Genomic DNA, 115,343 nt, shown 5'->3' on the forward strand with positions numbered 1-115,343 from the left:
ACCCAGTTCGTTTATGACGGACAACTTAGAACATTGGTTCAAACAGATACTGGTGAGCAGCGCTTCGGTTTCACTGAAGGGACGTTAGTCATCACCCTTCAAGGTGAAGTGCGTTTTGAACCCAATCGCGATTTAAACCACACGAGCAGCGAAGACATCGTTAAAACCATCGTAGTGACGTCAAGTGACTTTGATAAAGACCCGGTGACATCCACCATTACTTTAACCATCACCGATGGTGATATTCCAATCATCAACACCATTCCAAGTGTCACTTTATCGGAATCTAACCTTACAGATGGCTCGGCAGCGAGCAATGCTCCGGTGAGTCAAACTGAGACTATTCAGTTCACCAATCAAAGTGATAATGTGACCAGTTTCCGCATTGAACCGAACCAATTTAATACTAATGGTTTGCTCAAATCGAATGGGTTGGTCGTTGAGCTTAAAGCGGATCCAAACACGACTGGGGGGTACATCGGCTTTGTGAAAGACGGAGCCAACCCAGAAGTTCCTGTCTTTACGATTAGCTTCTCTACTAGCACGGTAGGTGAATACACCTTTACTCTACTTGAAGCGTTAGATCATGCTGATGGCCAAGCAAATAATGAATTGAGCTTTGATTTACCCGTTTATGCGGTAGACCGCGACGGTGATGATTCATTGATGTCGCCATTGAAAGTGACGGTCAGCGATGATGTGCAAGGCATGCAAAACCAAACGTTGACCATTACTGAGCCAACGGTGGCTGATTTAGCCGCTGGTGTTGTCACGACAGGTACTGTCGATGTAATGCCAAACCAAAGTGCCGACGGGGCAACGATTACCCAGTTTACTTACGATAACAACGTGTACACGTTAGTTCAGGGGACAACCGGAGAGCAGGTTTTCCCTGTTGCTGAAGGTAAACTGTATATCACTCTGGAAGGTGATGTCCGTTTCGAACCTAATCGCAACCTCAATCATTCAGGGGGCGATATTGTTAAGACTATTACGGTCACGTCTGAAGATAAAGATGGTGACGAAGTCACGTCGACCGTTACGCTTACCATTTCAGATGGTGCTCCACCTGTTATTGATAACATACCACCAGTCGCCTTGGCTGAAGCAAACTTGCTTGATGGCACCTCTCCGAGCATAACGGTCACTCAAACCGGAACAATGACGTTTACATCTGGTAGTGATGATGTGAACCACTTCCGTATTGATACTGCGCAGTTCAACACAACTGGGGACCTAAAATCGGATGGTCTGGTTGTTAAGCTAAAAGAAGATCCTCTAAACAGCGACAATTATATTGGCTTCGTAGAAAACGGTGGTGTCCAAACGGACATTTTCACCATCACTTTTGATAGTTTGGTGCTTGGTCAATATACCTTTACATTGTTAGAAGAGTTAGATCACCTGCCTGTGCAAGGTAATAACGTTCAAATCTTCACCTTGCCAGTTATTGCGGTCGACCAAGACAATACGGATTCAGTAATTAAGCCTCTTACGGTGACTATTACTGATGATGTACCCGTCATTACGGATACAACAGTTGCGAGTACGTTTGTTGTTGATGAAGATGATTTAGGCTCTGTTGTGGCTCAAGCGACAGGCTCGTTTGTGACCACAGAAGGTGCAGACCAAGTAGAGGTTTACGAACTGCGTAACGTAGCCACTCTAGAAACTACTCTGACATCAGGCAATGAAGCGATTTCGATCACTGAGGTCACTGGGGCTGCGAACACAACCACCTACCAAGGTGCGACCACAAGTGGGACTCCTATTTTTACTCTTGCACTTGGTAACGATGGGTCATACACATTCACTTTACTTGGCCCTCTAAATCACGCTACTGGATCAAATGACCTAACCATACCATTTAATGTTGTGGCGGTAGACGGTGATGGCGATGACTCCAACCAGTATCAACTACCAATTCAAGTCATTGATGATGTTCCAGTAATGACGCCGCCGACGGGCGAAACGGTTGTCGATGAAGACGACCTTTCAGGCATAGGTTCGGATCAATCTGAAGACACCATTATCAATGGACTGTTCACCGTCGATGAAGGTGCCGATGGCGTTGTGAAGTATGAACTGGTTGATGAAGATTTAGTCTTGACCGGTTTAACCTCCGATGGAGAAAGCTTAGAGTGGCTAGCTGTTTCACAAAACGGCACAACATTCACCTATGTTGCTCAAACTGTGACCAGCAATGAAGCCGTGTTTGAGATTGTTTTCGATACCTCTGATAACAGCTATCAATTCGAATTATTTAAACCACTGAAGCACCCTGATGGTGCAAATGAGAACGCGATAGATCTTGATTTCTCAATCGTTGCTGAAGATTTTGATCAAGACCAATCGAAGGTGATTGATCTCAAAATAACAGTCACTGATGATATTCCATTAGTGACAACACAATCGATTACTCGTGTTGAAGGTCAGGGTTATCGCGGCTCTATAGTCGATATGTTTGCTGATGCTACAGATGTCGGTGCCGATGGCGCGGTACTGAGCAAAATTGAAGCATTTGACGGAAGTGGAATTGTTTTCCGTTCAGGGAACAGTGGGTCTTACAGTAGTGACTTCGATTTAAATAGCGGTAGTCAACAAGTACGAGTGTACGAACAAACCGACGATGGTAGTGGTGGCGTGGACACCCGTGAGCTAGGGCGTTTGCGTATCAACTCAAATGGCGAGGTTGAATTTAGAGCTAACGGCTATCTCGATCATGACGGCCTAGACACCATCGATTTTTCGATTAATGTGATTGCGACGGATGGCGATTTAGATACCTCTGAAACACCGTTAGATATAACGATTACTGATAGGGACTCTACAAGAATCGCTCTGAAAGTGACGACCTTCGAGGATGCGGGTAGAGACTCAACCATACCTTATGCAACAGGCGATGAGCCGGCTCTTGAGAATATTCAAGATAACCAAAATGGTTTGCCTAATGCGCCAGCTCAAGTTGCGCTGCAAGTTAGTCTGTATGACCAAGATAACGCTGAATCTATTGGCCAGTTGACGATTAAAAGCCCGAACGGAGGTGATAGTCATCAAGGTACTTTTTATTACTTTGATGGTGCTGACTACATTGAATTAGTGCCTGAGTCAAATGGGAGCATTATATTTGGTCCTCCTCAACTCGAACAAAGCTTTGCTCCAAATCCGAATGAGCCAAGACAAACTATTGCGACGATAGACAACTTGTTCTTTGTTCCGGACCAACACGCTAGTTCGGATGAAACTGGTGGGCGCGTTCGTTATGAGCTAGAAATTGAGAAAAATGGCAATACGGATCACACCGTTAACTCAAACTTCAGAATCGAGATTGAAGCGGTAGCGGATATTGCAACGTGGGATGACGCCAACAGTACTTATCAGTATCAAGTGAATGAAGATGAAGACAATGTTACGTTGCAGCTGAATGCTGAATCGCAAGATAACAGCAATACTGAGACGATTACCTATGAACTTGAAGCGATTCAGGGTGATGGGAAGTTTGAGTTACTTGATCAAAATGGCAATGTGTTAACGCCTGTTAATGGTGTTTATATCATCGCATCTGCTGATATTAATAGCACAGTCGTTAACCCAATCGACAACTTCTCTGGACAAATTGAGTTCAAAGCAACGGCAATTACGGAAGAAACACGCAACCCATATGATGATTCAGCCAACGGTGGGGTAGACAAAACGACCGCTCGCTCTGTAGAGCAAAACATCATTATCGATGTGACTGCTGACGCCGACCCTGGAAAACTCAGTGTGAGCCGCATTAGGATCAACGAAGACAACATTGATGATCCTGATTATCTAGGTCCTCTTGATAATAAGGACGCATTCACGTTAGACGAAGTTATCACCATGACGGGATCCGTTGATACTGATGGATCTGAAGAACTCTTCGTTCGTATTAACAATATTACTGAAGGCGCGGTGCTTAGTAGTACTGATAGCAATGTAACCATCAACACCGTGACTATCAATGGCATCGTTTACCAAGAGATTGCTTATGCTGACTTAGCGAAAATTGAAGTTACTCCGACTAAACACAGCAATGTTGATTTTACCTTTGATGTAACCGGTGTGGTTAAAGACACTGCGAACCTCTCTACTGGTACACAAGTTGATGAAGAAATCCTAGGAACTAAAACGGTTAACGTTGAGGTTAAAGGGGTTGCAGATATTCCTTATGGCGGTACAAACGGTTCGGCTTGGACAGCAATCACCGATGGCACAACACCTGGTGTTCAAACCACGATCCAAGAGAGCCAGAATGGAGACAGCTACGCCGAGCTTGATTTCACCGTGTTGTCGGGAGAGAGAAGACCTGATCCTGCAGCAGTAGATCAAACCCCATTACCTGACGATGGTTCAGAATCCATAACCGTTATCCTCTCGGGTATTCCTGATGGCGTTATTCTGGAAGACGGTGACGGTACCATTATTGACCTTAACTTTGTCGGTTACGAAACCGGTCCGGGTGGTAGCCCCGATCTTTCTAAACCTATCTACGAAGCGAACATCACTGACGCAGGTAAAACCTCAGGAATCCGCATCAGACCTGTCGATTCTTCAACAGAGAACATTCACATTCAGGGTAAAGTGATCGTGACTGAGAATGACGGTCATACGCTTACGTTTGACCAAGAAGTGCGAGTGTTAGTCGAACCTAGAATCGATACCTCAGCGACGTACAGCACAGTCACTAATGGCGATGAAGATACGGCGATCAGTATTGATTGGCACCCAGAGGGTACTGATTATATTGATGATGATGAGCATTTCACTTCTATTGTGATCAGTGCCATTCCGACAGATGTTGAAAGTGTTGTGGTTAATGGCGATGTAACTTGGGTTTACGATGCTTCAGCAGGCACTTTAACCATTACGCCGAAGAGTGGACAGACGGCAGAAGAGTTTACTCAAATTGCACTGAACAATAATTTTATTCAGATCACACCTGAACAAGACTCGAGCACCGACTTTACGCTTAATACGGTTGTCATGATCGAAGAGCGAGATCATGAGTATGTTGATGCGACTGATCCTGGTCAGGGCATCGCTACCGCGACAATCACGGGCTCGATTGATGTTATCGTACGTCCAGTCGTTGAGCCGAAAGACGCTAGCAACAAGCTTATCGTCGATGATGTGCTGGGTACTGGAGCACTAGCAACCGTAGTTGCTGATGCAAACACTGGCGTGCTTAAGTTCACAACCAACAGCGATAATACATCGGTTACGGATGAGTTCGTCATTCGATATCAAGAAACAGATGCTTCGTCCGCTATCGAAGAAGTTGACCAGTTAGTTATTGAATTAACAAACGTGGACGGTTCGGAGCTATCAGATGCTGTACTCAATCAACTGCTCGTTATTGGCGCTGCTTATGAAGGCAATGGGCGCTGGGTTGTAACGAATGAAGACATATTTAGCATCAGTGCATCGAACGGCCTTGTTCTTCCTTCAGGAAACAGCGGGGCAGGAGGTTTCAATGACATCAAGATGGATATCTTTAGCACGGTAATAGACCGAGGTGATGGTGCTGAGGTTGAGTCATCTACGGCCGCTCGTAGGGACGGAGAAGTCACTCTGTCATTCCCTCAAGTGGTGGCTGGGAGTACTAAGGTTGCAGCCGATATTGATATAACACCAGACAGTGTTGTTGATGCGATTGAGGACACCCAGTTAGATCTAGGTACGGCATTGAATGGTTTAATTACTTTCTCGGGCGAAGATGACTCAACTGATCAAGTGACCATCATTATTGATGACAGTGTGACCATTAATCCAGGAGCGGTGAACGAAGTCACCTTCCCAATTAGTTTATCGGGAAGCAGCGACCTAGACTTTGTTAATGGCAAATATGTATTCCAGACTACCGTCGATCAAGGGGTCTCGACCGACCTCTCTGGACTACTGCTTAACTTACCAGCCGACTACTCCGGCGACTTTAGGTTGCCGTTGACGATAGTAACTAAAGACGTATTGTCGGGGGATGAGAAAACTCTAGTGACAGAAGTAGTCATTAAAGTTGCTCCTGATGTTGAAGGTAACCCAGATATTGACGTTACTGTCGTTGGTTCGCTTGACGATTCGTTTAACCCTGTCGATACCGACGGTCAAGCAGGGCAAGATCCAGTCGGCTACGAAGATACCTATATCCAACTTGATTTCAGCTCGACCATTGATGACCAAGTAAGCGGAGTTGAAGGTGGTGACGAAAAATTCACCTCTATCACACTGACGTTAAATGACACGAGTGTTGGGGCTTTCTATACCAGCGCAGGGGTATCGCTTGGCACATCGGTGACCTTTAATGAAGCTGAGATTAATGCAGGCGCGTTGGATAATGTACTATTCCGACCGGCGTTAAATTACCCAACAGATAATGACGTAAATCAGGTGCAAGTGAATGTCAGCGGGACGATTACCGATACTGCTACATACAATGATGCAGCTTCGCCAACTGGCAGCGCGACTGATACCGATACTTTCTCTACCAATGTCAGTTTTGAAGTCGTTCCTGTGGTGGATGACGTGTCTGTCACTGGCCCGGGTAGCGATCCTGATGTTATCGAGATTACGGGTACTGAGGACCAGCTGATTTCTTTGTCGGGCACAGGGCCTGTATCGATTGCACTGACTGACCTTGATGGCTCAGAACAGTTTGTGTCGATTAAGTTTACAGATGTACCTGATGGCTTCCAGATGCGTGCAGATGCTGGTTCGGCATACACGGTGAAGAATAATGGTGGTGGTGAGTGGAGTGTTCAACTACCTCAAGCATCAGGGTTATCGTTCGACTTGAGTGAGATTTCGATTTTACCGCCTAAGGACTTCAGTGGTACGGCTGAATTTGGTGTTGCCGTATTTACTCAAGAATCTTTGTTGGGTGTGCCTACTGCAGCATCAAATCTGCCAAGCTTTAAGCTGCATGTGGTACCTGTGGGTGATGATGTTGATACTAATCCAACAGATTCTGTGACAGGTAACGAAGGTCAAAACATTGATATCGAAATCAATGCGACGATTTTGGATAAAGAGCTATCTGCAACGGGCAACGGCACTTATACCGAGAATGCACCAGAGACACTTCGAGTAGAAGTTGCGGGCGTTCCTCAAGATGCCTCTATCTATTATCCAGACGGCACAACCTTGGCTAGTTATGATCCAGTTACGCAGCTTTGGACACTTGATGTTCCTGCACAGTCGCTCGATAAGATCGTATTCAATTCAGGTGAACACAATAGCGATACGGGTAATGTATTAGGCATTAATGGCCCGCTGCAGATTACCGTTCGCTCTGTGGATACTGACGCTGATAACACCGAATATTTGGGGACGCCAACCAGCTTCGATGTTGATCTGGTGATTGATCCTATTAACGATCAACCGATCTTTGTGAACGTAACGAATATTGAAACATCGGAAGACATTAGTGTTGCTATCGACAACTTTAGTATCTACGACGTTGATGCTAACTTTGATAATCCAGACGCTCCGTATGTTCTTACGTTGCAAGTCGATCAAACACTTCCGGGAGCGCAAGGTGTGTTTGAGTTTACGAGCTCACCTGACGTGACGTTTGTATTGCAACCTGGTGGCTCATTGGTGATTACCGGTAAAGAAGCCGACATCAATACCGCATTGACTAATGGAGCCGTGACTTTCAAACCAGACCCAGACCAGAACTATCTCAACCAGAGTGGTTTAGTCACGATTAATGCAACACTCGATGACGGCGGTAATAATGGCTTGATTGATGCGGGTGATCCGAATACAGCACAGACCAACCAAACTACTTTCACCATTAAAGTAACGGAAGTGAATGACGCTCCTGTGGCAACTGATGTTGATTTAGGTTCGATTGCTGAAGATGGTCAAATAGTGATTGTGGAAGGAGACTTGATTTCAGTAAGTTCTGACATTGAAAACCATAACCTGACGGTTACGGGTGTAACCCTGACTCAAGGACAAGGCCAATTAACGCGCTTTGAAAACGCAGGTGGCGCCGATGACGCGGCGATTACCGGACCATTCTGGCTATTTGTAGCGGACAACGACTTTAACGGTGACGTTAAATTCAATTACTCAATTACTGATGACGGTACAACTAATGGCGCGGATGACTTCCTAACCGACAGTGCTGAAATTAGTCTTGAAGTAACGGAAGTGAATGACGCTCCTGTAGCAACGGACATCGACTTAGGCAACATCCTTGAAGAAGGTCAGTTGATCATCAAAGAGGGCGATTTAATTGCTGCGACGAGCGATCCGGAAAACGACACGATTACCGTGACTAATCTGGCGCTCGATGAAGGCCAAGGTCAACTACAACGCTTCGAGAACGTAGGTGGTGCTGATGATGCTACGATCACTGGCCCATACTGGGTATTTACGGCAGCTGATGAATACAACGGCAACGTTAAGTTTACCTATACCGTAGAGGATGATGGTACAACCAACGGCGCTAATGACTTCCTAACGGATACAGCGGAGATCACCGCGATTGTCGATGGAGTGAACGATACACCGGTCGTTAATGGTGACAGTGTCACTACGGTTATTGACGAGGATGCTGGTCAACTGTTGAGTGGTATCAATGTCAGTGACCCTGATTATGTAGATACATTTTCTGATGATCTGATGACCGTCACGCTGACGGTGGATTACGGTACATTGAATGTATCACTTCCAGCAGTGACGACGGTTGTTGTTAACGGCAACAACACGGGTTCAGTCATCTTAGTGGGGACATTGAGTGACCTGAATGCGTTGATTGATACGCCAACCAGTCCAAATGGTGTTTTCCTTGATGCGAGCCTGTCTCCAACCAATAGCATTGGATTAGAAGTTGTTGCCAAAGACAGCGGCAACCCTTCAGGTATTGCGATAGAGACAGCACCTGTGGTTTACAACATCGCGGTGACGCCAGTGGCGAATGCACCAACCCTGTCTATCGATAGTGCGACTAACTACGTGAGAAACATTACTGCGAGTCAGTCTGTGAGTGCGAGTGGCATTCCTTTAGTTGGGATTATCGCAGCCTTAACGGACATTACAGAAGAGCTAACGCTGCATATCAGTGATGTACCTGCTGGCGCTCAAATCACCAGTGCTGCGGGTTCTGTGACGGATCTTGGCGGTGGTGTTTGGGTAGCAACGGCAGATGCAATTGAAAGCTTGCAAGCGGTTGGGCTTTCTCAAACTCCAGGTAACTACACACTGAAAGTCGAGGCGGTTTCTGAAGAGACTGACAACAACGATACAGCAACCTCTGCATCGATTGACCTTAACTTGAACATTGTGTCTAACGCAGTTGATATTAACTTGGCTTCGGAAACCGATGATGTTCAGTTACTGGCTGGTGCTAATGCGACTGACTTAACGGGTGGTTCAGGGAATGATCGACTTGAAGGTGGCGCAGGTGACGATACGCTTGTTGGCGGTGACGGTAACGACACCCTGATTGGCGGCGGAGGCTCAGACATTCTGACTGGTGGTGATGGTATGGACTCGTTCGTATGGCTTAACATCGAAGATGGTGTTGAAGATACGATTACCGACTTTGATTTGTCGGAAGGGGACAGCATTGACTTGAGAGAAGTGTTGCCGGAGCTTAAAAATACATCTCCAGACATGACCGCGTTGCTACAACAAATAGACGCGAAAGTGGACGGGGATGATATTGAGCTTACGATCAACCCGGATGGCTTAGGTACTACGGAACAGGTGATTGTGGTTGAAGACCTTGCGCCACAGCTAACCTTAAGTAGCACCATGCCTTCGGACATTCTGGATGCATTGGTACAGCAGAATGTGATAACTCACGGTTAAAGCGAACCATTGAACCATAACGAAAGAGGCCAGCATTGCTGGCCTCTTTTTTGTTACGGTATAAATTGAAAAGAGTTACTTAAGGGAGTTGTGGATCAGGAACTCTTCTTCAACACCTTTCAATTTCATCTCATCCATAATGAAGTTCACCGTGTTCAACAAACGTTGTTCACCTTTAGGAATCAGGTAGCCGAACTGACTGTTGGTGAACGGGGTTTCGCAGCGGGCCGCTTCAAGACGTTCGTCAGTTACCTGATAGAACAGACCTTCAGGGGTTTCTGTCACCATCACATCAACTTTGCCTTCCGCTACTGCTTTTGGTACGTCGAGGTTGTTCTCGTAGCGTGTGAAGCTTGCATTCTGCAAGTTCGCGTCGGCAAAGATCTCGTTAGTACCGCCAATGTTCACGCCCACACGAACAGAAGAGAGGTTCACTTTCTCAATGCTGTCGTACTGTTCTGCGGTGCCTTTCGCAACCAAGAAACACTTACCAAAGGTCATGTAGCCTTGAGTTTGTTCCGCGTTTAACTGACGCTGCATTTTACGCGTAATGCCGCCCATCGCGATGTCGTACTTATCGTCGTCTAGGTCGGTCAGTAGATCTTTCCATGTGGTACGAACAATCTTCAATTCAACGCCTAATTGTTCCGCGATGTGCTGTGCAACATCGATATCGTAGCCAGAGTAGCTTTTACCATCGAAGTAAGAGAAAGGCTTGTAGTCACCTGTGGTGCCCACACGCAGAGTACCTGATTTTTGAATGTCTTCTAGCTGGTCAGCGTGTGCGACACCAGAAAGTGCCAGAGCAATGGAAGCAAGTAATAGTGATGTTTTTTTCATTGTAATTGTCTGTTGTGTTTGTGTTGTCATTCAAAGTAACAGAAACAATCAGAGAAAGAGATCAAACCATTGGAAAGGTTGGAAAAGAAGATGAAACGAGGGCAGGAGATAGGTATTTCTATGGTTTGTGAGCATTGATCGATGTGCGTTTCATATTCCGTTTTGATAAACCGAAGACAAACAAAAAGCCCATGTTATCGAATAACATGGGCTTCATTTTGGTTTAACTTGTTAGCTGCTTATTTAGCTATTTAGCAACTGACTCGTTGTTCATCTTAGCCGGAGCTTTAGATGCGTTAACCAATAGGATACCAACGGTTAGTACCATTGAACCACATAGTAGGAACAACAAGCGTCCTGTTGGTTCGTTTGGAATCAGAGCCATTGCTAGGATACCGAAACCTGCTGTGCTGATAAGCTTACCAAGCATTGAACGCTGTTTAGTATCTAGGTTTTGTTGCTCTTCACCTTCCGCTACAAGCGGCGTGTTCCAGTTAGTGAATAGTTGGTCAACTTCTTTCTCACGCTCTGGCGATAGGCCTTTGTAGAAGCGAGAAGTCATGATGAAGTAACCACCTGTGAACACTACGTGAGCAGCTAAGCTAAGACCTACTTTCAAGTCGCTCCATTCACGGCCTGTAAGCGCTGTTTCTAGACCAAATAGGTTCTCGATGTCTTCTGCTTGCAGAGAGATACCGAAGATGTAAGAAACGAAACCACCAACCACTAGAGTAGACCAACCAGCCCAGTCAGGTGTCTTACGAATCCACATACCTAGTAGGACAGGGATAAGCATTGGGAAGCCAATCAACGCACCTACGTTCATTACGATATCGAACAAGCTTAAGTGACGCAGAGAGTTAATGAATAGACCAATCGCAATGATGAAAATACCCATCATGATAGTCGTTATCTTACTTACAATAACCAGCTCTTTCTGAGTCGCATTTTTACGAAGAATCGGGCTGTAGAAGTTCATTACAAAGATACCAGCGTTACGGTTCAAACCTGAATCCATAGAAGACATCGTTGCAGCGAACATTGCTGACATAAGAAGACCAACCATACCTGCTGGCATTACGTTTTGTACGAATGCTAGGTAAGCAGCATCACCGGCTTTGTCGCCCATTGATGTGTATTGCTCAGCGAACTCAGGCATGAATGCACTAACGTACCAAGGTGGTAGGAACCAAATTAGTGGACCAACAACCATAAGGATACATGCTAGGCCTGCCGCTTTACGTGCGTTTTCACTGTCTTTTGCACATAGGTAACGGTATGCGTTGATGCTGTTGTTCATTACACCGAACTGCTTCACGAAGATGAATACAACCCAAAGGATGAAGATGCTCATGTAGTTTAGGTTGTTACCTAACATGAAGTCGCCGTCGAAGTTAGCAACAATGTTAGTTAAGCCGCCACCGTGGAAGTAAGCTGCTACCGCACAAGTGATTGTCACGGCCATGATTACAAGCATTTGCATGAAGTCAGAAGCAACAACCGCCCAAGAGCCGCCGGTTACTGCCATCAATACTAGAACCATACCCGTTACCACAATGGTAGCTTCCATTGGGATGTTGAATACCGCTGCTACAAAGATAGCTAGACCGTTTAGCCAGATACCTGCAGAGATAAGGCTGTCCGGCATACCTGCCCATGTGAAGAACTGTTCAGACGTTTTACCAAAGCGCTGACGAATAGCTTCGATCGCCGTTACCACACGAAGTTGGCGGAACTTTGGAGCGAAGTACATATAGTTCATGAAGTAGCCAAAAGCATTGGCTAAGAATAGGATTACAATAACGAAACCGTCATTGAATGCGCGTCCTGCGGCACCTGTAAACGTCCATGCTGAAAATTGTGTCATGAAGGCAGTTGCACCAACCATCCACCACAACATTTTGCCGCCCCCTCTGAAGTAATCACTTGTAGAGGTGGTGAACTTACGGAACATCCAACCAATCGCGATTAAAAAGAAGAAGTAGGCGAGAACAACAAAAGTATCAATAGTCATCTTTTCAGCCTTTTAAATATCATAATTAACTGCGCTTAGATTAACGCGTCCCAAGGTTTATTTGTACTACAATATGTCTTTAGTATGATCTAGGTCGCATTGATTTTTCGGCCTCTAACACGTGGTTATATAAGTATTTGTTTTAATTGGATTTAAATGTGAGTGTATTTTGTTTGAGATCTAAAATAAATTGAGGGTTAAATGTTTATATGTATTACAATATAAACAAAAGCGCTTACTTTGCCGTATCTATAAGATTTTAATTATAACCGTAACAAATGTGCTACAAATTGGTGTGTTGTGCGACGACATTCACGTTAATTTGGAACCCTATACTGAAAATTTTTGTATTGAGATTTCAAGTGTAGCTCATTGTTTTCACTTCGCTATTTTCTGTTTATCTGCGGCCATGAAGCCTTTCTATGCTATTTATTCATCATAGAGGTGCGTATTTGGAATTTTTGTCACTGAGTGGGCGTTAAACTCGATGACGGGACACATTTTGCGGCGCACTTTGTCTATTGTGGCCATCAGTGCATGCGATGAGAGATGTTTGACGACGTATCGAAAAGGAACATTGCTGGATAAAGGGCTGGGTAAAAGGGGGTAGATAGGCAGTAGGGACACCAGTAACGCTTCGTTAGATGCATACTGACGTAGATTGAAAGCCTTACATTACTCGTTCTTGCCCGTCTTAGTCGTGGAGCTGTACGAGGCCATAGGGAGAAAGGCGATAGGGTGTGGGGGAAACACAACGTTGATTTAGCGTGTTTACGGTTAGTCAGCGCAATAAACGCCAGATAACAAAAAGCCCCACCGAGGTGAGGCTTCATCACTCAATCTAAAATAGATTAAGCGTTAACGTGATCAACTGCATCACGAACAAGCTTGCCTAGTTCGTCCCACTTACCTTCGTCGATAAGGTTAGTTGGAACCATCCAAGTACCGCCACACGCAAGTACAGAAGGGATCGATAGGTATTCATCAACATTCTTCAAGCTTACGCCACCAGTAGGCATAAATTTAACAGGGTAAACCGCTGTTAGTGCTTTAAGCATACCAGTACCGCCAGAAGGTTCAGCAGGGAAGAACTTCAACGTGCGAAGGCCCATTTCCATTGCTTGTTCAACTAGGCTTGGGTTGTTAACACCCGGTACGATTGCAACGCCTTTATCGATACAGTATTGAACAGTGCGCGGGTTGAAACCTGGGCTTACGATGAAATCAACGCCAGCTTCGATAGATGCGTCAACTTGCTCGTTAGTCAGTACAGTACCTGAACCAATTAGCATGTCTGGGAATTCTTTACGCATGATGCGAATCGCTTCGATTGCACATTCTGTACGTAGCGTGATTTCTGCACATGGCATGCCGTTTTCAACAAGTGCTTTACCTAGAGGGATAGCGTCTTCAGCACGGTTGATAGCGATTACAGGAATTACTTTTAGGTTTGCTAGTTGTTCATTTAATGTAGTCATGAATTCTTTCTCACGTTAAATGTGGGCTTGCTTTCAACTAAGCAAACCCTTGATTAATAGTTAAAGTGCGTAATTATAGAGACAGATCAGGCGTCGCTTCTAGAGGAATGATAGCACCTGGATGCTGAATCACAGTCCCTGCCACAATATGACCTGCTAACGCTGCATCACGTGCATTGCCACCGCTTAAGCGCTTAGCTAGGAAGCCCGCGCTGAACGAGTCGCCAGCCGCTGTAGTATCAACAATGTTGTCTACTGGGTTTGGAGCAACGTACTGAGCGCTTTGGCTTTCAACTACTAAGCAGTCTTTAGCACCACGTTTAATGATGATCTCTTTCACACCAGATTCAGACGTACGTGCAATACACTGTTCAATGCTTTCGTCGCCGTACAACTCTTGCTCGTCATCGAACGTCAGTAGAGCCGTGTCAGTGTACTTAAGCATCTTCAAGTACCAAGAAATCGCTTCTTGTTGACTTTCCCAAAGTTTTGGACGGAAGTTATTGTCAAAGAATACTTGGCCGCCTTGCGCTTTAAATTTGTCTAAGAAGTTGAATAGCTGCGTGCGTCCATTCTCTGTCAAGATAGCAAGCGTAATACCACTTAGGTAAACCGCATCAAAAGAGAATAACTTATCAAGTAGAGCAGGCGTGTCTTCCTGGTCAAACATGAACTTTGCTGCAGCATCATTACGCCAGTAGTGGAAACTGCGTTCACCAGTTTCATCGGTCTCGATGTAGTAAAGCCCTGGTTGTTTGTGATCAAGCTGAGCAATTAAGCTAGTGTCGATACCTTCCGCTTGCCACTTTTCTAACATGTCGGTACTGAATGGGTCAGTGCCTAGCGCTGTTACGTAGCTCGTGTTGATATCTTGCTCTTTTGTTAAGCGAGACAAGTAAAGTGCAGTATTTAGTGTATCGCCACCGAAACTTTGCTTAAGCCCGTCTTGTTTCTTTTGTAGCTCAACCATGCACTCGCCAATGACCGCGATGTTTAATGATTTCATATGCTTACCTTAGCAACTGAGGTTGCGCTGTTTATTATTTTAGGAAATCTTCACGCGCAGGGTTGAAGATATCAAGAAGGATGCTGTCTTGCTCTAGTGCAACTGCACCGTGCATCATGTGTTTACGAGCGAAGTAAGCATCGCCTTCTTTAAGGACTTTCTTTTCGCCTTCAATCTCAGCTTCGAAGCTACCACGAACTACGTAACCGATTTGGTCATGGATTTCGTGAGTATGAGGGTGGCCAATCGCGCCCTTATCAAAACATAGGTGTACTGCCATTAGATCGTCAGTGTAAGCAACGATTTTACGCTTAATGCCGCCACCAAGTTCTTCCCATGGGTTTTCATCTAGGATAAAGAAAGAGTTCATTGTGTATCTCCTAATCTGTTTAAATCTTTTAAGTGTTACTTAACTTGCATCCATCATAAGGGAACGAGCCTAATTGTAATACAATATATCTAAATTTGTGTGATATTGATCAAGCGATACTTTATATAGCGTAAATAAATCAACAACTTAATAAATGGCTAATATTTACCATTAGCCAGCTACATCAATGACTTATGGCTAATTATGTGACTCTACTCATCATTTAGCGACGAATAGGTATAATTAAAGCTCATATTGTATTACTTTATATGGAGTTTGAAAATTTAATCAAAGTTTAAGCAGATAAACTCTTTATTGAGGGTGACAAAGAATATGACGACTAAACCAGTATTGTTGACTGAAGCAGAAATCGAGCAGCTTCATCTTGAAGTGGGCCGTTCTAGCTTAATGGGCAAAACCATTGCAGCGAACGCGAAAGATCTAGAAGCATTCATGCGTTTACCTATTGATGTCCCAGGTCATGGTGAAGCTGGGGGTTACGAACATAACCGCCATAAGCAAAATTACACGTACATGAATCTAGCTGGTCGCATGTTCTTGATCACTAAAGAGCAAAAGTACGCTGACTTTGTTACAGAATTACTAGAAGAGTACGCAGATAAATACCTAACGTTTGATTACCACGTACAGAAAAACACTAACCCTACAGGTCGTTTGTTCCACCAAATCCTGAACGAACACTGCTGGTTAATGTTCTCAAGCTTAGCTTACTCTTGTGTTGCTTCAACCCTGACACAAGAACAACGCGACAATATTGAGTCTCGTATTTTCGAACCAATGCTAGAAATGTTCACAGTTAAATACGCACACGACTTCGACCGAATTCACAATCACGGTATTTGGGCAGTAGCGGCTGTCGGTATTTGTGGTCTTGCTCTTGGCAAGCGTGAATACCTTGAAATGTCGGTGTACGGCATTGACCGTAACGACACTGGCGGCTTCCTAGCGCAAGTTTCTCAGCTGTTTGCACCTTCTGGCTACTACATGGAAGGTCCTTACTACCACCGCTACGCGATTCGCCCAACGTGTGTGTTCGCTGAAGTGATCCACCGTCATATGCCTGAAGTTGATATTTACAACTACAAAGGCGGCGTGATTGGTAACACCGTTCAAGCCATGCTGGCGACGGCTTACCCGAACGGTGAGTTCCCGGCTCTGAATGATGCTTCTCGTACTATGGGTATCACAGACATGGGTGTTCAGGTTGCAGTAAGTGTTTACAGCAAGCATTACTCTTCTGAAAACGGCGTAGACCAAAACATTCTTGGTATGGCGAAGATTCAAGACGCGGTATGGATGCATCCATGTGGTCTTGAGCTATCTAAAGCCTACGAAGCGGCTTCTGCTGAGAAAGAAATCGGCATGCCTTTCTGGCCAAGTGTTGAGTTGAACGAAGGCCCTCAAGGTCATAACGGCGCGCAAGGCTTTATCCGTATGCAGGATAAGAAAGGCGACGTTTCTCAACTTGTTATGAACTACGGCCAACACGGCATGGGTCACGGCAACTTTGATACGCTGGGTATTTCTTTCTTCAACCGTGGTCAAGAAGTACTGCGTGAATATGGCTTCTGTCGTTGGGTGAACGTTGAGCCAAAATTCGGCGGCCGTTACCTAGACGAAAACAAATCTTACGCTCGTCAAACGATTGCTCACAATGCAGTTACGATTGATGAAAAATGTCAGAACAACTTTGATGTTGAACGTGCAGACTCAGTACACGGTTTACCTCACTTCTTTAAAGTAGAAGACGAGCAAATCAACGGCATGAGTGCATTTGCTAACGATCACTACCAAGGCTTTGACATGCAACGCAGCGTGTTCATGCTAAACCTTGAAGAGATAGAATCTCCGTTATTGTTAGACCTATACCGCTTAGATTCTGAGAAAGGCGGCGAAGGCGAGCATCAATACGACTACTCACACCAATATCAAGGTCAGATTGTTCGCACTAACTTTGAATACCAAGCAAACAAAGAGCTGAACACGCTAGGTGACGATTTCGGTTACCAACACCTATGGAACGTCGCAAGCGGTGAAGTGAAGGGAACAGCAATTGTAAGCTGGCTACAAAACAACACCTACTACACATGGCTAGGTGCAACGTCTAACGATAATGCTGAAGTGATCTTTACTCGCACTGGCGCTAACGACCCAAGCTTCAACCTACGTTCAGAGCCTGCATTCATTCTACGCAGCAAAGGCGAAACAACACTGTTTGCTTCTGTTGTTGAAACGCACGGTTACTTCAACGAAGAATTCGAGCAATCTGTAAGTGCACGTGGTGTTGTGAAAGACATCAAAGTAGTGGCTCACACCAATATCGGTTCAGTAGTAGAAATTACGACAGAGAAATCAAACGTGACAGTGATGATCAGCAACCAACTTGGCGCGACTGACAGCACTGAACACAAAGTAGAACTGAACGGCAAAGTATACAGCTGGACAGGCTTCTACTCAGTAGAAATAATTTTAAACCCAGAATTAGCAAGCACAGCAGAGCAGGGGAAATAATAATGAGCTATCAACCACTTTTACTTAACTTTGATGAAGCAGCAGAGCTTCGTAAAGAACTTGGCAAGGATAGCCTTTTAGGTAACGCACTGACTCGCGATATTAAACAAACTGACGCTTACATGGTTGAAGTTGGCATTGAAGTTCCAGGTCACGGTGAAGGCGGCGGTTACGAACATAACCGTCACAAGCAAAACTACATCCACATGGATCTAGCCGGCCGTTTGTTCCTTATCACTGAGGAAACAAAATACCGTGACTACATCGTTGATATGTTAACTGCGTACGCGACGGTATACCCAACGCTTGAAAGCAACGTAAGCCGTGACTCTAACCCTCCGGGTAAGTTGTTCCACCAAACGTTGAACGAGAACATGTGGATGCTTTACGCTTCTTGTGCGTACAGCTGTATTTACCACACTATCTCTGAAGAGCAGAAGCGTCTTATCGAAGACGATCTTCTTAAGCAAATGATCGAAATGTTCGTTGTGACTTACGCACACGACTTCGATATCGTACACAACCACGGCTTATGGGCTGTGGCAGCGGTAGGTATCTGTGGTTACGCAATCAACGATCAAGAGTCTGTAGACAAAGCGCTTTACGGCCTGAAACTAGACAAAGTAAGCGGCGGTTTCTTAGCACAACTTGACCAACTGTTTTCGCCAGACGGCTACTACATGGAAGGTCCTTACTATCACCGTTTCTCTCTGCGTCCAATCTACCTGTTCGCAGAAGCGATTGAACGTCGTCAGCCAGAAATCGGTATTTACGAATTTAACGATTCAGTGATCAAGACAACGTCTTACTCAGTATTCAAAACTGCATTCCCAGACGGCACATTGCCTGCTCTGAACGATTCATCGAAGACGATTTCTATCAACGATGAAGGGGTTATCATGGCGACGTCTGTGTGTTACCACCGTTACGAGCAGACTGAAACTCTGCTTGGTATGGCTGATCACCAAAAAAATGTTTGGGTTCATGCTTCTGGTAAAACACTGTCTGATGCGGTTGATGCAGCAGACGACATCAAACCATTCAACTGGGGTAGCCTGTTTGTAACAGACGGGCCTGAAGGCGAAAAAGGCGGCGTAAGCATCCTTCGTCACCGTGATGTGCAAGACGACGACACAATGGCGTTGATCTGGTTTGGTCAGCACGGTTCAGACCACCAGTACCATTCTGCGCTAGACCATGGTCACTACGATGGCTTGCACCTAAGCGTATTCAACCGTGGCCACGAAGTGCTGCACGATTACGGCTTCGGTCGTTGGGTAAACGTTGAGCCTAAGTTTGGCGGTCGTTACATCCCAGAGAACAAGTCTTACTGTAAGCAGACGGTTGCTCACAACACAGTAACGGTTGATCAGAAAACGCAGAACAACTTCAACACAGCACTGGCTGAGTCTAAGTTTGGTCAGAAGCACTTCTTCGTAGCAGACGACCAGTCTCTACAAGGCATGAGCGGCACCATTTCTGAGTACTACACTGGCGTAGACATGCAACGCAGCGTGATTCTTGCTGAACTTCCTGAGTTCGAAAAGCCACTTGTTATCGACGTATACCGCATCGAAGCTGACGCTGAACACCAGTACGACCTACCCGTTCACCACTCTGGTCAGATCATCCGTACTGACTTCGATTACAACATGGAAAAAACGCTTAAGCCGCTAGGTGAAGACAACGGTTACCAGCACTTATGGAACGTGGCTTCAGGCAAAGTGAACGAAGAAGGTTCTCTAGTAAGCTGGCTACATGACAGCAGCTACTACAGCCTAGTAACCAGCGCGAATGCGGGCAGCGAAGTGATTTTTGCTCGCACTGGTGCTAACGATCCAGACTTCAACCTTAAGAGTGAGCCTGCGTTCATCTTACGTCAGTCTGGTCAAAACCACGTGTTTGCTTCTGTACTAGAAACGCATGGTTACTTTAACGAGTCTATCGAAGCCTCTGTAGGCGCTCGTGGTCTAGTTAAATCAGTATCTGTTGTGGGCCATAACAGTGTCGGGACTGTTGTTCGCATTCAGACTACTTCTGGCAACACTTACCACTACGGTATCTCAAACCAAGCTGAAGACACGCAGCAAGCAACTCACACTGTTGAGTTCGCGGGTGAGACATACTCGTGGGAAGGATCATTTGCTCAACTGTAAATGATTAACATACATGCCGTTTAACGATGGCATGTATTGATGTGGTGCTTTGCGGGAACGAAGCATCATATTTAATTCAGTCGTGATTGAAAAATCGTTCGTTGATACCAACAACGACTGAAACATCGGGAATAAGTCAAACCGAGTAACTCATGCGAGTTGCTCGGTTTTTTTATGCGTGTAGGACAGAGGCTGATGTAATTTGGGAAGGGGATCTCATTTAATAATCTCTGGCGGTTAATGAATTGCGCTTCTAAAGGTGTACCTTTTTCCCATGGTTTTTCGAGGCTGTGCTGGTGGTTTTCATACCGATACAAAGAGGGTTAGTTTTGAGTACGGATTTATGAGTGATTTAAGATAAACGTTTCTCACAGGATGTTTTTTAAATCTCTGATTATAAAAATTTGCAGGTTGTGATTCGTTTGGATTTTACTCAATTGGCTGTAGGTTGAAATACTGTTATAGTAATCCTTAAATAATACATAAACATAACATATAAAATAAGTGAACTTATGGTTAGCACTTTTAATTCAATTTCGGGCTCGAAGCGTAGCCTGCACGTGCAAGTAGCGCGTGAAATCGCTCGTGGAATCTTGTCTGGCGATCTGCCGCAAGGTTCTATTATTCCTGGTGAAATGGCGTTATGTGAACAGTTTGGTATTAGCCGAACGGCACTACGTGAAGCAGTTAAACTATTAACTTCTAAAGGTTTGTTAGAGTCCCGCCCGAAAATCGGTACTCGTGTAGTCGACCGCGCATATTGGAACTTTCTTGATCCTCAGCTGATTGAATGGATGGATGGTCTAACCGACATAGATCAATTCTGTTCTCAGTTTTTAGGCCTTCGCCGTGCGATTGAACCTGAAGCGTGCGCACTGGCGGCTAAATTTGCAACGGCTGAACAACGCATTGAACTTTCAGAAATCTTCCAAAAAATGGTAGAAGTGGATGAGGCTGAAGTATTTGATCAAGAGCGTTGGACAGATATTGATACTCGTTTTCATAGCTTGATCTTTAATGCGACAGGTAATGACTTCTACCTGCCATTCGGCAATATCTTGACTACGATGTTCGTGAACTTCATCGTGCACTCTTCTGAAGAAGGAAGCACGTGTATCAATGAACACCGTAGAATCTATGAAGCAATCATGGCTGGTGATAGTGATAAGGCACGAGTTGTGTCTGCTGCACACTTGCAAGATGCCAACCACCGTCTGGCGACGGCGTAATAGAAATAATCTAGAGCGTAGGTAGATGAGTCACCTCATATAGAGATGAACAGCATTACGCTCGGATAAACGACTTAAAAGGGTATGCCAAGTGCATACCTTTTTTGTTGTCTACCGTTTACGAAAATTGGCTGCTTTCATGTATGAAAAAAGCCAGAGACTGTTGTCTCTGGCTTTGAGTTGTTTCAATATTCTAGCTTAAACAAGCGACTAATCATGATGTTCGTAAGTTTGCTTTTGTTTCTGCTTTTTCTTCATTTTTAACGTTGAATAAACCGAGAATACAGCTAACACGATAAACGCGAGAGCAATAGGACGCTCATAAAGGAAAGACCAACTGCCATCGTACATCAGCAGTGATTTTCTAAGGTTTGTTTCTGCCATTGGCCCTAAGATGATCGCAAGCAGAATCGGTGAAGAAGGGATATCCAGTTTAGTTAAGATAAAGCCAAGTAGACCGAAACCGATTGCAATACCCACATCAAACATCGAGTTGTTAATTGCGTAAGCGCCGACAATTGAAAGGAAGACAATGATTGGAATCATGATGATCTTCGGTACTTCAATGATTCGACAGAAGAAGCGAATACCCAGTAAACCAATCACTAACATCACAAGGTTAGCGACCAACATTGAGCTGAACACGCCATAAACCACTTCGGGGTTTTGGGCGAATAGCAGTGGGCCTGGTGTGAGTCCTTGTACTATAAGTGCACCAAGAAGAACCGCTGCCACGGCATCTCCAGGAACACCTAGTGTTAATAACGGAACTAGCGAGCCACCCGTTACGCCGTTGTTTCCAGATTCAGCGGCTGCAAGGCCACGAACCGAGCCTTTACCAAACTCTTCTGGGTTCTTAGACGAACGTTTTGCTTCGTTGTAACAAACAAATGCAGATATATCAGCACCAGCACCCGGTACCGAGCCGATAGTTGTTCCCATCAAACCACTTTTTATGGCCGTTGGTAGCATTTCTTTGAGATCACTTTTACTTAATAGTTTGTGGTCAAATTTCGGTGCAACGACTTTCTTTTCAGAGAACAGCTTCTCTAGTTGGTTTAATGCCTCAGATAGAGCGAATAAACCAATTAAGACAGGGATGACATTGATTCCGCTGTAAAGATCCATGATGTCAAAAGTAAATCTTGGCACACTGCTGATTGGGTCGAGTCCAACAGTTGAAACCAATAATCCAATGGTTCCCGCAAGTAACCCTTTAAAAATGTTGTTCGAAGAAACACTCGCAATAATCGTTAAACCAAACAGAGCGAGTGCAAAATATTCTGGCGCATTAAAACGCAGTGCAAAGGTCGCTAATTTAGGCGCAATCGCGATGAGGACGATAGTACTTAACAGCCCGCCAATAAATGATGCAACAGCAGAAATACTTAATGCTCTTGCTGCTTGTCCTCTAACAGCCATAGTGTGACCGTCGAGTACACTTGCTGCAGAAGCCGGTGTTCCTGGGGTTTTAAGTAAAATTGCGGCAATTGAGCCACCGTAAATCCCACCAATGTATACACCAATTAACATCACAAGGGCTGAAGTCGGTTCCATGCCAAAGGTAAATGGAAGGAGAATTGCCACGCCCATTGTCGCTGTAAGTCCGGGTAGTGCGCCTAAAATAACGCCGCCCAGTACGCCAAAAACAAGGACAGGAAGCACTGCAAAGCTAACTGCAGTTGCGAGACCATCGATTAGATATTCAAACATATGACCACCTAAGACCACGTTGCTTCAGGAAGCGCGATGTAGAACACCTCGCCAAATAGATAGTAAACCGCGAACACAAAGACAACGGCGACAACGTAATAGATTGGCTTCTTCACTTTGAAGTAAACGAGGTAGAACATAAATGCAATCAAACTAGCATAAAGGTAGCCAACTACACTGATGAGTAATGCGTAGCCAATAAGAAAAGCAACGCCGAAAATCGACATCTTGCTTATCATCGCTTCTTGTTGTTCAGAGGCACCTTTTAATTTGTGTTGAACGATGAGAACAATACAGATAGCAATTTGGGCAATCACAATCATCATCGGGAAGAATTTTGCATCGACACTTGCATCTTGGTACATCGGACGATCAAATTGAGTGATCAGCGCGAACGCGATTGCGCTAAGGATAATGATGATAGAAGGGAAAACGACGTTTCGGTTTAAGTAAGAGTGAGAGTTAGACATGGAGTTTACCCCTAAAAAGTAAAGCAAGGGAAAGGTACAAACTAGTAACAGAGGCACAACTGATAAAAGCTGTGCCTCTGAACAAAGGTTATTGAATTAATTGAGTCAATGATTTTGTATCTTCTGCAACAAACTCAGTGAAGGCTTTGTCATCAAGATTGTGAATCGTCATTGCACCTTTCGCCATGAAAGTTTTGAACTCTTCACTTGCCATTGCTTCATCAAATGCAGCCCCCAACTTCTCGATTACTGCATCAGGTGTATCTTTTGGAGCACCAATACCGCGCCATGTACCTGTTACTACATCAATGCCTTGCTCTTTCAAAGTAGGAACATCTGGAATGTACTGAATACGTTCTTCAGACATGACACCTAATGCTTTTAGTTGGCCTGAACGAAGTTGAGCGATAGCTTCACCAGGAGTAACCATAGTGACGTCTGTGTGATGGCCTAGTACAGCAGGAATTGCTTCTGATGCACCGTTGTAAGGGATAGCGTTTAATTTAATGCCTTGATCTTTTTCAAGAGACATTAGGTAGAAGTTTGGCGCAGCGGTTGAAGCGAATTTTACGCTGCCTGGTTTTTCTTTGGCTTCCTTAATCAGGTCGTTAATCGTGTTGTATGGGCTATCTGCTGCAACCAATACGACCGCAGGATCTAAGTTAACTAAACGAATGAGTTTAAAGTCGTCAGCGGTATGACGCATCAAACCCATTTGAGGAAGTGAAGCGATTTCACGTGTTACTACTGTTAATGTGTAACCATCCGCACGCTGCTGAGCACCAAAGCTCATCCCAACTGCGCCTGCGCCACCAGTACGGTTCATGATTGAAATATTTTGCCCAAGAATGTCTTTCGCGCTATTTGCAAGAGTACGACCAACGGCATCGGTGCCGCCGCCCGCGCCAAATGGCACAACTAAGCGAATGTTTTTGCTTGGATAGTCAGCTGCAATTGACGTTGCAGAAACAAGTATACCGGCTGCTAGCATAATGGATTTTAATAGTTTACTCATAATAAGTACCTTCTGTTTCTAATTATTAGCGATATGTTTTTGTAGGGTTTTCTGCTTTTTCTGTTTGGTATTCGTGCATTGCTAACTGTTCAATAGCTACCGCTATCCAGCCACTGATCAGCATGTCATACCATTGTTGTACACCACTGCAGGCAACAACCACGTTTCCATAAACAAACGAACCATAAAACAGTAAGTCTTCGTCACGTAGTGAAGATGGGTGTTGGGAGTGCAGTGTTAGATTGCTTGTCGATTCTCGCCACGCTTGTTGTGCTTTCTTACGGGCAAGGTGATCAAACTTGATTGTCCAGTTGTCAGGAGCTCCTAACGACTCTTCATATAGAATGGCGTCTTCAAAAGAGGCTTCCCAAGGCTTGAGGTGTGGATTCATAACGACAATATGCAGTTCTTTTCTATTCGTTCTTTCAAACAGCTTGTCGATAGAGGGTTTAACGATATCGATAGCGTCTTGAGTGATATCTTTCATTGATCGCATTCCATATGTCCTTACGTTTGGTAGATGAATATAGAATATTGTATGACAATAATTCTTCAATTAACGATGACTTGGAAGCGGGGAGCGATCACAAGTGAAAGTCTTCTAACAAGACTTCGATCTTGTTTTGACCATATTCTGGCGGAAATAGTGTGATTCTGGTCTTTTTCTGAGCTGGGTGTAAATGGACACAGATCCAGTTTTATTTTGGCTGATTTCCTAGATATAAACTCACCACCATATGCTCGCCGTTCTGTTAATTCATATGGGAGAAAATTTTGGCTTGATAATCGAGCGTCCTATAACACAACGAGTTATATGCGAACATGTCAGCGGCTCACCTGCAAGACGCTAACCACCGTTAAGCTAAACGCGTGTTTCAACTATTATGTGAACCACTTAAACGTCCCGATGAACCATTTATAGGTTCATCAAAACCAGTCAAAAAGGTATACCAAGTGAATGCTTTTTTTGTTTTTAAGAAGTGTGTTGCACCATGTGTAGCACGGTTTTGGTTCACTCCCGATTAACTCTTTCTTAAGGCAATTTTTCTTGTATACGTTTAGCGGTAGTTCTTTTTACCATCGTAATTAAGAGAATATTGCGGCGAGATTTGTGTTTTAGACACTCGATCTCTCCTCAAATAATTATGCACCATCCATGATTTTTCATTTTTTATCTTTTGAATCCATCATCATCTCAACAAGATATGTGGCTTCTATATTGAGTAACTTACGTAGAATTCTAATAGAATTAGCTACTCTCAATTGATATAAAACACTGGTTTATTGTGTGATAAATGAGGGTGATTCAGCTCTGATTTGGCTTTTATTATTTTTTAGAATTTTATATTTATATGTGTTTGGTTGTATTTGTTAATAAGTGTGCAAAGTCTCAATTTTTTGTAAGTCATTGATTTTTATGGGGTGGGTGTTATTGGTGGGTGGTTTTTCATGTTTCCACCTCAAACCCCAGTAATTTCCTTAATGGATTGGCCATATTCCATCCTATGTCATATATATAATTAACTTAATCAATCAAAATAAGATCGCCATCACTTATTTGGATTATTGTACTACAAATAAAGTTTGAGATTTCCTATAGTCCTCGTAACAAAATACAACGGACAAAGGATACACGATGGAACTCAACACGATTATTGTCGGCATTTATTTCCTATTCTTGATTGCGATAGGTTGGATGTTTAGAACATTTACAAGTACCACCAGTGACTACTTCCGCGGGGGCGGTAACATGTTGTGGTGGATGGTTGGTGCAACCGCCTTTATGACCCAGTTTAGTGCATGGACATTCACCGGTGCGGCAGGTAAAGCGTATAACGATGGTTTTGCAGTAGCGGTCATCTTCGTAGCCAACGCATTTGGTTACTTCATGAACTTCGCATATTTTGCTCCAAAGTTCCGTCAACTACGTGTAGTAACGGTAATCGAAGCAATTCGTATGCGTTTCGGTGCGACTAACGAACAAGTGTTCACTTGGTCTTCAATGCCAAACAGTGTTGTTTCTGCCGGTGTATGGTTAAACGCACTAGCAATCATCGCTTCTGGTATCTTCGGTTTCGACATGACAGCAACTATCTGGATTACCGGTTTGGTTGTATTGGCAATGTCTGTAACGGGTGGTTCATGGGCGGTAATTGCATCTGACTTTATGCAGATGGTTATCATCATGGCAGTAACCGTGACATGTGCTGTTGTTGCTGTTGTTCAAGGTGGCGGTGTTGGTGAAATCGTGAATAACTTCCCTGTAGCGGAAGGCGGTTCTTTCCTTTCTGGTAACAACATTAACTACTTAAGCATCTTCAGCATTTGGGCATTCTTCATCTTCGTGAAGCAGTTCTCTATTACTAACAACATGCTTAACTCTTACCGTTACCTAGCGGCTAAAGACTCAAAGAACGCGAAGAAAGCAGCGCTACTAGCGTGTGTGCTAATGCTTTGTGGTGTATTTATCTGGTTCATGCCTTCTTGGTACATTGCAGGTCAAGGTGTCGACCTAGCAGCAGCTTACCCAGAAGCAGGTAAGAAAGCGGGTGACTTTGCCTACCTATACTTCGTACAAGAGTACATGCCAGCAGGTATGGTTGGCCTTCTAGTTGCGGCGATGTTTGCAGCGACAATGTCTTCAATGGATTCTGGTCTAAACCGTAACTCGGGTATCTTTGTTAAGAACTTCTATGAACCAATCGTTCGTAAAGGTACGGCTAGCGAAAAAGAACTAGTAACGGTTTCTAAGATTACTTCTGCCGTGTTTGGTATTGCTATCATCCTTATTGCACAGTTCATCAACTCGCTTAAAGGTTTGAGCCTGTTCGATACCATGATGTATGTAGGCGCACTGATCGGCTTCCCAATGACAATTCCTGCATTCCTTGGCTTCTTTATTAAGAAGACTCCGGACTGGGCTGGTTGGGGTACGCTAGTGGTTGGTGGTTTTGTTTCTTACTACGTGGGTTTCGTTGTTAACGCTGAAATGGTGTCTTCAATCTTCGGTCTAGAAGAGCTAACAAGCCGTGAATGGTCTGATGTTAAGGTTGCTATCGGTCTGATTGCTCACATTACGCTGACAGGTGGTTTCTTCATCCTATCAACTCTGTTCTACAAGCCATTAACTGAGAAGCGTCAAGCAGACGTTGATAAGTTCTTCGGTAACCTGTCTACTCCATTAGTTGCGGAGTCAGCAGAACAGAAAGTACTGGATAACAAACAGCGTGAAATGCTTGGTAAACTGATTGCGGTAGCGGGTGTCGGTATCATGCTAATGGCTCTACTCACTAACCCAATGTGGGGACGTCTAGTCTTCATACTTTGTGGTGTGATTGTTGGTGGTGTTGGTGTGCTATTGGTTAAAGCGGTCGATGACGACGGCAAGCAAGCGAAAGCAGTAACTGAAAGCTAATACATAGAAAACGATTATAATAGAATGCGACGACTCGAAAGGGCGTCGCATTTTTTTTGCTCTGCGAAACGGAAAAACGGTCAGGTGGAAGATATCTGACCTAAATCACGAAAACTGTACAAAATGGTTCAATCGAACCGAAATAGATTTAATTGTCCTACAATAAGACGTATATTGTTGCTAATTCCTTTCAATCAACTTGAAAAATAAGTGAGTTAGAATGAGCGACCAAAAATCTCTTGATGCAATCAGGAAGATGAAGCTGGAGAATGATACTTCAGCAGGTAATCTTGTAGACCTACTCCCTATCGAAGTGCAGAAACGTGACTTCGACCTATCATTCCTAGACAACTTGAGCGAAGCACGTCCACGTCTTCTTGTTCAAGCAGATCAGTTAGAAGAATTCAAAGCGAAAGTGAAAGCTGATGAAGCTCACTGCATGTTTGATGATTTCTACAATAACTCGACAGTTAAGTTCCTTGAGACTGCTCCTTTCGAAGAGCCTCAAGCGTACCCAGCTGACACGGTAGGCAAAGCTTCTCTATGGCGTCCTTACTGGCGTCAAATGTACGTTGATTGCCAAATGGCACTAAACGCGACACGTAACCTAGCAATTGCTGGTGTTGTGAAAGAAGACGAAGCGCTAATTGCTAAAGCAAAAGCTTGGACTCTAAAACTGTCTACGTACGATCCAGAAGGCGTGACTTCTCGTGGCTATAACGATGAAGCGGCTTTCCGTGTTATCGCGGCTATGGCTTGGGGTTACGACTGGCTACACGGCTACTTCACAGATGAAGAACGTCAGCAAGTTCAAGATGCTTTGATTGAGCGTCTAGACGAAATCATGCACCACCTGAAAGTGACGGTTGATCTATTGAACAACCCACTGAACAGCCACGGTGTTCGTTCTATCTCTTCTGCTATCATCCCAACGTGTATCGCGCTTTACCACGATCACCCGAAAGCAGGCGAGTACATTGCATACGCACTAGAATACTACGCAGTACACTACCCACCATGGGGCGGTGTAGACGGCGGTTGGGCTGAAGGTCCTGACTACTGGAACACGCAAACTGCATTCCTAGGCGAAGCATTCGACCTATTGAAAGCATACTGTGGCGTAGACATGTTCAACAAAACATTCTACGAAAACACAGGTGATTTCCCGCTTTACTGCATGCCTGTTCACTCTAAGCGCGCGAGCTTCTGTGACCAGTCTTCAATCGGTGATTTCCCAGGTCTAAAACTGGCTTACAACATCAAGCATTACGCAGGTGTTAACCAGAAGCCTGAGTATGTTTGGTACTACAACCAACTGAAAGGCCGTGATACTGAAGCACACACCAAATTCTACAACTTCGGTTGGTGGGACTTCGGTTACGATGATCTTCGCTTTAACTTCCTTTGGGATGCACCTGAAGAGAAAGCACCATCGAATGACCCACTGTTGAAAGTATTCCCAATCACGGGTTGGGCTGCATTCCACAACAAGATGACTGAGCGTGATAACCATATTCACATGGTATTCAAATGTTCTCCGTTTGGCTCAATCAGCCACTCTCACGGTGACCAAAACGCATTCACGTTGCATGCATTCGGTGAAACGCTAGCGTCAATCACTGGCTATTACGGTGGTTTCGGTGTTGATATGCACACTAAATGGCGTCGTCAAACGTTCTCTAAGAACCTTCCACTATTTGGCGGTAAAGGTCAGTACGGCGAGAACAAGAACACGGGCTACGAAAACCACCAAGATCGCTTCTGTATCGAAGCGGGCGGCAACATCTCTGATTTCGACACTGAATCTGATGTGAAGATGGTTGAGGGTGATGCAACGGCATCTTACAAGTACTTCGTTCCTGAAATTGAATCTTACAAGCGTAAGGTCTGGTTTGTTCAAGGTAAAGTATTCGTAATGCAAGACAAGGCAACGCTTTCTGAAGAGAAAGACATGACTTGGCTAATGCACACAACTTTCGCAAACGACGTGGCAGACAAGTCTTTCACTATCCGTGGCGAAGTTGCGCACCTAGACGTAAACTTCATCAACGAGTCTGCTGATAACATCACGTCAGTTAAGAACGTTGAAGGTTTTGGCGAAGTTGACCCATACGAGTTCAAAGATCTTGAAATCCACCGTCACGTTGAAGTGGAATTCAAGCCATCAAAAGAGCACAACATCCTTACGCTTCTTGTTCCTAATAAGAACGAAGGCGAGCAAGTTGAAGTGTCTCACAAGCTTGAAGGCAACACGCTAATGCTAAATGTTGATGGTGAAACGGTTTCAATCGAACTGTAATTCGCTGAAGCAACAGAAGCTAGATACTAAAAACTCCGAGTGAAAGCTCGGAGTTTTTTTGTTTGCACAGAACAGGCAGTAGCCTACGAGGTGGGAAGAGGTTGCGTTGGTTAGTTAGAGGCTAAGTAGCAAGAGTGCCAGGCTTAGTAAGTGGCGACAAAACTTGGTTTAAAACCCGTGTTCAGTAAACCTTACTAAGGCTAGGGCAGTGACTGTCTTCCAATAATTTGTCAACTACTGACAGTGGGCAGCCTTAATCTTGTCTGAAAAAAGGGACGGCAGGTTAATAATCGTTATTGGAGTGGCTTATTCTCATTAATCGTATGACATTTAGAGTGCATTATTTCATCAATAGGTTATTTTTTGATTGGGATATCGCTCTTGTAAGTACAAAGCGTGACCATATTTTCTCGTAAAGTGAATCCCCGTCACAACTTGCGTCTAAGCATTGAAGGATTACCCTAAAACTATTGCGTAACGGAAAAGACGTCGTTATTATAATGACCATATAATCATACAATACTATATTTGGAGTTTGAACATGACTAAACCTGTAATCGGTTTCATTGGCCTAGGTCTTATGGGCGGCAACATGGTTGAAAACCTACAAAAGCGCGGCTACCACGTAAACGTAATGGATCTAAGCGCTGAAGCTGTTGCTCGCGTTACAGATCGCGGCAATGCGACTGCATTCACTTCTGCTAAAGAACTAGCTGCTGCAAGTGACATCGTTCAGTTTTGTCTTACAACTTCAGCTGTTGTTGAAAAAATCGTTTACGGCGAAGACGGCGTTCTAGCTGGCATCAAAGAAGGCGCAGTATTAGTAGACTTCGGTACTTCTATCCCTGCTTCTACTAAGAAAATCGGCGCAGCTCTAGCTGAAAAAGGCGCGGGCATGATCGACGCACCTCTAGGCCGTACTCCTGCACACGCTAAAGATGGTCTTCTGAACATCATGGCTGCTGGCGACATGGAAACTTTCAACAAAGTTAAACCTGTTCTTGAAGAGCAAGGCGAAAACGTATTCCACCTAGGTGCTCTAGGTTCTGGTCACGTTACTAAGCTTGTAAACAACTTCATGGGTATGACGACTGTTGCGACTATGTCTCAAGCTTTCGCTGTTGCTCAACGCGCTGGTGTTGATGGCCAACAACTGTTTGACATCATGTCTGCAGGTCCATCTAACTCACCATTCATGCAATTCTGTAAGTTCTACGCAGTAGACGGCGAAGAGAAGCTAGGTTTCTCTGTTGCTAACGCTAACAAAGATCTTGGTTACTTCCTTGCTCTTTGTGAAGAGCTAGGTACTGAGTCTCTAATTGCTCAAGGTACTGCAACTAGCCTACAAGCTGCTGTTGACGCAGGAATGGGTAACAACGACGTACCAGTAATCTTCGACTACTTCGCTAAACTAGAGAAGTAATCGACGTACGACCTCGCTAGGGTATTGCCTGTCTTTTTAGGCGGCGATACCTCAGCGAGGTTCGTTTTTATCTGCCATACCCAACCCTTTGTTCCCTCGTTAAACTCTTCTACTTCTACTTCCTCAGCTACACCTACTCAAAACTCTGTTCAACTTTGTTACTGCCTCAATTCCTATTTTTGTTTCTATATCTATATCTATATCTATATCTATTTGTAAATTCAAAGCCTTCTAGCACCAACTCACTCACTTTTCCTCGCAAGCTTAAACCAGTGCACTTAACTGATTGTTGGCGATGGCTTAACACCGCTCGTATATCGGGTCTGAAAAGAAAGTAAAAAAAACCCACACAGCTGGTGACTGTATGGGCATGTTCGGACGAGCCGTCTGGAAAAACAAATGATCAATAGAAAGTGAAAAAACGAATAACGAGATCCCCCGACAGTTTCTACGTTAAACGAGTTCAATGACCTTAAAGCGGCTGCTTCAATTATCACTTTGAACTGAACAAAAGCATCCAGAAAGAACTTAAGTTATGATTCAAATACACCATAACTTAAGGCTTATTGTATTACAAATAAATTTTAAGATTGAATGCCTTGAGTGAATGGTTAGTTGGTAGAAGTGTGAGTTAAGACTCATTTTTGCATACTATTAGGTAGCGTGGGACAGTAAAATCTGGTGATGATAATTATCGACAGAAATATGACTTTTCACTATGAAATTGGACGTTTTACAAATTTATAGTGATTTTATTCAATGAGATGAAAGTCAAAACGCATAAATGATAACTATGTCACAGGGCTATTTTAGCCAGTTTTAATATATCAAGATTGCTCACAGAATGATCGGTCAATTAAGCATACAATATTAATTAAATTGGTGGTTGTGACGATGGAACGGCATGAATAAAATCCGCTTCTCGTATCTTCGAAAATGTAAAAAGTGACCATTTCATTCGGATAAAAATAATAGACATAGGTTGATGTGGATGATGAGTTTTATGAATTCAAAATTGTCTCTAGGGTTTAAAGGAAAATTGATTTTAATGGTAGCGATTGTCAGTTCCAGTGCTTTGGCATTTACGAACTGGTTTACGCTTAACTTGGCCACTGAACAGGTAAACCAAACGATTTATAACGAGATTGATCACTCGCTTACGATAGAAATTAATCAAATAGAAAATACCGTTCAGCGCACCATCGATACCGTTAACTCTGTTGCACAAGAGTTCATGAAATCCCCATACCAAGTGCCGAATGAAGCACTCATGCATTATGCTGCAAAGCTGGGTGGCATTGACAAGATTGTGGTGGGTTTTGACGACGGCCGTTCTTATACCTCTCGCCCTTCAGAGTCTTTTCCTAACGGTGTAGGGATAAAAGAAAAATACAATCCAACCGTTCGACCTTGGTATCAACAAGCCAAATTGAAATCAGGCTTATCTTTTAGTGATCTGTTTTTCACTAAGAGTACTCAAGTGCCTATGATCGGTGTGACCTACTCATACCAAGATCGCGTCATCATGGCAGACATTCGATTTGATGATTTGGAAACTCAGCTCAAACAGCTGGACAGTATCTACGAAGCCAAAGGCATTATTATCGACGAGAAAGGGATGGTGGTCGCTTCAACAGTCGAAAACGTACTTCCGCAAAGCAATATATCTTCTGCAGATACTCAGATGAGACTCAATAGTGCCATTGAACAGCCTGACCAATTCATTGAGGGTGTGATTGATGGCAACCAGAGAATTTTGATGGCCAAGAAAGTGGATATTGGCAGCCAGAAAGAATGGTACATGATATCTAGTATCGATCCTGAACTCGCGCTCAATCAGTTGAATGGCGTGATGTCGAGTGCGCGTATCCTTATCGTGGCATGTGTGCTTGGCTCGGTGATATTGATGATTTTACTGCTGAATCGCTTCTACCGCCCAATCGTGTCACTGAGAAAAATCGTCCACGATCTATCTCAAGGTAACGGAGACCTGACTCAAAGGCTTGTTGAGAAGGGGAATGATGACTTAGGGCATATCGCCAAAGACATCAACTTGTTCATCATTGGTCTGCAAGAGATGGTTAAGGACGTCAAATTTAAGAACTCGGATCTCGATACTAAGGTACTGAGTATTCGTGAAGGTTGTAAAGAAACCAGCGATGTACTGAAAGTTCACACTGATGAAACGGTTCAAGTGGTCTCTGCAATTAACGGCTTATCTGAAGCATCAAACGAAGTCGAGAAGAGTTCTCAGTCGGCGGCAGAAGCAGCAAGAGAGGCCGCTGTGTTCAGTGATGAGACGAAACAAATTAACACCGTGACGGAAACCTATATCAGTGATCTTGAGAAGCAAGTCTGCACCACCTCTGATGATATTCGCTCAATGGCGAATGAAACGCAGAGCATCCAGTCTATCGTGTCTGTGATTGGAGGAATTGCGGAACAAACTAATTTGCTGGCATTGAATGCGTCAATTGAAGCGGCGAGAGCGGGTGAGCATGGCCGAGGTTTCGCGGTGGTCGCTGATGAAGTCCGTGCGTTAGCCAACCGAACTCAAATCAGTACTTCTGAAATTGATGAAGCGCTGTCTGGCTTGCAGTCTAAATCAGATGGTTTGGTTAAATCGATTGAGTTGACCAAAAGTAACTGTGAAATGACGCGTGCCCAAGTGGTTCAAGCGGTAAATATGTTGGCCAAGCTAACGGAACAGATGGAAACGGTAAGTCGTTTTAATAACGATATTTCGGGTTCGTCTGTTGAGCAGAACGCCCTTATTCAGAGCATTGCTAAGAACATGCATAAGATTGAAAGCTTTGTTGAGGAGCTTAATAAGCTAAGCCAAGATCAGTTGATTGAATCAGCAGAAATCAAAACACTTAACGGCAGCGTTAGTGACTTGATGAGCAGCTTTAAGGTTTAACTTTTCTAATATTTATATTTAAAAATCAACATACTAAGTTTAGTTGTTGATCTGAGAGCCACTCAATAGCTTGCGAGTTTAGAGTGGCCTTTCTGCGTTTTTCTTGAGTCTAACTCTACGCAATACTCATTCATCCCACTTCATTTGCCGCATCTCACATTCTGATAAATATATAATTAACATAAAATAGTACAAATATACATTGTCACTCTATTCTTATGGATAAGTGAGATAAATGTGAATAAGCCAATCTTCGTTGTAGTACTCGCTTCGCTTACGTATGGCTGCGGTGGAAGCAGCTCCAGTGACAGCAGTGATCCTTCCGATACCAATAACCCAGGAATGCCCGCTGGTGTTGTTGCTCCCTATGATATTACCAAGTATCAAAACATCCTTTCCAGCTCAGATCTTCAGGTCTCTGATCCTAATGGAGAGGAGGGCAATAAAACCTCTGAAGTCAAAGATGGTAACTTCGATGGTTATGTCAGTGATTATTTTTATGCTGATAAAGAGACGGAAAATCTTATCTTCAAAATGACGAACTACAAGATGCGTTCTGAGGTTCGTGAGGGAGAAAACTTCGATATCAATGAAACGGGTGTAAGACGAAGCTTGTATGCGGAAATAAGCTTACCTGATATCGAGCATGCAATGGCGAGTTCACCTGCCGACCATGATGAAGTGACGTTGCTGCAGATACACAATAAGGGGACTGATGAGAGTGGTACGGGTTATATCCCTCATCCGCTATTGCGTGTGGTTTGGGAGCAAGAACGAGATGGCCTCACAGGTCACTACTGGGCAGTCATGAAAAACAATGCCATTGATTGTAGCAGCGCTGCTGACTCTTCGGATTGTTATGCCACGTCATACAATCGCTACGATTTAGGTGAGGCGGAATTGGACAGTTTTACCAAATTTGATCTTTCTGTTTATGAGAACACACTGTCGCTCAAAGTGAATGATGAAGTAAAAGTGAATCAAGACATCGCTTACTGGCAGCATTTATTGAGCTACTTCAAAGCGGGTATCTATAACCAATTTGAGAATGGTGAAGCGATTGCTTACTATCAGGCGTTGAGATACACCACGACTCAAATCGATGGATCAAACGATTGGGACATTAATGATTGGAAGCTGACTATTCCACCGAGTAAGAATGATTGGTATGGAAGCGGTGGTGACAGTGCTGCTGAGTTAGAACCAGAACGTTGTGAATCGAGTAAAGATCTTCTTTCAAATGACAGCGATGTGTACGACAGTGATATTGATCTTTCTTACTTCAATACTGATGAAGGAAGAATGCACTTTAGAGCGGATATGGGATACGGCACCTCTACCCAAAACTCTAGCTATATTCGCTCTGAGCTCAGGGAGTTGTATCAAAGCAGTGTTCAGCCAGATTGCAGCACCAGTGATGAAGATACCAGTTGGTATTTGGACGACACCAGAACCAACACAACCAGTCACGAGTTAACGGCAAGCTTGCGAATTGAAGATTACCCGAACATCAACGGCCAAGACCCAAAAGTAGTGCTCGGTCAGATCCATGGCTGGAAGATCAATCAAGCATTGGTCAAATTGCTTTGGGAAGGTGAGGGTAAGCCGGTACGAGTGATACTGAATGACGATTTTGAACGCAACAATCAAAGTTGCGGCCACTGTGAGCCATTCAGCGTTGAGCTTGGAACTTACACCGCCAGTGAAGAGTGGCGCTATACGATTCGTGCCGACCAAGATGGTATTTACCTTGCGACCCACGATTTAGATGGAACCAACACCGTTTCTCATTTAATCCCTTGGGGACAAGATTACACAGATAAAAATGGGGACACGGTCTCGTTGACGTCAGATTGGACATCGACAGACATCGCTTTCTATTTCAAAGCGGGCATCTATCCGCAGTTTAAGCCTGATAGCGACTATGTGGGTGAAGTGTTTGATGTGAGCTTTAGTTCTCTAAGAGCAGAGCATAACTGAGTTCTCTGATGTTTGATGAGCCATGTCGGTAATGAGGAAGACCATATTGATACCTACAATGTGGTCATTTTTGTTTTTGGACACTTACAGTGATGTGTTTGGAAGGACAAATATTTTGCCCGAACCCTGAAAATACACACGATTACAGCTCGCTTGTTCTGGCCTTGCTATCTCATTTCGTATTCTCAATTCTTATATATTGTCTTTTATCAATAGGAAATGTGATCCAGTTAAAGTATGGAAAAATCGGAAAGTGTTCCTAGTCTCATTTATCCAACGAAGCGTTTTATTTGTATTATAAGATTACGTAATATTTTCATGTTATCGCAAATACTGATAGGTGAATCGCCTTATAGCTCGTGTTTGCTGATTTAGCTTTCACTTACGAACGCTGTCTTTGTATTATAATAATGGATTAAATATGAAACAAATTACTCTAAAAACTTTACTCGCTTCTTCTATTCTACTTGCGGTTGGTTGTGCGAGCACGAGCACGCCTACTGCTGATTTTCCAAATAACAAAGAAACTGGTGAAGCGCTTCTGACGCCAGTTGCTGTTTCCGCTAGTAGCCATGATGGTAACGGACCTGATCGTCTCGTTGACCAAGACCTAACTACACGTTGGTCTTCAGCGGGTGACGGTGAGTGGGCAATGCTAGATTATGGTTCAGTTCAAGAATTTGACGCTGTTCAAGCATCTTTCAGTAAAGGTAATGAGCGCCAATCTAAGTTTGATATCCAAGTGAGTGTCGATGGTGAAACCTGGACGACGGTACTTGAGAACCAACTGAGTTCTGGTAAAGCTATCGGTCTTGAGCGTTTCCAATTTGAGCCTGCGGTAAAAGCACGTTACGTAAGATATGTTGGTCACGGCAACACCAAAAACGGTTGGAACAGTGTGACAGGATTAGCCGCAGTTAACTGTAGCATTAACGCATGTCCTGCTAGCCATATCATCACTTCAGACGTGGTAGCAGCAGAAGCAGTTATTATCGCTGAAATGAAAGCGGCAGAAAAAGCACGTAAAGCAGCGCGTAAAGATCTACGCTCTGGTAACTTCGGCGTAGCAGCGGTTTACCCTTGTGAGACGTCAGTTGAATGTGATACTCGCAGCGCACTACCTGTTCCGACAGGCCTACCAGCAACACCAGTTGCAGGTAATGCACCGAGCGAAAACTTCGACATGACTCATTGGTACCTGTCTCAGCCATTCGATCATGACAAAAACGGCAAGCCTGATGATGTGTCTGAGTGGAACCTTGCAAACGGTTACCAGCACCCAGAAATCTTCTACACAGCGGACGATGGCGGCCTAGTATTCAAGGCTTATGTGAAAGGTGTACGTACCTCTAAAAACACTAAGTACGCACGTACTGAGCTTCGTGAGATGATGCGTCGTGGTGACCAGTCTATCAGTACGAAAGGTGTTAACAAGAACAACTGGGTATTCTCAAGTGCACCTGAATCTGATTTAGAAGCTGCGGCAGGTATCGATGGCGTTCTAGAAGCGACATTGAAAATCGACCACGCGACAACAACGGGTAATGCGAATGAAGTAGGTCGCTTTATCATTGGTCAGATTCACGATCAAAACGATGAGCCGATTCGTTTGTACTACCGTAAATTGCCAAACCAACCAACGGGCGCAGTTTACTTTGCACACGAAAGCCAAGACGCAACAAAAGAGGATTTCTACCCTCTAGTGGGCGATATGACGGCTGAAGTGGGCGAAGATGGTATCGCGCTTGGTGAAGTGTTCAGCTACCGCATTGATGTTAAAGGCAACACGATGACGGTTACACTAATGCGTGAAGGCAAAGATGACGTTGTACAAGTGGTTGACATGAGCAACAGCGGCTACGACGTTGGCGGCAAGTACATGTACTTCAAAGCCGGTGTTTACAACCAAAACATCAGCGGCGACCTAGACGATTACTCACAAGCGACTTTCTACCAGCTAGACGTATCGCACGATCAGTATCAGGAATAATGAATAAGTTGAATTTACAACTAAAATGGCAGCTATTATTAGCTGCCATTTTTTCATTACCGATAGGACTACTTTTATTTAATCCTAAGGCTTCGCTCTACAAGTTTTGGGTTTTAGGATACTTCGTCAATAAAAAAGGTTCAACGCGGATTAGCGGGAACTAAAAAAACGGCAGTAAGTGATATGGTTTAGTCGCCAAACAAAAACCATACACAAACGACCGTTTTCATGCCGAATCATACTTTCCTACCTTCATTCTGGGAAGGTTTTCAAATAATAAAGTCTCATCAGACAGCATCACTTATTACCCTGATTCTTAAACCTAACTCTGAGGCTAAGTGCCTTTGTGGTATCGAGGCCGAGGCTATTCATGAGTATCAATGGCGCCATGTAAAAGAGACCATGTTGCTCGGTGTTCTTGTTGAACTTTCTGTTTAAACACGAAGAATTAAGTGTCGTAACTGCGGCATAAAAACAGAATCTCTATCTTGGTTGGAGCTTTAAGCTCGTATAACGGAGTGCCTAAAAAGATATATAGAACAAATGCTTACTGAAGATAAAAGCGGCTTTCCCCGGAAAGCCGCGATGAACCATAAAAAAGGCTTAGAAATTTATAAGCCTTTTTAAAGAATGGATAGTCACCATGTTTAAAATGAGTATGTAACACCAACGCGTGTTTTTAACTGACGTTCATTCTCTTCCGCTGAGCCGTAATCTGATGTCCAAAATTCAACATAAGGTCTTAGGTTATCGAATTTATAGCCGATTTTTACACCTAAATCCCATTCCCAATCTTCACCATTCGCTTTGACTTGATCTTCGTAGCTTTTGACGTAGTTCGCCTCATAACTTAATTGAAGGTTTTTTAAATCTTCGTCTTGGAATTTATAAGCGCCAGTCAATGTAAATTTACCTTGCTGAACAGTCTCACCAGCTAATGCTATTTTGTCGCCGTTAACTTTTGTGAGAGAACTGCTTGAACTGTCTGTGTAGTTTTGGAATTCATGACGGTAACGAAGAGCCGTTGTTAGACCGAAGTCAGCTTTATACCCAACACGAAACTGTGGTTTAAATGTTGTTTTTTCATCGCCGAACGTAATAGGCATACCTGGCTGCAAATACCACTTTTCATCTAACGCATAACGAACACCCCAATCAAACTCAGAATCTCCGCGTTCCAATTGGTTATATATATCGCCTTCTGCATTTGGAGCGAACTTTTGTTCAACGCTAAAATATAGCTTTGTCTCGTCTGCTATTTTCGTACTTCCGCCAATTTTAATACGATGCGCGTATTTATCGTCTTCATGCTTATGTTCTGCACGGTAATCAAGAGTTGCGCCAGTCGCTGTGCCTGCAAGAAGAGTTGTAGCAACAATTGCAGCAATTTTTGTAACAGAGTTCATACCTTTGTCTCACTATTATTTTTTTATTCTGGATACATCCAATGTACCCGTGGCTCACAAACCAATACCTTACATGGTATTAAATTAATGTATGACAAATATGGTATTTATTATTGAGTCAGATTTCTGTGAGATCTATCAAAAAGTTCTGACTAATGGCCCAAATATATAGCTAAATGTTATGAATATCTCAATTTAGGGCTTGTGTATTAAATCAATCATGACGTACTTCTCATATTCACAAACCTTAGAAACTCACTTTTTTGCATGTGTTAAAATAATACAAATATTAAGTGTTTCTATATGTTAATAATGATGATTTTAACCATCGTGGCTTAAACATAGGGAGCATGTTGAGAGGCATAAATATAAACCATAGCCAGATGTTTAATAAAAGTTACAAAATGGCTAAATGTAAATTCTATTTATCGGTTGGCTTATTTAAGTCGAAGAGAAAATATTTAGTACTAATTCGTGTTCAAAAGTGGTTTCTGTACTGAGTGTGTACTCGGTATCTGTTAACAATAAAGGATGAGTCATGTTTAAGAAAAACATATTAGCAGTGGCGCTATTAGCGACTGTACCAATGGTTACTTTCGCAAATAACGGTGTTTCTTCCCCCGTACCTGCCGATAAATTCGATATGCATAATTGGAAAATAACCATACCTTCAGATATTAATGAAGATGGTCGTGTTGATGAAATAGAAGGGGTAGCCATGATGAGCTACTCACATAGTGATTTCTTCCATCTTGATAAAGACGGCAACCTTGTATTTGAAGTGCAGAACCAAGCGATTACGACGAAAAACTCGAAGAATGCGCGTTCTGAATTACGACAAATGCCAAGAGGCGCAGATTTCTCTATCGATACGGCTGATAAAGGAAACCAGTGGGCACTGTCGAGTCACCCAGCGGCTAGTGAATACAGTGCTGTTGGCGGAACATTAGAAGCGACATTAAAAGTTAATCACGTCTCAGTTAACGCTAAGTTCCCAGAAAAGTACCCAGCTCACTCGGTGGTTGTTGGTCAGATTCATGCTAAAAAACACAACGAGCTAATCAAAGCTGGAACCGGTTATGGGCATGGTAATGAACCACTAAAGATCTTCTATAAGAAGTTTCCTGACCAAGAAATGGGTTCAGTATTTTGGAACTATGAGCGTAACCTAGAGAAAAAAGATCCTAACCGTGCCGATATAGCTTACCCTGTTTGGGGTAACACTTGGGAAAACCCAGCGGAACCGGGTGAAGCAGGCATTGCTCTTGGTGAAGAGTTTAGCTACAAAGTGGAAGTGAAAGGCACCATGATGTACCTAACGTTTGAAACAGAACGTCACGATACGGTTAAGTATGAAATCGATCTGAGCAAGGGTATTGATGAGCTTGATTCACCAACGGGTTATGCTGAAGATGATTTCTATTACAAAGCGGGCGCATACGGCCAATGTAGCGTGAGCGATTCTCACCCTGTATGGGGGCCAGGTTGTGGCGGTACTGGCGATTTCGCTGTCGATAAAAAGAATGGCGACTATAACAGTGTGACTTTCTCGGCACTAAAGTTGAACGGCAAATAGTACATAAGGCTAGTTAGAAACAGGCCTTAAGGAATGTTTTCGAAGACCACTGAACCGAATGTTGAGTGGTCTTTTTGTTTTCTATGAGATTTAAGATGAGCCGGGTATCAGCGAGAGTACAATGAAGCTTACCAATGAACGGTACAGCTGAAACAATACAACCTTGTCAAAAGACAAGGTTGTAATCAGAAAGCGTAGAAAGATTTTAGGACGGCGACTCGATACCGGACTTAGTCATACATCAACTCTTTAGCTTTGTCGGCATCAAACTCCTTTAGAGACTTTCGAGCTAAGTGACGGAATGGGAAAGCTTTAACGACTTCTTCGAATGGTTGGATAGCAAAGGCCCAAAAGATAGAGCCATCTAAACCAAAGATGATCAATGCACACAATGGAATTGAAATTACCCATTGACCAGTAAAGTTGATTTTGAAGACTGCGGTCGTTTTTCCTAGTGCTCTTAATACATTCCCATGAACCGTGTTGTAGCCACGGACAATCGGCAAGAAGATGTAGAGTGGGGCGATAACGGCCAATGCTTGATAGGTAGACTCATCCAAGTTCGGGTAAATGTCACCAATGACCAGACTTAATCCTGCGAACAAGATTGCACACACAAAAGAAATGACGACCGCAATATCAATACTGGTATCGACGTTTTTGACTAGGTCATCCATCTTTTTAGAGCCAATCGCTTGGCTGATAGTAATTGCGGAAGAGTGAGCCCAAGCGGTAATAAATTGAGAGACAGCCCTAATCCAAGGCATCACCAAAGTAATCGCTACGTAAGCGTTGATGTTAAGTTGCGAATACAACAATTGATATATCGTTGCGCCAATCAAAAGCATGGTCACGTTCGCTGCTACAGGGAATATTTCGATAAAGTGACGGCGAACGTTGGTAAAGAATTCAGAGCGCTGAGCGTCTAATTTGAGTGAAATCGCTGAGCTTAAATGCACGCACAAAACCAAATACAGCAAGCGGATCGTTATTGCAATAATGCTGCCTAATGCAGCGCCTTGTACTCCAATCCCTTCAAAATTAGAAAAACCATGAATCAGCACATATGAGAGTACAGCATTGATAGGCAGTTCAATTAAGTAACCTTTGAATGGGACTTTAGTTCTGCCTAGCGCATTAAATAAAGCAATGATCACCTGCGTTAACGCGGTAAAAATAACGATGTATTTCGAGATGTCTAGATAGCGGCTGATTTCTAAGTGAAGGGAAGCGTCATCTGTTAAAGCTTGAATCAAGGGTTGTTCGAAAAAAGTAAGTAGAAGCCAAAATAGTGTTGCTACGCCAAGGTTGATAAATAACCCTGCCCAAAATGCTTTAGATAATGATGCGGCGATGCCAGAGCCCACTGCGCGGCTTAATACTAACTGAGTACCGTTTGCCAGCGCCATTTGAATTCCCAGTACAAAGGCAACGATAGTCGTCGCAATCCCCATTGCAGCTAAAGGGATTTCACCAAGAGGAGAGACAAGCAGTGTGTCGATCATCAACATCGACTGCATCAAGATACCGTTTAAGGCGAGGGGCCAGGCGAGAGAGAAATTTTTCCTTACGTACGATTGTGAAGACACAAACAACACCTTATGTGTATAACCGTAAGCTTTCTCTGAGGTGGCGGAGTAGAGCGTTTAAAGAAGAAAACACTACGGTAGTTGATGGTTAAAAAATGGGTGCTAAAACAAGACTGACTTGTGTCTTTGAAAAACAAGTCAGTTTGGTTAATCTCGGTTATGCGATGGCTAATTCAACCCTAGAGAGCTTTTGGTTCTCATCGTCTAGCAGGACTTGAGAAGCAATTCGAGCTTGCTTGGCATCGCCAGACATTATTGCGTCGTAAATCGCTTTGTGTTCTTCTAAACAGAAGCGACCGCCTTCAGCGGAGTGGTCGATAAACTGCTTGAAGATAGTCGACAGAATGTTCGCGAATGGAATGTAAAATTGATTACCTGTCGATAAGAAAATCGTTTGGTGAAACAGGTGATCGTTGGTCGTCCACTCTTCATAATCGAAGCTATTTGCTGCGATGGTCATTTTCTGGAAAAGAATCGAAAGCTCTTTGCGTTGCTCTACAGTTGCATTGGTTGCAGCGAGCGCACACGCTTCCGGGTCAATCGCTTTTCTTAAGCCTAAAAATTGAGACAAGAAGGGTTTAGTATCTTCTAAATCTTGGATCCAGTACAGCAATTGCGGGTCCAAGAAGTGCCACTGTGTTCTCGGTTTGATACGAGTGCCCACTTTTGGCTTCGACTCGATTAAACCTTTTGCCGAAAGTAGCTTAGTTGATTCTCGAAGGGCAGTTCTGCTCACTCCAAAGATTTCGCACAGCTCCATTTCGCTGGGTAACTTTTGATTTTCTTCTAACTCGCCTGACAAGATCTTGCGAGCAATTTGTCTCGCCACTTGAACATGAATTCGGCGGCTTGAATCTTCCACCAATGTAAATATTGACATTTAAACCACCTGAAATTGAAACTTTGAAAACACTAAAAGCCAGACGAATCTGGTGTTTAGTGTCAGTGTATACGTCGAATTTAGTGTGAGGTTTTCCCTCATCTACTCGGGTCTGTTAACCTTATATAGTGTGGCGAACTTAAATCGCTGAGTGAGCTTATATAAACCAGCTAACTAGGGCGTTATTTGTCCGCCGTTAACATCTAGGATTTGACCTGTGATGTAACCGCTGCAAGCATGTGAGGCAAAGAAAGCAAAAGTAGGTGCTACTTCTTCAATACTGCCAAAGCGACCCATAGGGATATTGCTAGCAATGGTCGACTTTAGCTCATCGCTTTTGCCGTCATGAAATGCGGTATCGATAGTGCCTGGTGAAACTATGTTGAAACGGATATTGTCTTTAGCAAATTCTTTTACCCAGTTCCGATGGATATCGTGTAACCAAGCTTTCGATGCGGCATATACACCAGCACCCACACCACCACCTTCACGAGCGGCAATCGAACCCGTGCTAATAACACTCGATGTTTGGCCAGACTCTGCGGCAGACGCACGTAAGTGAGGAATAGAGAACTTGGTTGTCATCAGCGCAGAGCGAACATTAAGGTTCATTACGCGCTCATAAAACTCATCATCGATATTTTCTAGATTGGCGCGACCACCAAGGCCACCGGCGTTGTTAATCAACACGTCCATGCCACCAAAATGATCAGTGAACTCTTTGACTAACCTTTCGCACTCTAATGTGTCCATTAGGTTTGCAGGAAAAAAGGCAACATCGCCACCCAGTGCGGTAAGTTCAGATAGAACGTCATCGACTTTTGGGCTGAAAGCACGACTATTGATGCCGATTTTTGCGCCGTATTTTGCAAAGACACGTGCGGTAGCTAAACCCATACCAGCAGTAGAGCCAGTAATTAGAATGCGTTTGCCTTTTAAATCGTTAAACATCAGAGCCGCCTATATTGTAGATTATTCACGCCAATAAATCATACAATAACACTTGCTATATTCAAGGGTGTTTATCTAAAAACGGGTTATTACCGACATAAATAGTGAGAGTAAGGGTGGTTTTGTGAGTTCACGCATACATTGAAATAGTAAATGAGAACTATTTGTATGAATTAATAGGTTGAATTGGTTTTATAAACCTAAAGATGAGCAGGTTTGTGAAATATTGCTCCAACCTTTACTGGTAGTGACCTCACGTTATTCTTATACTTAGTTGGTGCAGATATAAATCAGTGCTATAGTCAGAGTTAAATAATACATATCTAATAAGTAAGTAGACACATGGCTGGCTCTTTCAATTCGATTTCAGGCTCTAAGCGAAGCCTTCATGTGCAAGTTGCACGTGAAATCGCACGTGGTATTTTGTCGGGCAATTTGCCTCAAGGCTCTATCATTCCTGGTGAAATGGCTCTGTGTGAGCAATTTGGAATTAGTAGGACTGCATTAAGAGAAGCGGTTAAGCTTCTTACTTCAAAAGGCCTACTAGAATCTCGACCAAAGATCGGTACTCGCGTTGTTGACCGTGCGTTCTGGAACTTTTTAGACCCGCAATTGATCGAATGGATGGATGGTTTGGCAGATACAGACCAATTCTGTCATCAGTTTTTGGGCTTACGTCGCGCGATTGAACCAGAAGCATGTGCATTGGCTGCTCAGTTCGCGAGCGCTGAACAACGCATTGAACTGTCGGGCATTTTCCAACAGATGGTAGAAATATCAGGTGCTGAAGAGTTTAACCAAGACAGTTGGCTAGATATTGATATGAAATTCCATAGCCTCATCTTCAATGCAACAGGTAATGACTTTTACCTTCCATTTGGCAATATCTTAACGACAATGTTTGTTAACTTTATTTCTCATTCTTCAGAAGAGGGAAGTACGTGTATTAATGAACACCGTCAAATTTATGAAGCAATCATGGCGGGTAACAGTGATAAAGCACGCCAAGCTTCTGCAAGTCATCTATTAGATACTAATCACAGATTGCCAGTAGCAAGCTAGCTTAGTGTTTTGGGTGAGGTTTCAACTCTAAGGTCTTAGCCGTTTCTATCGAGCGTTGCTCTGGATACCTAGTGGAGTCAACCTAAAATTGCTGTTACTACAGACAGTTATCTATTGAAAGCACGTTTAATACGTGCTTTTTTTACATCCAAAATTGATGAAAACTTGACCGATGTCCAATATTTAGTCTTATGTGCGTTGTTTTGCTAAAACCGCTAGTAACCAGCATTGTTAGTTATATAATAATACTAATCAAATTAATGCGAGTGTGATTATATGCCTCAGTCTCTATTGCCAAATATTCTTCAGTTCATCGGTCAGATAGACCCTTTCGATAAGATCCCTAAAGAAGCGCTTCGTGACCTCGCTTTTAATGTTCAGATTACCTATCTAGCCAAAGGGGATGTCGTCGATCTATGCGAGTCAGGAAAAGAAAAGTCGCTCTATATCATTCGAACAGGATCTATGGAGCAAAGAAAATCGGACGGTGTGCTTCGTGCACGGTTAGGCAGTGAAGATCTGTTCGGCTTCACGTTCTTAGATTCTGAAGTTAATGATGATAAAGGCTATAGAGCTGTCGCAATTGAAAACACCTTACTTTATGTTATTCCACACTCGGCGCTTCAAACACTTTTCAAAGCTTTTCCAAGTTGTGCTGAGCATTTTGCTTCACAGGCCCAAGTTCGTTTGAAATCGGCACTGGATGTGGTTTGGTCAAACAAAGAGAAAGGCTTGTTCATTCGTAAGGTTGAAGAAGTCGCAAGCGGACAGGTGGCAATTGTTAAGTCTGAGCAAACCATCCAGTCGGTTGCGGTTGAAATGCTTCATCAACGCTCACCGTGTGCCGTGATCTATGAAGGTGAAACCATTGTTGGTTTGATCACCGACCGAGACATGACTAAGCGAGTGATTGCCCACGGCGTGAGTACTGATAGCCTGATCTCAGAGGTAATGACGCACTCTCCACTTACTGTAAAACCGGATGATCTGGTGCTGCATGCGGCCTCTATCATGATGCAATTTAATATCCGTAACTTGCCCGTTGTGAAAGAGAATAAGGTCGTTGGTCTTCTTACTACGTCTCATTTGGTTCAAAACCACCGTGTTCAAGCGATATTCTTGATCGAGAAAATCAAATACGCGGGCAGCGTGAAAACCATGTCTTCGTTCACCTCAGAGCGACAAGCTATTTTTGAAGCGCTGGTGGAAGGTAAAGTGGCGCCTGAAACCGTCGGCAAGGTAATGACCATGATTATGGACGCCTACACCCGTCGATTGATTCAAATAGCGATTGATAAGTTAGGCCCACCACCGTGTGATTTCTCTTGGATCGTAGCCGGATCGCACGCACGTAATGAAGTGCACATGTTGTCGGACCAAGACAGCGCGATTGTTCTTGCTGACGATGCAACCGACAGTGACCGTATTTACTTCAAACACTTATCGATGATGGTGACCAACGGCTTAGCAAGCTGTCACTACCCATTATGTCCAGGTAAATTCATGGCTGCGACGCCAAAATGGTGTCAGCCACTCAGTGTATGGAAGCACTACTACAAGAAGTGGGTGGCTAACCCAGAGTACGAACGCTTGCTTAATATCAGTGTGTTCCTAGAAATTCGTACTATCTACGGCAACAGTGAGTTCGAAGGTATTCTGCGCGATGAGCTGCATAGCAATATTCGCGGTAACCGCGAGTTTTTAAGCACGCTAGTGAAAGACGCGGTCAATACCAACCCGCCACTTGGCATCTTCAATAGCTTAGTGCTAGAGAAGTCAGGTGAGAATAAGAAAACGTTGAACGTGAAGAAGTACGCGATCAACTTGATTATCGACTTAGCGCGTATTTATGGCCTTGCTGTGGAGTGCGATTTGTCGGCGACTGACGAACGTTTCGCTGCTGCCAATGAAAAAGGCATGCTGAGCGACGATGCATTCAAGAACATTCTGGGTGCTTACCAGTTCATTCTCTCTTTCCGTTTTGGCCATCAACTTGAAGCGCTGAAGAACGGGGATGTGCCTGACAACAACATCAACCCAGATAGCTTTGGTAGCTTTGAGCGTAAACACTTGAAAGATGCCTTTAGGATCATTGCTGACCTTCAAGAAGCGGCGAAAATTCGTTTCGGAGCACGTTAATGAAGCTATGTTCAACTAATAAATGTTTAAAACGAATGCTAAACTATTTTCACCCGCTTGAACGAATTAAACGCAAGCGTAAGCAATATTTGGGTACGGTTAAGCTGCCAGAAGCGTTACATGATCTGGTAGAACAGCCTTGTCCTGAAATGACGGATTTGGCCAAAGACAGCGACTATATCGTGTTGGATCTCGAAACCACAGGCTTAGACAGCGAACAAGATCTTATCTTGTCTATGGGATGGGTCGATGTGGTGAAAGGACGAATCGATTTGGCTTCTGCCAAGCATATCTACCTGAACAATGATTCTCAGATTAACGCTGAAACTGCGGTGATTAACCACATCACACCACAGATGCTGGAAGAGGGCGCATCTATTCATGATGCGATGCTCGCTTTCTTCGAAGCAGCGAAAGGCAAGATTATCGTCGCGCACGCGTGTGTAGTCGAAGAGAAGTTCATTAGCCAATACCTTCTTCGCTGCTACGGTTTAAGAGCGATTCCTCTGCTTTGGCTTGATACCTTGTGTATTGAGAAAAGCATGGAGAAAGCGATCAGCAATCATGAAGAAGTCGATTTAACCTTGGCAGGGACTCGCGAAAGGTACGGGCTTCCTGAGTACAACAGCCACAATGCATTAGCCGATGCCGTTTCGACAGCGGAATTGTTTTTGGCTCAGCAGAAGCGAGTTGTGCCTAACGATAATGTGACCGTTGCCTTTCTCTATCGGATTAGTCACTAGGAAAAAGAGCTGCAAGTGCGCGGCTCTTATTTTACTGATTTTAAAGGAAAAAAAGCCAGCGATTAAGCTGGCTTTTGTTTAGGTCTTAGAAAATTAGGACAGTAATTATCTTAGATTATTCATGTAGCTATCGATTAGAAGCTGTAAGTAATACCTACACGGCTACGTAGTTGACGGCTTGAGTCACACACCGTATCACTTGTACATTGAACGTTGCCAAATTCTACGTATGGGCGCCAGCTCCAATCTGCTTCTTTGTAGCCGATCTTCATGTTGTAGTCCCACTCGTACTCGCCGTTGTTACCCATTTTCCATTCGTCATTAAAGAAATCTTCTTTGTAGTTTGCTTCAAAGCCAAACTGCCAAGCGTTCCAGTTGTAATCGATATTACCCGTAATTTTACCGGCATTTAATGAGTCGTGTTGCTTACCATCAAGGCCTGTTGAAGTTTTACCTGATGCATAATTGCGGAACTCATGGCGGTAACGAAGTTTCGTTGTTACACCTGAATCAAATTTGTATTGAACACGTACTTGCGGTTTGTAAGTTACCGCTTCATCACCGAAAGTAATCGGCATTGAAGTTGTTACACGCCAGTTGTTATCGAATTTGAAGTGGTAGCCGTATTCAAATTCGTTATCACCACGTTGAAGTTCGCTTAGGTTACCCTTGTGCTTCATTTCTACGCCGTAGTAATGATTACCTGTGCTACCACCAATTTTCACTCGACCAGCCCATTCTTCCGAATCGTGCTTGTACTCTTCACGAAAATCTAGTGATGCCGCAGACACGCTGCCTGCAAAAAGAGTTGCTAATACTGCAAGCGTTACTTTATTCGTTTTTATCATTTTATTGTTTCCACTGTATCTAAATAAAAAATGGTTAATAAAGGACCAACGTTGAGCCCTTTGTTGTATTGGGATTAAAGTTTTGGGTAAAGTCGTTCTACGTCGCGCTGAGCCCATATTTCCGCTAAGTTCTTTTTCATTGTGAACTTGCTAAAGTCTGTCTAAGTTGCCAGTTTCACCATTCAGGGTTTTCCCTAGCAACGCCGGCTTTTAGGTAAAGCGGAGTTATACGCTCAATGCGATGACGTTTGTTTTCGTGTGTAGGGTTACTCTTTCTTTTGAATTAAAATACTACAAATATGCTAGCGATTAGAATGGTGAGGTTCTGTGAATTAGATCGTGTTGTCATGATAAAACCACTATTTACAAAGGGTTACAAAGTTAGGGTTTGAATTAAGCCTTTGTTTTTTAATGGTTATTTTTCAGGTTATGTTAATTTTCTGAGTTTTGTCTATCAATAAATGTGCGCTACAGCAAAAAATTGAATCTTTAGTTGTCATTTTTATTTGTAATACATTATTATTTACTAACTTTATGTGGCAACTCATATCGTCAGTACGTTAAACAGGTGCACATGCATCTGTATGGTTTTAGGTAGTGATTCTGTCGGTTAGTTTTAAGTGACTACCGACGTGAATGGATGAACTTATGGTTCATAGCTGCATTGGGATGATGGTTTTAAGGCTAAGGCTTTGTTTAAAAGCGAAGATAGTTTAAAAGCGAAGATAGTCTAAAAGCGAAGATAGTCTAAAAGTTAACATACCTAAAAGTACGATGTATTTGCCGTGAGGGGATAAAAAGCCTCAATCAAAAAAGGTTTGAAGTGTAGTAGGCAAGGCAGTTACACAGCCTGCTATAGAGATCGGAGTTAGAACGATTGGATATAGTCGCTCTAAACTGATGAAAAAGAAGAAATCGTTGAAGTGCTTGTAAGAGCATTTTGATTATTGCTCCCAACTATTCTAATTATAACTTCTGCTTTCCTTTAGAAAGGTAGGAGATGGTAGTCGAAGATCTACCTTTGCGCTCATGTTGATACAGGCAACATGAGCGTTTTTTTATTTGAAATTTGAGTAGAGAGTCGTGTGCGGCTCAATAAGCGTGTAAACCGCGGCTTAAGAATAGGCTTTTAGGTTGATGACAACACGCTCAAGTGAGTCTGTTACAGCATCAAAGCCACGAACATTCACGCTTAATCACATGAATGTTCGTTTCCCTTCTCTTCTCTTCTCTTGTCTCTTAGTTGCAGACGTGTAGCTGCAAACTTTAACAGCAGGCGTTTAGTTATATCAAAGAGCTCCGTGAGAGCTGTTCTTGAGGCTTAGCTTTCTGTAGGCATCCACACCTGTTTAGAGGTGACTTTGTGATCTTTAAAGGTCAGTTCTTCCACTTTGTCACCGTTAGTATTCCAGCGAGTAAGTTTTCCGTTCGCGACTTCACCTTCATCAAACTTCGCTTGGCTGGCCTTATTACCGTTCGGGTAGTAGTCCGTTACCAATCCATCTTTTTGTCCGTCGCTGTATTCAGCTGTCAAGCTTTGTTCCCCATTGGGATACCAGCGAGAGGCGGTGCCTGATAGTTCATTGTCTTTATAATTGAGTTCTGCTTTTTTCTGTCCGTTTGGATACCAGGTTTCAGCTTTGCCTTGCAGTTCACCTTTTACGTAATTCACTTTAGAAGCGACTTGGCCATTCGGATACCAGTTAGTTTCTAGCCCAAGTTCTAAGCCATCGGCAAACTGAGCTTGGGTCGCGACTTGGCCGTTATCGAACTTCTCTTCAAATTGACCAGTGAAAGGTTTTGAATGGTTTACTTGGTAAGCCACGCCTTTACGCATCTGTAAGTAGTCAACAGCATCTTCACGCGGTGTTGCTGCATAGCTCATAGAAGATACCGTACTAAGAGCAATTAAGATTGGAACGTATTTCTTCATAATGACACCTTTTTATTGGACGGGGAAAGTGTAACGGGTGTGTTAAAAGCATTTCACTTCCGTGTATCCCTGTCAGTATCTAATAGTGGTTTTCAAGTTTTCATTATTGGCTGCCTAATATAGGGAACTTTTAAAAGCAAATTATCGATCTTATTTGTACTACAAATATATTGGTTTAATTCATTTTTATAAATTATATCTAACGATATTTTTGCTGCTCTTCTTTAAGCTTTGATCGTCAAGAATAATAGTTTTTAACGATTAATCTTCGATTTTTAGAGACTTTGTTCATATTTTTCGGGGTTTTGGTCGAAATTTAGTGCGGATAACTGCACTGACTTGAGGAATTGCGCTCCTAGGTGGTGCAACTTTGAACTCGATCACTTGTATGATTAATTGGGTGTCAGACTGTAAGATCATTGTCACGCATTTGGATTATTGTAGTACAAATATACTTGCCATTTATTTATAGTGACCTCAACAAAAAAACATAAATAAAAGGTCTAACGATGGAACTCAATACCCTGATAGTTGGCATCTACTTCCTATTCTTAATTGCGATAGGGTGGATGTTTCGAACGTTTACAAGTACGACAAGTGATTACTTCCGTGGGGGAGGTAATATGCTGTGGTGGATGGTAGGTGCAACCGCATTTATGACCCAGTTCAGTGCTTGGACATTTACTGGTGCAGCAGGTAAAGCCTTTACCGATGGCTTTGCCGTAGCGATTATCTTCATCGCGAACGCATTCGGTTACCTAATGAACTACCTTTACTTCGCTCCGAAGTTCCGTCAACTGCGTGTTGTGACGGTAATTGAAGCGATTCGTATGCGTTTTGGTAAGGTGAATGAGCAAGTATTTACTTGGTCTGGTATGCCAAACAGCGTTATCTCTGCAGGTATTTGGTTGAATGGTCTAGCAATCATCGCATCGGGTATCTTCGGCTTTGATATGACAACGACGATTGTCCTAACGGGTCTGGTTGTACTAGTAATGTCAGTAACAGGCGGCTCTTGGGCGGTAATCGCATCTGACTTTATGCAGATGGTTATCATCATGGCGGTAACGGTGACGTGTGCTGTGGTTGCGATTTACCACGGTGGCGGCGTTACGCAGATCGTTAACGACTTCCCAACAGATTCATTCATTACGGGTGATAACCTGAACTACATGAGCATCTTCAGCATCTGGGCTGTGTTCATCTTCTTAAAGCAGTTCAGCATCACCAACAACATGCTTAACTCTTACCGCTACCTTGCTGCGAAAGATTCAAATAACGCACGTAAAGCAGCTCTACTTGCTTGTGTACTAATGACGCTTGGTCCAATCATCTGGTTCATGCCTTCTTGGTTCATGGCAGGTCAAGGTGTTGATTTAGCAGCAGCTTACCCAGAAGCTGGCAGCAAAGCCGCTGACTTCGCTTACCTTTACTTCGTTCAAGAATACATGCCTGCAGGTATGGTTGGCCTTCTGATTGCCGCTATGTTCGCAGCAACAATGTCTTCAATGGACTCAGGTCTAAACCGTAACTCAGGTATCTTCGTTAAGAACTTCTACGAGCCGATTCTTCGTCCTAAAGCGACAGAGAAAGAGCTAATGGTTGTTTCTAAACTAACGTCTACCTTCTTCGGTATCGCGATCATCTTGGTTGCTCTGTTCATCAACTCTCTTAAAGGTCTGAGCCTTTTCGACACCATGATGTACGTGGGCGCATTGATCGGCTTCCCAATGACAATTCCAGCATTCTGTGGCTTCTTCATCCGTAAAACACCGGATTGGGCAGGTTGGGGCACGCTAGTTGTAGGTGGTGTGGTTTCTTACTTCGTTGGTTTCGTTATCACTGCGGACATGATTCAAAACTGGTTCGGTCTAAATGAACTAACTGGCCGTGAGTGGGCTGACCTGAAAGTGGCTATCGGCCTTATCGGTCACATCATATTTACTGCTGGCTTCTTTGTTCTTTCAACACTGTTCTACAAGCCTCTTGCTGAGCACCGTGAGAAAGACGTAGACAAGTTCTTCAACAACCTAGCGACGCCACTAGTTGCTGAAAGTAATGAACAGAAGAAACTGGATAACAAGCAACGTCGTATGTTGGGTTCACTTATCGCGGTAGCGGGTGTGGGCGTAATGACTATGTTCGTACTGCCAAACCCAATGTGGGGACGCATGGTATTCGTTCTGTGTGGCTTGATTGTGTTCTCTGTTGGTCTGTTACTTGTTAAAGCAGTCGATGACAAAGTCGAGCAACAAGACGAAGTGACTCCAGCCGAAGGCTAATTTAATACGCATCCTAAATAACATCACGGCCACCTGAACGGGTGGTCGTCATTTTTATAATCCAAACTTTAATGTGAGATGTACGATGAACAAAAAACTATTATCGGTAAGCATTATTAGCGCGTTCGCACTCGCTTTTGCAACAGGCTGTACAACACAAGAAAAAACAGCACCCGTAGTCAGTGTCGCTGAACAAGCTACGCCTGCTGTTAGCGAAATTGACCGTAGTTACCTATTGAGCAGTGACCGCTTAACAGAGGTAGATGGCGACACTTTAGCCGTTGCTTCGGAAGAGCAAGTGGCTGCGCTTAAAGCACAATTTGAAAACCTAAAAGATGGCGACGAACTGGTGATCCCTGCCGGTAAATACGCGAACTTAGGTCAAGTGACGATCACGGCGAATGACATCACTATCAAGGCCGAGCAAGCAGGTTCTGCGTGGATCACTGGTTTGATTCAGTTTGAACTGAAAGGTGATGACATCACGCTTGATGGCTTGGTATTTACTGAGGGCGGTCCTAACGAACGCTTTGGCGCAGTTCGTATGATGGGTAATGGCAATACGCTTCAAAACTCAACATTCTACTACTTCAACCACGATTACACGTACGAGCCAGACGAGCGTCGTTCTGAGTATCCAAAGTATCTTTGGGTTTCTCTATGGGGTAAAGACGGCAAAGTCATCAACAACCGTTTCGAAGGTAAGCAAAAACGCGGCACTTTGATCGGTGTACAAAAAGATGACACAGCCGACAACCACCTGATCGCAAATAATATCTTCATGGATCAAAAGCCTAACCAATTCAATGAATTCGATATCAAAGAAGCGATTCGTTACAACGGCAACAGCTGGGAAGCGATCCGTATTGGTGATTCTAAAGCTTCACAGTGGGATTCAAGTTCTAAGTTCGTGAACAACCTGATGATCGATATGGATGGTGAGCGTGAGCTTATCTCGATTAAGTCGGGCGACAACACGATCTCAGGTAATACTATTTTCCAAAGCACCGCGCTTATTTCACTGCGTCACGGAAAAGGCAACACGGTTGAGAACAACATGATTCTTGGCAATGGAAAGCGCCTAACCGGCGGCGTCCGTATCTACGATGAAGATCATGTGATTCGCAATAACTACATTGCAAACACTCGAGGCCGCGATGGTTTGATCGAAGGCAACGCTGACCTACGTGGCGGCATTGTTATTAACACAGGTATTATCGACGTAGCGAATGGTGAGCAGCTAGATCAATCGGTGAAAGGCAAAGAGCTGAACAAGCAGTGGACACCGAAAAACATCACCATCGAGAATAACTCTCTAGTCGACACTGAGTGGGGCATTGTTTACGGCAACCAAAGCCACCGTGTAAGTTTGTTTGACAACGCAGAAGTGGAAGGCATTTATGCGGGCGTTGATGTGGCGTTCAAACACAACGTGGTTGATAACTCGCAATCTCCTGAGTTTGTAAGTGTGCGTGCAACGCAAGATTACCCATTAGTCGGCGCAACCTACACAGACGAAACTTACGTAGGTCAAGTAACGGATTCTGGGTTGATTGAAAGCTATTCGGTTGAACTGCCAAAAATGACGGTTGAGAACGGTATCAACGCTTATCAAGGCGAAGGTGCAGACGTGTCTAAACTTGCGGTCGTGACGGCTGAAACAGCGGGTCCGGACTACGTGCTTGAGAATACGACTAAGTAAGTTATTGGCTATGGGTCATTACTTAATGGCTAATGCTTAATGGTTTGAGCTATCAAATCAATTCACGATAGCTGTCTTGACCATTAACACTTAAAAAGCCTCAACAGATAATGTCTGTTGAGGCTTTATCGATCTTAGGTTGTGACTATCTCGATCTTACGTCGTGACTACTGTGATTTATACTTATGCAGCAGATCCCAAGGGATATGACATAAGTGGTGATCTTCAGGGAAGTGACTTAAGTGATGCTGGTGGATGTCGTCGCTGGCAACATAATTGGTCAACGGCAACACCTCAACAGCGATACGGTCGGCATCATCTCTTGAAGAAATATAGTGCTTAGCTTCGGTTAAGTGTTCTGCATTAGTGCTGTATACACCTGTGCGGTATTTCTCTCCGACATCGACACCTTGTTTATTCAAGCTGTAAGGGTCGATAATCTCAAACAAGTGTTCCATCAAAATCGTGACTGACGTGATGTTTGGATCAAATTCAATTTGTACGCACTCCGCGTAGCCATTGTAATCGCTTTGTGTGCCGTCGCTTTGTGTCGTTTTGTTCTCTGTTGGCTGGGCGCTTCCATTAGCACGGCCTGCTTCTGTGCTGATAACACCAGGAACGTATTTAATAAATTCTTGTACACCCCACAAGCAGCCGCCAGCTAAATAAATTTGTTCCATACTTCTCTTTGAGCTCTCTGTGTTTGTTGATGTTCGTTAGGTACCCGAATCAATACGATGATACCCGTACGTATAAAAAAGCGTCTATAAAAATGAGCGCGCAAATAAAAACAAGCGTTTAGGCATTGTAAACCTGTGCGACTGAACAAACATAAGTTTAATATGATTTGTGATTATATAAGTCAGTATTGCTTTGTCATCAACTCGAATCTCAACATCAAGTGAGCGTTACTCTAAACATGTTTGATCAAATAAAAGACTTCATTAATCCGAGCAAGAACCCAGACTTGACTCAGGCTCATGAATATCAGCGCAAGCATCTTCCTACATTGTGGCTGTTGGGCAAAACGGGGGCGGGCAAGTCATCGTTTATTCAAGCGGTCACGGGCGACTCTTCTGTAGAAGTGGGCAATGGTTTTACGCCTTGTACCATGACGGCGATGTCGTATGAGTTTCCGCAAGACAAACCCGTGATGAGGTTTCTTGATACCAGAGGACTCAGCGAAGCGAATTACGATGCGAAAGAGGATTTGGAAGAGATTGGTCAGGCAGGTAATGCGTTAGTCGTTGTAATGAAAGCCGACGAACCTGAACAATCCGCTGTGCTTACGGCTCTAAAACAGATTAAGAAACAGAAGAAGATTAAACACTTGTTGCTGGTTCATACGGCGGTGTTGTCTTCCAGTGAACCAGATCGAGCAAGGCAAATTCAGTTCAACACCAACCAAGTAGAGAAGGCTTGGGGTAAAGAGTTTGAATCGGTAGCGGTCGATTTCGAAACGGATGACAACGCTATGTCTAACAGCGAAGCGGTTTACAACTATGACATCTTGTTAGAAAAGCTGAGCAGTATTCTTCCGGTGATAGGAATGATGGTGCAAGACAAAGAACATTCCACGCAAGAAGAAGCCAACTTTGATCAAGTAGAAAACGAAGTGCTTTGGTATGCAGGAAGTGCCGCAGCGAGTGACCTGATTCCGGGTGTTGGTTTGGTGTCGGTACCTGCGATTCAAGCCAAAATGCTTCACAGCTTGGCCAATCAATATGGGGTCGAATGGAATAAGAGAGTCTTTAGTGAGTTGATAGGCACTCTGGGAAGCAGCTTTGCTTTGCAATACGGAATGAAGCTGGGCACTCGACAGTTGATAAAGCTGATTCCAGTTTATGGTCAAACGGTAGGTGCGGTGGCTGCAGCGGCAATGAGTTTCGGCACCTCTTATGGTTTAGGTCGCGCGGCTTGTTTTTACTTCTATCATAAGAACAAAGGTGAAGAAGTGTCTGAACAAGAGATGCAGAAGATCTACAAAGAATCTCTGAAAAAAGGAAAGGCGGCGTCGGGTTATGAAGAAAATTAGAAACCTATTTCGATTACTGGCGGTGCTATCGAGCGGACGCTGGGGCATTGCCCTGATTTCGGCGATCTTCCCAAGCATTATCATGATGGGTTTTGGTGTCTTCTTGGCGATCAAATACGGTTATCTACTCGAAATGTCGATTGCCATTGCCGTGAGTACCTTGGTGTTCACCATTCCTTTATTCATTTCTAGCCGTTCTTCAAGCCGCTCTTCAAATAAAGAGTCTTTCTCGAATAAAGAGAGTGGCGGCCTTGGCGAGGATACTGCTGAAGCTGAATCACAGCATAAAAAAGCTGATATCAACGATGCATTGGTTAAGGCTTCGGCTGATTGGTCTCAAAAAGAACTGTCGATCTGGAATGATTCAAAACACCATGTACGCCAACAATTAATGGTCGACATAGAGTGGGGTAACCTAGACCAAACCGGTTTAGAGGTACTTGAATTTGTTGCGAAAAAGTTTGATAAGAAATCACTCGATTTTTCGATTCCTGAAGGGCTAAAGCTGTTCGAAGAGGTCAGCCGACGCTACAAATTGGTAGTGCGAGAGCATATCCCCGGCATTGAGTATCTCAAGGTTTCTTACATCAAAGCGGGCTACGAAGCCTACGATAAATACGGTGAGCTAGGACAGAAGATCTTCAAAGCGGCTATTTGGGGTAACCACCTTAAAAACTTGTATTTGAATCCACTCAAGGTGATTTCTGATTTAGGACGAGAACAAGCGACAGCAACGATGACAAGGGGTGTGGTTGATGACATGCAATACGCCGCCAAACAAGCCTTGTTAGATGAAGTTGCGGCGGTGGCGATTGACCTCTACAGCGGACGTTTCAGCATTGAAGATGAGGCACTTAAAGTGTCTGATGTTTCTGAACTCGACGAACAACGCTTTGCTCCAGAGCTAGAGCCTGTGCGAATCGTGCTGGTGGGACAAACCAGTTCGGGTAAATCTTCACTTATCAATGCACTCAAGCAAGAGTTGGTTGCAGAAGTGGATGTGCTGCCATCAACCGACACTTCAACGGTGTATAACGCGTTTGTCGACGACAATGATGTTCGCGTTGTTGATCTTCAGGGGCTTGATGGCAATCCTAAAACCGAAGCCTTAATGCTGAAAGAGATGACCCAAGCGGATGTGGTGCTATGGGTGCTTAAAGCCAATCAGTCTGCACGTGATTTGGATAAGCAATTGAAAGATAGATTTGATGCTTTCTATGACGATCCTAAGAACATCTCACGCAAGAAACCGATTGTGGTGTCGGTTGTGAATCAGGTAGACAGATTAAAGCCTGTAGACGATTGGCAGCCACCGTATGACTTAGAGAATCCAACATCGGCCAAAGCGAAGATCATTGCTCAAGCGCTCGAATACAATCATATATTGCTGCAAACCGATATCGTGTTACCGCTGGCGATTGCGCCAGAAAAGGTACAGTTTGGTTTAGATACTTTAAGGCAGACGTTGATAGAGCGTATCGCTGATGCAAATAACGTTCAGAGAAACCGCCAACGTTTAGAAGCCATGAAAAGAGGCTCGTCGGTTAAAGGCCAACTGAATAAAGCAGTCAAAGTGGGTAAGAAGGTGGCACCCAGCGTATTGAAAGCGGCGACACCAAAACTGGCTGAAATGGCCATCAAGCAAGCCGTGAAGAAAAAGTAATCCACGACTGCGGCTGCAAAACGGTTCTGATGAGGCTGAGACTCATCAGAACTGAGTTTTTAGATCGTGAGAGCTTATCTTTTTTGTTAAGGCTGGGGCTTTAGTGCTTAGCTTTTCTAGATCGGCGAGTTTTAGAGCTTGGCTTTTTAAGCTCAGTAGCTCTCTAGAAGATGGATTCCTAGAAGATAGCTTTTTAGAAAACAGCTATATTAGCCCCTTATTAGAGGAAGAATTGAGTTTAAAAGAGACTCGATATTATTAAGTAACTCGCTGAACTAGTTTAATAGTATATAAACTGCTGTGATTCACAGTTTATATAACACGCTATCGTATTTAATTATCATTCTAAATGTTGATCACATTTATACTTTTCTAAGCTGTATTTATAAAACAATTGTACTATATTTAAATTTCGGATCATCTTGATTTCAACGTAGGGATATATTGTGAACATGTATCTGAAATGGCAATCAACAACATGGCTAACCTTGTTAGCTTGGTATACCTTAGATCACCAGCTCTCGTTCCGCCTTTCTTCAGAGTAGTACCCTCTAGGCGTCACGCGCCAGCAAAGCAGCGAGCTTTGTTTACCTATCAGCAGCTTTGATAACCTTTGAACGTATGAATGTCGCACTTATTATTCCGTGTAGGGTATTCGTTTTTTGTCGTTCTCGCTAATTATCTTAGCCTCTGTTTAGGTTTGATTAATAAGTCATTATTTAATTTGTTTATTTTCACTGTTAATTTTCTGTGTATCTTTATACGGAACTATTAATTTAATAGTGAGGACTCGTGACATCTAAAGAAAATACATTTCGACCTGAACGGAATGTATTGAAAGGTATTATTATGGAAAACTTCAAACATCTACCAGAACCGTTTCGTATTCGTGTTGTAGAGCCAGTAAAAAGAACAACTCGCGCCTATCGTGAACAAGCCATTGTCGACGCGGGCATGAACCCATTTTTGCTCGACAGTGATGATGTGTTTATCGACTTACTGACAGACAGCGGAACAGGATCTATCACTCAGCGTATGCAAGCCGCGATGTTAATGGGTGATGAAGCTTACAGTGGTAGCCGCAGTTACTACGCATTGTCGAATGCGGTTAAGGATATCTTCGGTTACGAGTTGACGATTCCAACACACCAAGGACGCGGTGCAGAGCAGATCTACATTCCGGTTCTTATTAAGAAGCGTGAAATGGAGAAAGGGCTCGATCGCAGCAAAATGGTCGCCTTGTCGAACTACTTCTTCGATACAACACAAGGCCACACCCAAGTGAATTGCTGTGTGGCGAAAAACGTTTATACCAAAGAAGCGTTTGATACCTCGGTGAACGCGGACTTCAAAGGCAACTTCGATGTGGTGAAGCTGGAAGAAGCGATCTTAGAAGCAGGCGCGGCTAATGTTCCTTACATTGTGAGTACCATTACTTGTAACTCTGCTGGTGGGCAGCCAGTGTCTATCGCCAATCTAAAAGCCGTGTATCAAGTTGCTCAGAAGTACGACATCCCTGTGATCATGGATTCGGCACGCTACGCTGAAAATGCCTACTTCATTCAACAACGAGAAGTGGGTTATCAAGATTGGACAATCGAACAGATCACGCGTGAGTCATACAAATACGCGGATGGCTTAGCCATGTCTGCCAAGAAAGATGCCATGGTACAAATGGGCGGCTTGTTGTGCTTTAAAGACGATACTTTCATGGATGTGTACACAGAGTGTCGAACCTTATGTGTGGTGCAAGAAGGCTTCCCAACCTATGGTGGCTTAGAAGGCGGCGCAATGGAGCGTCTTGCGGTTGGCCTTTATGACGGTATGCGCCAAGATTGGTTAGAGTATCGTATTGGTCAGGTTCAGTATCTCGTTGATGGCTTAGAAGCGATGGGTATCGTGTGCCAACAAGCAGGCGGTCATGCTGCGTTTGTGGATGCGGGTAAACTGCTTCCTCATATTCCAGCAGGTCAGTTCCCAGCACATGCTTTGGCGTGTGAACTCTATAAAGTCGCGGGTATCAGAGCGGTTGAGATTGGCTCATTGCTGCAAGGTCGTGACCCAGCAACAGGTGAACAACACCCATGTCCTGCTGAGTTGTTACGCCTTACCATTCCTCGCGCGACCTACACACAAACACACATGGACTTCATCATCGAAGCATTCGAAAAAGTGAAAGAGAATGCAGGACAAGTGAAAGGGCTCGATTTTACCTACGAGCCGCCGGTGTTAAGACACTTCACTGCGCGCTTGAAAGAGGTTGAAACCGTTGAAAAACAGACAGAAAAAAAGAATGAACAAACGCTCGAAGAAGCATTTTAAAATAAAAACATAAGCGAATAGTCACTAGAACCCTAATCAAAGGCTCCCTCGGGAGCCTTTTCTTTTTTGGATGGTAGAGGAGTTAGGCAGTTAAGCCTTTAAGTAGTTAACCCGTTAAAAGCTGAACTACGCTTGTTTGTTTTTCAGGGTAGATTTCAACATTTGGAATAACCACTGATTCAAAGGTGCGTCTTTTTGCGAGCGGCGGCAGCTCATCACATAGCTCACATCTATGGTTCATGTTCGATTGTTAAAGTTACCCCAACAAAAACACAGATACCAAACGAACAAAGAATTAGAAATACAATGAGGTGATGTATGAACAAGTTAATCGCACTTGGATTGATGGCTTTATCTATGAACACGGCTTTCGCGGCTGACGGTACTTATGCGAGTACTCTCGATATGACGAGAAGCGAAGGTAATCAAGTAAAGGCTGAGCGTGTTGAATCTGAGCCAGTGCTTGAAGGAAGAAATGACGCCGCTAATGGCGGAATAAAATTCCACAAGAGCGTCGATCAAGACCAAACGATCCAGCTTACAGGTCGTCGTGATTAACGTTAAAACGTGCTTACCATTGTCATGAGAAATGCTGCGCCCTTGGGTGCAGCATTTTTGTGTTGGGATTTGGGTTATTTTATAAAATCCAGCGTTCTAGCCTTGGCATGTTGTGTAACGTGTGGCATTTTGTTCTCCTCTAACTTAAGAACGCGACTCGGTGTTGGTTAAGCATGACAAACGAGCAAGCGAACGATTCGAAAAGGGATAGGAATGACTCGAAAAGAAACGGGAATGATTCGTCACATTTTACTGATTAAGTTTAAAGAAAACGCTGAGGCTTCAGAGGTTCAAAAACTAAAGATGTTGTTCGAAGCGATGCCAAACAAAGTTGAAGGGGTCACTTCAGTCGAGTGGGGGCTAAATGACAGCCCTGAAAACAAGAATCAAGGTTATACCCACTCAGTGTTAATGACATTCGCCGATGAACAAGGCCGTCAGAATTACCTTCCGCACCCAGAGCATGATGCGCTGAAAGATGTGTTTCGTCCGTTGCTAGACGACATTATCGTGTTTGATTACTCCCTGTAATTAGGTTCTGAGTAGGCCTCTTGTGTTTTACTTAGCTTCAATAATGAAGGGTTAGGGCCTAGCAATTAAGCCCTAACTCAATAAGAAACGACTTACTCTGTTGGCGAAATAGTGACTGGTGCAAACGATGCGACAGCATTCCCGCCTGCGCCCCAGCGGTAGCGAGGCCAGAAGATAACTGTCTGATTGGGGTAGTACGTCTGTTTGTCGTAGTCCAGATAAGGCATCTCAACGAGGTCTATCTGTGGTTCTAAACGACCTTTATGTCATCTACTGTTTACGCTCATTTTTATTCCGTTAACCTGCCAATAGGCAGTAAAGTTAACGCAAAGCGTGAATAAGAATGGCATTACTTTTAAATAATGCCGTTGTGCCACGGTTAAGCTCTAGTCAATTTGATAGCCACTTCTGATTCCAGTTCACTTAATGGTCGAGGTTTACTGAAGTAATAACCTTGCAGCAGATCTATCCCCAGTCCGTTTAGGCGTTGGTTATGATCAGCAGTTTCCACCCCTTCAGCTACAACACGATAGCCCAAGCTTTTACCCATCATGATCATAGTGTTGACGAAGTCTAAGTTGGTCTGCCCTTGAGTTATGTCAGAGATAAATGAACGGTCGATCTTTACTTCACTTAGTGGAAGTTGCTTTAGTAGAGATAGAGAAGAGAATCCCGTGCCAAAATCGTCAAGAGAGATAGAAATTCCTACATCGTGTAGTTCTTTAAGTGAGTTTATGCATAACTCGTAATCGACAATTGCTGCTGACTCGGTTATCTCAATACAGAATAACGTCAAAGGAAGCTGGTATTGGCGAATAGTTCGAATGATTTCTTGAGCGAAGTGAGGCTGTATCAGCTGTTTTGCACTGATATTAATGGAAATATGGCTCATGGTTTGTAGCCATTCAGATCCTTCAACATCCTTACAAACTCGATGAATGATACATTCACCAAGCTTGCTGATTAGGCCAGCTGATTCAGCAACCTCGATAAACTGGTCAGGAGGGACATCCCCCAATGTTGGAGATTCCCATCTTGCTAGTGCTTCAACAGCAGTAATCTTTTCATCTTGCCCACAATATTGAGGTTGGTAGTGCACCTTTATTTCTTGTTGAGCGATGGCACGACTGAGTTGGTGCTCTATTTCGATTATGTTTTCCGTCTCTTTTGCCATTGACCTTTGAAAGTTGAGATAGCTTTGTCCTCCCAGCTTTTTAGCTTGATACATGGCAATGTCGGCCTGCTTAATTAATTCTTCGGCACTTACGCCATCATAAGGATACATAGCGATGCCTAGGCTTCCTTGGCTGATAATCTCAATATCATCAAGGATCAATGGGTTTTGAACGGCATTTAAAATCTGCGTGGCGAGTGCGTTGATGTCTGCTTCGGAACTGACATTACACAAAAACAAGAATTCGTCACCTCCCAAACGTGCGACAAGGTGTTCACTTGATAGCACGTTCTGAATATGTTTGGTCACGTGGCAAAGAAGTGCATCACCGACGTGATGACCAAAAGAGTCGTTGATAATCTTAAAACGGTTAAGATCCATCAACATGACCGCGCGTTTTTGGTTAGGTCGATTCACAATGTGTTGCGCGATGCTTTCCATTATTTTCCGGCGATTAGCGATGCCAGTAAGCGCATCATAATACGCCATATGTTGAATCTTTTCCGCATCTTCTCGCTCTTGAGTTACATCCGTCATTGAGCCAATGAAGCGCACAGCCTGCCCTTCTGCATTATGAACCGCTGAGCCATTGGCATGAACCCAGATATATCCGCGATGTTGCGTCTTCATCCTGAATTCACATTTGAACGGTACTTCTTCGTTTAAGTGGTTATGAATGGCGGACTCGAGAAGTTCTAAGTCTTCTGAGTGTATATATTGGAACAGATGGTCACATCCTAACTTACGATCAGAAAAGGTATCTTGACAGCCAATCATTTTGGTTAACCGACTGTTCCAGACAAGAGTATTGGTTAGTAAGTCCCAATCCCAGATACCATCGTTTGAGCTGTTAGATACTACTTTGAGCTGTTGCAACAACTGTTGGGAGTTCTTCTGACGATTGTTACTTGTATTGATAAGCTCGTCGCGCTCGATGAACAGTGCGAGCATATCTAAATAATTGTTGAATACCGATTGTGTACCGATATCTTGGTGATCTTGCAATGAATCAACAACAGCGACGAGCTTCCAGTGATCTTCTTGCCCTGAGTTGATAGGAAGAATGGAAGCAACGAAATGATCATAGCGTTCGAAAAATGGGAAATTGCGAATATCGTCTTGAATATCTGTTTGTTGCGGTAGGGTAGTTGGCTGAGTCATGCCTTTTTCTACCCATTTCCTAATAGTGTATTGCTCCGAATTACACTCAGCGAGACAGGCCCAGTCAAGATTGTTTCCGTAAAGGCTTTGAGCATCTCTAATTGAGTCAAAACCTCCTTGTGCTTGTGAATAGAAATTTTCGAATATCTCAGCGGGAGAACGCCCTTGCACATTTAAGAGGATTTGGCGAGTTGAGTTGATATCTTCTTTATGTTCGAGATCTGGGTTTGTGTTACCGCAAGACTGATGAACGATGAGCTTTTGCGGGACACTATTATTGGCATTATTAAAAGGCTTCCCAGAAATACGTTCCAACACGCGGTGAAATACTTGCGTCGCTAGAAGCTCAAGCTGTTGGTCTACTGTTGTTAACTTGGGATTGAATTGTTGACCGACGAAAATATTATCAATGCCTACGATGGCGACATCGTCAGGTACCGAGATATTGCTGTGAGACAGTTGCTCCATCATACCTACAGCATTGTGGTCAGTTGCGCAGATAACCGCAGTGCATTTGGATTTACGCTGTATAAATTCTATTGCGGCTTCTCGTCCCCCAGATAGAGAACAATTCGACACGCGGAAGAAATGGCGTTGGTTGAATGAGCCTTTATGATCAATCACCGTGCGTTGATACGCTTTGAAGCGAGACCTGATATCATTAACAGTGAGATCGCCACAAAAGCCGATTTCTTCGTGTCCTTGACTTTGTAACCATTCATAGAGCTTAGTGACACCATCGCTTTGCACACTATAATACTGCTCAACGGGCAGCGGCGCATAGCTTGCTCCAATAGAAATGACTGGAATGTTTGCGTTTATAGCTTCTTCGATCAACTTTACTGTCGCTGCATGGAGAACGACCACAAGGGCATCGAGATGATTAAAATATATAGGAAGTTTAAAATCTCTTCGCTCACCCGAGCGGATGAAGATCAGATTGACTTTATGGTTTTTCGCAAGCCTTCTAAGGGTTGCATTTAGCTCGCCCATGTAGAAGCCACTGAGCATAGGCAGCACAATGCCAACGGTAGGACGTTTTTTAGATGTAACAATAGTCATGTTATTAGCCGGTCGAAAGTTGTGTTGTGTAGAACTGTTTTCGGGGGAGAATAGGTATCTTTTTATTATTTCTTCCATGCTCTACTAAGCGAGCTTGAAAATAAACTTACGGCAAAAGGAAATGCAAAACCACGCACAATCCGAGTAAGTCTAACTCATATATTTGAGAGGTTACTCAGAAGCGGTCCTCAATTTATGGACATGACTTAAGCGACTGATCTGTTCTGACAGTACCTAGAATAACCGGAACGGATTATGACTAGAAACGCAGAAACCACTCTCCTGAATTTAATTGCAACAATAAATGACATACAAACGTAGAGGTAGCGCACAAAATCGAAAAAGGGGATATCGCGATTACGTAATCATTGATCTAGCCGATAGTGAGATAGTGATAAGAGGTCGATAATTCGTTGTCGGATCTAAATTAGAACTTTAAATCTAATTTCTAAGTAGTTGTTATCTCAGGAAGAGTTTTTGTGCTATGCGCCCCTATATTAAATACATTATCCCTATTTTAATTCCTTTCATTATCCTCGTAATGCCGCTATCAGCGTTTCCATTTGAAGGCCTTACGATTATTCAACAACGCGTTATCGCGATCTTTTTATTAGCGGCATTGTGCTGGGTGTTCGAGCCCATCCCGATCTACGCGACGTCTGTTGTTATTATCGTTCTGCAATTGTTGATGTTGTCAGATAAAGGGCTGATCTTTTTAAGGTTTGAGCATGGGCAGGAACATTTTGGTGAGCTGTTAAAATACAGCGATATCATGGCGACATTCGCTAGCCCAATCATCATGCTGTTTTTGGGTGGTTTCTTCTTAGCAATGGCCGCCACTAAATATCGATTAGACGTAAACTTAGCTCGCGTGTTGTTGAAGCCATTTGGACAAGACCCAAAGTTTGTGATGCTCGGCTTAATGTTGATCACTGGTATCTTTTCGATGTTTATGTCTAACACGGCAACAACGGCAATGATGCTCTCTATTTTAACGCCGGTACTGGCTGTGTTTGGTCCGAAAGACCCCGGTCGTGTAGCGTTTGCGCTTTGTATCCCGGTTGCCGCTAACATCGGTGGCATTGGTACTCCGATCGGTACCCCTCCGAACGCTATCGCACTTAAATATTTAGTTGGCGATAACCTCATTACGTTCGGTGAATGGATGGCATTTGGTGTGCCGTTTGTTGTGATTATGATGGCGTTAGCGTGGTTTTTAATAGGCTTTATGTACAAAGCTGACCAAAAGAAAATCGAGCTAAGCATCAAAGGTAAATTCCTTAAAACGCCTAAAGCCATTGCGGTGTACGTCACTTTTGCGCTGACCATCATTCTTTGGTTAATGGGCTCAAGCCATGGCATGAACTCTTATACCGTCGCTCTGATTCCTGTCGCTGTGTTCTCACTCACAGGGATCATTAATAAAGAAGACCTGAAAAAAATTTCTTGGGACGTACTGTGGCTTGTATCAGGTGGTATTGCGCTTGGTTTAGCGCTCGATAAAACTGGCTTAGCAAAGCTCGTGGTACACAGTATTCCGTTTGATAGCTACTCACCCTATGTGGTGTTGTTCGGAGCGGCGTTCTTGTGTTTGGTAATGGCAAACTTTATGTCTCATACCGCAACGGCTAACTTGTTAATGCCAATTATGGCTGCGTTAGGTTCGTCTATGGCTTCACTCACGCCACTAGGCGGTGAATTAACGTTAATTCTAGTTGTGACTTTTGCCGCTTCATTAGGTATGTCGCTGCCAATCAGTACACCACCGAATGCGTTGGCTCATGCCACTGGTCATGTGCAAAGTAATCAAATGGCCAGAATCGGTATTATTTTGGGTGTGGTTGGTGTGCTATTGAGCTTTGTTATGGTGTGGCTGCTACATTCAATTGGTCACATAGGGTAACGATACGTGTATCAACAAAAGTTAGAAGCACTTATCGAGCGCTATTTTAACCAAACAGAACGTCGGGTGACGTGCTGTGCCGGTAACACCATTATTGAACAATCAGCGTTAAACACTCGTTTATATTATGTGTTTAGTGGAGAACTGGAAGGGTTTTATACCGATGCGAATACACCGCAAGTGCGAGTATTTAGCGCGGGTAGTGGGGCTTTTATAGGCGTTCATAGCTTCTTTTCAGGTAATTGGACAGCATCTTCAACGGTTGTTGCTAAAACCGATGTTGAGTTAGCGTGGATCGATAAAGACACGCCTGCAGAAGATGAAGGTAAATTTGGTCCTCTTACCGCACAGTTCACACCTGTGATTGTCAATGAGTTGTCGCGTCGTCAACGCCGTGCAACACAAGAAGCGATAGCGAAACAAAAAGCGCTAGAGAAGTTACATACTGCTGAGCAAATGACGACCTTGGGTCAATTGGCTGCAGGGATTGCTCATGAGCTTAACAACGCTATTGGTGTCGTAAATAGTAAATCTGGTCGACTTGAAACGGTCATCATGGATCTGCTTGAAGAAGTGCATCCAGAAGCCAGTCAATTTTTCGATTTTGGGTTAATGCATGGTCAGAAAACGTCGTCGTCAGAAGCACGAACACGTGGGCGACAATTTGAAAGAAAATATGGTTTAGACAAAAACATTGCTCGCTCTCTTGCAAAGGCGATTCCAATTGATGCTTTATCTGCAACAGACGTTATTTCAAAGCATTGGCTGAAAAAACCAGAAGAAGCGATTCGTTTTTGGCAGATGGGCTGTGATTTACATGATTTGCGTTTGGCATCTAGACACACCGTCGGCATCGTAAAATCGGTTAAACAACTTGGCAGAGTTGATATCGACACCGAAGAAGCGGTTGATATTAACGACTCCATTAACCATGCCTTATCGTTGCTACAAAGTGAGTTACGTAGAGTGTCTGTGCGATTGAGCCCTGCGGATTTACCGTCTTTTAAAGGCTCGAAAACAGAGCTCGTTCAGATTTGGGTCAACATTATAAAGAATGCTTGTGATGCAATGTCGAATTCAGACGATGCCGCAATAGAGATTCAAACCAGATTAAGTAAGAAAAGGATATTAGTTACGATCGCGAATAACGGCCCTGAGATAGACGAGGCGACTCGTAGAAAGGTATTTCAGCCCAACTTCACCACTAAAAAAGGTGGTTTATCGTTTGGATTGGGCTTGGGTTTATCAGTAGTTAAGCGGATTGTGGCAGGTTATGGCGGAAGTATTATTGTGAAAAGTGATGCTTCTAAAACGGTATTTAGAATCAAGTTACCAATAGAGGGTGAACATGGAGAAGCTTAATTTAATCTGTGTCGATGACCAGAGAGAAGTACTGAGCGCAGTGATACAAGATTTAGAGCCGCTGGCGAGTTGGCTGAATATTGAAGATTGTGAATCAGCGCAAGAAGTGCTTGATCTCATTGATGAACTTGACGCAGAAGGCGAACACATTACCGTCATCGTGTCTGATCATGTGATGCCAGGGAAAACGGGTGTGGAGTTACTCACTGAAGTGTCCCATGACAGTCGCTTTCCGAATACCAAGAAAATTCTTCTTACGGGGCAGGCCACTCATACTGATACCATCAATGCGATTAATGCAGCAGGCATCGACCGTTACTTTGAAAAGCCTTGGCAAGCAAGCACATTGGTTGAGTGCATTCGTACTCTTGTCACTGAGTACATATTTGATCAAGGGCTTGATTACACGGACTATCAGAATGAGCTCGACCAGCAGGTTGTGTTCAGACGCTTGCGTTAGCCTCTTATGTTAGCGACTTACATTATTCACTAGTGTAAGTCGCTTGAAATTCTATGCACCGAAGGACGCTTTCTGAAGGGTTTTTCTTTGAAAGATGTAATCTTTCGCTGCTTATTTTACCTACCTCTTTTAGTCGTTCAGGTTTTGGTACTCAGTTATTAACACACTGGTTGCTGGCTTTAGTCTAAAACTCATACGCTACGCCAACGCCAACGCCAACGGATGCATTGTGTTTTCTTCAGGAACGATTCCCTGAACATACAGCAGAGCTAAAATGTGTCGCAGAGTTCCCGTGTCGTTTGTTAGAAAAGTAAGTCGAAATTATTCAAAAGTGATTCTTAACGCGTGGGACGTGGAGTTCTAAGCCAAATCGGTACTTACAACGTAAAGGACTAGGCTTTTGACGGCTTACTGCGTAATAATGCATTCGCCCACAAGTGGGGGTTTATAGTCAGTAGGATTTTAAAATGAGTGAGATTGCTCGCTTTATATCTGGTGAAGCGCCGGACAAATTTGGTCGAAATATAGAACAGTTATTGGCTTACAATCATTTTTGGTTGGAGCATGACCATAAGTACATTCAAGTGTTCTTCCCAATAGATGAGGGGACTAAGTTTAATCAACATGCCCCGTTGGTTACTCAAGAAGATAAGGTGCTTTTTGCTAATTCAGAAGCGCTCCGCACAGCTCATCTACAAGTGCTTGACCTGATGCTTGAGTTTTGGGGTATGCAGCGAAACGGGAGTGAAATATCTTCATCGTTACCACTTAGCCCGGCTAATCACGTATGGTTAAAGAATCATGACCATAACCAGCTAAGGTTAACGCGAGCCATTCGCAGTTTGTACTTGTTGGGTAATGAAGAGGTTGCGGCTCGGTTATGTGACTTTTTAGTATCAGCGGCGACCGAGACAGGGTTGGTGTCGGATAAAACCGTTCAGTATTGGCGCAATGCCTTGGAAGGTTAGGGTTTTTCTGTGCAGAGCTTCCGGCACTGCTCATAATTGATTCTCAATGCGCGGTATTTTGTACGATGCCGCTTTCTCTATATTCAACATTTGAATGCAATTTGTGGAATATATCAAAGTTAATTAAACTGATGGTAAGTTATTACTTTTCATTATGTTAGGGTTCTTTTCTTAAGGTCAGCGGATTAGGAAGAGGCTAATGAAAAAGGGATTTGTGATAGCGATATCAATCGGCTTTGTTGTCTTCTTCCTTGTTGGTCGTGAGCTTCAGTGGTTCGGGTCCAGTAATTCCGAGTCGTTTCCTAAACTTCCGGATAGTCCCCAATTTGTTCCTTCTATCGATTTCGACGGTGAGTGGCTAGGCCGCCGTATTAACACCACTGGCAATAATATGTGTGAACGCACAACCATCACCGGAACTATTCGTGAGGGTAAGGCTACTCTAAGGCTTACCTACAATGGAACACCGTTAGAGGGTTGGGTGACGGAAAACGGCGACTTACGTTTATATGCTAAACATCACCAATGGGATTATCGTTTTTCCGCACGTGGCAGTGGCAGTAGATTTGACGGCCGATGGCACTTAACCAATGGGCCGTGCCAAGGAAGTTGGTTTCTAGAAAAGGTCGATGGCAAGTAGGGTTGTTACTACAAGACGCCGTTTAAAATTAACCAGCACAAGGTTCTTTTAGGAGAGATAAGTGATCAGATTAATCGCCGTGTTCATTGTGGCTTTCGGGCTAGGTGCATATGCGAGCTTACATGTTTTGACAGACTATGTTGTGAGCATTGAAGACAGTCATAAAGCTGCGGTGCGGCAAGGTTTTGAAACCTATAAATATGCAAATACAAAAGACCTTGCCCCATTAATTAAAACATCGAACTTGTTAGCTCGTTATAGTGCTTGTGAATTAGAGGGAGATGAAGGCGATGCGATTGCATTAGCCCTGTCTATTAACGCTATTTCCTTTGGGATGTTATCGAAGCAAGCGTCTGACCTCGATCAAGACACCTTTAGGACTGGTTTGATGATGTACGGAAAACTCAAAGACAACGAAAAAGCGTCTGGTCAGTTAACTGAAATACTTACTACGTACTGTAAAGATAGTCTTCGCTATCTATACGACTGTGAAAAACTTTCTAATTTGTTAGGCGAAGAATGGGATACACAATGGAAGGAAGTGAAATCAGTATGTACCTAAAAATGATTCAACATATACGGCATTTTGCTATGCCGTATTCAGATGTGATTTGAAAACAAAGGACACAATATGGAAGTAAGGTTGGTCAAAGGTTCAGAGCCTAAGTTCGCTGAATCGATCACCAAAACGAATATGGCGAGTTACTATCAAGCTCGTGGAATCGCTTGGGGTCATAGCCAGTTTTTACGCAGCTGGGATGAGCTGGATAACTATGAAATTTATGTGGGGGATCGCCGTATTGGTGTTGTTCGCTTCAGTTACGCTAGTGGTACAACGTTTCTTAGGGACTTGCAGATATTAGCTGACTGTCAAGGTCAAGGTTTTGGCTCTAAGTGTCTCGATTTGGCTATTGAACATGCGAACAATCAAGCATCGGCTCAGTTAGTGTTGCGCGTGTTCAGTGAGAACCCCGCCATTAAGCTTTATCAATCAAAAGGTTTTACTCAGTTGTCTGAAGTGAAAGGGCTCGTTGAAATGGAGCTGCCTTTAGGGTCATCATTGAGAGGGTGTCATGGATAACCGTATCCAACTAAATTTTGTTAAGTACTTATTTTCAGAGTTGCTGTTTATTGTTATTGCATTAGGTCTTGCCTATTGGATATTAGATGGTGATCGTTCATCGCTGCTAACCATAGGGCTGATAATTTGTGTTCCTCCATTAATAAAAATTCTAATGTTGTGGTGGAAGCTTCGCGATAGCTCGTTTGAAATCACGAACGGTCATGTACGTTTAAATGGCGTTGCTTGTGATGTGACTTTACAGCGTAGCTTTCTTCCGTTTGAAATTGGCTCATTCATCAAGCTTTCATACACGAAAGGTGCAATGCAGAAACACAATATTTACCTTTCTAAAGGCGCAATGAGCAAAGAAGAATGGAGCCGTATGTTAGCGTGTCGAACTAGGTCGCCATAAAGAAGCGACATCGCTGTTACTTGAGCTTTTAGTTTCCACGACGAATAGCGATGCGATTAAAGAGTACCAACGAGCGATCTCTTTATATGCTCAAGACCTAGATAAAACCTGGTAAGCAGCGCGTAAAGCTCATTAACTCACATAACAAAAAGCCTAAGCATCAATATGATACTTAGGCTTAAAGGCATAGTTTTTGTTCTTTAGGAAAGCGTTACGCTGAAAGCTCTTTACGAACGATCTCTGCGCCAGCACTGAGCGCATTAAGCTTCGCTGAGGCTATCTCGCGAGGTAGGGGAGCCATGCCGCAGTTGGTGCAAGGGTAGAGCTTGTCGGCATCAACGTACTTAAGTGTTTCACGTAGAGTGCTAGCCACTTCTTCCGGTGTTTCAATCGAATCGGTTGCAACATCAATCGCACCGACCATTACTTTCTTGCCTCGTACGAGCTCAAGCAGCTCAAGAGGTACATGAGAGTTGTGACACTCTAAAGAGATAATGTCGATATTCGATTGCTGCAGCTTAGGGAAGACTTCTTCGTATTGGCGCCACTCGGTGCCTAATGTCTTTTTCCAATCCGTATTTGCTTTAATGCCGTAGCCATAACAAATATGGACTGCTGTTTCGCACTTAAGCCCTTCAATGGCTCTTTCCAAACAAGCGATGCCCCAATTGTTCACTTCATCAAAAAACACGTTAAACGCAGGTTCATCGAACTGAATAATATCCACGCCTGCCGCTTCAAGTTCTTTGGCTTCTTCGTTGAGGATCTTTGCAAATTCCCACGCCAGTTTTTCACGGCTTTGGTAATGCGCATCGTAAAGTGTATCAATCATGGTCATAGGCCCCGGCAGAGCCCATTTGATCGGTTGGTCGGTTTGCTGACGTAAGAACTTCGCATCTTCAACAAACACAGATTTCTGACGAGAAACTGGGCCTACAACCGTCGGTACACTCGCATCGTAACGGTCGCGGATTTTAACGGTTTCACGCTTTTCAAAATCAACGCCATTCAGGTGTTCAATGAAGGTCGTTACAAAGTGTTGACGTGTTTGTTCGCCGTCACTCACAATATCAATGCCTGCTTGCTGTTGCTCGTGCAGAGAGACACGCAGCGCATCTTGTTTGCCGTCTGTGAGTTCATCGCCTTGAAGTTTCCATGGCGACCAAAGCGTCTCTGGTTGTGCAAGCCAAGACGGTTTCGGCAAGCTGCCCGCTGTTGAAGTCGGTAATAGTGTTTTCATAATAATATTGCCTATCCTTGGGTGGTTTGAGAGCGCAATAGACGATTAAAGTGCGTAATTTGCCGACCAGTTCTCTAGAACTGATTGGTATGGCTTAATGAACTTCTCTTCTGCGAATTTACCTTGTTCAACAGCTAGCTGGCTTCGTTCTTCACGGTCGTACACGATTTGAGTCAGCGAGTGATCCAAGTTTTTCAAGTTTGGTTGGTAACAGTTACCCGCAACCGCGTTCGCGTTGTAAATCTCAGGTCGGTAGATTTTCTGGAACGTACCCATGGTACTGATGGTGCTGATAAGCTCTAGGTTAGAGTAATCGTTCAGCAGATCACCAAAGAAATAGAAGGCCAAAGGTGCAACACTGTTAGGCGGCATGAAATAACGAACCTGTAAGCCCATCTTTTTGAAATATTGTTCAGTTAAAGAAGACTCATTCGGTTGGTATTCAAAACCTAATACTGGGTGTTGGTTTTCAGTGCGGTAATAGGTTTTATTATCTGACACGCTTAAGCAAATAACAGGTCGTTTATTAAAGTTCTTTTTGTAAGCGTCAGAGTTAACGAAATATTTAAAAAGCTTACCGTGTAAGTCACCAAAATCTTCTGGAATGCTGAATTTATCTTGGCCTTTATTATGATCCAATAGACGTACGCTAAAGTCATAATCTCGAACATAAGAAGAGAAGTTATTTCCGATAATGCCTTCAATACGCTCGTTAGTTTTTCGGTCTACAATATTGGTTTTCAGCACTTCAATTGAAGGGAATGCTTCGCCGTTGCTTTCAATGTCCATATCAACAGAAATGATTTCAAGTTCAACAGAGTAACGGTCGCCCTTAGGGTTGTCCCAGTGTGCTAACGCGTTGAAACTGTTATCGATCATTTGTAGTGCATTACGTAAGTTCGCTTGGCGGCTGTCGCCTCTAGCCAGGTTAGCAAAGTTGGTTGTGATACGCGTGCTGTCTGCAGGCTGGTAGTTTTCGTCGAGGCTAATGCTCTTAATCGTAAAATTAAATTCTTTATTCATGCTGATTTGGTATCCCAATTTGTTTTCTGATTCTCTCGGGCTTTAGTATTAAAACGGCTTTTATTTTTTGCTTGTGACCGGATTAAGAATCGAAGGCTATGCTGTCTGAAATTAATGCTTAGTAGAATTAATGTCGTATAAAGTTAATCGCTTAAGGTTTTTATACGTTGATAGGTTGACCATTAACAATGGTATTACTTCACATTGAACATGAGGAATATTCATGATCTATTCTGTTTGAATATTTAAGCCGGTGTCAGTTATATTAATTAGCTTGATGGAAATATAACCACATTATTAGTGTGTTATTTAAGACAATTAATTTAATTAAGAGATGGATGAAATGAGTGAATTGCTGTTGTTGATTTTCTACTGTGCGTTACTGGGCAGTGGTGTTGGGTTTCTAGCCGGTTTGTTAGGTATTGGCGGAGGGCTGATCATTGTTCCTGTGTTAAGCAGCATTTTACTTCACTTAGAGATTCTACCTGCGGATCAAGTGGTTGTTGCGGCCATCGCTACTTCGTTGGCATCGATACTGTTCACCTCAACTTCTTCTGCACTTGCTCACCACAAGAATGGAAACGTGCCTTGGGATCTGGCGCCTTGGATCATGCTCGGTGTTGCTCTAGGTGCACTGGTTAGTGGCTTTATGGCGGCTCTGTTGCCGGAAAAAGTCGTTCGTATTGTGTTCGCCGTGAGTGTGGTTCTTATTGCGATCAAGATGTTCTTAAGCAGTAAAAATGATGCACCTAAGGAACGAAAACTGCCAAACAAGGGCGTGCTAACGGTGCTGACAACCATTACGGGTGGCTTGTCTGCCATGATAGGCATTGGTGGTGGTGCATTGCTGGTTCCGCTATTAACGTTCTTCTCTGTCGGTATGAAAAAGGCCATCGGTTGTGCCTCGGCTTGTGGCATTGTGATCGCGTTGTTTGGCTCGATAGGTTACATCAGTTCAGGCAGCAGCCACTTTGCTCTATCAGATGGCTTTGCTGGCTTTGTTTATCTGCCTGCGCTGTTGGGTATTGTGTGCACGTCTTGGTTTACGGCTCCGTTAGGCGCAAAAGCCACCAACCATTTACCGGTTCCAACGATTAAGAAAATCTTCTCAGTACTGCTGGTGGTTATCGCAGCAAGCATGGTTGCTCGTTAATAAAAGATCGTTCAAGTGTGAATATACAGAACAAAAACGAATAAATTGATCAACCACCAATAATTAGAAAAGGGCAGTTTCATAACTGCTCTTTTTTTGTTTATCGGTCTATGCTTATACAACTATGTACATGAGTATATTGATAAAACCGTTTAGTTATGAACAGTTCACCGCTATAGCTAAATGTATTTTGTTTGATTCAACGGAATGCTATCAATGAGTGATTTATGGATCCTTTAACGCAGGGCGTGTTAGGCGTTTCTTTGTCACAATCTGTCAGCAAAAAACAACATTTGGTTGTTGCTGGGGTATTAGGGCTGCTCTCCGGGTTAGCACCAGATTTGGATGCACTGATTAAGTCTCAAAGTGACCCTTTGTTGGCTTTGGAATTTCATCGACAATTTACCCATTCACTCTTCTTTATTCCCATTGGCAGTTTGATCTGCGCTTTGGTTCTGCATCACCTGATTGCAAAAAAACGTGGGCTTTCTTTCAAACAAAGTTGGCTGTTTTGTGCTCTGGGCTATGGTACTCATGCACTGTTAGACGCTTGTACCACCTATGGCACGCAGTTACTTTGGCCTTTCACCAACGCGCGTTTTTCTTGGAATACCATATCAATCATCGATCCTGTTTATACGCTTCCCATTCTAGTGTTGCTTGTGTTTGCGACGTTAAAACGAGCGCCTTGGCTAGCGCGTGTTGCGTTTACTTGGGCGCTAATTTATCCAACATTAGGGATGATTCAGCGAGACAGGGCAGAGGCGATTGGGTGGCAATTAGCGCAAGAAAGGCAACACACACCGATTCGATTAGAGGCAAAACCAAGCTTTGCGAATATCTTGGTTTGGAAAGTGGTGTACGAAACAGAGGCTCATTACCATGTAGACGCAGTGCGGGTTGGCACATCGGTAAGCACGTATCCCGGAGAGTCGATTGCGAAGCTGAATGTTAGCAGGGATTTACCTTGGCTTGACCCGGACTCTCAACAAGCCAAAGACATAGAACGTTTCCGCTGGTTTTCAAATGGTTATATCGCTCAGGACCCAACAGACGAGCTGCGTATTATCGATGTCCGATATTCAATTGTACCAAATCAAATGAAAGCACTATGGAGCATCAAGCTATCAAAAGCAGTTGATGCAAACGCGCATGTAAAATACGAAACTCATAGAGACAACACGCCAGAATCGAGACAGACCTTTTTCGATATGCTTACTGGCGATAAATGAGCTAGTTTTAAACTGATCTGCACCGTCAATACTGGATGCTACGTTAAGCGACTTTCCATACGTTTAGTTATCTCTGAATTGTTAATTTAGGGGAAGCTATAGCTCATTTATGCCCCATTGTGTGTTCACTTCGATGAGTGAACTACATCGGCAATCTATTTTTACAATACATAAACTAATGGTTAGGAAAAGGCCCGACACATTTTCTTTCTTCACTCTAGGTAGTCAGCATATTTAGATAGTATGGACAATAGGATAGAGTCAGACCATACTCCAGTCAAAAAGCTCATCGAAGCGATTCAAGATCTTTAAAGGTTACGGAGACTGAATAAGAGTCAATTTGATTGTTGGTTACTCTGTGACCGGGGGGAGGTGAGAGTGCACGAGGGGTCAGCGTTTTTGAATGAACTCTTCAATACCTTTACAGTTGAAGTATAAAATGAGGCGGCCAAATAGCCGTCCCAGACACACCATCTGACTTGTTTATCCACTCATTCCTTTAAGCCAAAAATTAATTCAATTTCATCATCAAGTCTTCTGCCCGTTGGTATAAAACCAAGCTTTTGATAAATAGAGAGCGCATTGCCTTTTTCTTTATCCATCGTGGTCAGGGAGACGCCTTTTAAACCGGTAATGGAAGCGTATTTCTTACTGAAGTTAATCGCTTGACTCCCCAATCCTTTTCCTTGGAAACGATGGTCAATCATGACGCGCCATACATATAAATGCTCCTTTTGAAAGTGTTCATCGTGTGTGTCCAGTATTCTAGGGTCAATCAGAGAGATTAGCCCCGCAGGTTTATTGTTTAAGTAAATACCATAGTTGATACTATCGTCGTTAAAACTGGCTTCTGCAAGCCACTCTGCGTTGTTAGCAATGAGTTGTTTTTGAGACTCTTCCACTGAGAGATCAATAATGTCATTGATAATGGTATTGTTTATTTTTAAAAAGCTAATTTTATTCATGCTTATTTACCTTGGGTAGGTGTTTCATTAAAAGTAACTGGCCAATGTAAGGATCTTGATAAGCTAATCTTGAGTTATCAAAATGGTAATGTCGCTTTTGCTCCTGTCTTTTAACATAGACTCTTCAAGTATCTTATAGATCTCTTTATCTGGCGCATATTAGAACGCGCCAATTTTTTTAATTAAGGTATATGTATGTCTTAATTAAAAACGATGATGGAAGTTATTGTTTCCTTTTTGCCTGCCCCCATGACAGAAATATTAGTTTCAAGCGTTGCCCACGATGATTCAAAAATAGGGTACGTATAGTATTTTTACAATAGTGCCGTCACAAAACCCAAAACAAACTCCCTGATAGAATGCTGACGAGTGTGATTAAAGATAACTTTAATGTGTTCTCAGCCAGCTACATTTTGTATATCACTTATCAGCTAAAATGGTGGCCAATATCTTATCGCCTTTGCATTCAACACTGACGTTCATTCCATTGACGAGTGCTCTCTCATTAGGCGCACTTGCTCTCATATCGAGTCCACTTGTTTAAATTTGGACAACTAGTTCGGTAAGCGTTAAAGAAAGAGTGCTGGTTACCCTGAAGTTTTAGTGTAGGCCACATCTTGATGTTATCGAAGATGGCCAATCGCAATGCAAAAATAGACACAGCCCTGGAATATTGAAGCTAATGTTATCGAAAGCTTTTCTGCACTATTTTTTTAGTTTGCGTAATTGGTGTAGCCAAACTTAACACCAATGATACGAACCGCCATATAAGTTTTAACTCATACCATTTGACGTATTATTGCGGAATCTTTTGTCTATGACAGTATGACTTTGTAAGTAAAATCATTACATAATGAAAGCGTATTTATTAAGTTGCCAGTTCAAACCTTGATGTATTGTTTTCATAAAGTTCAACGTTAATGTCGGTTTTATCTAATAGTCATAAGATGTTGCTCCTAATGAATTGATAGCAGCGTAGCTTCTTACGTCTAAAGCGGGACTGTATTGGATAAACCTGTGATAAAAATACAACGATTCACAAAAATGCTGTGCTTGGCCGACATATCACTCAGATTGACATCACTCATGGAAGTTGATTAAACGACTTTATATACTTGTAGTAATTCATTGTTTACTAAATTAGTAAAATCACTGACACGCTTTTGTCCATTTCCTTCCAACTACAATCGTGATGACCAAATTAAAAAGGAGGTCATCATGGTAGTTTTCAACAAAACGAAACGAAGTGGCGTCAAAAAGCCTTTTCGGCTTGAGGAAATTTGGCGGATCAGAACCAGATTAGAAATTGAAAATAATTTGATGCAGCTTGCGTTGCTCAACTTAGCTATTGATAGCAAACTTAGAGCAAGTGATTTGCTCGTTCTCAGAGTTTGCGATGTATCTTCGCAAGATAGGATATTTAACCGCGTTAAGCATATCCAGCGCAAAACAGATATTGAAGTTCAATTTGAGATAACGACAAGAACTCAACAGAGTCTAATGAAATGGATTTTGATGGCTTCGCTACATGACAGCAATTTTATTTTCCCAAGCCAAAGGCGAAAGCAACAACCGATTAGCTATTCGTACTATCGATACTTAGTGAGGAGATGGGCTTCTAATCTGGGGTTGGATCCTAACTTGTATGGCACTCACTCGATGAGGCGAACAAAAGCGACGTTAGTCTACGCAAAAACGAAAAATATCCGAGCGGTGCAGCTACTACTTGGTCATACCAAGGTAGATAATACAATCCGCTATCTTGGGGTTGAATTAGAAGATGCATTGTTGCTTTCAGAAGGTACTGAGTGTTAATCGAAAAGGAACCTAAATACTTAGGTGTTTCAATTGCTATTACGCTGAAAGTTGTTACCCATTCACCGCTACACTTGATTATTTTCAATACATTAAGTGCAAATACTACTAATCTGTCCAAGGTTTAGATGGCCTTAAACAGATTAGGTATACACAAGCTTAAATTAAACGTTGGAACGCGCGTTTTTCTTCTTTGATTTATAGGCTTTCATTGAAATTCTTAAAGCAAGCTGTTTTTGTTTAATTGAAATGAGTTGTCTAGTTACGACCTTATGGTGTAACTCTGTGATAAAGTTTTTTTCCCAAGGCGTAAGGCGGTCAAACCTCAATAAAATAGTGTCATTGAGTACATTGAACAACTCGTATTGGCTTTTATCCATTCGACTGCTAAGCATTCAATTAGAGCACTTAGCTAGAGAAATGACGTTAAGGCTTTCTACTTTCTCATTTTTTCCTAAGGTAATGATTCGATAAGAGATCCCACTCTCTAATAGTGGTCTTATTTCGATGTTGTCACAAAAACTAACGGCGACTTTTTCTACTAATCGGTCCATATTCAAAGTTTTCTTTTTTACGAAAACAAGAGTGACACTATCGCCCTCTGACTGTGCATTTACGAGTGTGATTGAGCCTAACTCTTGTGGAAGTTGGCTTGAAATAACTGTCGCTCTATAATCGGCAAGTCCATTAGATTTTATTGGGCTTATCTGACAACCGTTAAGCATGACACTGACGAAGAGAATTACAGTTGTTCGTAGCATTATGCGCTCCTTCTTCCTTTCTTCTCCCTTTAGGTGCCTTAAAATATTTATGGATATAACGTGAAGACATAGAAGATAAGAGCGCACTGTAATCTAAACTGAATGTGACTTTTTCCCCTACAAGTAGTGGTTTCTGTGAGGATTCAAGGACAAGGTGATCGCTAGTTGAAGACATGATCTTAATCCCATTCGGAGACTTAAGCCCGCCGACACAAACATCTTGGCGGCCTAATGCCAGAATAGCTTGCGATACCTCCCCTCTATCTTGAAGGTTTTCTTTTTCACCAAAAGCATTTAACCCCCGACTTCCCCAAGGCAAAGTCGGTTTAATTTTGGATTCAATCACTTCAGCGGTCAAAGAAACCGCATCCGTATGTAAGCCTTTGATATTTTCGTGCTCTAAAGGCTCACAGCCTAAAAAAATGGCTTCTCCTATACGAAGGTTATTGACTCGAGTTAAGCCTGTTCTCTGAAGAGCCCAGTTAACTGAAGCAGAATTACCCCCTGAAATAATTTCTAGACTGATCCCAAATGTAGCTTCAATTCCATCGGCAAGATCAGAAAGAATACTCATATTTTGATCATCTGGAGCGACACCATACCGACAGGCTAAATTCGTACCAATTCCTTTTATCGTGATGTTCGGTAAAGAAATAACTTCTCGGATAAAATCAATAATATGATGGGGCATCACACCTTCTCTGAGATCGCCAAGCTCAACCATAATAATAATATCGTGACGGCAATTTTGTTGTTCCGCTGCATGTGAAAGCCTCTTAATCACTTCAACTTCAGAGTTTAAACTCATATCACTGTATTTTATTACGCTCGCTACTTGACTTAGCATGGGTGTACGTATGAGCATTTTAGGGATAGCAATGCCAGATTCAGTCATCTTTTGAAGATTTTCGATTCTTGAATCGGCTAACATTGTTGCGCCAGCATCAATAAGAACTTGTGCGATGATAGGGTGGCCGAGGAAGGCTTTTGTTACAGGCGTAACGGATATATTTTTCAGTGAGAGCTGAGTAATCAGGAATTGAGCGTTATGGTGAACTTTCCCACAATCGATGTCTAACCTAGGGTAGTTCACCCTTTTTCGGCCAGTTTACTTTCTATTATAGGGAAAGCTGACGTTACGATGTGCAACAGATGTTCGACAGGTTGTGACAAGACATCAGTAACAGGTAGACCAAATTCGGCAGTGTAACTGTCTATCACACTGCGTGTTTCATCCAACGACATATCTTCATGATTCAGTGTTAGTCCAATAACATTGGTATTAGAAAACGTTTCGATAAGATTGATTTCTGAGGCAATCGAAGGCATTGGGCAATCAGGAAAATCACTACGATATAAACGTTTAGGGGCATGTTGCAGTATCACACCCGTTGGACAGCTGCCACGTAAGATAAAAGCGCTGGTTGAAAACGCAGGGTGACTCAAGGCTCCTTGCCCTTCAATAATAATCAGATCCGGGTTTTCTTTTTCATAGGCCTGTACAATGACAGATTCCAACTCACCGGCACAAAATTGTGAAGGAACAGCATCGAGTGCAACGCAGTATTGTGCGCCTTGCATAATGCCTGTTTGACCGGTGGCAATCAGAACGACGTTAAGGCCTTTTTTAGTCAGTTCATTCGTTAATATTGTTGCTGTTGTTCGTTTTCCTAGCGCGCAATCCGTCCCCATGACAGCAATTCTCGGACATTTAACGTTGTGTATTTTCCCGATAAACGTTTTCAGATCGCCTTTATTTTTGGGTTTGCGAGTATCGAATATTCGAACGTTATTCTTTAAGCTGGCTTCTAAAAATAGAGGATCATCGGTTAGGAATTCATGTAAGCCATTTACGATGTTCATTCCTAGTGACATGGCATTTAAAATTATGCTTTTATCTAAGTCAGATAAAAAGCCACTTGATGGCGCAATGCCAAAAATGAAGTAATCAGGAATGCTTTCTGCGTGAATGATAGCTTCTTCAGCATTAGCAAGGATAGGTATTCCATTGGCTTTGTTATCAAGAACTTCACCAGCATCTAAGCCAGCAGACTCACTATCAATAACCGATAGAATACGATAGCTTAACGAATGTCTCACTAACCCATTAGCGGTTTTACCATCAATTTTACCAAAATTACCTTCGCAATATATAATCGCAGAAGGGATGACAGGTTTTACTTTCTGAGCAAGTGGTAACCAAGGTGCGAAATGGGGTACATCGTTGTTGATTTCTACATTTTCAATTCTAGTGAGTTTGAAGATGTTTCTTAACTTTTGGGTTGAAATGGACATAATTAAAGCCTGCGGTGAGGCTTAGGAGGGCAACTAAGGAGTGCCGAGATGTGAGTTCGGAAAAGAAAAGAAGTCCCCACTAAGCGGTAGGGATAACAACCAAGGTAACACACTCACCAGACTTTTGTTGATTATTATTAATACGCTTTCTAAGTCTATCACTTTCAGGCTTCACCCATACTAACGTGATTGATTAGAGATCTAAGACTCATTGTTCAACGTCGCCGTATCAACCTCTCAGCTTTAAGGTTTCAAGATACTTTTTCTAATATTAGTTAAGTGAATTAGAGTTTTGAGTTTAACGCGTTTTTGTCCAATTTCGTGCTAGTAGGTACCAGAATCTTCCGTGATTGTTAAGTTCGATGAAGGGATAAAACCTTCAAATCAATCTAAGTATGTTTTGAAAATGTGATTAAAAAGGCTGAATCAATAAACTGATCAGCCTCTATCAATTTTTTCCATTCAAGGTAACGGCTTCTTAGGTGGTCTTTGAAGTATTGCGCATTCAAGGTTTCACCGGTTGCGCCTTTCACCAAATCATCAGTAGTAAGCAGGCTGCCTTTGCTCCAAATGTTCGATTCTAACCAATTGAAGATAGGGGATAGGTCACCGCTTTCAATCACTGAGTTCACATCCACTGTTTTCTTCATTGAAGCCATGAACTGAGCCGCGTACATCGCACCTAATGTGTAAGGTGGGAAGTAACCGAATGCGCCGTCCGTCCAGTGGAGAATGTGACCTGCATTTTAAGGTAGTTGCGGCTGTCCAAATTCTTGCTAACGGGGCGACTTAACTCACAAAGTACGAAAAGTGGGGGCAGAGTACAGTTCTTGACTCAAACGAATTCGCTAGTTTTTGCTCTGTAAATCGCACTGAAAGAGTCACACACATACAAGGTAGTATGAGCATAGCCTTGAACAAGCCCAAAATCCTCGCTGAGAGCGTTTGAGGCGGTCTGAGGGTTGTTTTTGGTAGCTAATTTACCCATTTACCATAATAAGAATGATGAACTCCGACTTTAATTGCATGAAACGAGAGCTATCTATTTAGTTTCACTGCTGCGACAATCTTAATTTCTTACTAAACTGGAATTAGTATTGAACTAATAAAAAAGGAATAGTTATGCGAATTGTTTTTTTTGTTTTTGCTCTTTTTTTTTCTTCCCTTTCATTTGGAGGTTTTAAACCAATTCACGATAAAGCCTTAGAAGAAAAAGCACTCGATGCATTAGAAGTTCACTTAGTAGCTGAAGGTTTGATAAGAGATGATGCTGAGCTAGCTCTCGCGTATGAGGAGGGAGGGAAGAGTATTTTTTTCTTTCGAGTAAGAGAGCATGAAGGTGGGGATGAGTTATATAGGGTTTTTTGCTCAAAGGCTAGGTGCCGTTTTAGTTATAACTGACAATTGAAGTTGTAGTGGTCTAATGATCCCTGACAATCACGTAAGCGACTTTTTCTATCCTTTTAATAATTCATGCTTTGCTTAATTGGCAATCTTGCTAAAACGGAAATGTCCAGAGGCTTCATAAGCCTGAAGTTTTACTCGTGGCGCTTTTCTTGCAAAGTGCCTGCTAGCTCAGAACTGCCCCATTCGGTGTTAGTACTTTTACTCATTCACATCCTGTTCATGGGCTTTTGCCCTACTAAAAGTTATCTATTCTTAAATTGCTGTTAGTTGTGAACCCTCGTGATGTATCTCGGGGTAAATTCGACATGTCTATCAACGATCTGGCACTTTTATTTTGTGGATGAATGTCAACTCCGCATGGAGCTGTAACAGTAAGTACATCGTGCATGCACGGGAGTATCTATTTTAAATTTTCAGGCTTGAACTCATTCGTTTGACGCGTTCTTAAGCAACATAACGATAAAAAAGTGCTAGATTACATATGGTTACTCCACTGCTTTATTTTAAATAAAAGAGGTTTTCTATATGTCGATTGATTATGAGTATATTCAAAAGTTTCTAGTAGCCGCAGAAGACTGTGTGCCTGATTTCAAGCTTAATTATCCTGAGTTTTCTGAGTTCTTTGACCCTACATCTCAAGATAAGTTAAAAACTCTTCTTTTTTATTTAGAGTTGTTAAATGACTTAAATCTTATCGAACCACTGTCTGGGCCAAAGAATTTGGGTGTTCAGCGTTTTGGAGAAACATATAAACCTCATTATGTACCCATTCGTTTAACGGCCCAGGGACATCAGTTTTCAGCAGACTTAAAGAAGACTGGTATGGTTGACAAATTTAAAGAAACTCTAGTAGAGCAAGGCCCACTAGCTGCCGTTAAGCTAGTCACTTCACTTTGCTCGAAGTTAATTGATAAAAAGGCTTCAGATTTAGAATTGATATAGTTAAGAGCGAGCGACTTGTTAAAATTGCATGTATACGATGTATCTGCTCTGAGGCTCTCAGATCAGACAGGTTGCTGAAGAATGCTGCACAGGCTTTTCGTTGGGACTGAAAAGCCTAGATCCTCGTGAAATGTATAATTGTCCAGTATGTGGTTTATTGAACGCAACAGTACTTAATGCACACCCTTGCAACAAAGCTTCAAGAAACCAGTGAGTTAAAGTCTGTATAGCAGAAAACGGTAGATTTTAAATTATGGTATAAATTCATTTCATTTGAATTTAATGGGAGTTTTAGGTGGAAATACAATCAAAACATAATGATGATGCAATTCAGTTGCTTGAGCGTCGATTGCAGGATGACATGATAGCTTTTAGTGAGGAGTATTCATGCTTTACAAAGGAAATTGTTGATATGTATATCTACGCTCGTGATTTTCTAAGAATGAACTTAGGGGATGAAGTCCTGCGCGGATATGCCGATTCAGTTTTCTATTCATGCGTTCGGTTTGTTCGAAGTCTTTACTTAGATGAAAGCGCAAGAAAGATTCAATTTTCAGATCAAAAGTACCCCCAAACTTTGTTCCCTGATGAGCAGTACAACGCTGCAAAGAGGAACTATGAATTACTAATAGAAAAATACGAAGAGTTTACGGGCTAATACTTTCTAATCGTATTATTTAACGTTACGTCACTTAATGCGCACAACAATAATCAGTCCTTCGATCTAGCGCGAGTTCACTGCTCGCGCTAGCTACCCACAACTTGATTTGCAATACCTGTAGTTATTGATGGTTTGCTAAATTAGCAAAAGCACTAGCTAATAAGTGTCCAGAACCTTCACAGATGGCACTTCGTAACTCAGAAGTGCCCCTTTTCTAGTTAGAACCAAAGCTACCCTTCAGCCATAATTGTGACTTTTGACTTACAATACTTGTACTATGCTTTTTTCAGCTTGGTTCTACTTACACAGCAAGCTCTGCAATTAGAAACCTTCAATGTAGTTGGGCGTTTTATCTACAGATAACGACTTCTCAAATGGTCTTTGAAGTATTGCGTATTCAAGGTTTCGCCCGTTGCACCTTTCACCAAGTCATCAGTGGTCAGCAGGCTGCCTTTGCTCCAAATATTTGATTCTAACCAAGTGAAGATAGGGGATAGGTCACCGCTTTCAATCACAGAGTTTATATCTACCGTTTTCTTCATTGAAGCCATGAACTGCGCCGCGTACATCGCACCTAATGTGTACGATGGGAAGTAACCAAATGCGCCGTCTGTCCAGTGGATGTCTTGCATACAGCCGTTAGTGAAGTTGCCTTGAGTGCTTAAACCAAGGTAAGACTGCATCTTGGTATTCCATAACTCTGGCACGTCAGTGTGTTTGATCTTGCCGTTGATCAAGTCACGCTCAATCTCGTAACGCAGGATAACGTGCGCAGGGTAGGTCAGTTCATCGGCATCAACACGGATGAAGTCTTTCTTCACGCGCGTGTAGATCTTCTGGAAGTTTTCTTTCTCAAATTCTGAGCCTGAGAATTGCTGACCAGCCAAGTTCGCTAAGTGTCCAATGAACGGGTCGCTGCGGCCGACTTGCATCTCGAAGAATAAAGATTGAGATTCATGAATGCCCATAGAACGAGCTTCCCCCGCTGGTTGTCCTGCTAGGTGTTTTGGTAAGCCTTGTTCGTAACGTGCGTGGCCTGTTTCATGCACAATACCCATTAAGCTTTGAACGAATTCCGCTTCGTCATAGCGTGTTGTGATACGCACGTCTGAAGGCACGCCGCCACAGAATGGGTGAACACTTTCATCCAATCGGCCGTGTTCAAAATCGAACTGAAGCAGCTTCATGACTTCTAAACCCAGTGCTTTCTGTTTCTCGGTCGAATAGATACCTGATGGTGCGTTAAATTGCTCGCTCGATTGTTTTTCGATCACTTCATCAATTAAACCTGGAAGCCAAGTTTTAACGTCTGCAAATAGGGTATCAAGTGAAGTAGAGCTGGTGCCCGGTTCATAAATATCCAGCATCGCATCATAAGGCGTTAGATTGGCTGCGTCTGCGCGAATCTGCGCTTCTTCACGAGAAAGCTCAACCACTTCACGCCAGTTCTTTTCGAATCCAACCCAGTCGTTGTTACCGCGTTGGCTACGCCACGCATGTTCACATTTTGAACCCGATAGAGATTTCGCTTCAACCAGTTTTTCTGGAAGTAGGTTTGCTTGTTGCCACTGGCGTTTTATTTCACGAAGTGACGATTGTTGCTCAGTGTTCAGCGCTTCATTTTCAGCGTCTGCAATCCAATCCCCAAGCTGTGGTTGAGTCATTAAGCCGTGAATATGAACAGAAAGCTCGGCCATCGCTTCACTACGAGCTTGGTTACCACCTGCTGGCATCATTGAAGCTTGGTCCCAACCACAAATAGAAGCTAGGTGTTGAAAGCGTGAACATTTTTGAGAGTGTTCGACTAGTTTTTTGAATGCGCTCATTTGACTACTCTTAATTTGGTTTCTTTAAATGATCCTTAGGGCTGCGTCAGCGTTAAGGTTCATCTCGTGTACTTTGATTATGGCTTTGCTTTTTAATGACGCCGACCTTCGCAGTCGAAGATATAGCGAGAAAAGCATGAGGCGGTACGATGCCTTGAATTTACTATTTCTTAACAAATCAAACTGTTCTATTGTGCACAAAATCAGTGAGTTGTATAGCTGGTGGCAATTGTTGCTTGCGAATTGTTCAGATACACGGTATTGATGATAGATCGCTGAACAAAAATGACAATGATATGGATATTTTGAACTTTGAGGCATTTCTAATTGCCATCACTATTTTAACGCTAACGCCGGGCTTAGATACGGCTTTGGTGATTCGCAATACTAGCCGCTCTGGCTTAGCTGACGGTTGTATGACGAGCTTTGGTATTTGTAGCGGCTTGTATGTACACGCGTTTTTCTCTGCTGTGGGTATATCTGCAATCCTCGCCCAATCCGCTGAACTCTTTCAAGCCGTTAAGATGGTAGGTGCGGTTTACCTCATCTGGCTTGGCTTAAGCAGTTTGCGAGCGTTGATGAAAAACGGTGGCGGTTTGAAGGTCGGAGAACAAGCTCAGCAGGCTTACAGTGCAAAGCGTTCTTTGCGTGAAGGCTTTCTGTCTAACGTTCTTAACCCAAAAACAGCAGTTTTCTATCTGGCCTTTTTACCTCAATTTGTAAACCCTGAAGGTTCGCCTTTATTGCAATCTATGTTGATGGCTTCGGTACACTTTATGATTGCGATGGTATGGCAATGTGGTTTGGCTGGCGCGCTTAACTCGGCTAAAAATTTGCTCAAAAACGCGAGTTTTATGAAGTGGATGGAAGGCGTGACGGGCATGGTGCTGGTTGGGCTGGGTGTTAAGCTTCTGATGGAAGAGCCTGTGTAGTTCACCGTTTTCAGTTGAACATGAATATATGAAAGCCCACGATGTGTCGTGGGCTTTGTGCTTTATTACTGGTAGATCTTTGTACCGATCTTATTCTACAGCGCAGTTATTCAACGACGCTAATGTTCATCTCAGCACCTTTGAAACCTAAGTCACTCAACTCATCGGCGTTAAAGTTGGTGGTAACTTCGATGTCGCCAATGCGCTCAGTAGATTCGTTGACGGAATCAGTACTTCTTTTGCTGCGTAGATTGTTAGTAATTGGTGTTGCTTGTCCAATTTCGATAGTACCTGCAAATTGAGATTCAGCGTAGAAATCTCCAGACACGTAAGAGTGGAAGGGGCGTAAGCTTCCGCCAGTCGCGTATTGCATGCTTGATAAGCCAGCTTCTTTAATCGCCCAGCCCCAATCCCACCATTTAGTTTCACCTGGGATGTAACGGTGATCCCATTGGTAGCGAATGTCGGCAGATTCACTGCTGCCACGGCCCATGGTGAAGGTATGAGCCTTGTACGGGCGGTTATCTGGATGAGAGTGCCACGCGTTGCCACCCCAACGAAGGAAGCCGTTGAATTCAACATCGTAGCTAATATCGGCGTTGAATCGGTACGGGTAAGAGATGCTTGAACGATACAGCTCAACTCGAATCGGTAGCTCCGAATTCGCAGGAACCATAGGACGAGCTTGAAGTGTTACTTGTTCGCTAGTGGAGTTGCCATTTGTTTCAGCGAAGCTTTGGTTAGCCTCGAACTTAACGGTGAGCTTAGTTTCGCCAACCAAAGGCCACTTGAAGGTGTTCTCTGTTTGAACGCTCTGTGAGAATCCGTAGCTGTTCGTTTTCGACCAGTTTGTTGATTCGTCTACTTTTAGGTCTACCACCACTTGTTGCGCGATGTTGCTGTTGTTTCTTGCCGTCGCGTAAACCGTTTTCACTAGTTCACGATCCGACTCGACAACATCACCATGCCAAAAGTTGTCGTCGTTAACGGTGTAGGCAAAATTGTCGACGGTGATTTTGGTTTTTTCATCACAGCGATAGCCGCTACAAGAGCCATTGTTATTTCCTTGTATTACCCAACTGTTGCCAGAGCGCTTTATCGTCATGTCTTCGCCCACGTACTGACTGTTATTACCGCCAACCCAAGCGTAACCTAGGTTGTGGGCTAAGTAGCTTAATGGGCGTACAAAGTCGTTACGGTTGTTCACTAATTCATACTGAACATCGATTTCGCTGCCTTCCTGAACCGATTTGGCGGAATAGTTAGGGATTTCAGATTGGTCGTTGTTTGGGTAACAGAACGTTGACCCACTGCTTGATTGCTTAATTTCGCCATGATAACCCGGCCCCATGATTACCCAGTTTCCTTTTAACCCGGTGATCTGCCAAGTGCCCATGCGAGCGACCAAAGTACTCTTCTGCTCTTCTGCTTCATAACGGTCTATAGGACGATAACCAGAGCGACAGACATCTTCACCAAGTTGGTCAAACACTATTTGGTCTGGGTAAATCTTCGCATTTACACCGGTTGATAGAACAGACAACACTGCGGTTGCTAAGAGACTTCTGTTTACTGTGATCATTAACAATTCCCTCATTTGTAATTTTTCTATTTTGATAATGTTTTGTGTGCCGTGCAGTTAACAAGACAAGTTCACTTTTTCATGTTGATAAATAGATAGATACTGAAAAGGGTTGAATTAAATTACCCAGTTAATTCAATGGCTTGTATTGTCATTAGTGTTTTTACGGTGAAAGAGTATGCAACTGAACGTAAATTGTTTGATGGGGCTCAAACCGTTTTTAGAAAAATGAAGGCCCATTATTCGGGCTTAGACGTCAAAATTATTTGACGTTATTTTTGGCGTTTGTATGAATGGTTAATTAGAAGAAAAGGTATAACCATTCACAATACTCGTAGTTTTAAGGTGGGCAGGTAGTGAGTGACAAAGAGTAAAAATCTAACTTGAATATTTTGCTTTGCTATCGGTTTTAAAATGCAAACACTTAAAGTAAGGAAGACTGTAATAATTGTATTACTAATAAAATAATGAAAATAACCATCCGTTTTTTATGTGTAATATCGGAAAAGCTTGCTACTTGATAATAGGGCACTTTTTGCTAGTGGTTAAACTATCTCTAATTATCGTTTGGCCAGAAGTTGCGTTCGGCCTGTATTACACGTTTTAATGATGGCAAATAAATCATTCGAACTTAAGATATCAATCTTTACCGTTAATGGGTCATTGTTGATTAACAGGTAAGGCGCCAATCGGCTGTCATTCATTGTTTTATTTATTTTTTGCACAGAGACTAAGTCAATGGTGCCAGAAATAGAAAAGAAAAGTGATTGAGAAGGACGGGCTGTTCCTCTGAATCGCAGAACAAGTGGGTCGGGCATGTTGTCGTCTTGAACGGACATCAGGTGCAGCACCTTGTTGTTACTTATTTTCGTTAATCCGTCGGTACGTAATACATTGTCATTCACTATCAGGTCCACCACGCTATGTTGGTAGCGATGCTCTTCTTTTGGTTGGGGCGAAGGGATACTCCATATGCCAACCAATAAAACGAATGCAGAAATGAGCGCAACGATTGGCATCATAATTGACCTCTTTCTAGGAATAGGGCCAGTTCGGTACTGGCTTGATCTAGTTGGGTTGGCGTGTAAAAGATGTTGACGGACTGGCGTGTGGCTTTGTTCAGAATAGAGAGCTCAGAATATTCCGCTTCTTCGCTAATGTACGCCACGCAATCACATTGATACTGATAGAGAATGCTTTCTAGCTCTGGCGTCATCGCCATTTCAGGGGCTTGGAAAACTTGTATTTGACCTATCCATTGCTCGCTGAGCCGGTTAACGGGGTTGATATCGCTGAGGTTTCTCTCATTAACCTTAGCAAAAGCCAATAACGCTGATGCCAACAGTAAGCAGCCAGTGGTGAAGTAGCACAACTTGTTTCGGTTTTCAGCAGTGGGAAAGTAAGCCGACGAACTTTGTTTAGGGTTAGGCTTAGGTTCGACTGCAACAGCTGCACCGATAGCAATACCGTTATTGCCGACGGGTATCAGGTTGCTCGCATCAGCAAGGGGAGTTGTGGCTGCATTATTGATGGGGGAGTCGATTACCACGCACTCATCGATAAGGCGATAGCCCACCTTAGGAACGGTGACGATTGGGGTTTCTTTGATGCCTAATCTAACGAACCCTTGGCGCAGTAAACTTATACTTTTCGCTAGTGACGTATCCCCTATGAACTCGTTTCCCCAAGCGAAGCTAATAATATCTTGTTTGTTAACAATATCGGGTGAGTTTTTATGTAATAACTCCAGGACCCGAGTTTCACGGTATCCTACTTTAATAGAACGTTCATCGTTATAAATACGGTTTTTAATCGGGTCGAATCTGATCATATAGCCAACGTTTTATTTTTATTATAATTCTCTCTACAATGTAGATGACTATAAACTGACTAATATATGAATTAAAGTCACATGTTTTATTCTTCTGGTTTTTTGTGTCGTTGAAACGAAAATAAATTTAATATGTTTGTTACAAAACGCCTGACACCAACGCACAATCTGTTAAATATAAGTAATATCTAATTAAGTGTTGGTTTTATTAGTGTCCTTTTTAGTAGTCTACTATTCGCTTTATTAAATCGCATAGTAGTCGATTTAATATTCTTGTTATTTATAAGGGCATATGTTCTGCATAATAATTTAAGACGTTTCGCTATGTGATGAAAATAAAAAAGCCCGCAGTTGAGTGCGGGCTTGGTATTCAATCACTTCAGTTTACGCTTTAACTGCTTCACAATCATTTGAAGACGTCAACGGTTTGAAGAATAGCTTGGTTTCTTCGATAACAACGTGGCGCAGCAAGATAAGCCCGATTAGGTTCGGAATTGCCATTAGGCCGTTCACGATATCAGCCATTATCCAGATCATGTCGAGCTTTAAGAATGCACCAGAAGCCACCAACGCAATGAAGATGATCTTGTAAGGCAATACAGCTTTGGTACCTAGCAAGAACACAACACAGCGCTCACCGTAGTAGTTCCAACCTAAAATTGTTGTAAACGCAAAGAAGATTAAGCCAACAGAAACCAACATAGGGCCAAGGGTATCTGCATTCAGACCAACAGCGAATGCGTGAGTGGTCATCGCAGCGCCTGAAAGATCAGTCTGCCAAGCACCCGTTAAGATAAGCGCCAAACCTGTCATCGTACAGATGATGATGGTGTCGAAGAAGGTACCTGTCATAGAGACAAGTCCTTGTTTCACACATGAGTCTGTTTTAGCCGCTGCTGCAGCCATTGGTGCGCTACCTAGGCCAGATTCGTTCGAGAACACACCACGAGCGATACCTGATTGGATAGCAAGCATGATGCTCGCGCCAAAGAAACCACCGGTTGCTGCTGTGTTGGTAAACGCAGAAGTCACAACAAGGGTAATGGCATTCAGTAGTTGGTCGGCATTTGAAATCAGAACGCTTAAACACGCGACGACGTACATAACCGCCATAGTAGGAACAACTTTCCCTGCCACTTTAGCGATAGATTGGATACCACCAAGGGTAACCACTGCCACTAATATCGTAAGAACGACAGCAGACATCTCACGCGAAGCGCCAAATGAGATTTGAGTTGCGTCCAAGATAGCGTTGACTTGTGGGAAGGTACCGATACCGAAGCAAGCAACGCCGAGCGCGAAGACAGCGAACATTACCGCTAAGATTCGTGAGCCGACACCGTATTGCAGGTAGTACATTGGGCCGCCAACCATTTCGCCATTGCTATCGGTTCTGCGGTATTTAACGGCGAGTAGACATTCTGCGTACTTGGTCGCCATACCAAATACAGCGGCAAGCCACATCCAGAATAGGGCACCAGGGCCACCAATCTTGATTGCGGTCGCTACACCAACGATGTTACCTGTACCAATGGTTGCTGAAAGTGCAGTACACAAAGCCGCGAAACTCGATACGTCACCCGTACCAGATTTGTCTTTGCTGAACACCATTTTCAGTGCAGTTGGGAGGTGTCTAAACTGGAGTAAGCCTAAGCGAAAAGTAAAGTAGATACCTGTACCCACTAGCAGAATAAGCAGTGGTGGTCCCCAAACGAATTGGTTGATGGTTTGTAGTGTAGCTTGTAGGTGGTTCATAGATTCCCCTTAATAAATTAAAAATTTAAGGAGAAGAGGGAAGGCAGTGCAGATCTCAGGGATCGGGGGCACTACTTAATACATACGGATTTCTAGATAGAATTCTTGTGTTAATTAAGGCTGTTGCTTTCCACTCCTCTGTCCTTTTGCCTGAGAGTTTCACTTAGCGAATCACTTATAGATAAGTAACGGGCACTAAGCTTGCTCCTTCGGCGACCGATCTAACGGTTCTCTCCAGAGGTTCCTCCAACGACAGTCCTCACTTTTCTGGATTTCTCCAGCATAAAGCACCTGAAAGATTTACTTCTTCGGCGGGTCAATCTAACTAAATGTTAATGTTTAGTTAAAAACCACTCTCCTGCAGTCTTCATCGGAACAATTACCTAAATAATTAGGTAATCTGTAGGCGTATCCTAGATCATATAAAATGTGATGTCAGCTACAAAATATCTGTTTGCACAAATGTTGTTCAACTAAATGATCAAACAACGAGTCTCTGACGTAACTTGCTTATTTAAATGGTATAAAATAGAGAAACAAGGAGGAGTTATGACTCGACTAATAGCGATTGTTTTTTTATTGGCTTTGGCATTTGTACTATTTCGTTACCGGACAAACGAAAAACTGCAAAAATGGGTAGTGATAGTTATCGTTAGCAGTTTCCTTTTGTATACTGCCAGCTTGATGATTTCGGAGTTAACTCGTTAAGCCTGCCTGTAAACAGGTGGGATGAATGTGTTAGTAAAGCTTAAGTGCTTCTGGCTTGAGCGATAGGTTTAACTGAGCCTTCACAATCAGTATTGGCATTCGTGTCAGTGACCGCGTAACGTTAAATAAATTTTTGGGAGTACCCGCTAGTGAACCAGCAATCTGGACAAAGCGAACAAGATGAAGTGGTTGTTATAGAAGAACGCGATAAGCGCAGTCAGCTCTATATCGGCATTGCTGCGGTTATAGGTTTAGCACTGGGTGGCTTAATTGGTTCTACAGTTACGGCTTCTAAGTGGGAGTCCACTTACCAGGTACTCGAAACTCGTTATCAAGAACTGCATGACAGCAGAGCACAGTTGATGACATCCGTTGAAACTAAAGTGGCAAAAGTTGATACCGAAATCGATGCGAAAGTAGAAGCCGCTCTAGTGAAACAAACGGAAGAGCATCAAAAAGAGCTCCAGGAATTAGCGAAGCAGTCTTCGGTTTTAGAGAAGGCGAACTACTCGTTAGAGCAACAGCTAAATGAACAGAAGCAAACGTTAGAGCAAACTCAGCAAGACAACCAGAAACTTAATCGTCAGGCTGACATGCAATCGACTTTGTTTGAGCGTGCGCGTGAAGTTTTCCGAAAAGAATTACAGATTTCTCAAGAACTTGAAAAACTTGAGAAAGAAAGAGATCAACTCGAGCAGAATCTTGGTTCTCTTAAGAAAGCGTGTGATGTTTACTTAGATGGCACATCATGGGATGCGAAATCTGACGCGTGTGAGAAGCAAGATAACGCTAACTCTCGACTGAGTGATATAAGACAAATGATTGAAGTCCACACCATGGACCTCAAACAGATCAAAACTCTCACTGAAGAGATGGGTCTATAAGCCGAAGGCTTTACCAACCTAACGTTAGTTTTTCACTAAATATTGAAACGCCCACATCACACACGTGATGTGGGCGTTTTGCGTTTGTCGAGAGCATAGATCCGGTGCTTTCTCATTATTGATTATTTGCGTGTTTTCATTGTTTGCTTAGATATTTGTGAATAGTTACGTATATCCACAATGATATGTTACTTGTTGTCTATTAAATGACTTTGCATACATATTTTCAGCTCAGAGTCGCTGCATAATAGTGTTGTTCAGGATGAACACGCAGTCGATTGCTAGCTCGCATTTGGCTGCTTTGACGACAAGGGATGGAGTGATGCCAGAGTATCTTTGTGAGAACTGCACCATAGCTTATTGTTTCGATGATTGTCGCTCGCCATTAGCGCAAAAAGAGATGATCAAAGTAGAAGAGTTGGTTCGTCGTGTCGATGTTGAACACGATGATGAACAGAGTGAAAAGGGTGAAAAGAGTGAGCAGGGCATTGAAGGTAGTTATTCGCCTAATCGTTCAGACATAAAAAATCCCCACAAGCCAAGCTGGTAGGGATTTTGGATAAGTTGCAGTCCTGTTCTCGCTTTCTCAAGCAAAGGGTCTTACAAAAATTTTTAGAACAGTTTCGTTTTTAGAGCTGTGTCGTTTCTTAGAATGCAGTTAGCTACTAGAGCAAAACCTCATTCCACTAAACGTTATTTCTCATACGTTTTGATTTCGCCTGATTTCACACGAGCAACAAACGATTGCAGTTCTTTCTTCACAACTGGCATCAAGAAGTACAGACCAAGAATGTTGAAGATAGACATCGCAAAGATAGCCGCATCAGAGAAGTCGATTACCGCACCAAATTGAATCGTGGCACCAATAACAACAAACACACAGAACATCACTTTGAAAATCAGCTCTGTTGTTTTGCCTTCACCAAATAGGTAAGTCCAAGCTTTAAGACCGTAGTACGACCAAGAGATCATGGTAGAAAACGCAAACATGATTACTGCGAGAGCGAGTGTGTATTTGAATACTTCTGCCGTTTCAGTAAACGATGCAGCAGTCAGCGTTACACCCGTTAAACCAGAGCCATCGAATGGACCTACGTTTAAACCAGCGATAGTGATAACCAATGCGGTCATTGTACAAATGATTACCGTATCAACGAACGGTTCTAATAGTGATACTAGACCTTCGGTGATTGGTTCTTTTGTTTTAACCGCTGAGTGAGCGATAGCTGCTGAACCTACACCTGCTTCGTTCGAGAATGTTGCACGTTTCAAGCCTTGAATTAGCGCACCAATAAATCCACCAACAACACCTTCACCAGTAAATGCACCTGTAAAGATTGCGCTGAACGCAGGGCCAACTTGATCAAGGTTAGAACCGATAACAATCAGAGCCATACCGATATACAGAGCAGCCATCCAAGGAACAACTTTTTCTGTTACCGATGCGATAGAAGGCATACCACCAACAATCACAGAGAAAACTAAAGAGGCAAGTACAAGGCCAGTGATCACACCGTATTCACTTGGTACATCAAATGCGTAAGTTAACATGGCGTGTGCTTGGTTAGCTTGGAACATGTTACCGCCGCCCAATGCGCCTAAAATACACATTAATGCGAAACCAATAGCGAGCACTTTACCTAGTCCACCTAAACCTCTTTCACCCAGGCCTTGGCTTAGGTAGTACATTGGACCGCCCGAAACAACACCTGAAGGTAGGATAGTTCGGTATTTCACACCTAAAGTACACTCACAGAACTTAGAAGCCATACCCAGAAGGCCACACAAGATCATCCAGAATGTCGCGCCAGGACCACCAATCGCAAGTGCAGCACCTACACCGGCAATGTTACCAAGCCCGACAGTACCAGAAAGCGCCGTTGTTAACGCTTGAAAGTGAGAAACCTCGCCGTCCTCTTTAGAGTTAGGATCGGTATACTTACCTTTGATAATGTCTATCGCCATGCCGACACGTTTAAATTGAACAAAGCCAAAATAAACAGTGAAGATGATCGCAGCGAGCAACAGCCAGCCAACAATAATAGGGAAGTTGGCTTCGCCAACCGGTACACTTTTAAATATGAGTCCAACGAACCATCCTGTGTAGTCGTTGAAAAACCCATCAACACTTTGACTTAAGTTGCTGATAGCTTGGTTAAATGATCCTTCTTCTGCAAATGCACTGGAACTAAACAATAATATAAACCCAAAAAATAATTCACGTATGTTTTTCATGGTTTTCCCTGTCTTTTTAATAAATTATGTTTGTTGCTGTTGTGTTTGTTTTCTATTTGATTTGTATATCTCAGTGGTTTATCTACTTCATTCGACGGCAACATAAACGGCTGTAGCTAGGTCGAAAAACGAAATAAATATAAGTACTGATCTTGCTTTGTATGGATATCCTTTTGGTATGTGCACCAATAAGACTATGGTATTCGGGCTACCAAGTCCTACTGATAATCCTATACATAAAAATAATGCCAACAAAGAAATTTTCACAATAAATTTACAATTGTTCGGGTTTTGTCATCATTTGGGAATAAGTCGGTGCTTTGTAGGCTGAGAAAAGTATATGCAGTAGTTGTTTTAGGGACGGGTGAAGGAGAATTCAGAGTGATGGGCTGTAGGGGCATAGGGGGGACATAGAGGGAACGTAGGAGAGTTCGAGTATTCGATATGTTTTCGAGGTGTTTAAACATACGAAGGCTAAAGGTGTGTTCGGATCTGAGGATATTAAAAGCCCTTTATCAGAGCTTTTTGATGAGCGGGAAGCATGAATACTTTCCGCTAGCACATAAAACTAAACGGTTCGATGACTATTGCTATTGCCAACTGTGCTTTTGCTGGATTTGTGGTAGAGCTTAAGTGCCAATAACGAACCCCACAATAAAACCTGTCCCCATAGTAATGTCCATTGAGACGCCACTTCTTGCCAAGATGCACCCATCTGATTAAGTGCTAAGAAGCCTTGGATAGCCGGTGTGCTTGGGAATAGCTGTGATAACAGAACTAACCATTCAGGCATCATTTCAACTGGCCAGATAAAACCTGAAGAGAAGATCAGTGGCATTGAACTGATTAACACTACTACCGTGACGAGTTCTCTTCGTGGTACTAACTCACCAATCAAAATCCCTATCAAACAACTGGCCAGTAAGAAGGGCAGAAGTAAGGTTAAGATCTGTGTTGTTGAGGCGAGCTGGTTTATCCCATACATCGAAAAGCTAGCGCCGAAATAGTACATCGACAACAAGTAATAAATGCCGACTAAGGTACAACAGCGAGCAAGCATCAGTTTCGCTGGAGAGGTCTTACTCCAGTAGCCAAATGTCGATTGAGCGTTTTGGGTTGCACCCACTAAACCAGAAGCCATGGCTAAGGTTTGTTGCAGGATCAAAACAAAGACGGCTGGAACCACGTAATCGATGTATCCCATGTGACTATTAAACGTTGGTTTCAGGTTCAAGCTGAATGCACTGTAACCTTTGGCTGCCGATTCTAAAGGCACACCTTCGACTAACAAATGGCTGACCTTAACTTGCGCAGCTAACGTACCACCGGCCTTGGCAAGCCCTTCAACAATGGTTCCGTAGACCAAGAAGTAAGAAGCATCACCAGCGTAAGAAAGTGTCGGGCTCTTACCGAGCAGCAAGTCTTTATAGAAGTTTTCTGGAATGACGAGGAACCCACCAATCTCTTGGTTAAGTACGGCTTGTTTCGCATCGGCGATGGTGGAGTCTCGACGGACCAATTCGATCTGAGAGGTGGCATCCACCATACGCTCTAATTGATAGCTGCTTTGACTCTTATCCAAGTTCACAACCGAAGCTTTCAGTTGTTGAGGGACTTGATTAGCGTAAGGCAATGGATACAAGAAGGAATAGAAGACCACACCACCAAATACCGTAAGAAGCACGACAGGGTTGCGCAATACCGCTAAGAGTTCTTGCTTGAGCAGTTGAGTAAAGCTCATCGTTTTACTCCTTGTTGTGCTGATGCTTCTGGCTGTGTTGACGGCGTTGTTTTTGCAGATATAGCTGCTTTTGTAGATGGATCTGCTTGTGCAGTTAGAGTTGATTGCGCCAAGTGTTTCTTAATTAGCAACATTACCACGAAAGCAGGAACTGCGTACCACAACATAGAAGAGAGGCTGATCAAAGACTGTGTTGCGCTCACACCATAACTAGACTGCGCCGTTTGTACTTCGATGTAATGACTCACGGGCAATAAGCTTCTCCAAATTTGAGCAGCTGTGTTCATGTCTGTTACTGGAAAGGTAATACCCATGAACGCAAAGCTTGGTGCCGTAAATGCGCCAGCGAAACTCATCGCCCTTGCTGGATCAAGTGTTAAGAAGAAAAACAAACAACCCATAATGATACAACTGATCACGGTTAGCAGTTGGGCAATAGTCAATGCCACAAAGCTGCCGTTAAATGGCCAGTCTAAGAGCACATAGAACCAAAAACTAAACGCGATACCAAACATCAAAAACAAGACAAGGTAGGGCGTTAATGTTGATGCGAGTGACTTCATAGGGGCGTTGGATAACCAAGCGTGAAGCCCACGAGCTCTAACGTTCGCCGTCAAAACCAATATCGTGCCCACCACAATCATGATCTGCCACAGTGCAGGAATAACCGCAGACACCAAGAACTGTGCATAACTGGTGTTCTTGTTGAACAGCGGCGTGATCTGGCTTTGTACCGTTACTGCTTGGCCTAATGCGGATTGCACCGTGGTATCACCGTGTGACAGCTGTTTCACGACTTCAAGTTGCGCGTTAAAAGTCCCTTGAGCCTGCAGCAAGGCAGAGTTCACCAGCTTACCGATTAAGATAAATTGGCTGTTATAGAATACAGACACTTGCGGATTCAAGCCGAGCAGAAGGTCTCGGTCGAAGTGCCTTGGTATCACAACATAACCATAGATATCACGTTCGATCATCGCTTTCGCCGCATCACTCGCAGAGCTGTATTTCTGAGTGACTTGCAGCGTTGGTGACGCATCAACAAGGCGTGTGAACTGTTGCGAGATTTGACTGTGCTCAAGGTCGACAACTGCGACCGGTAAGTCACGAGCGATCCCTTGTGAAAAAATCAGCCAGATACTGGCAGCAAGCAGCAAAGGAATCCAAGTTAGGCAAGACAACAACCATTTGTCTTTGCGGACAATCGCCCACTGCCGAAGCAAGGTATTCTTCGCTCTATGATGCTCAGTTGATTGCGAGCCTCTAGATTGCGATCCAGTATATTGAGAGTTAGCAGACATAAGTCACCTAAAGCTCAACCACTAGGCTCATGCCCATACGCAGTGTTTCGCTCGTATCGACAGGGTGCGCTTCTACTTCAAAAGTACGTAAATCGAAGCCTTGTGCTGCGTCTGTTGAGCGCCAAGTTGCGAAATCACCCATTACGGCGATGTGAGTTACTTGGAAAGTTAATGATTTATCCAGAGCCGGTAGGTACGCCTCAAACTGGCTGCCTTTCTCGAAATGCTTAAGCATGTCTTCACGAACATTGAGCACAGCCCAAGCATCCTTGGTGTCGATAACAGTCACAACAGGGAAGCCTTGTGGTGCAAGTTCTCCACTGCTCAATAGAACCTGAGAGACTTCGCCATTAAACCAGCTGTGGATCTGTGTGTCTTTTGCGTAAGCTTCAACTTCCGCTACCGCACCCGCTGCCATTAACGCTTTTTGAGTGGCGGCCACTTTGGTTTCGTCACGCGCACCTTCTTGCGCTAATTGATACATTTGGAATGCAGCGCTTTCGGTGTACTTCGCCGCTTGCCACTGTGTTTTGGCTTCATCACGCTTCTGCTCGGCAACCACACCATCGTTGTAAAGGTTGTTTACACGTTGGTAGGTTTTGTCCATCAGATCGGCAGCTGCTTTGGCTTTCAACCATTGGTCTTTAGCCGCTTGGATCTGTTGAGTACGCGCGCCATTCTCTGCTTCTTGTGCTAATGCACCAGCGGCTTTCTGACCAGCTTTTGCTTGCTCTAGCTTCGCATCAATCTCAGGGCTTAGTAGAGAGAAGATCAATTCGCCTTTTTCAACCGAATCGCCTTTGCGCACGAATATTTCATCAATTCTGCCAGGTACTTTCGATGAGATGCTGTATTGCTGCGCATCGATTTGACCTTGAAGCTTAACCGGCTGAGGTTGATAAGCTTGATAGAAACTGTATCCGACCCAGCCAATAACGCCGATACCAACTAAAGATAGAAGAAGGGGCTTAATAGGTTTCATGAATTATCCTTTTGACTGGCTAACGGTGTCTGTTTTTGAGTCGAAATCAGACGGAACAGAGGAGGTTAAGTAACTGGAGTAAGCATTCATTTCGCTGGTTAGCGCTAACAGCTTGTTGAGAGAGATTAGGTATTTGAAGCGAGCAGCAGATTGCTGGGTTTTAATGCTCGCAAGATAAAGCTCGGCATCAACCACTTCTAATGAGTTAGATAACCCTTGTGTGAAGGCTTTTTTACGAAGTAATAGGTTTTCCTGAGCTAAAGACAAGCTCGAGTTTAGGCCTTGAACCTCTTCAATCGCTTGGTTTGCTTCAAGGTAAGTCTTTTGTACCAACACGGTTAAGTCTTGCTTAGCTTGTGACTTAAGGAATTGAACCTGTGATACGGCACTGTGAGCCGCAGCGACTTTGTCGGAACGGCCAGAGGTATCAAGCAGTGGCACATTCACACCAATGCCAACCAACCAATCGGGTTTCATTTCACTGGCTAGAGAGTCATCTTCATACAGGCTGTAATCACCATAAAGGTAAACCTCTGGGTAGTATTTACCTTTCTCGGCTTTAATTAAGCTGCTTGCTTGTTTCTCTTTTGCATCAAGAATCTTAAGGCCGGGGTAGGTCATGAGTGTCTGGTCAATGAACACGTCCATATGAGGCAGGTTCTTATTGATAAACAGTTGTTCAGAGGGTTCTACACTTTCATTTTGACCAAGGATTTGGGTCAACGCCAATTGCGCAATTTTAAGATCGTTCTGAGCTTTCGTGCGCTCTACAATCGCTTTATCTAAAGAAGCATCGGCTTGTAGGCGCTCTACTCGGGCGATTTGTCCTTGCTGTTCAAGCTTGATGGCGAAATCACGATGCTGAGTTAAGCCTGCTTCAACGGCTTGACGCGTTCTCACAACGTCTTCCGCTAAGATCACCGAGAAGTAATACTTACTTAAGTCTTCGTAGCGAGCTTGTTTCTCCATCAACAGTTGGCTTTGCGCTTCTTCGCTTTTACCTTCAGCCGCATTTTGCGCAGCGGTTATTCGACCACCAGTGAAGATAGGCCACACAGCACGAATGGAAGAGCTAAAGATGTCTTGTTCGGTAATCGTTGAGGTAACGCCACCAACTAGAGGGCGCAAAATCGCGGATATAGCAGGGTTTACTCCACTCAAGCTATCTGAAAACTGTTCACCATTAATCGTCACATCACTATCAAGGTGCGTGTAGTTAGCCCCTAAGGTAATAGAAGGAAGATTGAGGCTACTTGTTGAGTTCTGAAGGTGTTGATAACGTTCAACGTTGGCTTGTTGAGCCGCAAGAGAGTTGTTGTTCTCTTGGAGAATTTGCCACGCTTCAGAAAAAGTGAGCGGAGCTGCATAGCCTGGCGAAGCCATAGTGCCGAGAAGCATACTGGCGATCGCAAGGTATCGGAATTTTGGTTTGGTCATCTGCATTAAATACCAATTAGAGTATTAACTCTAATGTTAACAGGGCGATAGTCATTTGTCTTGAATAGATTGTCTCATATGAATAGAAATTTTCATAACTCGTTAATCAAGTGTAAATAAGATTGAGTGACGTGAATATCAAAGATAAATGAAACTTAAAAAGCACGCATAAGCGTGCTCTTTAAGTTCAGTATAGAAGTGTTTTTACAAAATGAAGTGGCTTATTTAAAGCTAGGACAATGGTGATCGGCGCGCCATACCAATTGTCTTGAACCTTGCATTGTTTGTAATAAATCTCTACCTGACATTTGCGGGAATGCTAACAATACCTTGAGATCGAGAGGGGAGGTGCCATCTTTCTCATAGGCTCTTACGTGAGTAAAAGTCGATTGTAAGTGTTTGAACAGCATAGTCTTAGTAAGACAAATTCCAAAGTTATCGCGTTTCATTGCCTTGTTTCCTTTTCAACAATGTTTATACGTTATGTTTGTTATCCTGTTTCTATTGGACGTTGCCACTGATCGATACTTCCTGCTCATCAATGTTTTATTATTGGGTGATGCTTTTATCAGTCACCTCTTCGTTGTCTGGCTAGCCGAGTTTGAAATAGCGATGGATGAATAGGGGAGAATACTTAATCCGTTTGTTCATCATTCGTAACGGCGAGCGTGCAACTTTTAGTTATAGATACGTCCAGCGAGCGAAGGGTTGTTGCTATTTTGTTAATCGAAGTTTCGATTCAAAGCGCGGTCTGAAAATCATGACCTATGGCTTAGCAACAATAAACTTCTTCATATGCAACCATTATAATTGTATTTATTTTAAACAACCTAAAAAACACCTAAAAGCTTAGTGATCTAGCTCAATATTTATTCGTTTATTTTGGTTTTTAAGCTAATCAGTCCTAAAAATGAACGATTAATCGAGATGAACAACGTAAAGGATTATCAATTAACAATCTGCTCAATTATTTAGTTGAGTAGCAGTCACAAATTCACGTCCCTAGAAAGGTCATGCGATTAACTTGGTGTTAACATTGATCGTCTAACACTAGGGACGGTGGAATATGAAATGGAGCAGTATCAGTTTCCGTAAAAGGTTACTGATTATCATGACGGTCACTGGCCTCGTTGAACTTTTGATTCTTGCAGCGGCTGGTTTTTATTACATCAAACAATCTCAAGAACAAGAGATGGGTTTGAAAGCGTTAGGTGTTGCTGAATTTCTATCTGAATCGCCGCTTGTCACCAGTATTATTCAAGAAAATGGGACGTTGGACCCTATTGGCGTTCCCTACGTTCTGTCTGAAGAAACCCAAGTTAAATTTCGTAACCTTACTCAGCTCATTGGCGCGGCGTTTATCGTTGTGGGAGATGATAAAGGTATCCGCCTGATTCACCCTTATGATGACAGGCTCGGTAAACCCATGCGTGGTGGCGATAACCAAAAAGCATTGGTATTGGGCGAGTCTTATGTGTCGACAGCCAAAGGATCGCTGGGTTTTTCAGTTCGTGGTAAATCCGCGGTAAAAGACCCCCAAGGTACCGTTATTGGCGTGGTGTCAGTTGGTTACTTATTGGATTCTTTGCAAGATCGAATCGAACCTTACTTAGCCTTTTTGATTGTGATGGCGTTGCTGGTGGTTGCGGTAAACGCTTTGATTTCGAGTTATGTATCTCGTCGTTTTCAGCGCGCTATTTTAGGCTTTGAGCCTGAAGAGATAGGCCGACTGTATGTTGAGCTAGATGTAACCATGAGTACCGTGAAAGAGGGCATTCTGAGCATCGATAAGCACGGTATTTTACGTTCAATTAATAAAAGTGCCTGCGATATTTTATCGATAGACAGGGATAAAGCACTCAATCAACAGCGCCTTTCTGATGTATTGCTAGGCAGTGATTTAGAACAACTGCTATCAACCGGCGACACCGACCACGATGTTGAGTTGTATTTAAACAATAAGCGAATTATTGCCAACCGTAGCCCCATTATAGTGGCAGGTGAAGTGGTCGGAGCGGTATCGAGTTTCCGATTACGAGATGAAATTAACGATTTAACAGACCAGCTCTCACAAACCAAAGAATATGCAGATCTACTGCGTTCACAAACCCATGAGCATCAAAACAAGCTCAACACCATCAGTGGCTTGATTCAGATGGGCGAGCTGGATTCAGTCCAGCAATTGATTGGTCAAGAAACCGCGCACTATCAAAGCTTGATCGAGTTTTTACGTGAAACCGTTAAAGACCCGCTCATCGCAGGTATGCTCCTTGGGAAAACGGAGCGCGCGCGAGAAATTGGTTTAGAGCTTAAAGTTGAAGAAGGCTCAAGGCTTGAAGCTCTGCCTAGCTGGTTAAACGCGGATGACGTTGTCACAATCCTTGGCAACCTGATTGATAACGCCTTTGATGCCACCATGACGGCGATTAAGCAAGAGGGTCAAATTGCACCAGCGCGTCGGGTTATTGAAGTTTCAATCAGTGATTTTGGTAATGAAATTATCGTAGAAGTAGAAGACAAAGGGTGCGGTTTGCCGAAAGAGTTGGCAACCAAAGCACTTACCGAAAAAGGCGTATCGAGCAAAGCGAAGCAAAATCGTGGTGTGGGTTTGTATCTGATAAAGCAGCTGGCAGACCGATATCAAGGGCAGCTTGAAATGGTCGACAACCACGATTTTGGCACGCGAATGACGGTTTATCTGCCAAAAGAAGAACAATAATAATTAAGCACGAATCGATCTTGCGAAGATCATCGTGACGGAAAAAGCATGGTTAAAGGAAGAACATAAATGAACGCAATCACGAGAGTCATGGTCATTGAAGATGATATTGCGATTGCAGAGCTACACCATCGTTATTTAGAACAGATGGGTGGCTTTGACGTGGTCGGTATTGCCACCACACAGTCTGAAGCGCTGATGCAACTGGACATCTTAAAACCGGATTTGGTGTTATTGGATGTGTATCTACCGGACGGGTGTGGGCTCGAGATTCTTAATCACGTAAGAGGGAGCAATCAAGGCTGCGACGTTATCTTGATTACTGCTGCTCGAGATGTGGATACGCTGCAGCAGGCAATGCGCGGTGGAGTGGTCGATTATCTATTGAAACCAGTCATGTTTCCTCGTTTGGAAGCGGCGCTGAAAAAGTATCAATCTCAACAGCAAGAGTTTGAAAGTGTGTCGGATTTGAATCAAGGTTTGGTTGATAAGATGCTGCAAGCCAATGCCAAAGCGGACTCTGGAAAAGTATCCACCTTACCCAAAGGCATTGATGGCGTAACGTTGGATAAGATCAGAGCCATTTTTCAACAAGCTGATGCCGTTAATATTACCGCCGATGAAGCCGGAGAACGAATTGGTGCTAGCCGAACCACCGCTAGACGCTATTTAGAATTTTTGATTACCACTGGTGAGTTAGTCGCAGACTTAAATTACGGTACCGTGGGGCGGCCGGAGCGCTGCTACAACAAAGCGCAAAGATAAACACGACACCATCAAAATAAATATAAAGCCAGTTGAATAAGCTGGTTTTACCTTTTTCTCCCTTTCCTATTGCTTACTCCACCGACCAGATACCGTTCTTTCTTGACTACACTGTTTGAGAATGCCGATTTGCATCTCCCGTGGGTCAAATGAACGGAGCTATCGATTAGAATTTGTTCGAAATGAGTCAATATTTAATCGATTGCTTTCACAGTGGTTGATGTAAATCAAATAGTCATAGACAATACTGTCCCGAATAGAGGTGATAGCTTTCACCCTCGTTTACCAAACGCATTCTCAAATTTAATAGGTGCTTACTATTGATGTAATAGTTAAGACCTATTATCTATTTTCGTATGTCGCTGATACCTTTGGCGAATACTAAAAACCTTGTTTTTATAGGAAAGATGATGGTAATACCTGAAAACAGCAGCATCGTTATTTTTGGTGCGTCGGGAGATCTAACTTACCGCAAGTTAATTCCTGCTCTATACCACCTGTATGCTAGCAATCAACTACCAGAATCCTTTGCGATTCTTGGAGTGAGCCGTACTGAGTACAGCGATGAGTCTTACCGTGAGAAGCTGAAGAAGTCTCTTCAGGAAATGGAAAAAACTGAACCTGAGACGCTGAATGCATTTATTGAACATCTGCATTACCAAGCGATCAACACTTCAGATGTAGACGACTATGCTCGTTTAGCACAACGTCTAGACAAGCTTGAGCAAGACTACCAATTCGAAAACCATAACACATTGTTCTACTTGGCAACCCCGCCAAGCCTATACGGTGTGATTCCAGCAAACCTTGCTGCGCATGGCCTTAACGATGAATCGAACGGCTGGCGTCGTCTGATCATCGAAAAACCATTTGGTTACGACTTAGCATCAGCTCAAGCGTTGGATGAAGAGATCCATCATCACTTCCAAGAACACCAGATCTACCGTATCGACCATTACCTTGGTAAAGAGACGGTTCAAAACCTTCTAGTGCTTCGTTTCTCAAACGCGATGTTTGAACCACTGTGGAACCGTAACTTCATTGAATACGTTGAAATCACAGGTGCTGAGTTCCTTGGCGTTGAAGAGCGTGGCGGATACTACGACGGTTCTGGCGCAGTTCGCGACATGTTCCAAAACCACCTGCTGCAAGTGCTAGCGATGGTAGGTATGGAGCCGCCTGCACAAATTAACGCTGATTCTATTCGTGATGAAGTGGTTAAAGTGCTTCAGTGTCTGAAACCATTAGAAGAAGATGATCTGCGTAAAGACTTAGTATTAGGTCAGTACACAGCATCAGATGTTCGTGGTCAGCACCTACTAGGTTACCGTGAAGAGCATGGTGTAGCGGATGATTCTCGTACCGAGACTTACATCGGCTTGAAAGCTCACATCAATAACTGGCGTTGGAATGGTGTTCCTTTCTACGTACGTACAGGTAAACGCTTACCAACACGTGTGACTGAAATCGTGATTCACTTTAAGAACACGCCACACCCAGTATTTGGTCAAGATGCACCAGAGAACAAGCTGATTATCCGCATCCAACCGGATGAAGGTATTCAGATGAGCTTTGGTTTGAAAGAGCCAGGCGCAGGCTTCAAAGCAAAAGAAGTGAAAATGAACTTCTCTTACTCTGACTTGCCTGAAACTCAGATGCTAACGGCTTATGAGCGTCTTCTTCTTGATGCACTGAACGGTGATGCGACTCTGTTTGCACGTACCGATGCGGTAGAAGCATGTTGGAAGTACGTTCAACCAATCTTAGACTTCAAGCAAGATCCTCAAGCACTGTTTGGCTATGCTTGTGGTACTTGGGGCCCACAGGAAGCAGATGAACTTCTGCAACGTGATGGCCGCGCATGGCGTTTCCCATGCAAAAACTTAACAGACACGGATTACTGCGAACTATGATCAATCACAAGATCTTTGCAACGCCTGAACTGGTTGTTGAAAACCTAGCAAATGAAATGAAAGCATACAGCGAGCAGGGCAAACCTGTTCACATTTCACTGTCTGGTGGCAGCACGCCAAAAATGCTTTTCAAACTTTTAGCACAGGCGCCATACGCGGAAGGTATTCAATGGAATAACCTTCACTTCTGGTGGGGCGACGAACGTTGCGTTGTACCAGACGACGCTGAAAGCAATTTCGGTGAAGCAAACGCGCTCTTATTTTCAAAACTAAAAGAGTTTACTCAAGTAAACCTTCCTGCTGAAAACATCCACCGCATCCGTGGTGAAGATGAACCAAAAGCAGAAGCAGAGCGTTTCGCAAAAGAGATGGCAGACGTAATCCCAACAGAAAACGGCACGCCTGTATTCGATTGGATTCTGCTTGGTGTTGGCGCAGACGGCCACACAGCTTCACTATTCCCAGGTGCAACCAACTACCAAGATGAGAACCTATCTGTATTAGCTTCTCACCCTGAGTCTGGTCAAATCCGTGTTTCTAAAACAGCGAAAGTTTTAGAAGCAGCAAAACGAATCAGCTACCTAGTACTGGGTGCAGGTAAAGTTGAGATCGTTAAAGAAATTCATACAACTCCTGCTTCAGAACTGCCTTACCCGGCAGCGAAAATCCAGTCTAAAACTGGCGAAACAGAGTGGTTCCTAGATTCAAATGCAGCAAGTGCTATCGCATAAGTGCGAATAGCCGCAAGGAGATAAAATAATGAAAGGTGATATCGGTGTAATTGGCCTAGCAGTAATGGGTCAGAACCTTATCCTAAACATGAACGACCACGGCTTCAAAGTTGTGGCTCATAACCGTACTGCTGCTAAAGTAGACGAGTTCCTAGAAGGCCCAGCTAAAGGTACTAACATTGTTGGTGCTTACTCTCTAGAAGAGCTAGTTGAGAAGCTAGAAGCGCCACGTAAAGTGATGCTTATGGTTCGTGCTGGTGACGTTGTAGACACGTTCATCGAAAACCTAATCCCACTTCTAGACGAAGGCGACATCATCATTGATGGTGGTAACACTAACTACCCAGACACTAACCGTCGTGTAGCGCATTGTCGTGAGAAAGGCATCCACTTCATCGGTACTGGTGTATCTGGTGGTGAAGAAGGTGCTCGTTTCGGTCCTTCAATCATGCCAGGTGGTGCGGCTGAAGCTTGGGAAGCGGTTAAGCCAATCTTCCAAGGTATCTCGGCAAAAACTGACGCTGGTGAGCCTTGCTGTGACTGGGTTGGTAACGACGGTGCTGGTCACTTCGTTAAGATGGTACACAACGGCATCGAATACGGTGACATGCAGCTTATCACTGAAGCATACCAGTTCATGAAAGATGGCCTAGGTATGTCTGCTGACGAGATGCAAGCAGTATTCGCTGACTGGAACAAGACTGAGCTAGACAGCTACCTAGTTGAAATCACTGCTGACATCCTTGGCTACAAAGATGAAGACGGTGAAGCGCTAGTTGAGAAGATCCTAGACACTGCAGGCCAAAAAGGTACGGGTAAGTGGACTGGTATCAACGCACTAGACCTAGGTATCCCACTAACACTGATCTCTGAGTCTGTATTCTCTCGTTGCCTGTCTGCTCTTAAAGACCAACGTGTTGAAGCTGAAGCTTTGTTTGAGAAGACAATCACTCCAGTTGAAGGCGACAAGCAAGAGTGGGTTGATGCACTACGTCAAGCTCTACTGGCTTCTAAGATCATCTCTTACGCTCAAGGTTTCATGCTAATGCGTGAAGCGTCGAACGAAAACGGCTGGGACCTAAACTACGGTAACGTAGCGCTAATGTGGCGTGGTGGTTGTATCATCCGTTCTGCATTCCTAGGCAACATACGTGATGCGTACGAAGCAAACCCAGACATCGCGTTCCTAGGTTCTGACGAGTACTTCAAAAACATCCTACAAGGCAGCCTAGTGGCATGGCGTAAAGTAGCAGCGAAATCTCTAGAGTCTGGTATCCCAATGCCATGTACGATTTCTGCGCTATCTTTCCTAGACGGTTACACAACTGCACGTCTACCAGCGAACCTGCTTCAAGCTCAACGTGACTACTTCGGTGCTCACACTTACGAGCGTACTGACCGTCCACGTGGTGAATTCTTCCACACAAACTGGACTGGTACAGGCGGCGATACTGCTTCTACAACTTACGACGTATAATCGTTAGTTAGAATCAGTAGAGAACAAATTTGTTCTTTCAGCTGCAAACTAGAAAACAAAAGGATGCCTCAGTGGCATCCTTTTTTGTTGGTTTGCGTATTTTTAGATGGTCACTTCAAACACACAACTAATTATCGCTTAGGCGGTCATGATATGTGGTTGTACATCGTCGTTGTATTGATCTCGAATGGCCATAAAGCTGTCTAGGTTTTGTTTAGGCGCTTCAACCCACTCTGGGTCAAACATTGAACCAGTGTTTGCTTCTATATAGGCCATCACCTCATTCAGTGACCAAGCGTGTTTATAGGCTCTTTTACTCATTAACGCATCGAATACGTCTGCCAGTTAATAGCGTATGCGCTATTGCTTAACTAAAGTGCTGTTAATGATGATCTGGACGTTAAATAACCATTTTAAAATTAAATGAAAAGATAAATAGGATAACGCACATGCTTTATGCCATCATAAAGACATAAACAAGGGCAATGGAAATAATGCCCAAATGATTGAGCTAGAAGCGGTCAGTGATGACGGTGTTCTAGAGTAAATTCAAGGCCTTTAGTTGCCTTGAAAAAGGTAATGTTATGACTGAAGAAGAAAGAATCGAACTGCAACAAAATAACCCGCTACACGGCTTAAAGCTTGAAACCATGATCACTGAATTAGTGGATCATTATGGTTGGGAAATTTTAGATGCGGCAATGCGTATGAACTGCTTTAACACTAAGCCTACAGTGGCAAGCGCAGTTAAATACCTGAAGAAAACCGAATGGGCTCGTGAGAAGGTTGAAAACTTCTACCTTTACCGTTTCAAGCGCATGCCTAAAGCATCGGACATCGAATACCAGATGCCTCCGCGTTCACGTACATTCCGCCATGGGCTAGAGCCTCGTGAGCCAATGGAACTAACGGTTGAGTCTATCCACGCTTCTCAAGCTAAAGCTGCGTCTGCATTTAAAGAGCGCCGCGGCGGTAACGGTCGTAACTTCCGTCGTTAATAAGAAGGCGTCGTTAGATAAGGCGTCGACGATTAGTACGCCTAATTAGATAAGCGAAAAACACAAAAGGAGCCTATGAGCTCCTTTTTTAATGCGTTCGATTAAACCGTAATTGGCTAAGCTTCGCGGTTCTTTCTTTGATTCTTCCAAAGATCGGTGACATAAACGATCGCACTGACCAGTAAGAATAGCGCTGACACAGAAAACAGAGCGGGCATTTTTAAGATCCACGCGAATGTGGCAGCAAGAAAAGCGACAAAGCAAATGAGTCGACTTGATGACATGACATGACCGAGTTTAGTGTTCATAACGCCTCCTAATGAAGTCTCACTTTCGACAGGAGAATTATCCTACCTTTGGCAAAATAAAGGCTAAAAAACAGTCTAAATTGTTATCAAATTTACTAATTAAAGGACTCGTCTCACACATATCGACACGGTTATTTTATAAGTAATAAAATAGCGAGATAGGTAATGCGAGAGTCAGTTTTCCCGCTGTGTTTTCCAGTTAGAATTAGATTCAGTTTCGGGTTTAATTAGTGTCAAACCGACTTAGCATAAAACCTAGTTTTTATAGAAAAAGTAAGCGGTGATTAAGAAACTCGCGATGATCACTGTATTACGAACATATTGTTGTGGGATGCGGCGAGAGACTTTTGCTGAATAATAACCACCAACCAATGTACCCAATAATACAGCCATGCCAGACGGCCAATTAATCGAACCATTTACGATAAAAAACACGATCGCTGCGAGGGAAGCACACGCGGACACGAGCAGTTTGATGCCATTCATCACGTTGATGTTGGTGTAACCAGCCAGCGCCAAATAGCTCAATGTCACAATGCCCAAACCTGCATTAAAATACCCACCGTAGATACAGACAATCAAAAGTAATAAAGCGGAAAAGAATGCGCCTGCGCTGGTGGCGTGCTTATGTTTTGCTGTAGCTTGTTTAAGCCATTTATTGAGCGTGCCGCCAAACGTGAAAAGCAGAGCAGCATACAGCAACAGCCAAGGGACAGATTGAGTGAACAGAGCTTCTGGTGTGTGCAGCAGTAAAAATGCCCCGATACCACCGCCAATCACACATAAAGCTATAGTCAGTTTTAGCTGCTTAGTACCAGATTGAATTTCGTGGCGCAGAGCGTAGGCTCCGCTAATGTATCCAGCACACGAAGCAAAGGTATTGGTCGCGTTGGCTGCTATTGGTGGAACGCCAGCAAATAACAAAGCAGGGAAAGTGATGAAGCTGCCGCCACCCGCAATGGAGTTAAGCACACCGCCAACCACCCCTGATAAGAATAGAATCAACCAATCCATAGTTTTAGAATCCAATACGTTAACTAACTGGTTACCTTACTTGAATTTGTTATGAATATCAGCGCCATGTGTGTTGTAAAGATAGGTTTGTGAGTTTGCTACCATCTTTAACCGCTGGTTTTAATTGAGGCTTTAAATGAAAAAAGGAGCCAATGGCTCCTTTCGTTGAGGTTTAGTTGATTCGATAAAGCTTTACACTTCTACTGGCTTCGCTCTAAAACTCTTAAATAGTTTCACTAGAATCGGGCTAGACAGCACCAATACCGCCAGAATAGTGAAGGTCATCGTAATAGGGCGTTCCCATAAGAAGTTCAACTCACCATCGCTGATCATCAATGCTCGTCTTAAGTTCTCTTCCATCAAGCCGCCCAATATGAAGCCTAACAGTAATGGTGCCAATGGGAAGTTGGCTAGCCTTAATGCTATCGCAGCCATCGCTACCAGTAGCATCACAAATACGTCCATCGTGTTGAATGACACCAAGTACACGCCAGTGATTGAGAAGAAGATAATCATTGGCAGTAGAACCGTTCTAGGTACCGCTAGCAGTTTAGAAATATAAGGGATTAAAGGCAGGTTTAAGATAACCAGCACGATGTTGCCAAAGTACATCGAGATAATCACCGACCAAAATACGTCTGGGTGCTCAACGAACAAGCGAGGACCAGGCTGAATACCGTAGGCAATCAATGCACCAAGCATAATCGCAGTTGTACCAGAGCCCGGAATACCCAGCGTTAGTAGCGGAACGAATGAACCACTTGAAGCGGCGTTGTTTGCTGATTCAGGAGCAACAAGACCACGGATACTGCCTTTACCGAACTCTTTCTGCTTGTCTTTTGGCGCGAGGCTACGCTCCATACCGTAACTTAGGAATGCCGCAATAGTGGCACCTGCGCCCGGTAGAACACCGGTAAAGAAACCGAGAATAGAAGATCGAATTGAAACTGGTGCCACTTCTTTGAACTCTTCTTTGGTGACCTTCATGCTACCAATATCCGACATCTTTTGGCTTTCTTCCGCGCTGGTGTCTTGCTCTGGTTTTAGAATACCCATCAAGGTTTCACCCAGTGCGAATGTTGCCATCGCTAATAATAGGAAGCTAAAGCCATCCATCAGATCCGTAAGGCCAAAAGTGAACCGTTCAACGCCAACACCTTTGTCGATACCTACAGTTGATAGCATCAAACCAAGAATAGTCATCATCCACGCTTTGATTACCTGACCTGGGCCTGCAAACGCCGCTACAGCGGATAGACCTAATAGCATCAATGCAAAGTAGTCTGAAGACTGGAAGCTCAGTGACACGCTTGCTAGAGCCGGTGCGGCAATCAAAAGCATGATTGCTGACAGCGTACCGCCAGTGAAAGAAGAGTAAGCCGCGAGTGCAAGTGCTTTACCTGCTTGACCTTTTTGAGCCATCGGGTAGCCGTCAAACGCGGTTACTACCGTTGACGAACAACCCGGAGCATTGATTAAGATTGATGATGTTGAGCCACCAAATACAGCGCCGTAATACACACCAGCCATCAAGATTAGGCCAGAAGAAGGGTCTAAGCCGTACGTAATAGGGATCATCAACGCGATTGCTGAAA

Annotated in this window: 83 protein-coding genes, 4 pseudogenes and 1 riboswitch (1 of these 88 running past the window's edge); of the genes and pseudogenes, 45 read left to right on the forward strand and 42 right to left on the reverse strand. The window is 43.4% G+C overall.

Annotation, left to right across the window (positions count from 1 at the left end):
* Positions 1-9,843: cadherin-like domain-containing protein (locus AB4486_RS18065; RefSeq protein ID WP_372118005.1), on the forward strand; the 9,843-nt coding region annotated here is incomplete at its 5' end.
* A 75-nt stretch (positions 9,844-9,918) separates the two neighbouring features.
* On the opposite strand, the gene AB4486_RS18070 is transcribed toward AB4486_RS18065, so the two are convergent.
* The 5 genes from AB4486_RS18070 to AB4486_RS18090 form a co-directional block, all read right to left on the reverse strand.
* The gene (locus tag AB4486_RS18070) at positions 9,919-10,683 is read right to left on the reverse strand and encodes a transporter substrate-binding domain-containing protein (protein WP_333912843.1); all 765 of its coding nucleotides are present in this window, start codon (positions 10,681-10,683) and stop codon (positions 9,919-9,921) included.
* 247 nt (positions 10,684-10,930) lie between these two features.
* Positions 10,931-12,697 (reverse strand): sodium:solute symporter family protein, encoded by a 1,767-nt coding sequence (locus AB4486_RS18075; RefSeq protein ID WP_017061487.1) that lies wholly within the window; start codon positions 12,695-12,697, stop codon positions 10,931-10,933.
* A gap of 851 nt (positions 12,698-13,548) precedes the next feature.
* On the reverse strand, positions 13,549-14,175 hold the full coding sequence (locus tag AB4486_RS18080; protein ID WP_017069898.1) for a bifunctional 4-hydroxy-2-oxoglutarate aldolase/2-dehydro-3-deoxy-phosphogluconate aldolase: 627 nt from the start codon (positions 14,173-14,175) through the stop codon (positions 13,549-13,551).
* A 73-nt stretch (positions 14,176-14,248) separates the two neighbouring features.
* Positions 14,249-15,181 carry a sugar kinase gene (locus AB4486_RS18085; protein WP_017061485.1) on the reverse strand — a complete coding sequence of 311 codons (933 nt, stop codon included), beginning with the start codon at positions 15,179-15,181 and terminating at the stop codon, positions 14,249-14,251.
* 34 nt (positions 15,182-15,215) lie between these two features.
* The gene (locus tag AB4486_RS18090; protein ID WP_009846518.1) at positions 15,216-15,551 is read right to left on the reverse strand and encodes a cupin domain-containing protein; all 336 of its coding nucleotides are present in this window, start codon (positions 15,549-15,551) and stop codon (positions 15,216-15,218) included.
* Between the two features lie 333 nt (positions 15,552-15,884).
* Here AB4486_RS18090 and AB4486_RS18095 point away from each other — a divergent pair, with 333 nt between their 5' ends.
* The 3 genes from AB4486_RS18095 (at position 15,885) to AB4486_RS18105 (ending at position 21,468) form a co-directional block, all read left to right on the forward strand.
* Entirely contained in the window at positions 15,885-18,083 is a 2,199-nt protein-coding gene (locus AB4486_RS18095; RefSeq protein ID WP_372118009.1) for a heparinase II/III family protein, read from the forward strand.
* A gap of 2 nt (positions 18,084-18,085) precedes the next feature.
* Positions 18,086-20,239, forward strand: a complete 2,154-nt coding sequence (locus tag AB4486_RS18100) for a heparinase II/III family protein (RefSeq protein ID WP_372118011.1) — start codon at positions 18,086-18,088, stop codon at positions 20,237-20,239.
* A gap of 512 nt (positions 20,240-20,751) precedes the next feature.
* Positions 20,752-21,468: a FadR/GntR family transcriptional regulator gene (locus AB4486_RS18105; protein ID WP_010438348.1), complete on the forward strand. Its 717-nt coding sequence runs from the start codon at positions 20,752-20,754 to the stop codon at positions 21,466-21,468.
* A 210-nt stretch (positions 21,469-21,678) separates the two neighbouring features.
* On the opposite strand, the gene AB4486_RS18110 is transcribed toward AB4486_RS18105, so the two are convergent.
* From AB4486_RS18110 to AB4486_RS18125, 4 genes are all read right to left on the reverse strand, one after another.
* On the reverse strand, positions 21,679-23,181 hold the full coding sequence (locus AB4486_RS18110; RefSeq protein WP_010438351.1) for a tripartite tricarboxylate transporter permease: 1,503 nt from the start codon (positions 23,179-23,181) through the stop codon (positions 21,679-21,681).
* 8 nt (positions 23,182-23,189) lie between these two features.
* Positions 23,190-23,651 (reverse strand): tripartite tricarboxylate transporter TctB family protein, encoded by a 462-nt coding sequence (locus tag AB4486_RS18115; RefSeq protein ID WP_010438352.1) that lies wholly within the window; start codon positions 23,649-23,651, stop codon positions 23,190-23,192.
* Positions 23,652-23,739: 88 nt separating this feature from the next.
* Positions 23,740-24,666, reverse strand: coding sequence for a tripartite tricarboxylate transporter substrate binding protein (locus tag AB4486_RS18120; protein ID WP_010438355.1), 927 nt, complete (start codon positions 24,664-24,666; stop codon positions 23,740-23,742).
* 25 nt (positions 24,667-24,691) lie between these two features.
* Positions 24,692-25,162, reverse strand: coding sequence for a hypothetical protein (locus AB4486_RS18125; protein WP_016785024.1), 471 nt, complete (start codon positions 25,160-25,162; stop codon positions 24,692-24,694).
* 1,140 nt (positions 25,163-26,302) lie between these two features.
* On the opposite strand from AB4486_RS18125, the gene AB4486_RS18130 reads away from it, so the two are divergent.
* The 7 genes from AB4486_RS18130 (at position 26,303) to AB4486_RS18160 (ending at position 39,131) form a co-directional block, all read left to right on the forward strand.
* A complete protein-coding gene (locus tag AB4486_RS18130; RefSeq protein WP_372118013.1) occupies positions 26,303-28,081 on the forward strand; it encodes a sodium:solute symporter family transporter in 1,779 nt (592 codons plus the stop codon).
* A gap of 220 nt (positions 28,082-28,301) precedes the next feature.
* Positions 28,302-30,380, forward strand: a complete 2,079-nt coding sequence (locus tag AB4486_RS18135) for a DUF4962 domain-containing protein (protein WP_017061476.1) — start codon at positions 28,302-28,304, stop codon at positions 30,378-30,380.
* 541 nt (positions 30,381-30,921) lie between these two features.
* Positions 30,922-31,803 (forward strand): NAD(P)-dependent oxidoreductase, encoded by an 882-nt coding sequence (locus AB4486_RS18140; protein WP_004733521.1) that lies wholly within the window; start codon positions 30,922-30,924, stop codon positions 31,801-31,803.
* Between the two features lie 1,048 nt (positions 31,804-32,851).
* The gene (locus tag AB4486_RS18145) at positions 32,852-34,723 is read left to right on the forward strand and encodes a methyl-accepting chemotaxis protein (protein WP_372118016.1); all 1,872 of its coding nucleotides are present in this window, start codon (positions 32,852-32,854) and stop codon (positions 34,721-34,723) included.
* A 237-nt stretch (positions 34,724-34,960) separates the two neighbouring features.
* Entirely contained in the window at positions 34,961-36,703 is a 1,743-nt protein-coding gene (locus AB4486_RS18150; RefSeq protein ID WP_372118019.1) for a polysaccharide lyase family 7 protein, read from the forward strand.
* Between the two features lie 421 nt (positions 36,704-37,124).
* Positions 37,125-38,693 carry a polysaccharide lyase family 7 protein gene (locus AB4486_RS18155; protein WP_372118022.1) on the forward strand — a complete coding sequence of 523 codons (1,569 nt, stop codon included), beginning with the start codon at positions 37,125-37,127 and terminating at the stop codon, positions 38,691-38,693.
* 228 nt (positions 38,694-38,921) lie between these two features.
* Complete coding sequence (locus AB4486_RS18160) at positions 38,922-39,131, forward strand: hypothetical protein (protein ID WP_372118025.1); 210 nt, start codon at positions 38,922-38,924, stop codon at positions 39,129-39,131.
* Between the two features lie 209 nt (positions 39,132-39,340).
* On the opposite strand, the gene AB4486_RS18165 is transcribed toward AB4486_RS18160, so the two are convergent.
* Complete coding sequence (locus AB4486_RS18165) at positions 39,341-40,099, reverse strand: oligogalacturonate-specific porin KdgM family protein (protein ID WP_114633649.1); 759 nt, start codon at positions 40,097-40,099, stop codon at positions 39,341-39,343.
* A 538-nt stretch (positions 40,100-40,637) separates the two neighbouring features.
* Here AB4486_RS18165 and AB4486_RS18170 point away from each other — a divergent pair.
* Entirely contained in the window at positions 40,638-41,675 is a 1,038-nt protein-coding gene (locus AB4486_RS18170; RefSeq protein ID WP_102332123.1) for a polysaccharide lyase family 7 protein, read from the forward strand.
* Positions 41,676-41,905: 230 nt separating this feature from the next.
* Here the strand turns inward: AB4486_RS18170 and AB4486_RS18175 are convergent, their stop codons facing one another.
* The 3 genes from AB4486_RS18175 to AB4486_RS18185 all read right to left on the reverse strand — a co-directional run bounded on the left by AB4486_RS18175 (position 41,906) and on the right by AB4486_RS18185 (position 45,095).
* Complete coding sequence (locus tag AB4486_RS18175; protein WP_080582237.1) at positions 41,906-43,273, reverse strand: MATE family efflux transporter; 1,368 nt, start codon at positions 43,271-43,273, stop codon at positions 41,906-41,908.
* 148 nt (positions 43,274-43,421) lie between these two features.
* Positions 43,422-44,144: a FadR/GntR family transcriptional regulator gene (locus tag AB4486_RS18180; RefSeq protein WP_017063624.1), complete on the reverse strand. Its 723-nt coding sequence runs from the start codon at positions 44,142-44,144 to the stop codon at positions 43,422-43,424.
* A 174-nt stretch (positions 44,145-44,318) separates the two neighbouring features.
* Entirely contained in the window at positions 44,319-45,095 is a 777-nt protein-coding gene (locus AB4486_RS18185) for an SDR family NAD(P)-dependent oxidoreductase (RefSeq protein WP_102332124.1), read from the reverse strand.
* 342 nt (positions 45,096-45,437) lie between these two features.
* On the opposite strand from AB4486_RS18185, the gene AB4486_RS18190 reads away from it, so the two are divergent.
* The 3 genes from AB4486_RS18190 to AB4486_RS18200 all read left to right on the forward strand — a co-directional run bounded on the left by AB4486_RS18190 (position 45,438) and on the right by AB4486_RS18200 (position 49,039).
* Positions 45,438-46,157, forward strand: coding sequence for a FadR/GntR family transcriptional regulator (locus AB4486_RS18190; RefSeq protein WP_010438385.1), 720 nt, complete (start codon positions 45,438-45,440; stop codon positions 46,155-46,157).
* 276 nt (positions 46,158-46,433) lie between these two features.
* Entirely contained in the window at positions 46,434-48,296 is a 1,863-nt protein-coding gene (locus tag AB4486_RS18195; RefSeq protein WP_372058034.1) for a DUF294 nucleotidyltransferase-like domain-containing protein, read from the forward strand.
* Positions 48,296-49,039, forward strand: a complete 744-nt coding sequence (locus AB4486_RS18200; protein ID WP_102394492.1) for a 3'-5' exonuclease — start codon at positions 48,296-48,298, stop codon at positions 49,037-49,039. The genes AB4486_RS18195 and AB4486_RS18200 overlap by 1 nt, the downstream gene beginning before the upstream one ends.
* A 134-nt stretch (positions 49,040-49,173) precedes the next feature.
* Here the strand turns inward: AB4486_RS18200 and AB4486_RS18205 are convergent, their stop codons facing one another.
* Together AB4486_RS18205 and AB4486_RS18210 are read right to left on the reverse strand one after the other, a co-directional pair.
* On the reverse strand, positions 49,174-49,887 hold the full coding sequence (locus tag AB4486_RS18205; protein WP_010438391.1) for an oligogalacturonate-specific porin KdgM family protein: 714 nt from the start codon (positions 49,885-49,887) through the stop codon (positions 49,174-49,176).
* A 1,321-nt stretch (positions 49,888-51,208) separates the two neighbouring features.
* Complete coding sequence (locus AB4486_RS18210; protein WP_017061462.1) at positions 51,209-51,820, reverse strand: toxin-antitoxin system YwqK family antitoxin; 612 nt, start codon at positions 51,818-51,820, stop codon at positions 51,209-51,211.
* Between the two features lie 509 nt (positions 51,821-52,329).
* On the opposite strand from AB4486_RS18210, the gene AB4486_RS18215 reads away from it, so the two are divergent.
* On the forward strand, positions 52,330-54,102 hold the full coding sequence (locus tag AB4486_RS18215) for a sodium:solute symporter family transporter (protein ID WP_017061461.1): 1,773 nt from the start codon (positions 52,330-52,332) through the stop codon (positions 54,100-54,102).
* Between the two features lie 85 nt (positions 54,103-54,187).
* Entirely contained in the window at positions 54,188-55,804 is a 1,617-nt protein-coding gene (locus AB4486_RS18220; RefSeq protein WP_372118031.1) for a polysaccharide lyase 6 family protein, read from the forward strand.
* 167 nt (positions 55,805-55,971) lie between these two features.
* Here AB4486_RS18220 and AB4486_RS18225 read toward each other — a convergent pair whose 3' ends face one another.
* Complete coding sequence (locus AB4486_RS18225) at positions 55,972-56,484, reverse strand: peptide-methionine (S)-S-oxide reductase (RefSeq protein WP_017063632.1); 513 nt, start codon at positions 56,482-56,484, stop codon at positions 55,972-55,974.
* A 239-nt stretch (positions 56,485-56,723) separates the two neighbouring features.
* Here AB4486_RS18225 and AB4486_RS18230 point away from each other — a divergent pair, with 239 nt between their 5' ends.
* The 3 genes from AB4486_RS18230 to tnaA all read left to right on the forward strand — a co-directional run bounded on the left by AB4486_RS18230 (position 56,724) and on the right by tnaA (position 61,824).
* The gene (locus AB4486_RS18230; RefSeq protein WP_372118034.1) at positions 56,724-57,839 is read left to right on the forward strand and encodes a YcjF family protein; all 1,116 of its coding nucleotides are present in this window, start codon (positions 56,724-56,726) and stop codon (positions 57,837-57,839) included.
* Positions 57,826-59,502: a GTPase family protein gene (locus AB4486_RS18235; protein WP_372118036.1), complete on the forward strand. Its 1,677-nt coding sequence runs from the start codon at positions 57,826-57,828 to the stop codon at positions 59,500-59,502. Before AB4486_RS18230 ends, AB4486_RS18235 begins: the two co-directional genes overlap by 14 nt.
* A gap of 849 nt (positions 59,503-60,351) precedes the next feature.
* On the forward strand, positions 60,352-61,824 hold the full coding sequence (gene tnaA / locus AB4486_RS18240) for a tryptophanase (protein WP_372118038.1): 1,473 nt from the start codon (positions 60,352-60,354) through the stop codon (positions 61,822-61,824).
* Between the two features lie 126 nt (positions 61,825-61,950).
* On the opposite strand, the pseudogene AB4486_RS18245 reads toward tnaA, so the two are convergent.
* Positions 61,951-62,061 (reverse strand): annotated as a pseudogene (locus AB4486_RS18245) (LysR family transcriptional regulator); the annotation flags it as partial.
* 81 nt (positions 62,062-62,142) lie between these two features.
* On the opposite strand from AB4486_RS18245, the gene AB4486_RS18250 reads away from it, so the two are divergent.
* Positions 62,143-62,382: a hypothetical protein gene (locus tag AB4486_RS18250; protein ID WP_017101685.1), complete on the forward strand. Its 240-nt coding sequence runs from the start codon at positions 62,143-62,145 to the stop codon at positions 62,380-62,382.
* 213 nt (positions 62,383-62,595) lie between these two features.
* Positions 62,596-62,913, forward strand: a complete 318-nt coding sequence (locus AB4486_RS18255; RefSeq protein ID WP_372112135.1) for a Dabb family protein — start codon at positions 62,596-62,598, stop codon at positions 62,911-62,913.
* 146 nt (positions 62,914-63,059) lie between these two features.
* Here AB4486_RS18255 and AB4486_RS18260 read toward each other — a convergent pair.
* Positions 63,060-63,170 (reverse strand): annotated as a pseudogene (locus tag AB4486_RS18260) (DUF3103 family protein); the annotation flags it as partial.
* A 122-nt stretch (positions 63,171-63,292) separates the two neighbouring features.
* Positions 63,293-66,310 carry an EAL domain-containing protein gene (locus tag AB4486_RS18265; protein WP_372118142.1) on the reverse strand — a complete coding sequence of 1,006 codons (3,018 nt, stop codon included), beginning with the start codon at positions 66,308-66,310 and terminating at the stop codon, positions 63,293-63,295.
* Between the two features lie 484 nt (positions 66,311-66,794).
* On the opposite strand from AB4486_RS18265, the gene AB4486_RS18270 reads away from it, so the two are divergent.
* The 8 genes from AB4486_RS18270 to AB4486_RS18305 all read left to right on the forward strand — a co-directional run bounded on the left by AB4486_RS18270 (position 66,795) and on the right by AB4486_RS18305 (position 73,118).
* Positions 66,795-68,213 (forward strand): DASS family sodium-coupled anion symporter, encoded by a 1,419-nt coding sequence (locus AB4486_RS18270; protein ID WP_372118042.1) that lies wholly within the window; start codon positions 66,795-66,797, stop codon positions 68,211-68,213.
* Between the two features lie 6 nt (positions 68,214-68,219).
* A complete protein-coding gene (locus AB4486_RS18275) occupies positions 68,220-69,575 on the forward strand; it encodes an ATP-binding protein (protein ID WP_372118045.1) in 1,356 nt (451 codons plus the stop codon).
* Positions 69,562-70,035: a response regulator gene (locus AB4486_RS18280; RefSeq protein WP_086713531.1), complete on the forward strand. Its 474-nt coding sequence runs from the start codon at positions 69,562-69,564 to the stop codon at positions 70,033-70,035. The genes AB4486_RS18275 and AB4486_RS18280 overlap by 14 nt, the downstream gene beginning before the upstream one ends.
* A gap of 467 nt (positions 70,036-70,502) precedes the next feature.
* The gene (locus tag AB4486_RS18285; protein ID WP_017062405.1) at positions 70,503-71,003 is read left to right on the forward strand and encodes an opioid growth factor receptor-related protein; all 501 of its coding nucleotides are present in this window, start codon (positions 70,503-70,505) and stop codon (positions 71,001-71,003) included.
* 199 nt (positions 71,004-71,202) lie between these two features.
* The gene (locus tag AB4486_RS18290; protein WP_372118047.1) at positions 71,203-71,643 is read left to right on the forward strand and encodes a hypothetical protein; all 441 of its coding nucleotides are present in this window, start codon (positions 71,203-71,205) and stop codon (positions 71,641-71,643) included.
* 61 nt (positions 71,644-71,704) lie between these two features.
* Positions 71,705-72,205 (forward strand): hypothetical protein, encoded by a 501-nt coding sequence (locus AB4486_RS18295; protein ID WP_372118050.1) that lies wholly within the window; start codon positions 71,705-71,707, stop codon positions 72,203-72,205.
* A 69-nt stretch (positions 72,206-72,274) separates the two neighbouring features.
* Positions 72,275-72,724, forward strand: coding sequence for an N-acetyltransferase (locus AB4486_RS18300; RefSeq protein WP_017064208.1), 450 nt, complete (start codon positions 72,275-72,277; stop codon positions 72,722-72,724).
* Complete coding sequence (locus AB4486_RS18305; protein WP_017070653.1) at positions 72,717-73,118, forward strand: hypothetical protein; 402 nt, start codon at positions 72,717-72,719, stop codon at positions 73,116-73,118. Before AB4486_RS18300 ends, AB4486_RS18305 begins: the two co-directional genes overlap by 8 nt.
* Before the next feature lie 211 nt (positions 73,119-73,329).
* Here AB4486_RS18305 and AB4486_RS18310 read toward each other — a convergent pair whose 3' ends face one another.
* Entirely contained in the window at positions 73,330-74,358 is a 1,029-nt protein-coding gene (locus AB4486_RS18310; RefSeq protein ID WP_017062410.1) for a methionine synthase, read from the reverse strand.
* Positions 74,359-74,403: 45 nt separating this feature from the next.
* Positions 74,404-75,381 (reverse strand): DUF1852 domain-containing protein, encoded by a 978-nt coding sequence (locus AB4486_RS18315; protein ID WP_017064213.1) that lies wholly within the window; start codon positions 75,379-75,381, stop codon positions 74,404-74,406.
* A 343-nt stretch (positions 75,382-75,724) separates the two neighbouring features.
* Between AB4486_RS18315 and AB4486_RS18320 the strand changes: the two genes are divergently transcribed.
* On the forward strand, positions 75,725-76,534 hold the full coding sequence (locus AB4486_RS18320) for a sulfite exporter TauE/SafE family protein (protein WP_372118053.1): 810 nt from the start codon (positions 75,725-75,727) through the stop codon (positions 76,532-76,534).
* A gap of 227 nt (positions 76,535-76,761) precedes the next feature.
* Positions 76,762-77,766 carry a metal-dependent hydrolase gene (locus AB4486_RS18325; protein ID WP_372118056.1) on the forward strand — a complete coding sequence of 335 codons (1,005 nt, stop codon included), beginning with the start codon at positions 76,762-76,764 and terminating at the stop codon, positions 77,764-77,766.
* A 491-nt stretch (positions 77,767-78,257) separates the two neighbouring features.
* On the opposite strand, the gene AB4486_RS18330 is transcribed toward AB4486_RS18325, so the two are convergent.
* Complete coding sequence (locus AB4486_RS18330; protein ID WP_004734802.1) at positions 78,258-78,731, reverse strand: GNAT family N-acetyltransferase; 474 nt, start codon at positions 78,729-78,731, stop codon at positions 78,258-78,260.
* A 1,218-nt stretch (positions 78,732-79,949) separates the two neighbouring features.
* On the opposite strand from AB4486_RS18330, the gene AB4486_RS18335 reads away from it, so the two are divergent.
* The gene (locus tag AB4486_RS18335) at positions 79,950-80,546 is read left to right on the forward strand and encodes a tyrosine-type recombinase/integrase (RefSeq protein WP_016792302.1); all 597 of its coding nucleotides are present in this window, start codon (positions 79,950-79,952) and stop codon (positions 80,544-80,546) included.
* Positions 80,547-80,710: 164 nt separating this feature from the next.
* Here the strand turns inward: AB4486_RS18335 and AB4486_RS18340 are convergent, their stop codons facing one another.
* The 5 genes and pseudogenes from AB4486_RS18340 to AB4486_RS18360 all read right to left on the reverse strand — a co-directional run.
* The gene (locus AB4486_RS18340; protein WP_065584872.1) at positions 80,711-80,941 is read right to left on the reverse strand and encodes a hypothetical protein; all 231 of its coding nucleotides are present in this window, start codon (positions 80,939-80,941) and stop codon (positions 80,711-80,713) included.
* Positions 80,942-81,307 (reverse strand): type II secretion system pilot lipoprotein GspS-beta, encoded by a 366-nt coding sequence (gene gspS2, locus AB4486_RS18345; RefSeq protein ID WP_016788065.1) that lies wholly within the window; start codon positions 81,305-81,307, stop codon positions 80,942-80,944.
* Complete coding sequence (locus AB4486_RS18350; protein WP_372118059.1) at positions 81,264-82,400, reverse strand: alanine/ornithine racemase family PLP-dependent enzyme; 1,137 nt, start codon at positions 82,398-82,400, stop codon at positions 81,264-81,266. The genes gspS2 and AB4486_RS18350 overlap by 44 nt, the downstream gene beginning before the upstream one ends.
* Positions 82,397-83,602, reverse strand: a complete 1,206-nt coding sequence (locus AB4486_RS18355) for a DUF1611 domain-containing protein (RefSeq protein WP_372118060.1) — start codon at positions 83,600-83,602, stop codon at positions 82,397-82,399. Before AB4486_RS18355 ends, AB4486_RS18350 begins: the two co-directional genes overlap by 4 nt.
* A gap of 464 nt (positions 83,603-84,066) precedes the next feature.
* Positions 84,067-84,333 (reverse strand): annotated as a pseudogene (locus AB4486_RS18360) (carboxypeptidase M32); the annotation flags it as partial.
* A gap of 391 nt (positions 84,334-84,724) precedes the next feature.
* Between AB4486_RS18360 and AB4486_RS18365 the strand changes: the two are divergent.
* The 3 genes from AB4486_RS18365 (at position 84,725) to AB4486_RS18375 (ending at position 86,609) form a co-directional block, all read left to right on the forward strand.
* Positions 84,725-85,003 carry a hypothetical protein gene (locus AB4486_RS18365; RefSeq protein ID WP_017063787.1) on the forward strand — a complete coding sequence of 93 codons (279 nt, stop codon included), beginning with the start codon at positions 84,725-84,727 and terminating at the stop codon, positions 85,001-85,003.
* A gap of 531 nt (positions 85,004-85,534) precedes the next feature.
* On the forward strand, positions 85,535-85,951 hold the full coding sequence (locus AB4486_RS18370; protein WP_372118063.1) for a hypothetical protein: 417 nt from the start codon (positions 85,535-85,537) through the stop codon (positions 85,949-85,951).
* 295 nt (positions 85,952-86,246) lie between these two features.
* The gene (locus AB4486_RS18375; protein WP_372118065.1) at positions 86,247-86,609 is read left to right on the forward strand and encodes a hypothetical protein; all 363 of its coding nucleotides are present in this window, start codon (positions 86,247-86,249) and stop codon (positions 86,607-86,609) included.
* A 356-nt stretch (positions 86,610-86,965) separates the two neighbouring features.
* Here the strand turns inward: AB4486_RS18375 and AB4486_RS18380 are convergent, their stop codons facing one another.
* The gene (locus AB4486_RS18380; protein WP_372118068.1) at positions 86,966-88,438 is read right to left on the reverse strand and encodes a carboxypeptidase M32; all 1,473 of its coding nucleotides are present in this window, start codon (positions 88,436-88,438) and stop codon (positions 86,966-86,968) included.
* A 296-nt stretch (positions 88,439-88,734) separates the two neighbouring features.
* Here AB4486_RS18380 and AB4486_RS18385 point away from each other — a divergent pair, with 296 nt between their 5' ends.
* On the forward strand, positions 88,735-89,370 hold the full coding sequence (locus tag AB4486_RS18385) for a LysE family translocator (protein ID WP_017058961.1): 636 nt from the start codon (positions 88,735-88,737) through the stop codon (positions 89,368-89,370).
* Positions 89,371-89,476: 106 nt separating this feature from the next.
* On the opposite strand, the gene AB4486_RS18390 is transcribed toward AB4486_RS18385, so the two are convergent.
* From AB4486_RS18390 to AB4486_RS18405, 4 genes are all read right to left on the reverse strand, one after another.
* On the reverse strand, positions 89,477-90,952 hold the full coding sequence (locus AB4486_RS18390) for an aerolysin family beta-barrel pore-forming toxin (RefSeq protein ID WP_372118070.1): 1,476 nt from the start codon (positions 90,950-90,952) through the stop codon (positions 89,477-89,479).
* A 560-nt stretch (positions 90,953-91,512) separates the two neighbouring features.
* Complete coding sequence (locus AB4486_RS18395) at positions 91,513-91,974, reverse strand: hypothetical protein (protein WP_017059728.1); 462 nt, start codon at positions 91,972-91,974, stop codon at positions 91,513-91,515.
* Entirely contained in the window at positions 91,971-92,783 is an 813-nt protein-coding gene (locus AB4486_RS18400) for a winged helix-turn-helix domain-containing protein (RefSeq protein ID WP_017066273.1), read from the reverse strand. Before AB4486_RS18400 ends, AB4486_RS18395 begins: the two co-directional genes overlap by 4 nt.
* Positions 92,784-93,167: 384 nt before the next feature.
* Positions 93,168-94,538, reverse strand: a complete 1,371-nt coding sequence (locus AB4486_RS18405) for a sodium:alanine symporter family protein (protein WP_017059726.1) — start codon at positions 94,536-94,538, stop codon at positions 93,168-93,170.
* 128 nt (positions 94,539-94,666) lie between these two features.
* Positions 94,667-94,786: riboswitch (glycine riboswitch) on the reverse strand.
* 609 nt (positions 94,787-95,395) lie between these two features.
* On the opposite strand from AB4486_RS18405, the gene AB4486_RS18410 reads away from it, so the two are divergent.
* Positions 95,396-96,130, forward strand: a complete 735-nt coding sequence (locus AB4486_RS18410) for a chromosome segregation ATPase (RefSeq protein ID WP_017059725.1) — start codon at positions 95,396-95,398, stop codon at positions 96,128-96,130.
* A gap of 322 nt (positions 96,131-96,452) precedes the next feature.
* Positions 96,453-96,680, forward strand: a complete 228-nt coding sequence (locus AB4486_RS18415; RefSeq protein WP_065584878.1) for a hypothetical protein — start codon at positions 96,453-96,455, stop codon at positions 96,678-96,680.
* 143 nt (positions 96,681-96,823) lie between these two features.
* Here the strand turns inward: AB4486_RS18415 and AB4486_RS18420 are convergent, their stop codons facing one another.
* The 6 genes from AB4486_RS18420 to AB4486_RS18445 all read right to left on the reverse strand — a co-directional run bounded on the left by AB4486_RS18420 (position 96,824) and on the right by AB4486_RS18445 (position 104,272).
* On the reverse strand, positions 96,824-98,365 hold the full coding sequence (locus AB4486_RS18420; protein ID WP_372118073.1) for an alanine/glycine:cation symporter family protein: 1,542 nt from the start codon (positions 98,363-98,365) through the stop codon (positions 96,824-96,826).
* Positions 98,366-98,933: 568 nt separating this feature from the next.
* Positions 98,934-100,106, reverse strand: coding sequence for an ABC transporter permease (locus tag AB4486_RS18425; protein WP_102333374.1), 1,173 nt, complete (start codon positions 100,104-100,106; stop codon positions 98,934-98,936).
* Positions 100,103-101,404 (reverse strand): ABC transporter permease, encoded by a 1,302-nt coding sequence (locus tag AB4486_RS18430; protein WP_372099289.1) that lies wholly within the window; start codon positions 101,402-101,404, stop codon positions 100,103-100,105. Before AB4486_RS18430 ends, AB4486_RS18425 begins: the two co-directional genes overlap by 4 nt.
* Before the next feature lie 7 nt (positions 101,405-101,411).
* Positions 101,412-102,386, reverse strand: a complete 975-nt coding sequence (locus AB4486_RS18435) for an HlyD family secretion protein (protein ID WP_102333372.1) — start codon at positions 102,384-102,386, stop codon at positions 101,412-101,414.
* A 3-nt stretch (positions 102,387-102,389) separates the two neighbouring features.
* Positions 102,390-103,829, reverse strand: coding sequence for a TolC family protein (locus tag AB4486_RS18440; protein ID WP_017063805.1), 1,440 nt, complete (start codon positions 103,827-103,829; stop codon positions 102,390-102,392).
* A gap of 215 nt (positions 103,830-104,044) precedes the next feature.
* Complete coding sequence (locus tag AB4486_RS18445; RefSeq protein WP_009846577.1) at positions 104,045-104,272, reverse strand: hypothetical protein; 228 nt, start codon at positions 104,270-104,272, stop codon at positions 104,045-104,047.
* A gap of 662 nt (positions 104,273-104,934) precedes the next feature.
* Here AB4486_RS18445 and AB4486_RS18450 point away from each other — a divergent pair.
* The 5 genes from AB4486_RS18450 (at position 104,935) to gnd (ending at position 111,428) form a co-directional block, all read left to right on the forward strand.
* Positions 104,935-106,542, forward strand: a complete 1,608-nt coding sequence (locus tag AB4486_RS18450) for a sensor histidine kinase (protein WP_229648237.1) — start codon at positions 104,935-104,937, stop codon at positions 106,540-106,542.
* A 69-nt stretch (positions 106,543-106,611) separates the two neighbouring features.
* Positions 106,612-107,307, forward strand: coding sequence for a response regulator (locus AB4486_RS18455; protein ID WP_372118076.1), 696 nt, complete (start codon positions 106,612-106,614; stop codon positions 107,305-107,307).
* Between the two features lie 410 nt (positions 107,308-107,717).
* Positions 107,718-109,220, forward strand: coding sequence for a glucose-6-phosphate dehydrogenase (zwf, locus tag AB4486_RS18460; RefSeq protein ID WP_017059714.1), 1,503 nt, complete (start codon positions 107,718-107,720; stop codon positions 109,218-109,220).
* Entirely contained in the window at positions 109,217-109,951 is a 735-nt protein-coding gene (pgl, locus tag AB4486_RS18465; RefSeq protein ID WP_017066266.1) for a 6-phosphogluconolactonase, read from the forward strand. Before zwf ends, pgl begins: the two co-directional genes overlap by 4 nt.
* 28 nt (positions 109,952-109,979) lie before the next feature.
* Positions 109,980-111,428 carry a decarboxylating NADP(+)-dependent phosphogluconate dehydrogenase gene (gene gnd / locus AB4486_RS18470; protein ID WP_017059712.1) on the forward strand — a complete coding sequence of 483 codons (1,449 nt, stop codon included), beginning with the start codon at positions 109,980-109,982 and terminating at the stop codon, positions 111,426-111,428.
* Positions 111,429-111,566: 138 nt separating this feature from the next.
* Here the strand turns inward: gnd and AB4486_RS18475 are convergent.
* A pseudogene (locus AB4486_RS18475) lies at positions 111,567-111,773 on the reverse strand (metal-dependent phosphohydrolase); the annotation flags it as partial.
* Positions 111,774-112,012: 239 nt separating this feature from the next.
* Here AB4486_RS18475 and AB4486_RS18480 point away from each other — a divergent pair.
* Positions 112,013-112,426, forward strand: a complete 414-nt coding sequence (locus AB4486_RS18480) for a VF530 family DNA-binding protein (RefSeq protein ID WP_010438513.1) — start codon at positions 112,013-112,015, stop codon at positions 112,424-112,426.
* 116 nt (positions 112,427-112,542) lie between these two features.
* Here the strand turns inward: AB4486_RS18480 and AB4486_RS18485 are convergent, their stop codons facing one another.
* The 3 genes from AB4486_RS18485 to AB4486_RS18495 all read right to left on the reverse strand — a co-directional run.
* Entirely contained in the window at positions 112,543-112,734 is a 192-nt protein-coding gene (locus AB4486_RS18485; protein ID WP_017059711.1) for a hypothetical protein, read from the reverse strand.
* Positions 112,735-112,989: 255 nt separating this feature from the next.
* Positions 112,990-113,748 carry a sulfite exporter TauE/SafE family protein gene (locus AB4486_RS18490; RefSeq protein WP_229648233.1) on the reverse strand — a complete coding sequence of 253 codons (759 nt, stop codon included), beginning with the start codon at positions 113,746-113,748 and terminating at the stop codon, positions 112,990-112,992.
* A 192-nt stretch (positions 113,749-113,940) separates the two neighbouring features.
* Positions 113,941-115,343 carry the 3' portion of a tripartite tricarboxylate transporter permease gene (locus AB4486_RS18495; protein WP_012603793.1) on the reverse strand. The gene runs 118 nt beyond the window's last position, so 1,403 of the gene's 1,521 nt are visible here — the last part of the coding sequence; the start codon falls outside the window, past its right edge — the gene reads right to left on this strand; the stop codon is at positions 113,941-113,943.

The sequence above is a fragment of the Vibrio sp. 10N.222.55.C6 genome, from assembly GCF_041473395.1.
GTDB classification, from domain to species: domain Bacteria; phylum Pseudomonadota; class Gammaproteobacteria; order Enterobacterales; family Vibrionaceae; genus Vibrio; species Vibrio crassostreae_C.

Bases quoted from the DNA above. Each gene is read 5' to 3' on its own strand.
- AB4486_RS18070 (WP_333912843.1), bottom strand. From the start codon at position 10,683: ATGAAAAAAACATCACTATTACTTGCTTCCATTGCTCTGGCACTTTCT.
- AB4486_RS18075 (WP_017061487.1), bottom strand. From the start codon at position 12,697: ATGACTATTGATACTTTTGTTGTTCTCGCCTACTTCTTCTTTTTAATC.
- AB4486_RS18080 (WP_017069898.1), bottom strand. From the start codon at position 14,175: ATGACTACATTAAATGAACAACTAGCAAACCTAAAAGTAATTCCTGTA.
- AB4486_RS18085 (WP_017061485.1), bottom strand. From the start codon at position 15,181: ATGAAATCATTAAACATCGCGGTCATTGGCGAGTGCATGGTTGAGCTA.
- AB4486_RS18090 (WP_009846518.1), bottom strand. From the start codon at position 15,551: ATGAACTCTTTCTTTATCCTAGATGAAAACCCATGGGAAGAACTTGGT.
- AB4486_RS18095 (WP_372118009.1), top strand. From the start codon at position 15,885: ATGACGACTAAACCAGTATTGTTGACTGAAGCAGAAATCGAGCAGCTT.
- AB4486_RS18100 (WP_372118011.1), top strand. From the start codon at position 18,086: ATGAGCTATCAACCACTTTTACTTAACTTTGATGAAGCAGCAGAGCTT.
- AB4486_RS18105 (WP_010438348.1), top strand. From the start codon at position 20,752: ATGGTTAGCACTTTTAATTCAATTTCGGGCTCGAAGCGTAGCCTGCAC.
- AB4486_RS18110 (WP_010438351.1), bottom strand. From the start codon at position 23,181: ATGTTTGAATATCTAATCGATGGTCTCGCAACTGCAGTTAGCTTTGCA.
- AB4486_RS18115 (WP_010438352.1), bottom strand. From the start codon at position 23,651: ATGTCTAACTCTCACTCTTACTTAAACCGAAACGTCGTTTTCCCTTCT.
- AB4486_RS18120 (WP_010438355.1), bottom strand. From the start codon at position 24,666: ATGAGTAAACTATTAAAATCCATTATGCTAGCAGCCGGTATACTTGTT.
- AB4486_RS18125 (WP_016785024.1), bottom strand. From the start codon at position 25,162: ATGCGATCAATGAAAGATATCACTCAAGACGCTATCGATATCGTTAAA.
- AB4486_RS18130 (WP_372118013.1), top strand. From the start codon at position 26,303: ATGGAACTCAACACGATTATTGTCGGCATTTATTTCCTATTCTTGATT.
- AB4486_RS18135 (WP_017061476.1), top strand. From the start codon at position 28,302: ATGAGCGACCAAAAATCTCTTGATGCAATCAGGAAGATGAAGCTGGAG.
- AB4486_RS18140 (WP_004733521.1), top strand. From the start codon at position 30,922: ATGACTAAACCTGTAATCGGTTTCATTGGCCTAGGTCTTATGGGCGGC.
- AB4486_RS18145 (WP_372118016.1), top strand. From the start codon at position 32,852: ATGGTAGCGATTGTCAGTTCCAGTGCTTTGGCATTTACGAACTGGTTT.
- AB4486_RS18155 (WP_372118022.1), top strand. From the start codon at position 37,125: ATGAAACAAATTACTCTAAAAACTTTACTCGCTTCTTCTATTCTACTT.
- AB4486_RS18160 (WP_372118025.1), top strand. From the start codon at position 38,922: ATGCCGAATCATACTTTCCTACCTTCATTCTGGGAAGGTTTTCAAATA.
- AB4486_RS18165 (WP_114633649.1), bottom strand. From the start codon at position 40,099: ATGAACTCTGTTACAAAAATTGCTGCAATTGTTGCTACAACTCTTCTT.
- AB4486_RS18170 (WP_102332123.1), top strand. From the start codon at position 40,638: ATGTTTAAGAAAAACATATTAGCAGTGGCGCTATTAGCGACTGTACCA.
- AB4486_RS18180 (WP_017063624.1), bottom strand. From the start codon at position 44,144: ATGTCAATATTTACATTGGTGGAAGATTCAAGCCGCCGAATTCATGTT.
- AB4486_RS18185 (WP_102332124.1), bottom strand. From the start codon at position 45,095: ATGTTTAACGATTTAAAAGGCAAACGCATTCTAATTACTGGCTCTACT.
- AB4486_RS18190 (WP_010438385.1), top strand. From the start codon at position 45,438: ATGGCTGGCTCTTTCAATTCGATTTCAGGCTCTAAGCGAAGCCTTCAT.
- AB4486_RS18195 (WP_372058034.1), top strand. From the start codon at position 46,434: ATGCCTCAGTCTCTATTGCCAAATATTCTTCAGTTCATCGGTCAGATA.
- AB4486_RS18200 (WP_102394492.1), top strand. From the start codon at position 48,296: ATGAAGCTATGTTCAACTAATAAATGTTTAAAACGAATGCTAAACTAT.
- AB4486_RS18205 (WP_010438391.1), bottom strand. From the start codon at position 49,887: ATGATAAAAACGAATAAAGTAACGCTTGCAGTATTAGCAACTCTTTTT.
- AB4486_RS18210 (WP_017061462.1), bottom strand. From the start codon at position 51,820: ATGAAGAAATACGTTCCAATCTTAATTGCTCTTAGTACGGTATCTTCT.
- AB4486_RS18215 (WP_017061461.1), top strand. From the start codon at position 52,330: ATGGAACTCAATACCCTGATAGTTGGCATCTACTTCCTATTCTTAATT.
- AB4486_RS18220 (WP_372118031.1), top strand. From the start codon at position 54,188: ATGAACAAAAAACTATTATCGGTAAGCATTATTAGCGCGTTCGCACTC.
- AB4486_RS18225 (WP_017063632.1), bottom strand. From the start codon at position 56,484: ATGGAACAAATTTATTTAGCTGGCGGCTGCTTGTGGGGTGTACAAGAA.
- AB4486_RS18230 (WP_372118034.1), top strand. From the start codon at position 56,724: ATGTTTGATCAAATAAAAGACTTCATTAATCCGAGCAAGAACCCAGAC.
- AB4486_RS18235 (WP_372118036.1), top strand. From the start codon at position 57,826: ATGAAGAAAATTAGAAACCTATTTCGATTACTGGCGGTGCTATCGAGC.
- tnaA (WP_372118038.1), top strand. From the start codon at position 60,352: ATGGAAAACTTCAAACATCTACCAGAACCGTTTCGTATTCGTGTTGTA.
- AB4486_RS18250 (WP_017101685.1), top strand. From the start codon at position 62,143: ATGAACAAGTTAATCGCACTTGGATTGATGGCTTTATCTATGAACACG.
- AB4486_RS18255 (WP_372112135.1), top strand. From the start codon at position 62,596: ATGACTCGAAAAGAAACGGGAATGATTCGTCACATTTTACTGATTAAG.
- AB4486_RS18265 (WP_372118142.1), bottom strand. From the start codon at position 66,310: ATGACTATTGTTACATCTAAAAAACGTCCTACCGTTGGCATTGTGCTG.
- AB4486_RS18270 (WP_372118042.1), top strand. From the start codon at position 66,795: ATGCGCCCCTATATTAAATACATTATCCCTATTTTAATTCCTTTCATT.
- AB4486_RS18280 (WP_086713531.1), top strand. From the start codon at position 69,562: ATGGAGAAGCTTAATTTAATCTGTGTCGATGACCAGAGAGAAGTACTG.
- AB4486_RS18285 (WP_017062405.1), top strand. From the start codon at position 70,503: ATGAGTGAGATTGCTCGCTTTATATCTGGTGAAGCGCCGGACAAATTT.
- AB4486_RS18290 (WP_372118047.1), top strand. From the start codon at position 71,203: ATGAAAAAGGGATTTGTGATAGCGATATCAATCGGCTTTGTTGTCTTC.
- AB4486_RS18300 (WP_017064208.1), top strand. From the start codon at position 72,275: ATGGAAGTAAGGTTGGTCAAAGGTTCAGAGCCTAAGTTCGCTGAATCG.
- AB4486_RS18305 (WP_017070653.1), top strand. From the start codon at position 72,717: ATGGATAACCGTATCCAACTAAATTTTGTTAAGTACTTATTTTCAGAG.
- AB4486_RS18310 (WP_017062410.1), bottom strand. From the start codon at position 74,358: ATGAAAACACTATTACCGACTTCAACAGCGGGCAGCTTGCCGAAACCG.
- AB4486_RS18315 (WP_017064213.1), bottom strand. From the start codon at position 75,381: ATGAATAAAGAATTTAATTTTACGATTAAGAGCATTAGCCTCGACGAA.
- AB4486_RS18320 (WP_372118053.1), top strand. From the start codon at position 75,725: ATGAGTGAATTGCTGTTGTTGATTTTCTACTGTGCGTTACTGGGCAGT.
- AB4486_RS18325 (WP_372118056.1), top strand. From the start codon at position 76,762: ATGGATCCTTTAACGCAGGGCGTGTTAGGCGTTTCTTTGTCACAATCT.
- AB4486_RS18330 (WP_004734802.1), bottom strand. From the start codon at position 78,731: ATGAATAAAATTAGCTTTTTAAAAATAAACAATACCATTATCAATGAC.
- AB4486_RS18335 (WP_016792302.1), top strand. From the start codon at position 79,950: ATGGTAGTTTTCAACAAAACGAAACGAAGTGGCGTCAAAAAGCCTTTT.
- AB4486_RS18340 (WP_065584872.1), bottom strand. From the start codon at position 80,941: ATGCTTAGCAGTCGAATGGATAAAAGCCAATACGAGTTGTTCAATGTA.
- gspS2 (WP_016788065.1), bottom strand. From the start codon at position 81,307: ATGCTACGAACAACTGTAATTCTCTTCGTCAGTGTCATGCTTAACGGT.
- AB4486_RS18355 (WP_372118060.1), bottom strand. From the start codon at position 83,602: ATGTCCATTTCAACCCAAAAGTTAAGAAACATCTTCAAACTCACTAGA.
- AB4486_RS18365 (WP_017063787.1), top strand. From the start codon at position 84,725: ATGCGAATTGTTTTTTTTGTTTTTGCTCTTTTTTTTTCTTCCCTTTCA.
- AB4486_RS18370 (WP_372118063.1), top strand. From the start codon at position 85,535: ATGTCGATTGATTATGAGTATATTCAAAAGTTTCTAGTAGCCGCAGAA.
- AB4486_RS18380 (WP_372118068.1), bottom strand. From the start codon at position 88,438: ATGAGCGCATTCAAAAAACTAGTCGAACACTCTCAAAAATGTTCACGC.
- AB4486_RS18385 (WP_017058961.1), top strand. From the start codon at position 88,735: ATGGATATTTTGAACTTTGAGGCATTTCTAATTGCCATCACTATTTTA.
- AB4486_RS18390 (WP_372118070.1), bottom strand. From the start codon at position 90,952: ATGATCACAGTAAACAGAAGTCTCTTAGCAACCGCAGTGTTGTCTGTT.
- AB4486_RS18395 (WP_017059728.1), bottom strand. From the start codon at position 91,974: ATGATGCCAATCGTTGCGCTCATTTCTGCATTCGTTTTATTGGTTGGC.
- AB4486_RS18400 (WP_017066273.1), bottom strand. From the start codon at position 92,783: ATGATCAGATTCGACCCGATTAAAAACCGTATTTATAACGATGAACGT.
- AB4486_RS18405 (WP_017059726.1), bottom strand. From the start codon at position 94,538: ATGAACCACCTACAAGCTACACTACAAACCATCAACCAATTCGTTTGG.
- AB4486_RS18415 (WP_065584878.1), top strand. From the start codon at position 96,453: ATGCCAGAGTATCTTTGTGAGAACTGCACCATAGCTTATTGTTTCGAT.
- AB4486_RS18420 (WP_372118073.1), bottom strand. From the start codon at position 98,365: ATGAAAAACATACGTGAATTATTTTTTGGGTTTATATTATTGTTTAGT.
- AB4486_RS18425 (WP_102333374.1), bottom strand. From the start codon at position 100,106: ATGAGCTTTACTCAACTGCTCAAGCAAGAACTCTTAGCGGTATTGCGC.
- AB4486_RS18430 (WP_372099289.1), bottom strand. From the start codon at position 101,404: ATGTCTGCTAACTCTCAATATACTGGATCGCAATCTAGAGGCTCGCAA.
- AB4486_RS18435 (WP_102333372.1), bottom strand. From the start codon at position 102,386: ATGAAACCTATTAAGCCCCTTCTTCTATCTTTAGTTGGTATCGGCGTT.
- AB4486_RS18440 (WP_017063805.1), bottom strand. From the start codon at position 103,829: ATGCAGATGACCAAACCAAAATTCCGATACCTTGCGATCGCCAGTATG.
- AB4486_RS18445 (WP_009846577.1), bottom strand. From the start codon at position 104,272: ATGAAACGCGATAACTTTGGAATTTGTCTTACTAAGACTATGCTGTTC.
- AB4486_RS18450 (WP_229648237.1), top strand. From the start codon at position 104,935: ATGACGGTCACTGGCCTCGTTGAACTTTTGATTCTTGCAGCGGCTGGT.
- AB4486_RS18455 (WP_372118076.1), top strand. From the start codon at position 106,612: ATGAACGCAATCACGAGAGTCATGGTCATTGAAGATGATATTGCGATT.
- zwf (WP_017059714.1), top strand. From the start codon at position 107,718: ATGGTAATACCTGAAAACAGCAGCATCGTTATTTTTGGTGCGTCGGGA.
- pgl (WP_017066266.1), top strand. From the start codon at position 109,217: ATGATCAATCACAAGATCTTTGCAACGCCTGAACTGGTTGTTGAAAAC.
- gnd (WP_017059712.1), top strand. From the start codon at position 109,980: ATGAAAGGTGATATCGGTGTAATTGGCCTAGCAGTAATGGGTCAGAAC.
- AB4486_RS18480 (WP_010438513.1), top strand. From the start codon at position 112,013: ATGACTGAAGAAGAAAGAATCGAACTGCAACAAAATAACCCGCTACAC.
- AB4486_RS18485 (WP_017059711.1), bottom strand. From the start codon at position 112,734: ATGAACACTAAACTCGGTCATGTCATGTCATCAAGTCGACTCATTTGC.
- AB4486_RS18490 (WP_229648233.1), bottom strand. From the start codon at position 113,748: ATGGATTGGTTGATTCTATTCTTATCAGGGGTGGTTGGCGGTGTGCTT.